Genomic DNA, 89,351 nt, shown 5'->3' with positions numbered 1-89,351 from the left:
GTTCAAGTCCTACTCGGGGAGTTCGTGATACTCAGCTAGATAGACTATGAGGAAACGAAATTTAAGTAAGGCCCCATGGTCAAGCGGTTAAGACATCGCCCTTTCACGGCGGTAACACGAGTTCGAATCTCGTTGGGGTCACTGAATGCAAGTAGTTCAGATATACAATTTAATGGCGACATAGCCAAGTGGTAAGGCGTGGGTCTGCAACACCCTGATCACCAGTTCAAATCTGGTTGTCGCCTCTCTAAAACCCTAGTAAATACTAGGGTTCTTTTTTTTCGTGTTGCATTTCGTGTTGCATCTCACTAAAATAAGTATTTGCAATCTTGTTCATTTCTTGTGCTTTTCCTGTCATAGCATGACGATATACATTTTTTAACACTCCATCATTGCCCCAACCACCACGGCTCATGATGTATGCATCCGGAATCCCTAAGGCGTGCTGTATGCTGGCTGAATAATGTCTTAAATCATGGAATCGAAAATGTGGAATTCCGGAGCTATTAAGCAGCCTTGCGAATCGGTTTGATAGATTATCTGGTGACAGCTTCGTAATTCTGCCTGATAGGCCTTTCCACTTCTCTGCTACAAAATCAGGATAGTCAATGAATCGATCACCGGCGAAAGATTTAGGAGATTTTATTACCCATGTATTGTCTGGTGAAAGTACAATATTCTTGCAAACATGAACCACGTTGCCACTAATATTTTCAGTATTGAGAGCACATATCTCACCACGGCGCATCGGACCAAAAGCAGCGAGAAGTATTGGAAGTTCCAGATCGGTATTGGCCGCAAGTTTGATAAGCCTTTTTACATCTTCGTCAGAAGGTATATATAGCTGAGGACGTACCTGTTTTGGTAATACTGTATTCAATGCAAATTCCGGACGTTCTTGTTTAATGACAGCTGCGATTAATCCATGATTATCCCTGACTGTTTTTGGGGAATGAGATTTTGTATCCTGATTAACAAACTCTTGTATTTGCTCCTGGGTAATATCAGCAATTTTTATATCACATAAAAGTTTCAGATCTTTATTCTGCAGCCTTTTATAATTTAATATGGTACGAGGGGAAACAACTGGCTCCCTCATAGTAATATAATCCGTAAGAGCTTGTCCGAATGTTTTTTCTGATCGTGATCTTGTTTCTTTGTCCTGAGCATATTGTGCTGCCATACATTCAGCCTTCCTTCGTCCTGCAGGGCTTGGATCATCACAGGTGAAAGACTTATAGTGTCTTTTGCCCTTATCATCAGTATAATCATAGACCTGACAGCGCCAGGATCCGGAGGGGAGTTTCTTTGCTTTTGCCATGTTATATCAATTCCTTTCGTTTGTTGTGATGTTACAACTTATTTTTGAGTATAAAAAATACACCCTCTTGCCAGGTCGTTTTAGGAATGATATAATCAATTTGTTAGAAGGATTTATCATTCCGGAAGTCCGGTAAGAGAAAATCTATGTGAAGCCGTTCAGCATTGCGAGTGCTGGGCGGTTTTTGCTATTTTGGGATATTATATGGTGAAAGAAGCTATAAGCTGTCCAATTTGCACTATATCGCTTGTGCCAGTAAATTCAAATCTTACTTTTCCGATACCGCTGAAATAAAGTTCCAATTCACTATCCAGGTCAAATACTCCAGATGTTTCAACAGAGAACACCTGTATTTTAGAATACGGCATTGAAGTGAAGTCTTTCTTTTTACCAGTCATTCCTTGAACATTTACAGAGATTATACGTTTATTTGTAAAAACAACGTAATCACGGATTCCTTTGTAGCAGCCTATAATTTCTTCGTTTGGTACAAATAGATTAACGACATCACTTGCAGCGGAGTTATCCACTTTTTTCAGTTTTACAAAAGAACCATTTTTAAAATCAATCATACTCATATCTCCTTTTTCTTTAGTTTATTATAAAAAAGCCATAAGCTATTTTAATCTTTGGTATAGGTATCTTATTCATCAAAGAAAGCATCATCGTGCTTTCTCATTTCTTCAGTTACTTCTATATCGGTACGTTCGTGGGCAGCCACTGGCTCAAGGTAAGATTTATCATTGATTATTTTCGCTTTTACATCCGAGCTTTCGCCGATCGGCTTGCAACGGTTGTACTCCATTTCCAGCACTGTGTTTACTGTGTGTTTACCCTTATTATCGATTGAACGGTATTTATTTAAGAGGGTTTGTTCCTGTTGAGAGAGTACACGATTAAAATCAATAGAGGAGGGCTTCTTATAGCTAGTATTCTTTAATTTTCGTTCCATGGGGACATCGTGGCCCATCAACCAGGCCTCATTAACATCCAAGGCTTTTGCAATTTTAAAGATGTTAGTTTGTTTCGGTTCATATTTTCCTGATATATAAGAACTTAGAGAACCCTTGTTTATCCCAGTCGCTTCTATTATATCAACTTGCTTCATGTTTCTAATAGCCATTCCCTCAATAATTCTTTCTGATATAGATTTCATAGTACCCTCCTTTGATATTTTCATATTATCATGAATGTTCAGAAAACGCAACATTATAATTAGACTTAAAGAAATAAAATTTAGAAAACTAAACAAACACTTGACGAAGGCATGAGGGCATGTTAATATGAAATTGCAAAGTTTAGAAAACTAAACAGAAAAGGAGGAGTTTAAGTGGCGTGTGATTATAGCAAGCTTAGAGGAAAGATTAAAGAAGTCTTTGGTACACAAGATGCTTTTGCAGAGGCTATAGGTATAGGTAGAGTTTCATTAAGTCAGAGATTAACTGGCAAATTAGATTTTACGCAGAATGAAATTAATTCTGCATGTGAGTCACTTGGGATTGATAAAAGTGAAATACCAATATATTTTTTTATGGAAAAAGTTTAGAAAACTAAACAATAAATGAAGCTTGGTTTAGTAATGAAAAGAGGAGGTGAGAGAGGATGACTGAATCTGAGCGAATTTTAAAAGAAGCCGAAAAAAGAAACCGCCAAGCTGAAAAGACAAACAAGGCGGTTGCCGTATTGCTTATTATCCTCGTAATTGTAAATCTCATGGCGTATTTAGATAAGATAATACTCTTTGTACGTTATGTACTATTCTATCTAAATTAGCTAGAACCGAAACGAGAATAGCGGTGAAAGAAGCTATGGTAGCTATGTTTGCCCTAAGCGTAGCTATTATGGATTGTGATTCGGCCGCTTTGGCGATATCCAGAGCTTTTGCCTGTGAAATGGAGTCAATATACGAAAGCCCCTTAATTGTCACATAAGGTTCGCCAGTACGTTGACCAACCGGATCCCCACTGGCGACTCGAGACATAGAATATCCTATAACGAGTCCATCTGTTACGCATTGAGAAAGAACTTCCAGAAAGTCCTTCTCTGAATACTTAGGAAAAAGGTCGGGCGTTAATTTTTCCCCAGAAATAATAGAATTTAGCAACTTGACAACAAAGTCTTCATATTCGGATTTAGAGGAAATCATGAAAAAACTCCTTTAGTATATTCCGTCTGGTACACGGTATTTACAGTATAGGAGAAATGGAAATATTTTACAAGAAAGGAATGGTGATACATATAGAATCCAAATTATCATGCAAGTCCTGCCAGTATCGTAATCGCTGTCCGGACTGTAGCAGACGGTACCCATGTAAGGATTATAAAAGGAGGGAAATAAGTGCCAAAGTTAAAACTAAGTGATTTTGAACAGAAGAAACTGATTGCCAGAACTACGATCAGAAAGCGCATGGAGCTTAAGCAGATCCGAAGCAAGGAAATTGCCAAACGACTAAATCGTCCAGAGAATACCATAAAGTATCGCTGGCAACACCCGGAGACTTTCCGCTTGGAAGATTTATGGATTATGGTATCAGCACTGGGCCTGAGCGATCAGGAGATACTGCAAATCGTCAGAGGAAAGGAGAACGTATGAGGTACTATGACAAATTAGCCGATTACACTGACGCTGGTCCTTCAAAGATAAAGCAAATTATGAAACGGATCATGCCGACAGTGATCTTCATCGGTGCAATGGCTTTGATGTTTTTTGTAGTAGGTAAGTTGGAAGTGTTATGAGAGGAGGTGAGGATTAATGGAACTTGCTAAATGGATATTGGAAGAGTTAGAGGACATGCCGCTCGAAATGCTGGCGGATGCGGTTGAAAGTAAGTCATTTAAGCCGTTGCTAATTAATGATGGCCATATTATCGGCTGTGAAGATGAAGAAACCCCGGCTGCGGGAACAGCCAGGGAATCAAGGTAACTCGTAAATATTATACATTTTTATTTTAATACAGAGGTGAGAAATACGCAATATAGAATTTTAAAAGACGGTAAATTAAAGGTCTTTGAAAACGGGAACGTTTACCTTATAAAAAATGGGACTGAGCGAATTATGAAGCAGTATCAGATAGGTGGTTGTAACGGTGGAAAATATCGCATGGTCTATTTTTATGACGGAAAGGTAAAAAGACAATTTTACGTGCACAGGTTGGTTGCTGAGGCGTTCATAGACAATCCGAATAATAAACCGTGCGTAAACCACATAGATGGAAACCCGGGAAATAACTCCGTTACCAATCTTGAATGGGTCACGAGTTCCGAGAACCTGATACATGCTTACACAAATTTAGTCCCAAAGTACAAATGCAGATTTTGCGGCTCTGTCTCCTTCACGAAACTAAGGATATGTAAATCATGTCGCGGAAAACTTTTTGATGTAAATCAAACTGCGATTGACAATGTGGTCAGACTAGAAGAGATACAGAACAAGCTTCAAAGAAAAGACATTTTGCAATTAAGCGAGATGCAGAAAGAGCTGATTATTTTTAAATTGATCGGAATTCCATGTGAGGAAGTTGCAAAAAAATATGGAGTTTCCAGACAGGCAATATCAGAGAGATTAAAAAAATTATTAAGTTAATTTATTGGAGGAAATCAAGATGGAAAAAACAGCTATTAGTATTACAGCATTTGACGCTGAAAAATATGAGACTGGAATTTCAGCCATGGCAAGGATTGACGCTTTAAAAGCATTTACTATAAAGAGCCAGTACAGCATTGACAGAGAGGACATAGCCAGTATTTTAGGCTTTGAATTACCAAAGAAGGTGTCAGAAGATGAATAAGAAGTATCGTAAGCTCTGGATTCTTCTCAGAGAAAAGCTTACTCATATTGAAAATAACGAGTGTGATCCTGACGATAAGGAAGTCTATCACATCGTACTTACTGAGATGGCCCAAATGGAGGCCGGAGAATTTTTGGAGGACTAAACTATGAATGAAAATAAGAATATAGATCAGGAAAAGCAGTTTCCGTGGAATGATGGCGTAAAGCAAGAAGAGTATTCAATCAAGAACCAGATCGAGGAACTGCTACTAATGGCGGGAAATGAAGACAAGGAAGGTATGAAACGCCTATTAAAACACATGGAAAACATCGGGTTTTACGAAATGCCATGTTCCGGTGGTAACCATCTGGCAAAAACAGGAGGTTTGGCAGAACATAGTTTGAATGTAACCCGGTACGCGCTTTCCCTTCTGAATGCATGGTATGAGGAGCCGTACATTTCACAATGGACCGATTCAGTCATTGTATGTGGACTTCTTCATGATCTTGGAAAGTGTGGCCAGTTTCAAAAACCGGGATATGTTCCCAATATAGTGAAAGATGGTCGGCCAACTAAGGCGGATCCGGTGCAGAAGTATAAGCAGTCAGAAAGCAAGCCGTTTAAAGTGAATCCAGATTTGTTAAACGTACCGCATGAGATACGGAGCGTAACAATCATCAATGAATACATAGCTCTGACAGAGGAAGAGTATCACGCGATTCTGTATCACAATGGCCTGTATGGTCCTTTATACCGGGAGATCAATGGTAAGGAAACAGCTCTATACATGATTCTGCATTTTGCAGATATGTGGTGTAGCCGGATTGTAGAGGAGGGGGATGACAATGCCGAATGTGATATCAATTAAAAGGCGGAAAGTGGTTAAGATCAGCAGGGGAGCGCGAGGGGAAGGTATTATCCGGATTGATTCAGAAGCTGTGGATGTATTAGAAAGCTTCCTCCAAAAAGCAAATGGTGAGTTATCCGTGAAGGAGCTGGCTTCCAACATGATCAAGTATGCTTCCAACGATACTATTATCAGAATTGAAGAGGAGGATCAGGATGGAGAAGCTTAATTTCAGGACTCTTCAGGCAAATGAAATTGACTGCCGGATTTCTACAGTGAAAGAAAATGGGATCTCCTTACTTCTTTACAAGGATGCCAGAGTCGATCAGAACATTCTTGATGAAGTAATGGGGCCTATGAATTGGCAACGTCATCACACCAGAGAAAATGCAAACTGCATTGTTTCTTTATGGGATAGTGAAAAGGGCCAGTGGATTGATAAGGAAGACACTGGGACGGAAAGCTATACCGAGAAGGAGAAAGGGCTTGCTTCTGATAGTTTTAAAAGAGCGTGCTTTAACTGGGGGATTGGCCGGGAACTTTATACAGCTCCCTTTATATGGATAAATTCTTTAGACTGTAACATTACAAAATCGGGAAGCAAGTTTACTTGCTATGATTCCTTTTATGTATCCCAGATCGGATACGATAAAAGCAGGAATATTAATTCCCTTGTTATATGTAGACAAAAAGATAAAAAAGAGGTTTTCTCCATGGGAAAGCAGACTGCAAAACAAGGGAAGGAAACAAAGGAAAAAGCAGAACCGGCACCTGAAACGCCAGGATCTTTGTCTGAAGAAGCTAAATCATCGAACAAAGTAACTGTCCCAATGATAGCCTCTGTTAAATCATTGGTTGAGAAGTACAGCAACAAGGGATTAAAGATGGAAAAGATACTGGCTATGTACAAAATTAAAAAGATTGAAGATATGACCCTGGAAAATTATAAGGATTGTATGGACAAGCTAAAACTTTATGAGAAGGAGGATTCTAAGCATGAATAATGTGCAGCTAGTGGGAAGGCTTACCCGGGATCCGGAAGTGCGGTATTCTGACGGTGGCTCGACGGTTGCCCGGTTCACTTTAGCAGTGGACCGGCGCTTTCACAAAGAAGGTCAGCAGGATGCGGATTTTATTTCCTGTGTGGCTTTTGGTAAGACCGCAGAGTTTATTGAAAAGTATTTCAGCAAAGGTATGCGCATGGGACTGATTGGACGTATCCAGACAGGATCTTACACGAACCAAGAAGGGCAGAAAATTTATACAACAGATATCTACACGGATAATGTGGAATTTGTGGAAAGTAAGGGTTCGTCTGAGAATGGCCAAGGAGAGTCCAGGCCGGAGCCTTCCAGTGCAGGAGATGGATTCATGCATATCCCCGATGATGTAGGTGATGAAGGGCTTCCCTTTAATTAGGCGGTGATTGTTTGAATATACAGATAGACAGTCGAGAAAAGGCAAAGGCAATCAAGAAGATCCTGAAAGAGTTTGAGGATCAGAGCGTGGATTATTATGTATCAAAACTGTATGTCGGGGATTACATGAACCTGGATAACCCGAGATTGATTATTGACCGAAAGCAGAACCTTACGGAGCTGTGCAGTAATGTGTGTCAGGACCATGATCGATTCCGGAATGAACTGATCCGGGCAAATAATGCCGGTATTGATGTGATTATACTTTGCGAGCACGGGAAGGGCGTGGAGTTTCTGGAAGATGTGATCTGGTGGGACAATCCCCGGCTGCACAAACGGGTGCAGGATCCGGATACAGGAAAGTGGAAAGATATCACAACCAAGGCAATCACCGGGGAAAAGCTGTATAAGATCCTTTGCACCTTGCAGAGAAAATATCAGTGCCGGTTTGAATTTTGCGACAGGGAAGAGACAGGAAAACGGATCATAGAACTACTGGGAGGTGTTCCGGGTGACAGCGGATGAAATTAAGGCAACGTACAGCATGAGGGATATTGTAGAACGCTATGGATTTCAGCCAAATAGGAGCGGGTTCATTCCATGTCCATTTCATACGGGGGACAGGCAGGCTTCTTTAAAAGTCTATGAGCGGAATTATCATTGCCATGCTTGCGGAGCCGATGGAGATATCTTTTCCTTTGTAGAGCAGATGGAAAATATTCCCTTTAAGGATGCGTTTCAACTCCTTGGGGGAACATATGATAAACCAACATTTTCCTCCAGGCTAACCATTTACAAGTCCCAGAAGCGCCGGGAAATGATAAAGAAAGAACGGGAGAAGGCTGGAAGAAAGAGACAGCTTAACTGTATGCTCATAGGCGTTTATAGGGCGTACATGGATCGATCGGAGCCTTTCAGTGATGTCTGGTGCGATTGTTACAATGCCCTGCAGTATCAGCTTTACATACATGCAGAATTAAATGAATTAGAAGCGAGGTGGTAGCATGGTGCCGTTGAATGAGCTCACGGCAGAAACAATACTGTCAGACGAAACATTGACAGAGGTGTTTGACGAAGAAGATGAAATACATAGAGCCAGGCTATTGCTATCTCTGAGCGACAGGGCCAAAGAATTAGGAGTGAAAACCAAATTTGAAAGTCTGGTAAAAGCTTTTAACAGGGTTCTAAAAGAGACTCAAAAGGCAAGGCGCGACAAGGAAACACAACAGCAGAGCTATGATAATTATACGCAGTTTGGAGAGGACTACCCGGCGTATTACTGCGGAAATTGGGTTGCGGATATTCACGGCGTCAGAACATATACAATCCTGGGAGAGCAGCTGGCCTGTTACCATCCCATAATACCTGTACAGCGCCTAAAAAATGCTGAAACAAAAAAAGAAAAAGTGAAACTGGCATTTCAAAAAGGATACAGGTGGGAAGAGATTATTGTGGACAAGGAAATTATTGCATCTGCAGCAAAGATAGTCAGTCTGGCTCCGCTTGGTGTCTCTGTGACATCAGAGACGGCAAAATACTTGGTTAGATACCTGGCTGATGTTGAAAACTATAATCTGGGAGTTATAGGAATGCAGGTGTCTACATCGAAATTGGGATGGTTTGATGATAATTTTCTTCCCTATACTGAAAACATTATATTTGATGGAGAAGTTAAGTATAAAGACATATTTGATGCTGTTGTAGAACATGGAGACTATGACCTGTGGCTGCAGCTTGTCAAAGAGACTCGCCGATCAGGAAGAATAGAGCCGCATATTTACATGGCCGGGAGCTTTGCCAGTGTTCTAATAGGACAACTTGATATGTTGCCATTCATTCTTAATGTTTGGGGTGACACGGGAAAAGGAAAGACTGTGTCGATCATGATGGCTGCAAGCATTTGGGCGAACCCAAAAGAAGGAATGTTCATGGCAGATTCAACAGACACGGCCACAACATTGGAAGTTAAGTGTGATGTACTTAATGACCTGCCTCTTCTTCTGGACGATCTGTCCAAGAGAGCTAAAAAATACGGCATGGATGAGGTTACTGATCTGATATATGCATTGTGCGCCGGAAAAGGAAAGGGACGGTCAGATACGAGTTTATCGCTCCGGAGAGTCCCCACCTGGAAAAATGTCATTCTGACCAATATTGAACGGCCTCTATCAAGCGATACGATGCGTGGAGGTGCAGTTAACAGAGTTATTGATGTTGAAATGGAAGAGGGAGATATTTTCCCAGATGGAAATAAAACTGTAGCTATTTTAAAAGAGAACTATGGCTTTGCAGGGAGAGAATTTGTCCAAGTGGTACAGGAAATTGGCATGGATACTATTAAGGCAATACAAAGGGAATTTTATGAGAAGATCCTGGAAATAGCTGACAAACAGGGTGTGCAGAAAGAACCAAAGCAAATGCTTCCCTTGTCCGCCATACTTACAGCTGACAAAATAGCAACAGAGCATATTTTTATGGATGGAATTTATCTGGACATTGAAAAATGCGTTGGGTATTTAAAGAGCAGGGATGAAGTTTCAGAACATGCCAGAGCATACGAATATATCCAGTCAGAGGTCTCAATTAATATGGCAAAATTCAAACCTGAACCCAATATTGGTTACAAAGGTGAGATTTGGGGCGCTTTCGATCAAAAGACCGGCTGTGTTTGTATTAATCCCAATGCTTTTGCAAGAATCGGGAAATCGGGAAACTTTGATACGAAAGCTTTTTGCGGCTGGGCGATAAAAAAGAATTTAATGGTGACCGATGAGAAGAATAAAAAAGTACCTAAAGTCAAGAAAATTAATGGAGCGTCAGTGCGTTGCTATTGGATAAAGCTCCCTCCGGATCAAGATGGAACATCAGAATTTGTGAGCGTAGACGATGAACAGATGGAGCTTCCTTTTAATTAAAGGTTACACCGTTACACCGGTTACACCCAAAAACATAGGGTTTTATAAAGGATTAAAAAATATGTAAGTGTTATATATTTTTTTCTTGCCTTATACGCGCGAGAAAAATGGTGTAACTGTGTAACTTTTCTTTGAAACCCGCATAAATAAAGGCTTTGAGGGGTTACACTGGCGGTGTAACTAAGGGTAACCGGTGTTACGAAAGGAGTAATATGACAGAACATAGATTAAACGAATATCGGTCTTTGTTAGATTCCTTAAAGCGAAACAAGGAAAATGTACCTCTTGAAACACTGAAAACAAAGTACAGGAAACCATATGAACAGCTTACAAAGAGTATTCAGTCCATTACAAGGGAGATTATTCAGGATGTGGCGCTTGATGGTTTACAGATCGGACGTGCCGAAGCGGATCAAAAATATCTGGAGATTAATACAGCAATCAGAGAATCCGGAATCATGAAAAAGGCAAGTCAGGCAGCTTTCATTCAGCAGGATGCAGATCTGGTCCTTGAATATGCCGGTCAGCTGAGGGAAATTGTTCACGGGATTGTGAAAGGGTGTGAAAAGAATGCCAGCTAAAAGAAAAGCCAGTGTTCCACAACAGGAAATACATATCTGCTATATCTGCGGTAAGGAAATCCACGGGGATCATGTGTATATAAAGACTAAGAGACGGACTGAGCTGCACATACATTTTGAGTGTGTGCCGGGAAAAGAAAATAAATCATAAAGAGCAGGGAGGTGCTGCCATGGATGAATTGAAGTATTATAATTCCCCGATATCACTGGAGCAAGCAGAACAATACATACAGAGCGGACTTGTTACCGCTGCCAGAGCGTATGTGGCAAACGGATATTATCTTCGCAGAATCCGGGATGACAAATTGTTCGAAGAATCCGGATATCAGAATTTTGAAGATTATGTCCGTGGAAAGTATAACAAGGACAAGGGTTGGGCTTCTAAGTGCATTAAAGTAAATCAGCAGTTATCCCAAGGAGGTAACTCGCCGGTTCTCAGCAAGCAGTATTTGGAATATAGCACTTATCAGCTGGTGGAGCTGGCCTACATGACCGAGGAACAGCGGGAGGAAGCTGATCCGGAAATGACGGTCAATCAATTAAAGCAGATCCGGAAACCGGAGGAAGCTGTTGAACCAGAACAAAGTTGTGATATTACAACTTCTGAAACAGGCGAAGAGCGGGATCATGAGCCAGATCGGACTGCTTATGTAAAAGAGCAGTACAGGCTTAAAGAGTCATTCTTGTATCCCTTTGCAGTCTGGTTGATTAAAAATCACAGAGAATGGTTTAAGGAAGATCACATGAACAGGGTGCTCCGCGTGGATAAATCGGAACCGCAGTTAAAATCATATCTTGGAGCATACCCAGACGGAAGCAGTTCTTATGGATTTCCAGTGGCTGGTGAGACCCATTATGCCAAGTTGTACGATAACAGGATTGTGATATCGCATTTTACAGATGGAGGGACCGTTGTAGTAGATGGAACTGCGGAATGGTTTTATCTGGCAGCAAGTGTACAGGTTCAGTGGAATGTGGTGGCGCTGGAGGAAGCCCAGGAGGAACGGAAGAGCGAGGTACAGTCGCAAGTAGATTCTGGATACTATAACCCAGATGATGAAAAGGAAGTAGATGAGTCCTACAGCCTTGCGGGAGTACCCAGGGCCTCTGATAGACACGTAACCATGCTGGCCAGGCTGTTTGTTCAGGATAATGCGAAAAAGCTGATTTATGGCGGTGTAGCTATTGGGATCACTGATGAAAGAATCATTGAAATGCTTAAGCTTTTCTACCGCAGCCAGAAGCTCATAATTATTGACAATGATGTTGAGGTGTCTGTGTGTGCGGAAATTATTGAGTTTTCCCGTGATGATGAAGATCTTGGGATCTGCCTTTTCCAGAAGTTTGCAAACTATGTCAGAAAGCAGATTGATGAGTATGTGGAGAATCGGCTGGCAGAAAAGAAATTGGAGGAAAACCAAGAAAACGTTATTGAACAACCAGAAAATGCATTGGAACCTGTTGAAAACGTAATTGATGGAGAATATGTGGAAATTCCACCAGAGCAGGAAAATCCTGAATATTCACCACGGTATTTTTTGGAGGAGCAGAAAGGGAAGCTTGATAACTACCTGAGAATCATGAAGGGGAAGGAGTTACTTCCTGCAGATATTAAGTTTATCGAATGCCAGAAGACGATTGTTGCGGCACTGGCCTGCATGGTGGCGGAGTTGGAAAAACCGGAACCGGAGCCAGAAACTGTAAAGCAGGAGCAGCCAGAACTTCCTATTCTGAAAAATAATGATCAGCGTGCTGCCTTTATAGATGCCTATGAGACATGGCCAATATGGATCGAAACTAAAGAAACAGGGGAACGGTACTACCGATATGATTTGTCAGAAAAAGCTGCCATTGCGGTAAAGGTATACTGGAAGCATTCCTGGGAGAGTTATAAGGAATCCAAGGACTATGAATACGGTGCAGCGCAGTATTACCTTCTGGGAGTGAAGTCAGAGTGGCGCAGCGGTAAGAATGTTTATGTGGAAGATGAGTCCAGGACATTTTACGAGTGTGGCACAAACCGATCCGCCCTGGTGGAGTATTTAAAAGATTTTCAAAAGAGTAAATGATCTGCGTAAAGAGGAGTAGCCGGTAAGATTGGGGGAATCCTACCGGCTGAAGTATGAAAAAAGTATTTATATTAAAAGGTTGTTTGCCTCTTTGCAAGTATTAATATACCGTGGAAACGTGACGGGAATTTGTTAGGTCTGTGAAGAGTTTGTGAAAGGAAGATTGTACATTGAAAACTTAATATTGATAGTTGGTAAGTAAGATGGTATGTTATTAGTTAATATTGATTCATTCACAACATGAAAAAAGGGAGGGTGAAGTGTGAAAACACTAATTTTTAATGGATCACCTAGACAAAATGGAGACACGGTGAGTTTGCTTAATAAATTTTTGGAAAATCTTAGCGGTGAATTTTATATTGTCAATGCGTACAATTGTAATATCAAGCCCTGCATTGACTGCAGGTATTGTTGGAGGAATAACGGGTGCTGCGTGAATGATGAAATGCAAAAGGTTTATAAATATATAAATGAGTGTGAAAACATATTAATAGCGTCACCTATTTATGTTTCTGAATTGACAGGCCCTTTGTTGAGTGTAGGAAGCCGACTGCAAACTTACTTTAGCGCTAGGTACTTTAGAAAAGAAAATCCTATAGAAAAGGCTAAAAAAGGTGCTGTAATTTTAGTGGGTGGCGGTGATGGTAATGCAGATACACCATATCAGACGGCATGTTCTTTACTTCGTAAAATGAATTCATTTGATATTTTACATTTGGTAATAAGCCATAATACAGATCTTATTCCGGCCATAGAAGATCAATGTGCATTATCAGCGGTGAAAAAAATCGCAGATTCTTTTAATAGAAAATGATTGATTTATAGTCTTTGTTTTTATTCTATAATTGATATCTAAAATAGTTACTAACTATCAGTATTGAGCTGGTAGTTTTTTTATTGTCAGAAAGAGAAAGGAGCTAAAGTTGGTAGAAGAAAATGAAATGTTAAAGATGGTAACTCCTATGATGGAGCATGTATGTGATCACCTGTGCCGGTATCCTGGAGAGATTAGCGATCAGGAAGAATTGGACAAGGTCTGCGGAGGCTGTCAAATGGGAGATCATATTTGCAATATCCTGAATACATATAACCAGATCAACGATTTTGAGAAAACCCAGTGTGCGCATTTACTGAAAGAGATGGCAATAGAGCGGGCGAAGCATGAGAATATGGTGGCTGACTGGAAGTGGCATTTAAAGGAACGGTTTAGCAGGGTAGTTTAAGGAGGAATGAATGAAATCATTATTACATTATCCTGGCAGCAAGAAACGGATCGCCTCATGGATAATTGAAAATATGCCAGAGCATCACAGCTATTTAGATCCGTACTTTGGTGGAGGGGGCATGTTCTTCGAAAAGCTTCCTTCCAAGATCGAGACAGTGAATGACCTTGATGGTAATGTGGTGAATTTCTTCCGGGTGATACAGAATCCGGAAAGCCGTCAGGAACTGCAGGAATGGCTTACATATACACCGTATTCCAGACAGGTGTACGATGAATCGTTTACAAAGAAGCCGGAGTCACCGGTGGAGCAGGCTGGGTACTTTGCAATTCGATCTATGCAGAGTCATGGATTTCGGCTGACTGAGAAGTGTGGCTGGAAGAAAGATGTTAACGGCAGGGAAGCTGCCTATGCAGTCAGGTATTGGAATCGTCTTCCGGAAGCACTGGCAGATATGGCGATCAGGCTGAAAGGCGTACAGATTGAGAATAAGCCGGCGCTGGAGCTGATCAGAGCCTTTGATCATGAGAATGTGCTGATCTACCTGGATCCTCCTTATGTATTGTCAACACGGACCAGGAAACAGTATCGGTATGAAATGTCTGACAAGGATCATGAGGAGCTATTGAAGACGGTGATCAGTAGCCGGGCTAAGATAATGCTTTCCGGATATGACAGTAAGTTGTATGAAAGGTATTTGAAGGGCTGGAGGAAATTACAGATTCCGGCCAGAGCGCAGAATAGTCTTCCGAGGGTGGAGACGTTGTGGATGAACTTTGAACCGGTGGAACAGATGAAGTTGAAATAGACGAACTTTGATAATTGAATATTGATAGTTGGCAGTAAACGGTGTATCCTATATATATAATACATAAGGCTGGGGGTAGAGTTTCTAATGGGAGAAATTTGGGAAATAGTCTTGGGAATAATAGCTGGTTTTGGTGGTGTCGGAGTAATTATTCTTGCAATTATTAAATTTTCAGCAGAACAAATAGCCAGGAGATTAGAAGAAAAATATTCATTGAAGCTTAATAAAGAATTAGAAAAATACAAATATAATCTCGATAATAAAATTTATATCAGCAAAACAAAATTTGATACAGAATTCAGTATTTACAAGGAATTGTCAAAAGCTTTTTTTGATTTGGTAAAGGACATTAGTTTATTGATCCCTACAGGGGTTACAACAAAAATTGCTGATGAGAAAGCGCAAAAAGAATATGAAAATAAGTTATATTCGGATGCTGTTGAAAAAGCTATTGTAGCTCAAGATGCTTTGAACTCCAATGCACCCTTTATTCAAAGTGATTTATTTAATAAATATAATATTATTTTTCAATTGTGTAATAGGCAATTAAAAACTTTTGAAAGAAGATGGAATGTTTTAATAATGGCTTCACAAGAAGAAAAGGAAAGCTTTTCAACGGAGGACTACAATCGTACAGATGAAATCAATACCAAATTTAGTGAACTTAATGAAAAGATAAGAACATATTTAGCAACCCTTGATGTCATTGAATGATAATAGAATAATAGAGCAACCAACTATCAATACTCGGTAGTTGGTTTTTTATTGCTATAAATTAGCAAAACTGAAATAAAAAAAACACGTATCAACCATTTGAAATGAAGATACGTGTTAAAAAAATTATTTCATTTGTTTCCAGTATTTATAGAGAAACGCGTATGTAATCAAACAATTACCCAATCCCAAGAATGCCATTGGGGTTTTTAAAACAATAAGGTCTATTATGAGGCGCGCGACAGCTACGAAAACAATCAAGTAAAATGCCATACGCTTTTTACTTAGAAGTAACCAGACGTAGAATATTACAGTAGCAATGCATGCAACACCTACACTGTAATTTCCATAAATAAAGTTTGTTAAGGAGCTCAAAATACTACCTAAAATGCTGATTACGCACCATATTTTAATGCCTAATCCAAATTTTAAAACATTTTCATTTTCCATACTTTTACCTACCCTTTAAATATTTTGAAACTATACGTTAAATTATCGGATTTAATTAAAGGTATCTTAAGCAGGTTAAGAGAAAATTCCAAAAGGAGGGATACATTGAGAAAATCATCAAAAGACTGCAGAGCAGACAGAGCCAGTGTAAACAGTCGCATACAGGCCGAGGCGGATGCAGCTATAAAGGCACCGCCGGTTATGACCGGAAGCGCAATAGATCCAGCATTTTTATTTACAAGCCTGTGTCCAGATCCGAAGCGCAGGAAGCCGCCAAGGCGAAAGAGGGAGGAAGCAGATGGAAAATACTAAATTCAGTAATATCCAGAAGAAATGTATGTATTGTGGGAAGTATTATCCAGCTGATTCGAATAGGACAAGCTGCAGCTGCAAAGATCACGGGAGATTGTTTGCGGTAGGAAGTTTATATCAGCCGAAGAAGGGAGATAAGGCAGATGGCATTTAAAACCTTATATGCTGTGTATGATAAGGGGAAGCTGTTGGGAGAGCATACCACTAAGGAGTGGGGGGATCTGCTAACCATTCCCAGGCAGGCCATAAGAGATTACGCCCGTGAGGGAAGGACCTACGGGAAACGGTATGCATTTGAGATGGTGGGAACTGTTGCATCTGATGGTATAGAGACTGAACCGGAGGACCCAGGTATTACAATGCGCGATCTGGCAGAGTTTAAACAGTCTGTAAAAGTAGGGGACAAGTTTACTTACAAGAGTTACCGGAAAGACTTCGTCCGAGGAGTCCAGATTGAATTGGAAAAGATGATTGTAGTCAGGAAGTTTTCTCACTTAGTTCAGGTGGCAAGCCTTGCAGATCCGAGTAAGACCGCAACCATGACCTATGCAGAGTTGTATAAGCAGAAAAAGAACAGAGCAAAAAAGAAGTTGACAGCGGGGAGGTGACAGTTTGGGAAATGTAAGGCCATTGAATCACAGTAAGTACGGGATCAGTAAAAATCGCTTCTGGGAACTGTATTACTGGTGCTTGCAGTATAGCGAATGGAAAGACGAGCTTAAATATAAAACAGATACGGTGGGTGCCATGGAGATCACTGACATGCCTACGAGCCGGAATGTCGGTAACGCTACTCAGCAGTTGGCGATCAGGCGTGCCATGTTGGAACAGAACTGTAAGTTGATAGAGCAGACGGCTATTGAGGCAGACCCGGATATTTATCAGTACATACTTAAGGCCGTAACAGAAGAAGACGTAACATATCATTATCTGAAGATGATTATGGGTATCCCTTGTGGTAGAAAAATGTATTATGATCGGCGCCGGAAATTTTACTGGCTGTTAAGCCAGAAAAAATAATTCTAAAAAGAGGGGCACTCACGGGACAAGTCAATATGGTATTTTATTAATATCCAAGATTAGATAAATTTGGAAAAAGAACAGAGGAGGAAATAGAATTATGGAAAACAGATTTTGTTTACAGATGGTGAGTTGTGGTGATGGTTGCTGCGGTGGCGGTAGCTCAGCTACAGAAAATGTGTACTCTACAGAGGAGACTGTGTGCGGCAAGTGGATTGACGGTAAGACGATTTACCGGAAGGTGATTGTCGGGAAGCTTGCCAAGGATAGCGTTGGTTCAACTGCCTTTGCTAATGTCTCTGATCTTGCAATTGATTGCCTGGTTAATTTGTACGGAAACACAAAAGAAAACAATAACGTGGTTCAACTTACGTTACAAACATCATACAATTTACCGGACGGTATAAATGGGGCTATAAATATGTATTATGATAACATTAATGGAATCATATATTATTGCTTCTTAAATAACAACGGGTCGTACTCAGGAAGTGTAGCAAACGTAATTCTTGAATACACAAAAAAATAGCCCCTACGGTTGCCGGGTGTAACAGCCCGGTGACTGATTTAAAAAAATTATCACGGGACAAAGCAGCGCGGTATATGATGGTATTATAGGGAGTTATTTTCCTAAGTTCATATTTAGCCTGCCCCTATTCATATGCTGATTTCCTTTTTTTGACACCTGTCTTGGTAAAAGCCTTGATGGGTGTTTTTACATTTTAATATCAAAAGGTATTGTTAATTAGATTTATTTAAGATATAATATAGCTTATATTATAAGCACGCGAGACGCAAACCAACAAGAAAACCAGGAAGGAGATAAGAAGATGAATAATACTGAACTGGAAGAGGAATTTGAAGGGTATGAAGATGATGCGGATATGTTTCCAAATGGAAGAGATTATGATGCGGAAGATGAAGATGGACCTTTTTAAGTATATGAATTGATAGATAAATACGATATGAGAGGCGGCCAACCCCGTCTCTTTTCTTTTGGCAATTTTTAGTGTATAATTGAAAAAATACATTTGGGGGAGAAAAGAATATGAAGCCGAGAATATTTGTGAGTTCAACTTTTTATGACTTAAAATATATTAGGGAAGATTTGTCTAATTTCATTAAAGCACATGATTTTGAGCCGATAATGTTTGAAGATGGGGATATCGGCTATACTCCAGGAAGACCTTTGGATGATTCTTGCTATGAGACCATGAAAAGTGCTGATATGGTTCTCTTGATTATTGGAGGAAATTACGGCAGCCCCGCAACTGGTGAATCAAAAGATGAATTCAAAGAATACATGTCAGTAACTAGAAATGAATTCAAAAAGGCAGTAAACAATGGTATTCCGCTATACGCATTTATTGATAATAAAGTTTATTTGAAGTTTATGAGGCCAATTATGAAAAAATTGAGATTGATAAAGAAAGTATAAATTTTAGGAACACAAAAGACATTAATGTTTTTCGCTTTATTCGAGAAATAAAAGGGATAGGTCATATCTCTATGATAGAATTTGAAAAAGTTATTCAAATTAAAGATTTTTTGAGCAAACAATGGTCCGATATGTTTAAACGATATTTGGAGATCTTAAGAGATAATAATTCCAATAAGTTTATTGAAAACTCTGTTAATGATTTGAGGCTTTTAATTGGAAAAATGAATGTTATGTTAGACGGCGTTGGTAAAAAGATTTTATCTAATGATGATTCAAAAGAGTACGAAGAAGTTATTGAGCTACAGAATATAATTACACTTGCATCTCAAGTGAGTGAAGTCTATGATTTGATTGATATTTCATTAAATGATAAAGTTGACCGGAGAAGAAATATCATAGATAAATTAATATTATCCACTAAAGAAACTATTGAGTTGAAACTATGGGATAATTTTAGAGATGCTAATAAGGAAAAAATAAAGGATTTTTTTGATTATTTTATAAAAAATGGTGTTAATTTAGTATATGTAGATATCCATGGAGGAGAGAAATTAGTAGGAATATTAGAAATATGTAAAAATGGTAAAGTTAAAGAGTTGTTGATAAAAGAGCTGATAAAGGATGAAAATTATGAAAGACTAATCTATGACAAAAACAAACTATAGAATAACAGTCAATGGAGTACAGAGGCGGCCAACCCCGTCTCTTTTTTAATACCCAAAACGACAGTTATCCACAATAATGTGGAAATAATTGTGGATTAATTGTTAGTATCTGAAAATATGACATAAAAATACAAATTATTACAGTATAAGTATCTCTATTATACAAAAATAGAAAGGAAGTGAATTCATGGGAAGACCATTAAAGATTAAAACTCCTGAAGAAATGGAACAGTTATGGGAAAAATACAAAGCTGATTGTGATAATCAGGAGGTCCTTACTCATGATTTCAGTTCCAAGAATAGCGAATTTGTCAGTGCCAAGTTAAAGCGAAGCATCACTTATACAATTGAGGGGTTCTGTGTATTTGTGGGGATTTCTAGACAGCAGTTTTATGATCATTATGCGAAGATGAAGAAGTATACTGACATCGTTACGCGCATACGTGAGGAATGCGAGGTTGATGCCAGGAAGAAATTTGAATTGCAGGTGATACCTTCACAGTTGGCCGGACTATGGATGAGCAAATACGGATATACAACCAAGGTTGAAAACAATGTATCAGGTACCCTGGAAACAGAGAAAACCAAGCTTGATGATATGATTAAGCAGATGCAGGGAGGTGATTGTTCCTCATGAGTTCCGAAAGATTATTATTGTCTGACAAGTACAAAGCATTTTTGCAATGTAAAGCGCCGGTTGAATTCCTTGAGGGAACTTAACTACGGCTGCGGGTAAAACAACAGTCGGTCTTTTTAAATTCATGCTTAAGGTTGCGGAGAGCCCCAAGAAGCTGCACATCATAGCTGCAAAGGATACCGGAACTGCTGAGAAGAACATCATCAACAAGGATCTGGGGATTATAGACGACTTCGGGATACTGACTGAATACAACGGCAACGGTACCAAGGACGATAAGATCCCGCACATTCTCTTCCATACTTCAGGAGGAGATAAAGTTATCTACGTCTTGGGTTATGGCGATAAGAAGAAGTGGCAGAAAGCCCTGGGCGGTCAGTATGGCTGCCTGTACATAGACGAGATCAACACTGCAGATATTGAGTTTGTAAGAGAGTCAGCCATGCGGTGTGATTACCTGATGGGGACACTCAATCCTGATGATCCGAACCTGCCGGTCTACAAAGAATATATTAACTGTTCCCGTCCGCTTACTGAGTGGCAGGAGGAGACACCAAAAGAAATACTGGAAGAATTACGAGAGGAACCAAAGCCCGGCTGGGTGCATTGGTTCTTTTCTTTTACGCATAATTTGGGTCTGTCAAAGGAGAAACTGGAAAACATTATCCGGAATACTCCGAAAGGTACGAAGATCTGGAAGAACAAGATCCAGGGCTTACGAGGTAAGGCAACCGGCTTGATCTTCCCAAACTTTGACCGGAAAAAGCATGTGGTCAGTAAGGCTTATGCAAAACAGTTTATACGGAATCAGAACGACCGCCACCAGACAGAATGGTTTGTACACTTCTCTGCAGGGCTTGATACGTCCTATTCCCAGAAGTCACCGGATACCATTTCTATGAGCTTTATCGGGATCACGAACCGTGGCAACTGCATTGTGCTTGATGAGAAGGTGTACAACAACGCAGACCTGGGGACGCCCCTGGCCCCTACAGATACGGTCCATAACTTTATTGACTTCCTTGATCGCAACCGGAACGAATGGGGATTTGCAAGAGATACCTTTATCGACTCTGCGGATCAGGCAACAATAACCGAGTTTTTAAAATACAAGCGACTGAATGGCTGCGTTTACAATTTCAATGATGCCTGGAAGAAAGAGCAGATCATTGACCGTATTATCAATCAGTTAAACTGGTTTGCCGATGCAGGAGCAAAGCCATGTTTCTATATTGTTGATACCTGCTCAAATTATATCCGGGAGCTTGAAGTATACAGCTGGTTGGAAGATAAGGACAATACACCAGAAGATAGAAACGATCACATGGTAAACAGCGTGCAGTATGCATGGCTGCCATACGAAGTAAAAATCGGAACAGGAAGGAGGGCTTCATAAGTGGGTTGGTTTAAGGATATGTATTTTAAATTGCTTAAGATTGTGGGAGCAAAAGAGAGGCAGGTGGTCATAAAAGAACCGCTTTCCTTTCAAGGCAATGTACTAAAAAATAAGATCTGGTACCGTGGAGATCCGTCAGAGCTGGAACAGTTTTTCAAACAGACCGCTTACTGTGATGTGTTTAAGGCAAGGTTCTGGGCTTCCGTTCCATACCGGAAGGTAAGAAAGATCCATTCCGGCATTGTAGGAATCGTGGTGGATCGATTTAAGGATATTATAACTGCAGATCTAAACGATATCAGCTTTGGAGAAAAAGGGGATAATCAACCTTTAAAGGAATTATGGGATCAGATTGCAGAGGATAATGACTTTGAAGGACTCCTGGGCGAAGCGGTGGCCGGCGCGCTGTCAGCCGGTGATGGCGCTTTTAAAATAAGTTTGGATCAGGTCAGTAAATATCCGATCATAGAATTTTATGAGGCGGATCGGGTGGAGTACAAATATCAGCGGGGCAGGTTAACCGAGATTGTCTTTTCCACAAATTACTCATATCCGGATAACAAAGAAAAGGAATATCGCTTAGAGGAGACTTACGGAAAAGGGTATGTGCTTTATAAACTTTTTGATGATGCCGGTGGAGAAGTTCCGCTTAAGACTCTTCCGGAAACAGCAATTTATGAAGACACCGCTTATGATGGAGAATACATCATGGGGGTACCCCTTATCTTTTTCACATCAAGTAAGTGGAAGGGGCGAGGGAAAGCGCTGTTTGAGGGAAAGACGGACGATCTGGACGCTTTGGACGAAGTGATCAGCCAGTGGCTTGATGCGGTGAGAAAAGGAAGAGTCAACCGGTACATTCCTGAGGATATGGTTCCCAGGAATCCCAATACAGGGCAGCTGATAGAACCGAATGAGTTTGATAATGATTACATAGCCATCGGTGCAGTAAAGAAAGAAGGTTACAGCGATAAAATTGAAGTAGTTCAGCCCCAGATATCTTACGAAGCGTATCTAAACAGCTATACTTCCTTTCTGGATCTGGTTCTGCAGGGGATCATTTCTCCGGCTACTCTTGGCATTGATCTGAAAAAGACGGACAATGCAGAAAGCCAGAGGGAAAAGGAAAAGATCACCACTCATACCAGAGGAACACTGGTTAAGGTGCTGTGCAAAGTTCTCCCTGAGCTGGTAAGCAAAATTATGATGACTTATGACCAGATGCAGGAAAAGGCTCTTGGGGAGTATAAGGTTTCCGTCAAGTTTGGAGAGTATGCAGCTCCGGGCTTTGATGCCGTTGTGGAGACGGTCGGTAAGGCGCGAACCAGTGGAGTCATGAGCATAGAGAAGTCCATAGATGAAATGTACGGCGATACTCTGACAGAAGATGAAAAGGCAGAGGAAGTCAAGCGGATCAAGATTGAGCAGGGGATCTTTGAAACAGAAGAGCCTGGACTAAATACGGAAGGGGTAAAGGTAGATGAAAGTGAAGGTGATGAACCGCCCGTACCAAATGAGCCAGATCGAGTACCAGGGGCTCCTGAAAGTAGCAAGTGAGCAGGTTCCATTTGGCATTTACGCCGTTGAAAAAAAGGGTTATGCAGAGCTCCGGTGTGATAAGTGCAAAAGCATTACCCAGCTGAAAGAACTTACCCGGCAGTTTAAGGCACGGGGATATAAAGTTTTAGCAAACGGAAGGTGATCATATGAATGAGTATGATATCTCCGCTGCGTTTGAAGCGATCGAGCAGGAACTTATCTCATCCATGATCCGGAATATGGACCGGCATAAAGCTGAGGAACTTAAAGAAGGTTATGACTGGTCCATGTGGCAGACAGAGCAGCTTAAGGCTCTGGAGAAATATAAGCTGGAAAATCAGAAGAAGTACAGCAAGCAGTTTAAAAACATAAATGCCCAGATCGGGGAGCTTATCTGGCAGGCCAGACAGCAGGGAGGTATGAAGCAGGAGACGCAGATCCTCCGGGCTATCAAGAACGGCTTTAAAAACTATAAGCCCGCTTCGGCAGCCATGCAGGCGGAGTTTTTTAAACTTAATATCCGGAAGCTGGATGCCCTGATCAAAGCGACCGGTAATGATATGAAGAAAGCAGAAACAGCAGTCTTACGAATGGCCAATGACCAGTATCGTAAGGCTATTTTTAATGCCCAGGTGTATGCTAACTCTGGGGCGGGTACTTATGAAAAGGCAGTGGATATGGCTACCAAGGATATGCTTTCCCGTGGGCTTAACTGTGTGGAGTATAAAAATGGTGCACGCCATGTTCTGTCAGACTATGCGGACATGGCAATCCGGACAGCCAGTAAGCGGGCCTACTTGCAGGGAGAGGGGGAGAAACGTCAGGAATGGGGAATCAGTACCGTGATTGTGAACAAGCGAGGAAACCCCTGTCCCAAGTGTCTCCCGTTTGTAGGAAAAGTTCTGATTGACGATGTGTGGAGTGGAGGTAAGGCTTCTGATGGTCCGTATCCCCTTATGAGCGCAGCCATTGCAAGAGGACTCTATCACCCAAGGTGCAAAGATAGTCACAGCACATATTTTCCTGGGATATCTACAGCAGAAGATACCTGGACCAGAGAAGAACTAAAATCTATTGAAAAATCTTATAAGCAGGAGCAGGATCAGCAATACAATCAGAGACAGGCGGATAAGTATGGCAGGCTTGCGGAATATTCCTTAGATGAAGAAAATCAACAGCACTATGAAAGGAAAGCTAAACAGTGGAATCATATCAGGTTTAAAACCGGGGATATAGATAGTAATGCATATATGCGATCAAAGAAGCCGCTGGCTAATTTTAGGGCTGTCCCACAACAGGAGGTAGTAAAGGTACTTAGAGAAGAATATGACGAGTGGATAGGACTCCTTACAGATGAGGAATCCCATGCAATAAGTAAGTATACCTATAATTCCTTTGAGCCTGATGATAACAAATTTTATTTAAAGCTTAATGCAATGCTAAGGGGAGATATGGAAAAAAATTATGAAATCATGAAGTACTCAGATGTGATATCGAGAGCATTGAAGAAGCATAGACTTAAACAAGATATAATTTGTTATAGAAATATGGACATTAATCCTTTGACGGGATTTAAGACAGGAGATATATTTACCTGGCAACAATTTGTAAGTACTTCAGTGATACCAGGAAGGGCATTAAAAAAGAAGTATCAAATTGCTATATTTGCGCCAAAAGGAACAGCAGGAGCATATATTGAAAAAGTCAGTAAATTTCCTCAACAAAGGGAGTTGCTCCTTGACAAAGACTGCGTATACAGAGTAATATTAAATCAAGAAGATAAAGTGGAACTGGAGGTAGTGCCATGAGTTCATATCCGGACGAAATGAATGAAGAAGAAAGAAAAAACTGGGAAGAAAAAATGGCAGAGCCATTAAAACCCAAAAAACTTACAGAAGAAGAAATAGAAAATCTTAGAAAAGCTGGTCGCCTCTAAAGGTAGTTCTATTGTAAAATAAGTAGATTGGAGTTAAAAATTATTCCATGAATAAGTCAGAGAAAGAAAAAGAAGCCTATGAGGCGTATAAAGACAGGCTTTCAATGCCAGCATGTCCTATTAAGCTCATGCCAGAAGAAATTAAAGAACTAAAAAAGCAAGGAAGGATTTAATACCATCTGTCAGTAAAATGGCCGGTGGTATTTTTATGGAGAAATCTATGATACAAATGTATTTTATAATCAAGACTTGTTTACTGATAACATGGTTAATACTTGCAGTGATAACTGTGATATGGAAAATATATAAGTGTTTTCATTAGTCCGAGGTACGGTATTCTTATATTCAAAAGTTGCGACCGTCGCAACAGATCGGAGGCAGTATGAACCGGATAAGAGAGGATCCGATATAATTAAAAATTATTACAGATAAAGCGCGCAGGATAACCTGGGCGTTATTTTATTGCATAGAAAGGATGAGATTATGAAAAAAGAAGCATTTATCGCACTGGGAATTAGTGAGGATCAGGCAGCCAAAGCAGCAGAGGCTTCAAAAAAGGAGCTGGAATCTTACGTACCTAAAACTGATTATGACGCAGCCAATCAGGTAAAGGGACAGCTTGAAAAGGATATCAAGGACAGGGATAAGCAGCTGGAAGATTTAAAGAAGAACAGCGGGGACAATGCGGAGCTGAAAAAACAGATCGAAACCCTGCAGGCAGAAAACAAAGCAGCCTTAGAGAAAAACGAAGCTGACATGAAGGAGTTAAAACTTTCCACTGCCATTAAGCTGGCCATTGCCGAGTCTGCTCAGGACGCAGATCTGGTAACTGGCTTGTTCGATAAGTCTAAGCTGATTCTTTCTGATGATGGGAAGGTAACTGGTTTGGAAGAGCAGTTAAAGTCCATAAAGGAATCTAAACCGTTTCTATTTAAAGAAGAAAAGGCAGAACCAGCAAAGAATACAGGGTTCCGCCCTCTTGGCGCACCCGGTCAGCAGTCCCAGGGAGGAACCAAAACCGATGATGGAAAGGTAAATATGAAATCTGCCATTGAAGCAGCGCTTCAGGCACAGATGCCATCTAAATAAAAATTAAGGAGATGAAAAGACTATGGCTATTACGTTAGAAGAAGCAAGAAAAAATGTGCAGGATGACCTGCAGATCGGGGTGATTGATGAATTCAGAAAGTCTAACTGGATCCTGGATCATATCACGTTCGATGATGCCGTTTCACCAACCGGAGGCGGAGCAACACCTACTTATTCCTACACCAGATTAAAAACACAGCCTACGGCGCAGTTCCGTGAGATCAATAAGGAGTATACACCTCATGAGGTGACCAAGGAGCGTCATTCCGTGGATATTAAGGTGTTTGGTGGATCCTATCAGATTGACCGTGTTATTGCCAATATGGGAGGTATCGTATCTGAAATCGATTTACAGCAGTCCCAGAAAATCAAGGCGGCTCAGGCATTGTTTAATGATACCTTTATTAATGGCGACAGTGCGGTGGACAGTAATGCTTTTGATGGTCTGGAAAAGGCCCTGGCTGGCAGTTCAACAGAATACAATACTGGTGCATCAGTTATTGATTTATCCACATCCCAGATGGTAACGGATAATTTCCAATACTTCCTGGATATGCTTGATGAATTCCTTCGCGGACTTGATGGAGAACCCTCTTTCATTGCAGGCAACACCAAACTGATCTCCAAACTGAGAGCATGTGCAAGACGCGCCTCCATGTATCAGGTGACAAAGAGTGATTGGGGAACCAACGTGGAAGCTTACGGAAATATTCCTTTCGTAGATCTGGGAGCAAAACCGGGAACCAATGATGAAGTGGTGAACATTGATGCAACCAAAGGAACCACATCCCTCTTTGCAGCAAGGCTGGCGCTTGATGGACTTCACGGCGTGTCCTTTGCAGGAGTAGCGCCGGTGCAGACCTGGCTTCCTGACTTTACAACGGCAGGAGCAGTAAAGACGGGTGAAGTGGAAATGAACGCAGCAATCGCCTTAAAGGCTTCCAAAGCCGCTGGGGCATTCCGTAATATTAAAGTAAAATAAGGAGGGGTTTCCATGAAAGTATTTGCACCCAACAAACAGTATACAGGTACGTCCGCCAGCGTACCTTTTTTAAACGGCGTGGGAGAGACAGAGGATCCTCGCCTGTTACATTGGTTCAAAAGCCATGGGTATGAAGTAGAGAATCTTCCAGAATTAGGAGATCCTGCCATAGATCAGGGCGAACCCCAACAGGAGAATCCTGAAGCCCCGGAAGAAAATGCAGAGAAAGAACCTGATAAGGAAGTAAAGAAAGGAAAATCTGCGAGCCAGAAAGCAGGTGAGTAAGATGACCTACGTTCCCTATGTAACGCCGGATTATTACAAAGAAATCTATAAAGGCAGCACGGTACCAGATGATCAACTGGAGAGAACACTCCGTCAAGCCAGCCGCCATATTGATTCCCTGACCTACAACCGTATTGTGGGCCGGGGATTTTCCAATTTGACCGAGTTTCAACAGGAAGTCATTCAGGAAGTGGTATGTCTGCAGGCAGATTTCGAGCATGAAAACGCTGATGAGATCAACACAATCCTGTCCAGCTACAGTATCAACGGAGTGTCGGCGCAGTTTGGGAGCTCTTGGAATGTGTTTATGGATAAAGGCGTGGCAATGAAACGAGACGTATACGCACAGCTGTCCCAGACGGGCCTGTGCTGCCGGTTAGCGAGGTGATCCTATGAAATACCCATGTTTAGTACCGAAAAGCCTATGTAAGACAAATATAAAGGTCCACCTTGAAAGTGAAGAGACTAACAACCTGGGAGAGCCTAAATATATGGCTGATTTAGATTTAAAGTGCAACTTTCAGGACAGGGCAAAGACAATCCTTACAGCAGAAAAGAAGCTGGTCCAGATAACCGGAACGGCCATGTTTCCTGATGATATTGCGCCAGACTTCCCAACCTTAAGCGGGGGTACCGTTACTGTATTTGGGGAAGAGAGGCGGATCGAGCAGGGGACTAAGAACCGGAATCCGGACGGTACCGTAAACTTTTGCACATTGGAGGTAATCTAATGCAGGTGAAATCAACGGTTAAAATGAATATGCCACGGATCCGGCAACTGACACAGGCTGCCGTAACAGCTTTAGAGCTGACTGCAGAAGCTTTGCACACGGAGGTTCTTCAGGCGCAGGTTATGCCGTTTGATACAGGAAATCTTCAAGGGGAAAGTTTCTTTGCTGATTATTCCGATTCCTCCAGAGGAAAGGTTCAACTTGTAACCAGTACTCCTTATGCAAGGCGTTTGTATTTTCACCCGGAATATAATTTCCAAACCCATGAGAACCCAAATGCAAAAGGACGGTGGTATGAAGATTGGTTACCTGGAGGAAGCAAGGCAGATTTTGCGCCAAAGGAATTTAAGAAGTTATATAAGAAAGTAGGTGGTGTGTGATGCTGTCTTTAAAAGATGTACGCCAGTACATATCTAGCCTGAACATTGCTACAGATGATAACGTCTACATGGGGAAACTGGATAATAAAAGTCAGAAATCCATTGGAGTTTATAGCCGGCCGTCTTCTGGACCTGCCAATATTGCCATTGGTGGATTGGAATGCACCACCTACGATACGAAGCCGGTTTCTCTTCTGGTCCACTGGAATAAAAGTAAGGACGAAACAGAGAGAGCGGCTTTTGAGCTGTTTGAGAAACTAAGAAGTGTTACCAGCCTTACCATAGGAGATACCCTTATCAATTACCTGCACCTGATGGTTCCTGAACCGCAGGACGTAGGGACAGATGATGCAGGAGTGTATGAATATGTGATCTGGCTGGATTTTATTTATGAAAGGAACAGGTAAGAAATATGGACTGTACTGCTAAAGTATATCCCGTAAATAATAATAAATTTAAAGTCGGCTTAAACGGACTTAAAGATACAATGACCATGATTGCCAACCTGACGAATTTTGCCCCCAGTATTGAAGGAGGCGTAGAAGAGTGGAACGCCATGGAGCATGAGGGCTGGGGAGATGCAATGATGACCAGTAAAAAGTTATCATTCTCTTTCCAGGGTAAACGTACCTATGGCGATCCGGGCAATGATTATGTTGCAGGTCTTGCATGGAAATCCGGTAATGATGTAGTGGCTCCGTTTGAATGGGAAATGCCATCCGGAGCAAAGGTGGCTTTTGATGCAATTATCAATGTGACCACTCCTGCAGGTGGCGATAGTACGGCGGTTGATGCGCTGGAGTTTGAAGTTAAGTGCAAGGGTAAACCAACGTTCACAGAAACGACAACAACTACAAAAACAACAGCAGCTAAAGTATAAGGAGGGAGTTACAGATGGCAAAAGTGGTTGATATTACAGAGAAGTTGACTTTTGAAGGAAATCCTTCGTTGATGATTAAGGGAAAGAAACTGGAAGTAAATGCAGATGCTCCCACCATGTTAAAGGTTATGGGAATTATGAGTGCAGAACCCCCCAATTTGGCTGAAATGCTTCAGGCTTATGAAATGATGTTTACAGAGAAAGCAAAAGCAGAGATTGTTAAGCTGGGAATTAATACAAAGGATCTTATGATTGTAATAAGTGAAGCAGTAAGCTTGGTTATGGGAGAAACAGCCAGCCAGGGAGAGCAGTGACCCGTACTACGATCTATTTGAAGACTGGGACTTGATTGTATCCAGTTTTTTAACGCAGTACGGGTTGAGAATACGAACAAAAGAATTTGAATCTGTTAGCTGGGATGAGTTTAAATCCCTGATAGCCGGAATTGATCCTGAAACTCCTCTGGGGCGAGTTGTGGCGATCCGAGCAGAGACAGATAAGAACGTAATTAAGAATTTCAACAAGGATCAAAAGCGCATATACAATGCCTGGAGGAATCGGAAGGCAGAAACAATGCCACCGGCTACTTATGAACAGGAAATGAAAGCGCTGGAAAAAATGTTTGCAGACTTGTGCAGATAGGAGGTGAGTGAACAATGGCTGAAAGCGTGGGTCAGATTGGTCTTGACCTTGTAGTTAATCAAAATAATTTCAATAGACAGATGGCTGGTATTCAAGGTCTTGCTTCAAAAGCAGCAAAGGCTCTGGCGGCCGCTTTTGCTGTTAAGAAGATTGTTGACTTTGGAGCTCAGTGCGTAAAGCTGGGGTCTGACCTTGCTGAGGTGCAGAACGTAGTTGATGTAACCTTTCCTAACATGAATAAGCAGATCGACCAGTTTGCCAAGAATGCCATAACGTCCTTTGGATTATCAGAGACTATGGCTAAGAGGTTTACAGGTACCTTTGGAGCCATGGCGAAAGCTTTCGGATTTTCAGAAAGTGCTGCTTATGATATGTCCACTACCCTGACCGGTCTGGCCGGAGATGTGGCATCCTTTTACAACCTTTCACAGGACGAGGCTTATACGAAGCTGAAATCCGTGTTCACTGGTGAAACAGAAACGCTTAAGGATCTGGGTATCGTAATGACCCAGAATGCCCTTGACAGCTATGCCCTTGCTAATGGTTACGGCAAGGTAACGGCTAAAATGTCAGAGGCAGAAAAGGTGGCGTTGCGATATAAGTTCGTACAAGATCAGCTGGCCCTTGCTACCGGAGATTTTACCCGTACAAGTGACAGCTGGGCTAATCAGGTCCGGGTATTAAAACTTCAGTTCGATTCGTTAAAAGCCACCATTGGCCAGGGGCTTATCAATGTACTTACTCCGGTGATAAAGGTAATTAACACTATTATCGGGAAGCTGATGAGTCTGGCCAACGCCTTTAAATCATTTACGGAGCTGATATCTGGAAAGAAAGGTTCCAGTGGTGCTTCGGCTGCAGCTGTTTCTGGTATGGAAGCTGTTACCAATGCGGCTGATAATGCCTCTGGAGCAATAGGCGGAACCGGTGGGGCTGCAAAGAAAGCAGCCAAGGATATTAAGGGTATGTCCACCGGTATTGATGAATTGAATGTCATAAGTCCGGATACTGGCTCTGACAGCTCTGGTGTTGCTGGAGGGGTTGGCGGTTACGCTGCGGATGAGTTTGATATGGGAGCAGTGGATACCACCGGTGTTGAGGAAGCCAGTAACAAATACCAGGCGTTAATTGATAGAGCGCGAGAACTGAAAGATCTATTTAAGACTGGTTTTAGTATCGGTTTTGGAGACACATCAGTCATTGACAGCATTCAGAAGTCCATACAAGGTATCGGACAGAGCCTAAAAGGGATATTTACAGATCCAACGGTTTTAGCTTCTGCTGAGGAATTTGGAAACAGGTTAGCAGTAAATTTTGGAAAGATTGCAGGAAGCATGGCTTCTATAGGGGCAACGCTTGCAGATAATTTACTGGGTGGGATTGATAAGTTCTTAGAACAGAACAGCCAGCGGATTAAGGATTATCTGGTATCTATGTTTGATATCGGCGCGGAGATCACCGACATTGTAGGTAATTTCAATGTGGCATTTGCAACGATTTTCTCAGCCTTTCGCAGTGACAGTGCAAAGCAGATCACGGCAGATATTATAGGCATTTTTTCGAGTGCCTTTATGGGTGTGACGGAGCTGGCCGGAAAGCTGGGTAGAGATGTTCTGGACTTGATTACAGCTCCATTTATCCAGAACAGGGATCTTATTAAACAGACTCTTGAAGATACATTTTCTGCAGTAGAGCCTATTTTCTCTGAAATAAAATCAATTGTTGATGAAGCATTTACTAAAATCAACGAAACCTATGACACTCATATCAAGCCAATGCTGGATTCGTTTAAGCAGGGGTTTACAGAGATAGCAACAAAGCTCCTGGAGCTTTACAATACCTACTTCCTTCCAATCATTACAGATCTATCCGTACAGTTTCAGGCGTTTCGAGAGGAATATTTATCCCCTCTGATTGATAAGTTCATGGAGTTTGCAGGAAAAGTGGCAGATGCAATAACTGTGCTTTGGGAAAACGTGTTAAAGCCCTTTATTCTTTGGTTCATGGAAGCGGCAACTCCAATCATTGCAGAGTTTATCCAGAATGTGATAGACGGATTTTTCCGTTTCTTTGAAGGTGTAAGTACAGTTGTAGGGGATATATTAACAGCTTTAAGTGGTCTTATGGATTTTATAATTGGAGTTTTCACCGGTGACTGGAATCTGGCATGGGAAGGAATAAAAACATTCTTTGGCGGTATCTGGGATGCTATGAAGGATATCGTATCTACAGTAATGGATGTTATTGACTCTGTAATACAGATTGTCCTCGGTGTTATAAAATCTGTCTGGGAACTCATTTGGAATGGCATAAAAACCTTTGTGTCAAATATTTGGACCTCCATACAGGATAATATTACAAAAGCTTCTGAAGCCATAAGAGATAAATTGTCAGAGATCTGGGACAGCGTAAAGCAAACGATTGAGGAAAAATGGAATGCCATTAAGGAGTGGTTTGATCAGATCTGGCAGAAGATCAAAGATGTGTTTAAGCTTGATGAAATGACTCAGATTGGCAAAGATGTAATGAATAAGTTCTGGGGTGGTATGCAGGAGATATGGGAAAGCATTAAAAGCTGGCTAAGTGGGATCGCTGATGAAGTAGGAAAAGCGTTTAATTCGGTTGTCGACGGGGCGAAGAATCTATTTAAAAATGCCAAAGAGGATGCGGAGAGTGAAGCAGGGGAAAAGGAAGAAAAAGAAAGCTCTTCTGGTCCAGGTAGCACGAAAGGCCATGTAAACAGTGGTCCAGGTGTGAAAGGCCATGCAACCGGCGGATTCCCGACTTCTGGCAGTTTATTTATTGCCAACGAAAACGGCAATCCGGAAATGGTTGGAAACTGGGGCGGTAAAGCAGCTGTTGCTAATAATATGCAGATTACAGAAGGTATTACAAGAGCGGTTCAGTACGGTATGAGATCTGCCATCGCTCCATTAGCCTCCAGCATAAGTGCCATTGTCAACAATGCTACCCCGCAGCTGTCTCTGATCGGAACCACAGGGCGCAGTACAGGAACAGCAGACCAGGTTCAAAATATGGCGAATCAGGTTATGACTATGCCGACAGAGTCCATGTCCGATCATTATCTGACCCTTATGGTAGATTTACTTCAAAAGATTGTTGATCTGATAGAAGCCATGGATCTGACTGTAAATATTGATATCCGAGAGATTAAAAGCAAACTTGCCGATCTGGATAAGAGAAGCGGTTACACAATGAGACCAACGTAAAGGAGGCGGTGCTATATCGCAGTAATAACAATTAATGGTCGGGAGTTTCCGTCTCCCGACATTGGAAGTAATCTGGTTGTCGCAACAAATGTAAGTGACGGGAAAAACGCACTGGGTGAGTTTGTTGGGCAAAAAGTGGGAAGAGATCAGCATAAATTTGAGGGATTACAGTGGAAGTTTTTAGACGCTGCCACCTGGGCCGCTATGCTGCAGGAGTTTGATAAGTTTGTGGTCACAGCAAGAATTCCGGATATGGTACATAATCGCATGATGACAATCCGAATGTATCCAGGGAATCGGACGGCCACGCCCATTGAGTTTGATAAGGAAGGACTTCCCACTATGTATCAGGATTGTAAAGTAAATATTATTGACTGCGGGGTGATAGAATAATGCAGGCAGTGAGCACCCAATACAAGGACCACATGAAGTCAAAAGATCGCTTGCGCAATCAGACCTATATCCGGGTTACCATTGGTCTGATCAACCAGGAGGCGCAGGCCAGTGCATACATACCCGATCATGAGAACTATACTTATTATTCCAGTTTCAAGCGGCCTTTAGACAATTATGAGGTCCAGGAGCTTTATGCTACCTGTGATCAGGATTACACGCCGGTAGATGGCAGCATGTACTTCCTTCCAAGAGCCAGGGCGGATGTGGTGTTAAATCAAGGGATTGTGTCAAAGGAACTTATGGGGCCGGTGGAAATCCGGTTCCCAGTCCAGCATGATATTAAGGGTTTGACTGTAGAATTTGGAAAAGCCTATCCGGTGGATTTTGTTATAGAATCTGAAAACAACACGGTGGAGATTACCGGGAATACTGCAGGGCATTTTGTAACAGAGGAGATTTTTGCAGGAGCAACATTCCTGCGCTTTACGCCCTCCCGAATGCTAAACGGTCAAGGTCGGTTCCGGATCCATAAGATCACTATGGGAATCGGGATCTACTTTGATAATCAGAGGATCCTGTCTGCCACGAAAAAGGAGCATATCAGTCCGATCATGGAGGAGCTGCCGACCATAGACTTTAATCTGTCCGTAAACAATAAAGACAGAGCCTTTGATATTGAGAATGAAGAAAGCTCCGTAAACTTCCTGGAGATTGGCCAAGACATAACGGTCCTATATGGACAGGAGCTTGATGATGGATCCGTGGAGTGGCTACCAGGAGCAAAGGTACAGTTAAAGGAATGGTCTGCAGATGATGAGGAAATGACTTTTTCCGCCTCTGATCGGTTCGACTATATGGACGGAACTTATCACAGAGGTCTGTATCGCCCGGAAGGGATCAGTCTGTATGACCTGGCACTTGATGTGCTTTCCGATGCGGGAATTGATAACCGGACCTACTGGATTGACAGCTATTTAAAGTCTGTGAAAGTGGTAAATCCGATGCCGGTTGTCGCACACAAGGAAGCCCTGCAGCTGATTGCCAATGCTGGCCGGTGTATTCTTTACCAGGACAGAGAGGGAAATATTTTTCTAAAATCCAGCTTCATTCCGGTTATGGAGGCAAGTTCAAATAATGAGACTTATTTCAGTCGTGCAGGATCCGTCCTGGATAAATCGACAAAGAAGCCGTATGCAATGACAACACAAAACTATACAAGCGCAACCCCTATACAGTATTTTCTGCCAAGGCAGGAAGAAGGTGCAATCTACCTAAATGCCGGATATGTCTCAGAAGCAGTAGCAGGAAGTGATGGATCCTTTGCAGTCAATCCAATTGTAGAAATTAACCTGGAAGCTTCATTCAAATGCTTCGGGTTGACTTTGGAGTTTGGCAGTAATAATCCTTTGGAAATGGTCTTTCACGCCTACCATGACGGACAACCGGTGGAAGATTACACAGTAACAGATCTGACTGCAATATCGGTCATTAGCCATGAATTTGAGGAGTTTGACAGGCTGATCTTGGAGTTTACTAAGGAATTTCCGAATAACCGGATAGTCTTAAATAATATCACTTTTGGGGACAGAACCGATTATGTTTTTGAGTACGGTCATGAATTGACCAAAACGCCAAAGGGAACACAGCTTGCCAAGGTTAGGGAGCTGCAGGTAATCAGAACGCTTTACAATCAGGCGGGAGAAAAAAAGGAACTGGCGAAAGAATCGATTATGGTAACGGCTGCAGATAACCGGTATAACTTTTACTTTACCAATCCATCGTATGACTTGTCCTGTACGCTGACAGCGCCAAGAGAGGGGCAGATGGCAACTATTATAGATAGCAGCAATTATTTTGCCACGGTGGAGATTACAGGGGTTACAGGGACCGTTGAGGTATCCATATCTGGTCGAGAGTGTACAACTGTTAAAACTAAAATAAGCCGCCAACTTAACCCAACCGGCAGTATGGAAACATGGGAAAATCCTCTGGTATCTGATGCAGTCCATGCCGCAAATATTGCGGACTGGATTGGTGACTATCTAAAGTCAGATCGGCAGTATGATCTTCAGTATCGTGGAGAACCCAGGATAGAGGCGAACGACATCGCATTTCTGGAAAACAAATATGTCCCTGATCTGCTCCTGCGGGTATATGAACATTCTTTAAAATTTAATGGAGCCTTAAGCGGCACCATAAAGGCAAGGAGGGACATGAGCAATGTGGCAGCTGCCAAAGACTAACTGGAAGGAAAGTGACTTCTTTAATATAGAGGACTACAACCGCATAAAAGGAAACATAAATGAAATCCGGTCACAGGCACTTCTGCTCTGGCCGGATTTTGAGTTTGAGGATATGGGATCTGATAAGACCTATGAGGACTATGGATTCTACGCGGATGAGATCAACCGGTTTGAGGCTAATGTGGACCATATTTGTAATGGTACCTACCCATTTAAAATCGGTGACCGTCAAACCTTTTATGATAATCAGCCCTTTATTGATTGGAAGGAACTGAATCGAATTGAAGAAGCCAGCCGGTTGATCTACAGTAATATACAAAGCCGCTATCACGGCAGAAAAACATTATCTTTTACACTAAATGGAGGTACTTTTTAAATGGAACTAAAAACAGATTATAAGGATGCCATGTTTGATGGCCAGCGCCGGTACCGCCTGATCCCAAATGAAGATGGAACTTACAGTCTTCCGGACGAAACAACGTACACCCAGAAGGGCGATAAGTTCGGGGCCAATGATATTAACTCAACCAATGAAGCTGTTAACCGGCTTAACCATGTGACTGAAATAACCCTGACGGCTTCAGGGTGGACCGGTAGCGCAGCGCCTTTCACACAAACAGTGACGGTATCAGGAGCGACGCAAGACTCGGAGGCTATGGTTGTAAGTGCCTTGGCAGATGGTGCCACAGAGACCGTCCAAAAGGCTTATAGTAAAGCTTTTGGTATTGTGACAAGTGGAGTTGCATCTCTGGGTGATGGGACAGCAACCTTTAAAGTATACAAAAAGCCGGTAACAGATATTAAGATCGGCTTGAAAGGAGTGTAATACATGGGAAAGATATGGATGCCCGGAGGCGGGGGAGGGGCTGATCTGGATGTGGTAACGGCTGGAACTGAAGATGTGCTGGCCGGAAAAGTAACGGTCGATAAAGATGGTGAACCTGCAATTGGTACTATGCCAAAACGAGGAAGCGCAGTACATGGATCAGGCACAGGATTAAATCAGCAGGGACTTTATTATTATATTCCCAAAGGGTATTACGATGAAGGCTCGCTGACTCCTTGGGTCTATATGACTCGCCCAGAGGTTGCCGCAGCTCTAGGTGTCGAAGCTTGGAAAATGCGCGCCGACCAAAATATATGCGGTGTGCAGGGAAGTATACCGCTTCAGAATCCCGAAATAGCTAATACAGACCATATGTGGGCTACAAATTATTCTAATTTTGGTGATGGCAACTATTTTTTAGGTATTAGAAATGGTTATTATAACAACGGGGTAAGCTGGGTCAGAGGCTATAATGCCAATTTTGTAGCGTCTAACATTAAAAAAGGAGTGAATGTTGCAGGTGTTGTTGGTACTTTTGAGGGATATGTTCCAACGGCTACGGATTTGTATTTGAGAGGGAATAACATTAAAAATTGGTATAAACTAACAACAAAAGGCACAGTTACTTTCGATTCGGGTCAAATTTCAATTGCAGGAGCTGCTAGAATTGAAACTGATTATTTAAACTTAAGAGGTTTTAATTGGTTGAACATTGAAGGGTATACAAATACTAACGCCGGCGTCTATAAACAAATTAGATTATGGCAGCTTACTTCTAGTTCCGACAACATGTTATCGATCGTCGACGTTACTAATAATCAGCCTGGAAATTATGTGATTAGTTTGAATGTATCAGCACAACAAGTAGATGGGGCTATGTATCTATCATTTGACGTTTTAAATGGGGCAATATATCGAATTTGGCTTAGTTAGGAGACCAGCTATGAAAATTTATGTAAATGAACAATATGAAATTATCGGATTAGACAAAGAAGTAGTAGGCTACAAACAGATCTTTGAAACAGAGCAAACAAGATCCGATCTTTTTGGAAGCCTATGTGATGCCTGTATCTATGGCTACAAATACGAACCGCAATACGAGTTGTTATTTAATGAAGATGGAAGTAACGCAAGAGATAAAAAGACAGGGGAATTTCTTTATAAGCTTGATGAAGAAGGTAACAAAATATTTAATGGGTATATTTGTTATCCCTTTGTAGATTATAAAACTCTTATGTTGATACAGAAACAGTATGAAGATTCGCAAAAGCAAGTTCAGAAATTAAGTGCTCAAATAGCCTACCTGCAAATGATAAATGATGTAACAGCGGAGGTGTAATCATGAGTAAAAACTTTGAAAAGGTAAAGCGATTTTATGATGCTAAATTATGGCCCTTAAGCTGGGTGGTTAATGCAGTAGATAAATGGATCACGGCAGCTGAGTATCAGGAGATCACCGGAAAAGAATATGAGAAAGAATGAGGAAAATAAAAATGGATAGAATTACAGAACTGCTTGCCCTGGCATGGGGTAGCCCGATTATTAAACTGGTTATTTTGGCAGTGGTGATGGACACCTGCTTCGGCTGCATTAGAGCGATTAAGGAGCATGAATTTAACAGCTGTTTCGGCATTGATGGAGCGATCCGGAAGATCTCTATGGTGGCGTCCCTGGCGTTCCTACTGATACTTGATCGGATTGTACATCTTAATCTGATCGGCTTCATTCCAGAAGCGATCCGTTCATATCTACCAGTTAATGCCATTGGAGTGGCGGAGTTCTTCGGACTACTGTACATAGCATATGAGTTGGTGAGTATTCTTAAAAACATGACTCTGTGCGGTCTGCCGGTGAAGCGGTTGTGGGAGACTGTGAAGAAATTCCTTACACAGTACACGGACGAGTTGCCGGATAACACTTAATCTGTTGCGACCGTCGCAACGGTTGTGATATTACAACTTTACGGACCTGGGTTAATCCTGGGTCCTTTTTTGGAAAGGAAAATAATATGCAGATCAATAAATTACTTACACCCTATAATCATAATGAGGGTACCGTGGATCGTATCAAGTATATCGTGATCCATTATGTAGGAGCAACTGGCGGAGCTGAGGCAAACTGCAAGTGGTATGCCGGTGCCGATCGGAGCGCTAGTGCGCATTATTACGTTGACTTTGATGGATCCGTTTGGCAGTCCGTAGAGGATCAGAACATTGCCTGGCACTGTGGGGCGAAAAAATATGTGCATCCTGAGTGCAGGAACTCGAATAGCATCGGTATTGAAATGTGTGTCCGGAATAAACGCAGCAAAGCAGATACAAGCCGAGACTGGTATTTTGAGGACGCAACGGTACAGGCAGCTGTTAAACTGACCATGGAGCTGATGGCAAAGTATAACATACCTGCAGATCATGTAATTCGGCATTATGATGTGACCGGAAAGATCTGCCCGAACCCTTATGTCTATAACCATACACAGCACACATGGGAAGATTTTAAGGCAGTACTGGCAGTTCCTGCAGAATATACCCATGGGTGGAATCATGATAAAAATGGCTGGTGGTATGCTGATACGAAAACCAGTTACTATAAATCCTGCTGGCAGGTTATCAATGGCCATAAGTACTATTTCAATCCGGACGGATATGCCGTTACTGGTTGGCAGGAGATAGATGGCAAATGGTATTATTTTGAACCCAGAGCGGGACATGATCTGGAGTGTGCCCTGTATGTGTCAGATCATGATGGAGCGCAGTATATTGGAGAAATATAAGCAGATGATACCTGTCAAGAATTGATTTATTGTACCGAGTATTATTAAGTAGTTTTAAAATATGTTGAATTATAAAAATTAAGGCGACAATAATTTCTTTTTGTCGCCTTAAAATAGCTCTTTATCGCCTAACCATACTAAAATATCAATGATAGTGAAAAGAATAATTACTATGTTAAAATAAAATACATATGGTAACCTTTTTCTGATTTTCTTTAATTCTGCGCATTTAGGTTTTTCGCCATTTTTACAGTCACATTTTTCAGATTCGCAATCAGCTAAAATACTGCGTCCTATAATTTTTCCAACTAAATACATTAATAAAAATGTAGTATTAAATAGTATAAATCCACATATTAATAAGGTTAGTATCATCTTACAAATGTATGTATCACGAATGCCATTAATTGCACTACCGATAAAACTAAGACTACCAGAGAATGAGATAACTATAGCTGAAAAAACACTGACTACAGATATAAGTTCTGTCTGAATAGATTCAGCTTTTTTTGAAGCTTTAGACAACTTTTTAGTAGATGTATTCATTTCTTCACGTGCAGTTTCTAAACGCCTTGAAAGATCATTAGTCTTCTCATCATTTTGAGAAGAGTATCTAACCCTGCTTATTTCAAGATTAAGGTGATCGCATAGTTTATCAAAACTCTTATGCATTTCAGTAAATTCATTTTTGCCAGTTATGAAATCTTCTTCTACATAATTGCGCAATCTTTCCAAATTTTCAGCTAAAAAATCTAAATTACCATCGCTACTTTGATTAATATCAAGAATAGCAGGAAAAAATTCTGAATAACTATGACGAAAATCAGAAGAATAAACTTCTTTAAGTTTAAGCGCCATTCTTCTGATTTCAGTCTCGTTTTCGAATAAATTCTTTGATAATACTTGAATTTTATCTATTAAATTCTCTTGTCTTTTTTGTCTTTCTTCGGCGAGCATATAATACCTATCCTATACATTCTTTTTCTTTTATTAATGAAAATGGTATTGTATCTCTATTACCAAGTCCATGATTAAATATAATATCCCAAGCAGTACCAGGCTTATGAGTTTTGTTTACCAATACGCTTGCAGGAACATCTACATAATCATTAATAAACTCATCAATAATTGAAGCATCATTCTCCCTAATGGATGTTTCGTAAATGTTGCAAATAGAACGCCCCCCATAAGAACAGTAGTCATAATAGACATCGGGTACTACTGGCCCAAGTTGCCAAGCGCATATGTCGTCTAGAAATAACGGTGACGATGTCTTTTTGTAATAATCGACCCAAATAAAATAAAGCATTTTTTGTAGTTTCAAATTACTGATTGGCTTGGACAATATGCAACATTTTGTTATAATATATTGTGCTATATCGCTTGCATTATATAACATCGTTTCACCTCCTTTAAATTATAAGATATTATATAATTATCCTACATCTATATTATATGATATTATGCACAAAAAAACAATCGGATCTTTATACAATTTGCGAATTGATTTTTTGTTGATTTTTTTATATTAGTAAAAATCCGATAAAAATAATGTTGTGCCACTATATATAGTACATATTATTAGTAGAATAACTATATATATAATTGTGGTATTTCATATGCCGTTTTCATCTTTGCATTACATTGCATTAATATTATCCTCTTTTTCTTATTGATATATATTAGTTTACTGTCTGAATTTAAAAAATGTAAGTTTTATGTCACACGCCTTGTATTATCGTTTTTTATAGTATTGCTCGTACCATCGTGGTTGCCTAAAATACTTAGGGATGCTTTCTGCGTTTGGTATTCTGTAAAATCCGCAGCAGCTATTATCTGAGTTACATTCCTGTTCTACCGGTTCATAGTGTGGACATTTGTTGATGTCTGGATCAAGCTCGCATTTTGCTTTCATTATAACCACCTCCTTTATATCATTATAAGAACATATGTTCGAATAGTCAAGCGATTCTATAAATTCCCAGATAGGAGCTGGCAGTATTCTTCGTGTTGCATTTCGTGTTGCACAGGTAGATAAATAGTCATTTTCGGGGGTTAATATTTATCCAATAGAATAACATAATAATACCGAGAAACCTAGTGTTTATAAGGAATCTCGGTACTTACTGGCTTTAGCGGTATTTTACTTTTCCCAGTTCAAATCTGGTTGTCGCCTCTCTTATGAAAGCCTCAGAAACCTGATAAAATAAGGGTTTCTGGGGTTTTTACTTTGTGTATCTGGTGTTTGCGCTTGTTTGCGTGGGCATTTTTGGTGTTTTTGAGGGCTGTTAATCCAGGATTGCCCTCATTTTTGATGCTGTTTCTTCCTGGGAAGTGATGTTGCGGAGATAGTGGTGCGTCATGGTGAGACTGGTATGTCCAGGAGCTTCTGTAGCTCGGTGTCCTCCTTTCCGTTCTTGTACATGATGGAGGCGGTGGAGAAACGGAGCTTGTGGGAGGAACGGTATTCAATGCCTATTCCTCACAGCATTTCTTTAAGCGACGGTTAAAGGTAACTGTTGCCAGGGGCTGACCGTTACGGATGAAGATATAATGGCTTTCTGAATTCAGAGAGTAAATCTGCTTCAGTATTTCATTGGCTTTCAGTTTCAGCGGCATATAACGTTTCCCTTCACTTGCATGACCTTTTATATCTTCAATGATTTCATTTTTATCATCAACAAAGCGTTGAATGTGTAGAAAGTTACCAGAAACATCATCCCATCTTAACCCCTTCAATTCACCTATGATACAGGCTGCCATTCATAATACTTTTTAGATCATTGAAACGTTTTCTAGTCATTTGTCGGCCTTTTGTTATGTTCCTGAAATAGACAATCAGATCCTTTGCTGTCAGGTCCTTTAAGGGAATTAACGTGATTTCCTGATCTCTCAGTAAAGAATTCCACATAAAACGGTTTTCCTTAAGTGTCTTTCTACTAACGCTTGTCTCCTTTTCTCTCCACTCCATCCAGGTATTAAAGTACGTTTCCATGGTAGCAGCATTATCCCTAAAGAAATAATCATATAGCTTATCAATTAATCCCTTATAGGTACTGCTGAATTTGCAAGCTTTCGCCTGCTTAAAATAAATCCTACCCTTCTTCCACTATTCTGCCTTTTCCGTGAAACGGCGCAGCGTATTTTGGCTAGATTAGGACTATTGAAGATTGGAATTTAATACGCTATCTTTTCATGTGGCACTGATGTACCTCATATATAATACCAGGGCTGCTCGTTAACATCTTACTGTCGACATGGTTTTGTTTTTGGGAAAATTAATCAATCTGATTACCTAATTGATCACTTATCATTGAAAAGGATAAGCATAGAGAGTATAATATCATAATTAGAGAAAGTGGAATAAAATGTAATATATTACTTTTGGTGCGTTTGATGTATTAATAAAGACTATTGGCTTTTGAGAAAATTAATGGAAATTGTATGTCTCGAAGTTACTTAAATAGCATAGGAAACATCAGAAAAAATGCGCCGTGTATATTTTAAAGTACCTGCACATCTAAGACTATAAATAATTTAAACAAAGCTCTTGCAATACAGCCCATCAAGCAGTTAACCATATATAAGAATCTAAATTCCGTAGAATCTGAATGTATTATAGCCACAAAAATAAAAGAAAGGAAAAGTATGTATATTAGCTTTTAAATACATCATAATAGCTAGCTATGACGCCAAATTTCATGGAAGGGGACAGTGAACATGGCTTTTCTATTTATGCTTTTAAATATGATGATGTTTACATGGTAAATAGAAGAGGTTCGAACAATGTTTTTAATAAACATATAGTTTCCAATGGAACGTATAACTTTTATGTCTTTACCGAAACAAATAATGACAAGGAAATTATTTACAGAATTGTAATAGATAATATGTTTCCTTCAGATTCTCAAGCTTTTAAAGAATGGACTATTAATAAATTTATGGGTACGGAATTAGTTAATACAGAATTTAGTGATTTAAAATTATCTTCTGATAATAAGACTGTAACGGTAACGTACATAAAAGATGGAGATTTTAAAACAGCACTTTATAATATGGAGGATTACACTAATAATTTAATTGGTAAATAATTTCCTTCTATGGATAAAATCAGGGTCGAAATTCTACTGCATTGATTTCAACCTGATTTTTTTCTATCTTTTTGTTTAGAGACACAAAATGTAACTGTTGCTCCGGTAAATTATTCGTCTACTTTTGCAACAGCCCATGAATGTAATCAGCATGTTAATTAGTTATAAAAGTGTCCAAACAGCAACATAAATAGCAACCTGCTCTGGTGTTTTGCCTCCAATATTAACTGGATTTGCATGATCGTGCAAATACTGCACATTATCTTTGGAGATACCAATTGCCAAAAGCGCAGAAGAATCGCAAATTAAAGTCACAGGAAAGCTGTTCAAGCAGGGAAGCAGCCTATGCGCTAAGAAATTGGAACCGTCTTTCGGAAGTGGCAGAAATGGCGATCAGGTTGAAAGAAGTACAGATTGAGAATAAGTCGACGCTGGAGCTGATTAGGGCCTTTGATCACGAAAATGTGTTGATCTACCTGGATCCGCCTTATGTATGGTCTACACGAGGCAGGAAGCAGTACCGGCATGAAATGTCTGACGAGGATCATGAGGAGCTGCTGGATACAAGTATTCACAGTAAGGCTAAGATCATGCTTTCCGGATATGACTGTGGCTGTATAAAAAGTATCTGAAGGGCTGGAGGAAAATACAGATTCCGGCCAGAGCTCAGAATAGTCTTTCGAGGGTGGAGACGTTGTGGTTGAACTTTGACCGATGAACTTATCTTAGATAGAAAGTCGTGGGTTGGGGCATAGAATAATTAAATATTGGAACAGACATTACGCTTTCACCATCAACAAAGACGTCCACTTCGTTATAAGCAGTGTCTTTTATTTGCACACTTGATAACCATGGTTGAATAACTGTAGAACATGATTCGGGGCTCTCATAAAATTCAATAAATACTTCTGCTTTGCCGGGATCCGCAACATGATATATATTTCCCGGATATGTGCCATAAATTCTGGCATAGTCACACGGACGCGGTAGGTCAGCTAAAACTAAAACGTTAATAGTATCATCAATACGATAAGCAATAACAGATTTAATATCCATAATTTTGACTCCTCATAAAATCAACTTTTTAAAAGCACTTGTTTTACTAGCATTATATTAGTTGCTTATATTGGTGTTACATAATTGTTGAGAAAAACAGAAATATAATTTTAACAGAATGATCTAATATTTGCCGGAGGAGGGATAAATTGAGTAAATCATCAAAAGACTGCAGAGCAGATAGAGCCAGTATAAACAGCCGCATACAGGCTGAGGCGGATGCAGCTATAAAGTCTTCGCCGGTAATGAGTTAACACTCCCAGTGGAATTTCTTGAAGGGACAACGGCTGCGGGTAAAACGACAGTCGGTCTTTTTAAGTTCATGCTTAAGGTTGCGGAGAGTCCTAAGAAGCTGCACATAATAGCAGCAAAGGATACTGGTACTGCTGAGAAGAGTATCATCAATAAGGATCTGGGCATATAGATGATTTCGGCATCCTGACTGAGTACAACGGCAACGGAACCAAAGACGATAAGATCCCGCACATTCTCTTTCATACTTCAGGAGGGGATAAGGTCATCTATGTTTAGGCTATGGCGACAAGAAGAAGTGGCAGAAAACCCTGGGTGGTCAGTACGGCTGCTGTACATAGATGAGATTAACACTGCTGATATTGAATTTATAAGAGAGTCAGCCATGCGGTGCGATTACCTGATGGGGACACTCAATCCTGATGTTCCGAACTTACCGGTCTACAAAGAGTATATTAACTGCTCCCGTCCGCCTTCTGAGTGGGAGGAGGAGACACCAAAAGAGATACTGGAAGAATTGAGCGGGGAACCAATACCCGGTTGTTGGATATTGAGGACTGATTGATTTGGGATACTGTGATGACAGGAGCACTTTCTGCTCTCGATGAGTTTATGAAAATATGGTAATAACATGGCGGGGCACTGCCCGCCATGTGCAATACAAAAAAATTGACAGAAAACGAAGAAGCTTTATGACAGTTAAAATGAGCACAACTACGACACTCATCTGATCAGTAACAAATAATTATTCAAAGAAGTTTTCATAAGAAGGAAACCTCTGCAACAGCTGTTCATGGGTTCCCTGATATACGGTCCCTTCCTTTATATATATTATCTCGTCAGCATAATTTATCATACTTAATTTATGTGTGGAGATAAACACAGTCTTACCTTCTAAAATACCATTTGGACCAATCAGATTATTCATGATCTTTTCTTCATCAATAACATCAATATTACTTGTTGCTTCATCAAGTAAATATATTCTGGCATCTTTAATCAGGCATCTTGCCAGACAAATCCGTTGTTCCTGACCACGGGACAGGTTTTTTCCTTTTGATATCTCAGTTGCCCATTTTTGCGGTAGTCTGTTAATAATATCCTCTAATCCTGTAGCCTGGCTGATGCTGGCCAGTCTTTCATTTGTACATTGCTGGCCGAATAATACATTTTCTAATATACTGCTGTCCAGAATAGATGTGTCCTGGTCAAGATATACTGGCTTATCCTCATTAGCAGAATCAAATATTACTTCACCTTTATAATCATTAAAAAGATTTGCTAAAACCTTTAATAATGTGGACTTTCCGCTTCCGGATATTCCTATAACCGCATACCTCCTGCCCTTTTTAATCTGTAAATTTACATTTTCAAGACATTTAAAATTACCGTAGTAATATGACATATTTTCGACATGTATTTCCTCATCATTATTCAAATTGGAAACTTTACGCTCATTGTCCTGCATAAAATTTTCATCTAATAATTCATTTGTTTTATCTATATTTGGCAGTACGGTATATAAAGAATTAAAAGCCTGTCCGATTGTTATTACATTTTGAACTACTAAATATAGCAGTGGTAATAATGCCATCTGGCTGAAAATATCAGTATTTCTGTTGCAAACTATGTTTATGATACTAATTACTATGGGAACAACATATGTATAGATATTTGTTAATACACTTTGAATGCTTTGCAAAATGACTAACTGACCGTAACGCTCTGTCTGTTCTTCATTTTCATTATGCCATTTTTTCATGAAAATGTTGCCGACATCCAAAACCTTAATAGTTGAGATTGTCCTGATTATATTTTCACTTGTTGTATTGAGTTTAATCAATTTTTGTGTATATTTATTGCTCTCCATATATATTAGTTTACTAATCCCTATATAAAATATCAAATATAAAATATTAGCAGTCAGAAAAAGTCCCCCCAAAAATAAACTCTTCTGAAACAAAGCGACTTGAACTACAATAATGGTACATAGTGCTATAAAAGATGGGACTATTTTGAATAGCAGGGCGTCTTTTATCATTCCTCTTGCGTTGATACGATATAATAAGTCACCATTGCTTCTGAATGTAAAGAACTTGTAGTTTTTACTTATAAGTTTATCAACGAGTCTGTTACCGTATATCTGTTCATATAATATATTAAATTTTTTTGTTAAGAAGCCCTGGATCATACTGCCTGTCCCTAATAGGACAACCGCAGCAATTAATATTAAGGACAGATTTAAGTAAGAGTCGTTCTTACCTGCAGAATACATATATGAATAGCTCATAGCTACAATTTGAGTAAAAATTGAAGTAATTAACAGTCCAAATAAAATCGTTATTAATTTAGTATTGTTTAAGAATCCTAATATCTCCCGCTGCTTTACTACCACATTTTTTACATGTTTCCGGGTTTTAGTAATTTTTATAACAACACCGCTATAGATACTTTTAAACTCTGCATGGGAATAAGCGATTCTTCCTATCGCCGGATCAATTCCAATAAATTTGTTTTTGGTTACTTTATTGATAATAATAAAATGACCGTTATTTACATATGCAATGATAGGTAATATTGTCTGGTTGAATTTTTCGCTCTCAACTTTATAACCTTCTACGGAAAAGCCATATTCTCCTAATGCCTCTTTTAACTGCAGAACATTGCTTCCGGCCATGGACAATTCTACCTTTTCCACCAACCGGTAAACTGGAATTCTGCACTTAAATGTATCCATAATCATCGCTGCACAAGCAAGAAGACAATCCGATTGATTTGTCTGCAAGATAACTTTCATACTGACTTCTCCTTTCTATATATTTTCTATTGCCAATACAGAAGGTAATTTCAAATTTTTATAACGGTTCAGTAAATATTGTATTCCAGATTCTCCTACCATAAATCCAATCGCATTGATAGCGCCTGGTGCTCCTATACAACTATATCCTTGTTTTTGTGCATCCTCCATGGTCTGAATAATATAATTTTCCTTTTCAGGTTTTTCTCCCAGTACCTTCTCATACGAAAGGATGAAATCTATAAAAGCAAAATTTCCATGACATAAAGAATAGTTTTGAGAATTTAGAACTTTGCTTTCGATTACTTCTCTATACTGAGCCAGAAGATTATCCAGGTCTGATTCACTCATTCCGATTATTCCATCATTTATAAAACCCCATTTCTTCCAAATTAAACGGGAATACATGATTCCACAAGAACCATGACACCAAAAATGAGAATATGTATCCTCACTGCTCCTTAAGTCCTTCCACATATACTTTCCTGTATATAGCCGCTGTTCCTTTTCCCATAACCCTCGTGCCAATGTTATCAGCGCTTCCTGTTTGGCAATTCTGTTCATACACATAATGGATGTCATAATACCTGAATATCCATGTGCAAAGCTGGCATAATTAAAATTTTTATCCATAACACCAGTATCAAAATCAGAAATAAAATATTCCGCTATTGCCGGTAGAATTTCTTTTGCAAAATCGTCTGACTCATACCTGGCAAAAAAATAGATAACTGCTGAGTGCAGACCTGATAAAGTATCATAACAGTTTGTTTTTGATATATTATTTTTCACTAATTTTTTAATTTCCCTAAGAAACAGGTCTGTTTCATCATATTTTATGATTCCGGTCTCCTTAATTTTTGCTATAAAAGCATAGATTCCGGTCAGACCGCAGAAATAAGAAATATTATAATCGTTAAACATCCCCATATGATAAGCTGTTTTAATTGTATTATAAATCATCTCTATAATCGATTTTGTAAACTCATCTTTATTAATTAAATATTCAGAAAGATACATATAACCGATTCCTGTCAATCCGGAATATAATGACCAATCTAATACCGCATATTCCAATTGTTCCTTATCATTTACCATAAGCCCGATCCAACTGATTGTACCGTCGTCACCAACAATCCGGTTGTCATCAATATTTTCTCTCAGTGGTTTATTATTCTCTGAACGTATTTCTTTTTTATCGCTCACCCTCATATCTTTATATTCAATCCCCAAAGCGATACTCGATGTAATTGATTCACGAATAAGCTGTTTTTGTCTTGATAACATCTTCGGATTTGTCTGAGCCTCCAAAATATCGTATGCTTTCTTCAGGCTGAACTCATGCATGTCCAATATCTTTTTTTTCGTATTTCCATGATATCCATAGACATAATTAAGAGACATATTCCAATAAAAGCCAGGTATATTACTTTTGCATAATTCATGTACCTCATACATGTAAACGTCCTGATTAAATTGATTGCTTCTTTTTAAATTTTCCAGTAATCCGTAAAATAATTCCGGATTATTCCGATATCTGGGGTCGCTCTTTATTCTTATTATTTTTGAATACCCCTTGGTCATATTGAGAATAATACGTGATTCAATCTTCGTTAAATTGTCCAGAATATAATTTAATATGTCATCTTTTTTCTCCTTATACAGTTTTTCGGCTTGTTCAAACCCGTTTAATATCTGATCTCCATAGAATAATGGGTCTGTTTCTTTATTTGGCAGATGATTATATTGCGTAATCATTTTTGGTTCCGTAAAAATATACATATCATCTCTATACTCATTCTTTACTTTTTCAGCAACGATTTTTATACCTTTATTTGATAAACAACTGACATCACCCCCGAAATACTCTGTCATAGAAAATATTGGGATCAGACCAGTAGCCATAACCCCATATAATAATCGCTGCACTGCTTTATACTGCGCATCGTATTCAAATTTGTGCGTATCAAAAAACAGATAGGAAGAGAAAATTGTTTCAACATCTGTAATTACAGGAAATTTACCATGAGCGATTAAATTTTCATAATGCATATCGTTCATACCTGACAGATATGCAGCAAATAAGAGTTTCCCATAGTTAAAATAGAATTGATTTACTTCGCTTTTGTCATATATTTCCTCATGTTCAACAAATTTTACCCATGTTCCCTCACTTTCGCACATACAGTCATACTGTCTGGTATATTCATCTTCAAAAAAGTAACTTAATAGTCCCTTCAGAAAATTTAAGTTATCCCCTTTGGAGGGCTTGAAAACTAATTTTTTCTTTGATGCAAAAGTTATTACCAACACACACTTATCATTGTGCCAATCCCCGGAATTTGTTATGTTTATAATATCCTCCGATTGCGTATGAAAAAAGTATTGACATATGGCCGATTTATTTCTTTGAAATAAGTTGATTATTTCTAAAATATAGCTGAATTTTCCTTTAACTTCTTCATATAACTGTTCTTTCATGCATGGAAACATCTTTTCCATTGCATCAATACAATATTGGTTATTACAAAACCAAAGATATCGATTTTCCGATGTATCACCTGTCAGATTACCATCCACCCGGCATGCATTCATACAATATAATAAAGATTTAAAACTCCTTTTAAATAGTTCCAGCTTGATCAGTTCCTTCAAAGATTTAAATTCGTTATCATTGAAGTCAATCTTATCCTCTTCTTTTACTTTCCTGATAATATATTGAAATATATAGTCTATATATAATCTGCCAAATATTTTATCCATATGGTCCCTCCGTAATATCCGCTTGACTTCTCTCCCAAAATACTTTATTTATTACATAGGCCGCTTAGATTAAATATTTTTCTAAGCGGCCTATTCATAAATCCTATTTGAGAGCATTATATGTTTTATAGTATTATGAGCAGCATGTAAAAATAAACTGCCATGTATTCATTGCACATTCATGGCTGATCGTTTTGATCACGCCGTCACCACCGCCCAAAATCTGTTCCAGTTCTTTTTCTTCCATTGGATTTGTTAATTCAAGAATATCATTTCTCATTTTTTTTCCCTCCTTATGAACAGCATGTAAAAATAAACTGCCATGTATTCATTGCACATTCGTGGCTGATTGTTTTAATAACACCATCGCCACCGCCCAAAATCTGCTCCAGTTCTTTTTCTTCCATTGGATTTGTTAATTCAAGAATATCATTTCTCATATTAATTCTCCCTTCTCCTTTGATGTTTCCCAAATAGGATTATGGTTACATAATAATACCTATTTCATGAATTAACAGGAACATGTAATTTTTCCTCCTTTAGCATGTAATTTTTCCTCGATTTCTGATAGCAGGATACAGAAAAAGGCGTTAATTCACTAAAAATGAATCAACGCCAATTGTTTCAGACTTTTTATGCTTTTGGGAATGTTAAAACTGTTTTATATCCTTGCAGGACTTTACTTTCTATTTGTATCGCACCGCCGTGAGCTTCCACGATCTGCCGGACAAGTATAAGTCCCAGACCATGCCGCAAATCTAACCGTTCATCAGTACTTTCCATGTAGTGCGGTTTTTCTTCCAGTTCCTTTAGCTTTTCTGCTGACAGCCCTGTACCATTATCTGCAACAGTAATAGAGAAAGAGGTTTCCCTATCCTCCAAAAGAAGCGTGATGGCGCAGCCTTTCGGGTTATGACGAATGCTGTTCTGTACTAAATTAGCGATAGCCCGTGAGATCAGCCGGGCGTCACACTCAAATATGACTGTTTCAGCAGCAGGTTCAATTTTAAGTTCTATGGAATAGGCATCCGATATACCGGTATTCAGCAGTTCTGCCAGATACGAGCGCATCAATGAACGAATGCGTACCTGGGTTTTGTTTATTGGCTGCATGTCATATTCCAGTCTGGACACCAGATTTAAGTCCTGTACGAGTTCTTTGATTTTAATGCTTTGCATCTTTACGATTTCTGCCTGATCTTTGACTGTTTTGCTTGAAGTTTCATCATGCATAATGCGATCTGCGTATCCCATTATTATCGAAAGCGGTGTTCGGATGTCATGGGAGACGCCGCTGATCCAGTTGGCCCGCGCCTGGTTTTGCCTGCTGAGTATCCGGGAAGATTTGTTTACGCTGTCGGCTAACTCTGACAGTTCTCCGCTAATGGACAGAGAAACCGGTATGCCGTCAGAAAGGTTTTTTAAGGAGGAAATGATTGGCTCCGTGTTCTTAACAATCTTTCGTTTGGACAGATAATAAGCAGCAAATAAAATCAGACAGTCTATCACCAGTATAGCCGTAATATAAAACGGCAGAAGCCGGATTGCCTGCAATGAAAAATAATTACCGGTAATTTTTGTATAGCTGTCTTTGGGATAACCTAATATTAACAGTCCGTCTTCCGTGTTTCGGACAAATACAGGGAAATCGTTAAGATAGCCCTTTGAAAACAGGGCAACGTCCTGAATGGTATAGGATACTGGAAGATCCTCCGGTGCATTTGCTGACCATACACATCTGCCTTCCTGATTCAGGAATACAGCCCATATTTGATTGTGCTTCAGCTTTTGGGCAGCTTCTTCGGATATTCCATCTGCTGAGCAGGCCGCCGCAGTTTCCTCCAGTAAATTTTGAGGGGAAGTTTCCCCATAATCTTTTGTCAATGCGCGGCCAAAAGTAAGACAAAAAGCTATCACATTGATTAAGAGGAGTACCAGGATAACGGCTGCAAAGGAGATCATGTATTTTAGAATATATCTCACAAATGATTTCATGGCTTCACTTCCTTGTATTAAGTTTATAGCCCAATCCTTTTATTGTTATAAGGGAAACCGGCTTTGACGGGTCTGCTTCAATCTTTTCCCGGATGCGCCGCACATGGGCATTCAGACTGTTTTCATATCCAAATGGATTATCACCCCAAAGGGCTTCGCACAGTGAGTCTACCGTGACGATTTTACCGTCATTTCTTGCGAGAACCTCTAATAAGGTATATTCCTTTGCGGTCAGCGGGATGATCTCATCTGCCTTGTGGATTTCAGCCCGGCTGAAGTCAATGGTGCATCCGGCCAACGGTATCAGCTGTTCGTCTTCCTTATAGCAGCGGCGCAAAACTGCGTAGATGCGTAGCAGTAATTCCTGAGGCAGAAATGGTTTAGCGATATAATCGTCTGCACCAAGGCCCAGTCCAGCCAGTTTATCCGCTGCCTCGTCCTTTGCCGTAAGAAAAATAACCGGCACGTTGGTAAATAACCGCAGTTGCTGCATTAAAGAAAATCCATCTCCATCCGGCAGCATGACATCCAGAACTGCCAGGTCAGGTGCTTCCTTTTGGGCAGCAGCAACGCCTTCTCCGACCGTAGAAGCGGTAGTGATATTCTCGAAGCCATTATCCCTTAGAATGGCAGTTACCATTTTAAGCAGGTCCAGCTCATCATCAACAAGCAGAAGCTTTTTATTTTGTAAAAATAAATTGTCCATAGTGTACCCTCCGATGAGGCCATTATAACATAGCAGGCAGTGGTTGCGTATACTCTTTCCCAAAAGTAATGTAAAAGTAAGGAGACGGGAATGTAGATGTCAGATTGGTGTTGTATCATGAAAGCATCGAAAGGAGTTGTTTCTATGGATTACATTATCACAACAGACCAGTTGACGAAAAAATATAAAGACTTCACTTCTGTCAACAACGTATCCCTTCACATTCGGAAAGGCAGCATTTACGGTTTCCTGGGTCCGAATGGTGCGGGAAAGTCCACCACCATGAAAATGCTGTTAGGGCTTACTGCCTCCACAAAAGGAAGTTTTACTATTGACGGGAAACACTTTCCTGGTGACCGGCTGGCAATCCTCAAAGAAATTGGTTCTTTTATTGAATCCCCTTCGTATTATGCAAATCTGACAGGACGTGAGAACCTTGATATCATACGAAGGATTTTAGGCTTGCCGGAAGAAACGGTGGAAGATGCACTGGGGCTGGTGGGCCTTACAGAATTTGGCAGCCGGCTGGCAAAAAAATATTCTCTGGGCATGAAACAGCGTTTGGGACTTGCGGGCGCGCTGCTTGGCAGACCCCCCATTCTTATTCTGGATGAACCGACTAACGGACTTGATCCATCCGGCATCCATGAAATCCGCAATCTGGTGAAATCACTGCCCAGTCTCTACCACTGCACAATATTAATTTCATCCCATATGCTTTCGGAAATTGAATTGATGGCGGACGACATCGGTATCCTTAACCATGGGAATCTGCTGTTTGAAGGAAGTATGGCTGAACTGAGGCAGAGCGCATTACAGGCAGGATTCGCTGCGGATAATCTGGAGGATATGTTCCTTTCCATGATAGATAAGGACAATGCGGACAGAAAGCAGAGGGCTAAGCTATGAAAACGCTTATGATTGAACTGAAGAAAGAAAAACGGACCGGCATAATCCCCCTGCTGCTGGCAGTCGGGATTTTAGGAGCTGCCTATGCGTTTGTCAACTTCCTTGTACGGAAGGATACGCTGTTGGCCCTGTCACTGCCTCCGATGGATGTTCTGCTTACGCAGCTATATGGGATGATAATGGTACTGAATATGTTTGGTATTGTAGTTGCTGCCTGTATGATTTACAACATGGAGTTTAAGGGAAATGCCGTCAAGAAAATCTATATGCTTCCTGCCAGTGTTCCTGCCATGTATTTTTGTAAATTCCTAATTTTGACTGTGATGTTGTTTACGGCCGTCGTTCTGCAAAATCTGGCTCTCATGCAGATTGGAATAACAGACCTGCCCCAGGGCTCGTTTGAGTTTGGGACACTGGTTAACTTTGCCGGGTATTCGTTTCTTACCTCTATGCCGATGTTGTCCTTTATGCTGTTGGTTTCCTCCCGCTTTGAAAATATATGGGTTCCTCTTGGCATTGGGGTAGCAGGATTTTTGAGCGGCATGGCTTTGGCAACATCCAATGCCCGGCTGCTTCTGGTGCATCCGTTTATCGTTATGTTGAAGCCGGCGGTTGCCATGAGCGCACAGCCTGACAGGATCGTAGCAATTATATCTGTGGCTGAAACCGTCCTTCTCCTGGGTGCAGGATTATGGATGTCCAAGAACCTGCACTATGAGTAAGGAGGTCGTAAAATGAATTTTTATGAATTACTGAAAATTGAGTTGACAAAAGTGAAACGTTCGAAAATTGTACCCTTGATTTTTATAGCTCCATTGTTGGTAGTGGTATCAGGAATTGCCAATTTGAGCAGTTATTTTACGCCGGAATATACAAACGCGTGGCGCGCTATGTTTATTCAAAGTGCTCTTGTCTATGCATATTATCTGCTGCCATTCTCCATGATCGTGGTCTGTGTGATGATTGCCGACCGGGAAATACAGAATAACGGCATACTGAAAATGCTGGCACTTCCGGTAAGCAGGTATCAGTTATCGCTGGCAAAATTCTGTATACTTATGTTTTATCTTTTTCTGGAAATGGTTGTGTTCCTCATAGTATTCATCATCGCCGGTATGATTGCCACCGGTATGATGGGAATAACAGAGACGATGCCGGTGCTTTACCTGCTGAAATGGTGTGTGGGTCTGTTCCTTACCATGCTGCCCTGCTTAGCTGTGATGTGGGCAATTACAGTTCTGTTTGAAAAACCGCTGTTATCTGTGGGGTTAAACATGTTCCTTGTCATTCCTGGTGTTCTGTTTGCCAATACGCCGATTTGGGTCGTCTATCCATATTGTTACAGCGGCTATTTGGTTTCATGTTCGCTGCATGATTATACCGCAGCAGATTCCGGTGCAGCGCTTTCATTGTTCCCGTTCCTGCCCTGTGCAGTACTGGTCTTTGGACTGGCACTGACATTGTCCGTCCTCCAATTTGGAAAGAAAGAAATGAGGTAATTATTATGGAAAAGAAAAAATTTCAAAAATTAAGTATTGCTGCATTGATCATCAGTGTTTTACCATTAGCAACCTTTATTCCGATTTTATTCAAGTTCACTTTATCAGGCGGGATACAAGGTATCTGGTCCGCAGCAAACATGGTCTTTGTACTTTTAGGACTATGCCTTTCTATTGTCTGTGTACGAAACAGCGAAAGCCGGAGTGCCGTAAATATTATTGCTATGATAATCAGCATTTTATGGGTGCTTATGGTGGCTGGTTTCATTGCTCTGGCGTTTTTACTGAACTTTCAGCAATAAAGAGAACTGTCTTCCATAAAGAAGAATGGAGAACTTATGCTAATTTCATATTTTGTTTGTTGATAAAAAGAGACCGTCTTGCCGGAAGCAGGATGGTCTTTTTCAAATGATTTTACTTCATTTTTCTATCCACTCTTTTTAAAATAACCTGGTTTGAATGTCCCAGGAACATTGGAACTTTTTCAATATAAACATCACTGGTGTCAAGTCCGAACCAGTTTGATGGGGAAGCTGTGAACTTCTGTATAAAAAGTTTGGTATTTAATACGAAGGAATCCCAGGCGGATAATGTGGCATCATGAGATAAAATTTCCTGGATAAATACGAAACGAAAATCTCCCAGCTTGCGGTTTGGAAGAATGGAGTAACTGTTTGACTGCGGTTCAATTTCTTTGTTTTCCACCAGTTCTGTTGATATCTGCCGTAAAAATACATTAAGATTTTGATCGATACGGAAGCCCAGTTTTAACTGGATTTTTATAATGTTGTTTGTATTGAATTTTTCCACCGTGTATTCTGCCTGATAAGGCTCATCTGTTACATTAACGTCTACAAACCAGTAAACATCGGCTTTTTTTGGCCGTTTATCCAGAAGAAAGTACAATATTTTACGTTCAATTTGTTTCGGATTCGGACATTTGCTTAAGCACACCAGATTGCTGGCATATTTGGGAACTTTCGGGTCCTGACTTAACTGTGTCAGTAATTCTAAATAATTATCAATGGGTACAAATTCCTCATAGCGAACCCGTATCACATGAGCTCTGTCCCAGAGATACATGATAAATAAGATGGATACAGCAATGATAATGGCTACAAATCCTCCATGGAAAAATTTAACTATATTTGCTATGAAGAATGAAATTTCAAAACTCATAAAGAAAATAAGCATGATAACAGCAAGCAGAATGGGCGTTTTCTTCTTCAGCATATAGTTAAAAAGCAGAATGGTAGTCATAAGCATGGTGACTGTTATGGCAAGTCCATACGCTGATTCCATTTTCTCGGAACTTTGAAAGTAAAGTACAATTCCAATACAGACAATCCACAGAATCCGGTTGATTGCAGGAATATAAAGCTGTCCCTTGGAGGGGGAAGGGTATATGGTATGGAGTCTTGGAAACAAGTTCAGTTTTATTGCTTCTGATACAAGTGTAAAGGAACCTGATATTAGGGCCTGAGATGCTATGATGGCGGCAAGGGTAGAAATTATGATGCCGTATACAAGCAGACCATTGGGAATCATCTGATAAAACGGATTGATATCTTCTGTTAAGGCGAAAGCAGGGTTGTTTTTTGAGGATAAAATCCACGCACCCTGGCCGAAATAGTTGAGTAATAAACATATTTTAACAAATGGCCAGGTAAAGTAAATATTCTTTCTGCCTACATGTCCCAAATCGGAGTAAAGTGCTTCCGCTCCGGTTGAACACAAAAATATGCTTCCAAGAATAAAAAAACCAAGTTTATTGTGGGGGCTGAAAAGTATATTGATAGCATAATGGGGTGATAATGCACGCAGCAGGAAGGGGTTTTGCGCGAGATTAATAACACCAAAAAGGGCTAAGCTGCAGAACCATAAAAACATGATGGGACCGAACAGTTTACCAATGGAATCAGTGCCTATGTGCTGAATAAAAAACAGAATACAGATTATTAAAATAACCAGAGCAATGATATTTCCCTGATTTTCTCCGAAAAGTTGGTGAAAAACAGGCAGCAGTTTCAGACCTTCAACAGCTGATGTCACGGTTACTGCCGGAGTCAGCATACCGTCTGCTAACAGCGCAGAACCTCCGATCATTGCAGGGATAATCAGCCATCTGGAACGGCTCCTGACCAGTGTAAAAAGTGAAAAGATACCGCCTTCTCCAGTGTTGTCAGCCCTTAATGTAATAAATACATATTTTATGCTTGTTAAAATAGTGAGTGTCCAGAATACCAGGGACAGGGTTCCAAGTATAAAATTTTCTGAGACAGTCTGAATACCTCCGTTCCCGTATAGTACGGATTTCATTACATATAGCGGCGAAGTACCGATATCTCCATATACAACACCTAATGTTACCAGGACTCCTCCTAATGTTAATTTAGAAATATTTGATTTCTTTGATAGTGATTCCATGTCATCCTCTTTGTAAAATTTATTTTATTTCAATTAAAAAAACCCTTGCTGCAAAATATATTTACAACAAAAGTCTTGCTACTTCAGTGTTAACTACTGGGTATTTTACATAAAAGAATTTGGAATGTCAATTAAAGTTCCGTTAAGAAAGCTTGAATTTTATTACGTTTAGTGATATATTTATTACAGTAAACGTAGTATAGATGGGAGCGATAATTATTCGGGATAACATAAAAGGCGGTGCATTGACTGAAACGACCTTTCTTGTCCTGTTGGCTGTGTATAAACCGAATCATGGATATGGAATTATGCAGTTTATAGACAAAGTAACGGATGGGCGGGTTGTTTTGGGCGCAGGTACTTTGTATGGAGCTGTTAATGCATTGGTAAAGAAAAAGTGGATTATTCCTTATGATGATGAATTTGACAGCAAGAAAAAGGAATACGTCATAACTGATGCCGGAAGACAGATAGCAGAGGGAGAATTAAAACGCCTGGAAGAAGTTTTGAAGCTGGCCTCAACAATTATTTTAGGAGGTAAGAACGGATGAGTAAAATAATATTTATTCCCGGTACATCTTCAATTTCAGATATAATGTTATTGGTGTTTAGATTGATTCTTTTTGTTACCGGTGGTATGCTTTTTATACCATTGGTAAAGTACTGAATGGTAAAGGTAAAGGTAAAGGAGATTAGAAATATGGATGTTCTTCAGATAAAAGATAATCTGGTATGTGAAATATCAAAGTGTAAAGAGGTGAAAGGAATAGCTCAGACAGGTGATATAAATGCAATACTGGTGCCAGGACAGAGTGATATTGATTTGTTTGTTCTTTGTACGGACATTCCGGAAAAGAAAGAACGTGAGTTAATATACTCTGCCTTTGCGGGACAGTATTCAGATTGCTTCATGAATGTATGCAATGGTGGTATGTGGGGGTATGGAGATATACTGGTGATTAATGGAATTGAAGTTATGCCAATGTATTTTACCGTGAAAGAGATGATGTTGTACGTGGAAGAAACATTGCAGGGAAAACATCTGGGAATGTCTGGCGGTTTTTATCCAACCGGAAGATTGTCCAGTATTGAAACTATTAATATATTATATGAAGAGGATTCTGTTTGGTCAGATATGAAAGCAATGGTAAAGAGACCTCCGGCTGAATTGTTTCATAAGCTGTTTCAATTTCATATCTCCAGGGTGCTTAATGAAGAGGACTTAGGAAGAGTGATCTTGAGAAAAGAAGCTCTTTTTTATCATCAGGTGCTGGAAAACTCGTTAGATCATCTGCTCCAGGCGCTGTATGCACTGAATCATACGTATTTTCCAAGCCGCAAAAGAATGGAAGAGTATATTCGGCGTTTTGAAAATAAACCGGACAATTGTTATGAAAGACTTTTGCAGATCCTTAAATTGTCGGTTTTGAGTGACACCATAGAGGATTCAGTAAGAGAGTTGAAGTGCCTTGCGAGAGAAATTGAAGTGTCAGGAAACTATAATTAAGAAGAATATTGATATCTATTGGTAGTATTTAGGTATAAATATTTTTATTAAAAGGCAGCAAAGTATTGACAAAGAGACACGGGTGTCGCATAATCTTAAAAGAGACATATGTGTCGCAAACAAACATTTTATTTTTTAATATTAAAGTAGGTACAAGGATGGGAAGTAAGGGTGAACTGACGAAACAGTTAATATTGGAAAAAGCATATGAATTGTTTGCTGTAAAGGGATTTACTCAAGTTACTATGAAAGATATTTGTGATAAGACGGGATTAAGCAGGGGTGGACTGTATCGGCATTATGAAAATACAGATCATATATTTGAAGAGATTATTAAAGGCTTTTCAGATGGTAGTATTGATAATATAAACGAAAAGATGAATCGTGGTATTAAAGCAGATATTATTTTAGATGAAATATTTTCTGTCTTAGAAGAAGAAATGCTTAATAAAAAAGATTCCTTAAGTTTAGCTATCTATGAATATGCAGTTACAAGAAAGTCTGATTTATTTGAAAAAATAAATGATATTGGAAGAAAAAAATGGCAACGACTATTGAACTATGGAATGGAACGAGGGGAATTTATAAAAACAAATCCTGAACCAATCATAGACCTGCTCTTATATAGTTATCAAGGTGTACAAATGTGGAGTAATGTTACTGATATTAGCAGGAGCCAGATAAGTGAAATGTTACAGAAAATAAAGGAAATGTTGAGATAGAAGAATATAAATATTTTAAATAGGAGAACGAAACAATGGATTTGAAGGAGTCAGATGAAAAGCCGGATATACTATTAGTGAGACCAACAATTGAACTAAAGGAAAAAGCCATAGATTATAGAAAAGAACATTTTAATTTTGGTGAGCAAATTATAAATGGCAGTGAATTATTTGATAAAACAGAATCTTATGAGGACTGGTTAAAATCAGTGATCGATAACTCTAATCCAAATACCGTCAATCCGAACTGGGTGGTAACAGATACTTTTTTTGCAATCGATAATAAAGCGAAAAATATCGTAGGTATTATTGATTTGAGACATACACTTAATGATTTTTTAATGAATTTTGGAAATTGCGGATACAGCGTAAGACCTACTTTCAGACGCAAAGGCATTGCAACGGAGATGCTCAAACAGCTGCTGGTTATTGCAAAAGAGGCTGGCTTATCAGAATTACACTTGTCGGTAGAACAAGACAATATACCTTCCATAAAAACCATAAAAAAGAATGGTGGAGTATATGAAAGAAGTTTTGAGTATGAGGGGAAAACAGCGGATATTTATAAAATTAAAATAGAAACACTTTGAGGGTTATGCCAAATAATCGTTAGGAACTTAAAAATGTTATAATCTGGAACAGGCTCCAGTTGTTCACCGCTGTTTTCCGGATTCTGTCTGCTTTGATAAGTTTATAAAATAATCGTAGGCTTTCTTCTTTTCTGCATCAGTCAGTGTCAAATAAATTGCAGTTATGGCGGCGAGTTTGTCACTGTCGTCATGAATTATTCCTGGCTCAATGAATCTGGATCCTACATCTGTGCGGTAGGTGTCATCAGCTGTTTCTTTGAGTAATATTTCGTCTTCAAACTTAACAGTACTGTTGTGCCAGGTAATAGGGTCAATATTCAGCTCTCTGGTATCAGTGTAATAATCCTGCCGGCCTATTAAATACGCCGGAGTCGTTTTTAAAATCTCGGCTAGCTTTTCTAAAATATTTGCAGGGACTTTCTCGATATAACCGTTTTCATATCTGAAAATAGTAGATCTTGAAACTCCTAAAAGATCCGCCACATCGTCTGCGCTCATCTGTAATTGTTTCCTTCTTTGTTTAATTCGTTGACCGGTTATTGACATCTTACTACCTCCTGGATGTATCATACCACTAATGTTGCAAAAATGCAACATATATAATCGCAGATTTGCTATTGACGGGTATTTATTTAGTATAGTGCTATTCTTAAATTGCAGTTACTGTAAAAGCAGCAGCCTCATATTTGTTTTACAGAAACAATGAGGCTGCTGCTTTAAACTCTCTGGTAGGATATTTGTATTTAGTGATTTCTTTGATTCTTTCCGGATTTATTTTCCTTTGTAAGAACTCATTTTACCCCATAAAGCATTCCAAGGCCTGACAGCAGCCATGGTGCTTTTACATAGGATGGTATACAATCCATATGTTCTGTATGCGGGACATAATGGATTTTCGTGATTCCCTCTTTTTTTAGTTCTTCCACCAATTCTTCCATATTGCCATATAGTTTCTTCTGCTCAAATAAATCGTGAAAGGCGAAAACACCGCCTTTTTTTACTACCCGGAGTGCCTCACGGACGACTTTGCGTTTATCCGGCTGAGTCATAACTTCGTGGAAGACAAAATTGCTGATTACGGCGTCAAAGCTTTCATCCTGGAAAGGGAGTGCGGCGGCATCGCCTTTTAGGAAGGTGATGGGTGGAACCTGTTCAATCCGCATGTTTTCTTCGCATTGTTCTTTGGCATAGTTCCATTGCGCTCCCCAATAGTCGATTCCCGTTATTTCTGCTTTGGGAAACGCTTTGGCGCAGCGAATGGTAAGCGCGCCGGAGCCGCAGCCGATATCCAGAAGGGTCCCGTTTCCGTTCCAGGGGAGATGACTCAGCAATTCTTTATGGATGCCGCTCATCACTCCTTTTCCTGAGAAGGAAAACGCATGACGGCAGATCTGATGGTATACGGATAAAATGGCTGATAATATGGTCAGCACCAGGGTGGCAGCAGCCAGAAGCTTCACCTGGAACAGATAGGTGAAAAGCAGGGTGAGCGCCAGGAAGACGGCGGTTGCGGCCCAGAGAAACTGCATCATGGATTTGGAAATCCAGTTTCCGTAGTTTGGTTGTTTCATAGTTAAAATACCTCCTTTTAATGTGGCAGCATAACAGCTGCCTGTTTTTGTTATATAAAAAAACCAGGGCACCTTGCCCTGGTTTCTATAACCTTTCTTTACAGTTTTGAATTAAATATGTAAAACCGCCTTCCGCATAATGAGCCAGCAGATCATTAAAAAATAATGTCTGTGCTCTGTTGTAATTTCCTTTTAGAAGCTGAATGTTTCCATAGATGCGCATATCTACCAGAAGCTGTATGAACTCCGGATTGGGGACATGACCGATGGCCGTGGTAAAATGAGTCATAAAATGTTTTTTAAGCCCCTGCTTCAGATTATCCAGAAAATTTTCTTTTCCGCTGCCGGATGATTTTTCCAGCAATATGAGTATTTCCCTGCGGTGCCTTAGTTCAAGGTCCATCATAGCCCGGTCGTTGTCCAGTGCGGTGGACTGGTCTTTAAGCTCCCGGTCCGCAAGTGTATTACCCAGACAGGTCCATTGTTCAATAACTGGTTCTACAATGGCGGAAAATAGCTGCTGTTTTCCGGAAAAATGAAAATAAAAGGCACCTGTAGTAACGCCGCAGGCAGCACAGATTTTACGGAGGCTGGCCTGTTTGTAACCTTTTTCATAAAATTCTTCTATACCTGCTTTTATCAGCCGTTCACGGGTTGTTCCGGCATCGGACTCCTGTGAAGACGGGCTCTCCCAATTCTTCTTCATGCTTGCTTGCTCCAATCTTACTATGGCATAACAACTGTTATGTTAGCACAAATAAAACCGTCAGTCAAGAAATCAGGGCAGGAATTCTATCATGAGGATTCCAACCCTGATTTTTGTGTTACCCCTATCTAGCGTTATCGGGATATTGAAACAATTTAAAATAAGTGATAGTTTCCTGATAATCTGCTTCATCTTTATAAATATTTACAGCTTTACCAATAGCTAATGCAAAATCTACATATTCATTTCCTGGGCTTAATACAATGGTACCATCTAGGGTTTGAGTATGTTTTGAATCATTTTCAATACATAACGCTTTTGTTACAATGTTCTTTCCTGCACAGATACCGCCGATGACCTTATTCTTCTTTTGACATTCTCTAATTAAATTATTAAGTTGAGATAATTTTTTTATATTATCTGTATTACCGCCACAAATGACCAGAACATCAATATCTGCAGCGCTTATTTCGCCAATGGATAAATCAGCCATGACCCGGACGCCCTCGTTTGTTTCAATTATTCGATCATCGTCAGTCAAAATTGTTACATTTCCAACGGTCTTCATAAAATAAGCAACCAGATCAACCTCGAAAAAAGACGTCTCCGGATATAGATAAATAAAAGTATTCATTAGCCCCCCGCATTCTGTAACTGATATATTTGATTTAAGCTTCCGCTTTTGATCCCCGCAAAAACAAAGCACTGAATATCATAACAGCAAAAAATACGATAAGGAAGGCAACTACAGCCATTCCGTGTGCAAACCATGCCGCTATGATCATAAATAAACAGCCTGCAAGGGATAAACAGGGCATTAATATACGGTTAAAGAAGTTAAGTCCTTTGCCTTTTGCCATGAAGTTAATAAAAATAGGAACGTACAAAGCATAAACAGTAACGATTGGCAGTTCGGAAGAATCAAAAGTGAAAAATCCAAACCAGCTGGCAGTCAGATTGGCTCCGTAAAAATAAAACAGCCAGACGCCGCAGAGGAATAACCCTAAAATTGCAGAGTTAACAGGCATGTTCGTCATAGGATCTACCTGACTGAAAACCTTTGGTTTCGGTCCCAGACCTCTCGCTGCCAGAGAATAGATTCCGCGTGTGCATCCAAGCATCAGCCCGTTTAAGGTACCCAGGCAGGAGATAATAACAAACACAAATAACAGGTTTCCTCCGATTGAGGTAAAAACTGTTTCAAATGCAAGCTTGGCTCCAGCTTCGCCGCCTGCCATAATCACCTCATTTTTAACAGTACCAGCCAGACCGATGTAATACAGGATGTACGCCGCCATGGTGATTAAGGTGCCGGAAATTAAAGCAAGGGGTAAATTCCTTTTTGCATTTTTAAGCTCTGCATTGATACAGGTCGCGATGATCCAGCCCTCATAGGCAAAGCTGGCCGCGACAATGGCTGTAAACAGTCCATTGGAGGTGCTTGCAGATACGGTATGAGTAAAATTGTAAGTGGTCATTCCGTTGCGAAGACCGGTAAACGTTCCGATAATTGCCATTAAAAAGAGAGGAATCAGCTTAATGACAGTGGTGCTTACCTGGAATTTGCCTGCTAAAACCGGAGATAAAGCGTTGATTGTAAAACTGGAGATCAGGTAAAGACAGGCAATGGTCATACATTCTCCTCCGGTTATGGAAAAACCGAAGATTACACAGGTGTACCGTGCGGATACCCATGCAAGAACTGCGGTAATCGTAGGATAATAGATGATTGCCATAAAACTGCCCACATAATAGGCATAAGTTTTTCCGACCGTCGCCTCTGCATAATCTACAATACCATTGATGTACTGATATTTTGTAGCCATAACTGAAAACGTGTATGCACAGGAAATCATAATGATACCGCCGATGATCCATGCAAGAATGCCCTGCTTTAAATTACCCCCTGTTGCAGTCAGAATCTTTTCGGCCTTAAAAAATACACCGCTTCCAATAACGATGCCTACAACCATCGCGATGGCTGTAAATAACCCATATTTTTTTTCTAATTTTGCTTCCATAGTTCAACTGTTCCTGCTTTTCTATAGTATTGTTTGTGAGGAAAATACATTTTATTTTATCATACAATTAATTACAAATCAGCAAGATTTTATTACCAGACGCAAGTTTTTTTACAGGTGGAAAATCTTTATGGAACAGCTGGATTAATTATCCTTTTTCTACTTTCACATCCGGAGAAAATGCGTCAGGAAACTGCTTCCGGTATTTTGGCTGTTCGGACAAATCAATGAGATAATCATAGGCTTTTCTTTTCCCGGAATCTGTCAAAGTGAAGTATAGCTTCGCCATGGCAATGATCTTTTTCATGTCGTCCGGGTGAGCGTGCTGGATAACAGTTTCCAGCTCAGTATCTGTGTGGTAACCCTTACCGTCATCTTCCCTGAAAAAGCTTTCGCCGGCTGTATCTAATGATCCATGCACCCAGCCGGAATGCTGATATTCTGCACACTCATCCTGCCATCCCATTAAATAGGCAGGAGTGGTTTTCAGTATGCCCGCCAGTTTTTCTAAAACATTAGCGGGAACCTTCCCGATGTGTCCGTTCTCATATCTGAAAATCGTAGACCTTGAAACGCCTAACCGGGCGGCTACATCGTCTGCGCTCATCTCTAATTGAGTTCTTCTTTCCTTTATTCTCTGGCCAGTGACTGACATGTTCATACCTCCTGAATGTTTCTTATGGGTATCATATCATCAATGTTGCAAAAATGCAACGACAACAGATGCATTTTTGCGATTTGCATATTGACTTTTCAATTTCTATGAGCTATTCTTATATTACAATAGTAGCATTAATGCAACTGGAAAGGGGTGTATTATTTGAATATACAAATGTTAAAAGAGAAGATGGCAGAGTCAGCATTGACTCAGGAAGCGATTGCAGATGCCATCGGAGTAAGCAGATGTACATTTTATCGTAAGATGAAGAGGAAAGGCAATACATTTACGGTAGAAGAGATGAACAAAATTATGAAGATGATCCCGCTGACTAAGGAAGAGGCTGCAAGAATTTTTTTTGCCCGGTAAGTTGCATTTATGCGACTGATAAGGTATGGAAAGGGGGAGGTTTTCATAATTATCTCACTTGACTCAGATATAATAGAGAATCTGACAAAGACGGAACTGGAAATTATTAATTTTATCAACAGCCATGAGAATACTCTTCATGCAATGTCTATTGTTGATATTGCATTTGATACTTATTCTTCACCCTCTACGGTATCAAGAGCCATCCGTAAGTGCGGCCTGAATGGATTTAATGAATTAAGGTACCGTTCCGGGAATAAGGCGAGAAGTGAAGAGATTCAGAGCATGAATGAACTTTTTAATAAAACACTCATTGAGGCTCAGGCTGTACATGAACGGATTTCACTGACGGATATTCTGGCAGTCATTCAGTGTTTAAAGGAGGCACATCAGATATCAGTGTTTGCCAGAGGCCTTACCACCTATGTGGGTCAGGAGTTTTCATTGAAATTACAGCTTTTGGATTATGATGTTTTCTTTACGGATGATCCCAATATTATGCAGGTAAAGGCTTCGAAGCTGAAAGAGCGGGATGTTCTGTTTATTTTATCTTTGAACGGACAGACTCCGGAGCTGGTTTCTTCGGCTGTAACAGCCCACCAGAAGGGGAACTGCGTAATTTCATGCTGCTGCAATCCTAAGTCCAGGTTACTGTCATGCAGTAAGATTTCTCTGGTCGGGTTTAAGCATTCTCATCAGGCTATTAAGGAATTTGAGGTTTCTTCGAGGATTCCCCTGTATATGATCTGCAGAATTATCATAGATTATATGTCAACTTATTCCTGACCGGTTACATAGACGCTGGAGCACCTGATTTTCTGGTATTCCAGCGTATTTTATTGGAAATGCAGCCCTGTGGCCTGGTATAGAACGCTCCGGGAGCCGGGTACAGCAGTTTTCAGAAACTGAAAAGATTTTCACCGCTACCTTCTCTATAATAGCAGATAAGCAGGGGTTTTCATAGAAAAGAGAGGTGGAATAAGGTGATCTATACATTGACAGCAAATCCGGCGATTGATATGAATATCTCGTCTTATGGAATTATGGGAAAGGTGGTGAACCGTACTTTTGATGCAGTATATACACCCAACGGAAAGGGCTTAAATGTCAGCTACTGTCTGAAGCGGTTTCAGACCCAGTCCGCTGTTCTTGGCTTTTTCGGCGGATTTTCCGGGAAGTATATTGTTGATGAGACCCGGAAACGGGGGCTTAAAGTATATCCGGTCTGGGTGGAAGATACAACCAGAATCAATATTTTTTTAAATGACGGAACCGAAGAGTATAAGTTTGTAAATGAAGGTTCCTATGTTTCATCAAAGAAGCAGAAAAATTTATGCAGACTGATGGAGACACTTAACGATATGGATACGTTAATTATCAGCGGAAGCCTTCCAAAAGGACTTAAAGATACTTTTTACGATGAGGTAATGGAGATCTGCAGAAAGAAGCAGACGGCTGTTATTCTGGATATCAGTTCTACCTGTTTGAAAGATTTAATAGGCTGCCGCCCATATCTGATTAAACCCAATGACGAAGAGATTAAGGATATCTTTGGAATTGTAATGAGGGATGAAGCAGATGTAACGGATGTGCTTAAGGATCTCCATGAAAGCGGTGCCAGAAACATCCTTCTGACTTTAGGCGAACGGGGGTCCTACTTTTATAACGGCAGTGAGCTGTACCATGCAGGAACTAAGAAAATTCAGCTGGTAAGCTCAGCCTGTGCCGGTGATGCGGCACTTGCAGGATTTTTAAGTATATGGCTGAAGCAGCCATATGAGATTGAGAGTGCATTAAGGCGGTCCGCAGCGGTAGGCGCCAATGTGGCGGAGAGCAGCGGACTGGGTATCATGGATAAAGTTGATAACTATGCAAAAGAGATTATTGTGAGAAAGGTGGAGGGAGTATGAAGTTACTTGGAGTTACAGGCTGCCCTACGGGAATCGCCCATACGTTTATGGCTGAGAAGGCCTTAAAAGAAGCGGCTGGAAAACTGGGGTGTCAGATCAAAGTGGAAACCAACGGGGCTATCGGGGTTGAAAATGCATTAACTGAGGCAGATATCAAGGCAGCAGATGCAATTATTGTTGCCAGTGATAAAAGTGTGGATTTAGAGCGCTTTAACGGCAAGCCGGTTCTGGAGGTATCGGTGGGAGACGGAGTCAGTAAGGCGGAGGAACTGGTAAAAGCATGTCTGGAGGGAAACGTGCCGGTCAGAAGGGGAACCGCGATTCATAATCTGAATCCCGGTCAGAACCAAAATACTGCCCGTCAGATCTATAAGCATCTGATGAACGGTGTCTCCCATATGCTTCCGCTTGTGGTAGCGGGAGGTGTCCTGACGGCTATTTCTTTTTTATGGGGCATTTATTCCTTTGATCCAACTTCGGATCAGTATAATGCAGTTGCCGCGATGATCAAGTCAGTAGGCGGTTACTCCATGGGACTGATGGTTACAGTCCTCAGCGGTTTTATTGCCCAGTCCATCGGCGGGCGCCCGGGGCTCCTGGCCGGTCTGGTGGGAGGTGCCATTGCAGCTGGTACTGATGCGGGATTTCTTGGAGGTATTGTCGCCGGATTTTTATCGGGATACCTTTCCCAGGGTGTTGTCAGTTCCCTAAGAAGACTTCCGAGACAGCTGGAAGGGTTGAAATCTATTTTTATTGTACCGATCGTCACCATTGGAGGTGTAGGCATCCTGATGATGCTCTTTGCCCAGCCCTGTGCAGCGCTTAACCAGTGGATGATGGCGGCATTGTCAAAGATACAGAATACCAGTCCGGTTCTCCTTGGAATTGTTATTGGCTGCATGTGTGGATTTGATATGGGAGGGCCGGTTAATAAAGCCGCTTATGTAACAGGAACCGTTCTTCTTGGACAGGGAAATTACTATTTTATGGCAGGTGTTTCCGCTGCCTGCATCACGCCTCCTCTGGTTCTGGCCATTGCAGCCACCCTTAAGAAAAACCGGTTTTCCCAGGACGACCGGACGGCTGCACTGGTTAATTATGTTCTGGGTTTCACTCATATAACGGAGGGGGCGATTCCCTTTGCGGCAAAGAATCCGTTAAAAGTAATTCCGATTCTTATGTTAAGTTCCTCTATTTCGGCTGTTTCCACTTATCTGATGAAGATCGAAGTGCCGGCGCCTCATGGAGGTTTCCTGATTCTTGGTCTGGTGAATAAGCCGGCTGCCTGGGTTCTTTGTATTCTTCTTGGTTCTTTTATTGGGGCAGTTCTTTACATTTTTGTGACTCCGGTTGCAAAAAAAGATACGTCTGGGTGGAAAGCTGATGATAATATCTTACCGGATTCATTACTGAAAGAAGAGACAATATGCCTCTCTCTTGTAAATACCGGGAAGGAGGAGGCCATCGATGAGATGGTGGCAATGCTTTATGCAGATGGTGTTCTGCAGGATGCAGAGGTATTTAAAAACGAGATTATGAAGAGGGAAGAGATCTCTTCTACGGCATTTGGCAGCGGCATTGCAATACCCCATGGAAAATCACAGTCGGTTCGAGTGCCAAGAGTCGCTGTCGGAATATCAAAGAATGGAATATCTTTTGATTCTTCAGACGGAGAACCGGTATATGCCGTTTTCATGATTGCTGTGGGAGAGAAAGAAGATGATGTGCATTTAAAGCTGCTCTCTGCTCTTTCCAAAAAGCTCATGGAACCCGGATTTCTGTCCAGGCTGAAAGAATGTACACAAAAGGATCAGATTATACAGCTGATTACAGAAGAATAGGAGAAAGAAGATGCCATTAGTTACTTCGAAAGAAATGCTGCTTGATGCTCAGAAAGGCAATTATGCTGTGGGTGCCTTTAATGTGGAAAATATGGAAATGGTCATGGCAGTCGTGGAGGCTGCGCAGGAGATGCAGTCGCCTGTTATTTTACAGACCACACCTTCCACCGTTAAATATGCCGGTTTAAATCTCTATTATGCCAATGTAAAGGCAGCGGCTGAGAGAGCTTCTGTCCCTGTCGCCCTGCATCTGGATCATGGAGACAGTTTTGAACTGGCAGTCCAGGCACTGAGGGAAGGGTATACATCAATTATGATTGATGGCTCACATCTGCCATTGGGCGGGAATACCAAATTGGTCAGACGGGTTGTGGAAGCATGTCACCCCTGCAAAGTTCCGGTTGAAGCGGAGTTAGGCTGTGTCGGAGGGAAAGAAGATGATCTGGTAAATCACTGTGCCGGACTCACTGAGCCGGAGCAGGCAGTGGAATTTGTCCAGCAGACCGGTATTGATTTTCTGGCAGTAGCAATTGGAACAGCACACGGAGTATATAAAGGAACTCCCCGCATCCGTCTGGATCTTTTAAGTGAAATTAAAAAAAGAGTCTTTATTCCCCTGGTGCTTCACGGTACATCAGGTGTAGAGGATGATGTGGTGAGAAGCTGTATTCAGGAAGGAATCTGTAAGGTGAATTATGCAACCGATCTGAGGATTGCGTTCAGTGACGGGGTAAAACGGATTCTCAATGAAGATAAATCAGTCATAGACCCGAAGATTTACGGAAAAATGGGAAAAGAGCTGGTAAAGCGATATGTGCAGGATAAGATCTGGGTTTGTAAAAGCAGCGGAAGAGGATTTTAAACAGCAAACACGGGAAAAGAAAACCAGAAAGAATAATTACGGGTACTGTCTATATAATGGTAGAAATAGAAGGAATCCAGACCATTGCTGGTAAGGGGGAAGCATGATATTATCTGATGATCTGATCTGCGAGGGGTATACAATAGAACCGGTCGGGGAAGGCGACTCTGACCAGTATATGAAAATAAGAAAAGACTTCTTAAAACCATTTGTGGATCAGTATTACGGCGGCTGGGTTGAAGAGATACAGATGATCATTGCCAACGACTTGTTTCATAGAACAAGGAAAGATGCCAGCTTTTTGAAAATATTAAAGAGTGGGGAGACCATAGGATTCTTAGCTTATAAGGAACAGCCGGACCAGATCACCGATATCTCTGTTATCATGTCTGAGTCTGGTCAGGAGATAGAGCTATTGGGAGAGTTTCTTCATTTTATCACCCGGTTATCCGACCGGACTAAGAAACCTGTTTTGTTAACGGTGTATCAGTCAGCTCCTTTTGCAGATTTATACCTGGAACACGGATTTACCATTTATGGCACGTCAAGAACCCATTACCTCATGAGCTATAACATAGAGGATACCAGCGGCATGGGAGATTACAAGAACCGGATCTATGCCGCTGGTATCGGGAAAGATTCATAAAATCAGGTATAAGAAGCTTTCCCGGAATAAGGCATTAAGATCAGCTTACCTGTGAACAAAAGGATAGCGGCCATAGTTAGAACGGAAATACTGAGATTACCAGATTCAGCAGTGTTCATATAAGTTCGTGTATCAAACCGGATTATAGTCAGACCTGATAATATAGGATACAGGCTGCGGAGCGTGACGTCTTTTATAAACATAGAGCTGTATCCGAATAGAAAGGATACAACAACACCGCCCATAAAGGCGTCGCGTTTTCTGCAGGTGAAAGCAATAATGGGGAGTACTGAAATATATGTACAGATGGAAATGCCGGTCATCTGCAGAAAGCTGTTCCGTAATACGGTGGGATTAAGTCCGTTTATCCCGGTTATGAAACCCACGATTAGTGTTACAATAAAACTGTAAAAACCAAATAATATACTTATTATGCCCATCACAATCAGCTTTCCCAATACCAGTTTATGAAAACTGATTGGTATGGTAAAAATGTTTTTTAATGTATCGTCTTTATATTCACGGTTAATTAGAAAGCCTCCAATCAGGGTGAAGATTACAGGCATGAAAGTTGTAGCACTATTCCAGATGGTATGATTGAAAAGAACGGTGAAGTTAAAATCCTGTATCTGTGCTTCAGGAATCGTGACTGTCTGAGTGAATACAGAAAGGATAGCGGGAAAAGCCATGCCGATCATACCAATAAGTAAAACATAGAAACGTCTTAATTTCATAAATTCGGTTCTTATAATACAAATCATGAGGTAATGCCCTTTCTTAATATTCTCTGCCGCTATAGATCCGGATCATGCAAACAATACAAATTATGGCTTCAAGAAGAAGGATAGAAAAGCACTCGGATGTAGAGGCAAAATATTGACTGAAACGTTGATAAAATGCAGTCTGAACGTCTCCTGACGGTGTGTAAAACTGATAGAGCCACCGAAAGATCATGGGGACAGGCATAAGTGTTCCGGTATGAAATCCTATGGGCTGCATCATGATATGATCGCTGAAATGCATGGTATAGTTTAAAAGCGTATAGAAAAAAACAATGATAACGGATAGAATAGAACTTTTATTAAACCAGACCACCAGTACAATGCAGGGAAGGGAAGCAGCCCACATCAGCATGCCGGTTGATGCGGTCAGATAAAATTGAAAAAGTGGCTGAACCACGGGGATATCCTGGGAAACAGCATAAATAGTGCTGATGAAAAAACCTGTAATTTGAAATGCAATTGAAAATATCAGTAATACCAGCAGTTTAACAAGCACCAGTTTTATTTTTGAAACGGGAATACAGAGCAGATTTTTAAGTGTGTTGTTTTCCAGTTCTGCGAAAAATAAGTTCACAGCCAGGATAATGAGCAGAGGCATTAAAAATAAAAAAGCATTGTCCTCCCTGACTCCGGATTGGATATCTGCAAAATCTGGTTCAGCCAGAATTGCTGCATTAAAAAAAGGAAAAATAAAGGCGGCCAGTATTCCCAGTGTAAAAATCCGCTTCCTTTTAAATTTTAAAAATTCTGCATAGACAAGATTAACCAATTCCCGCACCTCCTGTTATACGCCTGAAGTAATCCTCCAGAGTGTCTTCACAGGTATGTACTTCAGAAACCTCTATACCATTTTCTATTAATGTGCGGTTTATTAAAGCCGCAGAAAGCTGTTTTTCATACACACGTATGCTATGGTCCTTTTCTGCCGTAAAGTTTTCTGTGTTAAAATTCATTTCCAGGATTCTGGCAGCCTGAGAAGTATCTGAAACTATAAAATGCATGTATTTGCTGTTTTTTTCTTCCAGTTCAGAAAGACTTTCTTCCTCCAGCAAAACACCATGGTCGATAATTCCGATGTCATCTGCAAGTAAAGATATTTCTGACAGGATGTGGCTGGATATTAATATTGTTTTCTTTTTTAAGTGGCAAAGATCCCGGATAAAAGAACGCATTTCAGCAATTCCGATGGGGTCAAGACCATTAATCGGCTCGTCTAAAATTAACAGCTCCGGATCATGCATAATTGCAAGGGCAATGGCGAGACGCTGTTTCATTCCCAGCGAGTATTGAGAAAACAGCTTTTTGTCATGATAAGGCAGTCCTACAATTTCCAGAGCACTTTGAACTGCGTTGCGCGTTGGGGTTCCTCTAAGCAGTGCGAAAATTTTTAAATTTTCCGTCCCGGTCAAATTTGGATAAAATCCAGGTGCTTCTATCAGACTTCCGATGCGGGGCAATATTTTTTTGGCATCCTCTTTTATATTTTTTCCAAATATCCGTATTTCTCCCGATGAGGGGGTTATTAAGTTCAGAAGCAGTTTCATTGTTGTGGTCTTACCGGCTCCGTTGCGGCCAAGCAGTCCATAAATGCGCCCTTGCTTTACATGCAGGTTTAAGTTGTTAACGCTTTTTTGATCTCCATATTGTTTTGTAAGATTTTTCGTTTCAATGATCAATTCACCCAATTCAAAAAACCTCCTCTCTCATTGAAATTATTCTAATACCGGAACCTTGCATAAACCTTGCCGCTGCCTTGCAATAACCTTGCAATCAGTCTGGGGCAGCTGGAAAACAAATAATAAAAGCGGTATCATGATCTGACTTACTCTTTACATCAATCCAGCCATTCATTTTTTCAGTCAGCTGTCTCGCAATTGATAATCCCAACCCACTGCCTTTGTCAGAACGTTCTTTATCGCACTTATATAACCGTTCAAAGATATGCGGTAAGTCAGCCGGGTCAATTCCAATTCCATTGTCTTCAATTTGAATTGTAATATCGGATTGTTTTTTTGATATCTGTATTGTTATTTTTGATGCATGACTGTGCTTTATAACATTTTGAATAAGATTGTTGATAATCCGTTCATAACCATCAGGGTCGGCATGAATGAAAACCGGTTTTTCCGGGATATCTATTTCATACTGGATCTGATTTTCTTCAAAGACAGGTATCCAGTTTATCAGTATATTCCGTGTCAGTTCTGCAAGCTGGATTTTTTCTGAAGATAAAGTGAATTCGTTGGAGTTTAACTTAAACCAGTCAAACAAAAGATCAATATATTCCTTAAGACTGTACGCTTTTAACCTTGCCGTCTCAATATAGTTTACATGCTCCTCCGGACCGGCGATGCCCCTGTGCACCGCATCTAAATACCCAATCAGAGTAGTAAGCGGAGTTCGTACATCATGGGAAAGGCTGGTCACAAGCTGGCGGTTTGCTTCATCTGCTGCTTTAAGTTTATAGATCTGTTCCTCGTAGCAATAAACAATTCCATTTAATTTGTAGGAAAGCTCTGCAGTCAGATCATTACGGGGAGCCAGAATTTTTCGGTTCCCGTTCCCAGCCTGTATATCTGATAAAGCTTCTGCCATTTCCCGCAGCTGCCTCCTGACCGCTGTTAACTGAGTAAGCCAGACCGTTCCGCTAAGGACTGATATACATAAAAGGAAGCTTAGAACGAATGTCAATGCCAACGCTTACACCTCCTTATTAAAGCGGTAACCAATTCCTTTGATTGTCTGAATATAGAAAGGCGCTCCCGGATCCGGTTCAATCTTTTTCCGAAGCCGGCTTATAATGGCCATGATATTGCTGTCATCGTAAACATACGTTTCTTTCCAGACCTCTTCATATATCTGCTGTTTTGTTAATATTCTGCCCTGGTTTTTTGCACAGAAAAGTAAAACATCAAACTCTTTTGGCGGTAAATCAAAGGTTCCATTTTTGGTCGTTACACTTCGGCTGTCAAAGTCTATACTCAATCCTTCATATATAAGCGGACGGTAACCGTTTCCTGCTCCATTAAAACGGGTGTATCTGCGGATTAGTGATATAATCCGGGCAATTAATTCTTCCATATTAAAAGGTTTTGTCAGATAATCATCGGCACCGGAGCGGAGACCGTAAATTTTTGAGGTGGTGTCATCTTTGGAAGTCAGCATGAGAATTGGAATATTACTTTTGCTGCGGATTTTCTCCAGCGTCTGGAATCCATCAAGTCCAGGCATCATCACATCCAGAAGAATGAGGTGATATTCCTTTTTTTCAAGCATTGCCAGTCCAGCCATGCCGGATTGGCAGTAATCTGCGTTTATTGCTTCTTTAGCAGCACATTCTTTAATTAAAGTACACAAATCTCTGTCATCGTCAATTATTAAAATATGGCAGTCCAAATTTATCCCCCTTATACGAACCGTTTTACTAAAATGGATATTCATGGTTTAAGTGTAAGCGCAGAAATGGATAAATTCAAGAGAATTGATTTTATAATATAAATAAAATCCTCCCCCGGCAGAGCGGGGGAGGGGTATATAAGTCATTTTTGTTGTACGGATTAACCGCGGCTCTAAATAATTACCGGCTGAATCTGCCTTCCATCAAGCGCATATTCCAGAGTTTTACAGATCAGTTCCGTGCGGGCAATCATGGAATTCGGTTTCTTTACAGGATTATCCTGGCCGAAGGGTACAAAATAAATATTCTTCACATTGTAAAGAATACCGATATTTTTGAAATTCATTCCAAGAGCATCATTTGTGGAAAGGGAGATAACCAGGGGTTTTTCGTTCCTTAAATGTGCTTTTGCAGCCATGAGAACCGGTGAGTCGGTAATTCCATTTGCCAGCTTTGCCAGCGTATTGCCGGTGCAGGGGGCAATAAGAAGGATATCTAAATATCCTTTGGGGCCGATGGGTTCGGCTTCCTCCAGCCGGAGAATAGGCTTATTACCGGCTATTTCAGTAATCCGGTCCATAAATTCTTTCGTGCTGCCAAATCGGGAATCTGTAGTCTGGACATTGGACGAAAAAATGGGATAGATATCGGCTCCCTGTTCTGCCAGAACCTTGATTTCTTCTTCTATTTTGTCAAAAGTACAAAAGGACCCGGTAATTGCCAGGCCAACTTTCTTTCCTTCCAGTTTCATATTGCACTCCTTTGCCTAGACAGTTTGAGATAAACAGGTGAGAATCGCTTCATACAGAATTTTCGCTGAGGTTTCGGGAGCATAGATTCCAGGGAGGCCAAGGCATAGCTTTGCACGGATTCCCTGCTGTCTGCAGGCTTCAAAATCCACACCACCGGGGGCAGAGGCAATATCAATAATGACTGCCTGCCGCGCTGCCAGAAAGACAAGCTCCTCATCGATGATCAGTGCTGGTATGGTGTTGAAGATATAGTCGTAGCTGCCTATTTCTTTTTTTAAATCACTTAGTAAAACAGTCTGAAAACCCATGGCTGAAGCAAGGGCCAGCTGGTTTGCTCTTCTTCCCGCGATGGTGATAGTAAGGTCAAGGCCTTTTAGCTTAAGTGCCAGGGTTTTGGCACATCTTCCGAAGCCGGTAATCAGGCATTTACTCTGGTGGAGGCAGCCGGGGCTTAACCGGATGGCTTCCGCGACAGCGCCTTCTGCAGTTGCAATGGTGTTTTTTATGGTGACATCTTCCATATCCATATAGTCGAAGCAGCTAATTTCATTTTTTCTGGCATAATCTTTTACGTATGCCGGAATGCTGCCTCCAAACAGGATATGGCCGGAGGTAAGATGGCTTAAGAGATTGCCAATTCCAAGGTCGTTCATTTCATGGTCAGAAAAAAGGCTGATTTTATCCTTGGTGAACGGTATGGGACAGAGAATAATATCGCAGCTTTCCATGGCTTCCTTCAGTGAGAAGTCCGGATCATCTCCGTCAGAATGAAGAACATTAAAAAAGCCGTTTTCAGTTAAAATGCGGCTTAAATAAAGCTGTCTTGAGTCGCCGCCTAATAGAAGAAATTTATGCATACGGTCATCACTCCTTATACTGGTTTATATGATAAAAAAAATGATTTGTGTATGGTACCAACCGGGAATGTTTGTCATATTTTTGTTAGTATGAACCTATTTTTTAGGAATGAATGTCTATGAATGATGGGATTTTTAAAGGCTCTGCTGCAGCCATTGTCACCCCCATGGACCAACATGGGAATTTGGATCTTACGGCTATGGAACGGCTGTTGAAATTTCAGCTGGAAAATGGTACAGACGCGATTGTTGTAAACGGAACGACAGGAGAATCCTCTACTCTGGAAGAGAAGGAAAAGACTGAGCTGCTGGAATTTGTGGTGCATTATGTTAATCACAGGGTACCTGTAATAATGGGAACGGGAAGCAATTCCACGTCAAATTCCGTGAGGCTCTCCAGGAAGGCACAATCATTGGGAGCATCAGCGCTTTTGCTGGTCACACCGTACTATAACAAAACATCCCAGCATGGACTGGTGGAGCATTTTAATACCATAGCGGACCGCGTGGATATTCCCATAATCCTGTATAACGTACCCACGCGAACAGGGGTTAATATTGAACCGGAGACCTATTTAAAGCTTTCAAAGCACCCCAATATAAGGGCGGCTAAAGAGGCAGGGGGGAATATCTCCCATATCGCAAAAGTGGCGGCCCTGTGCGGGGACCGGCTGGATCTGTACTCAGGAAATGATGATCAGACTGTACCGATTATGTCTCTTGGGGGAAAAGGAGTGATCTCAGTCCTGGCAAATATCATGCCTCTTCAGATGCACACAATGTGTGAACTGTTTTTTGAAGGACAGATTAAAAAGAGCAGGGATATGCAGCTGGAGCTGCTGCGGATCATGAATGCCATGTTTATGGATGTGAACCCTGTTCCTGTGAAAGCGGCGTTGTCCTTACTGGGACTGTGCGAGGAGAAATACAGGCTGCCTCTGGTTCCGCTGAAAGAAACGGATAAAGAAAAATTAAGAGAGATCATGGAATCTTATTTCCTGATACAATCTTAATATAGGAAAGCGGGACGGTTGAGATAAAACAGACCGTCCTGCTGATTTTTAATTAGAAAATTAATCCATTTCCTTATATTATTAATTGATATTTTTAGCAGTTGCGATCCAGAAAGCCCCATGCTATATTATAGTATAATTATGGGGAGAAAGGATGTCTATGATAAACAAGAGAAAAAAACGCATATTTACAAAACTGCTCTTTGGGATTTCAGCTCCAGTCATAGTAATTTTAATTTTATCAGGATTTCTTATTACTATGCAGGTTGGAAAGAGCATGGAACATCAGTCTACGGAAAATCTTAATTCGGCATCCTTAGCTGCGGCAAACCAGGTGGATTCGTTTCTGACTTTTTACCTGGCGGAGATGAAGAGTGCGGCAGCGAGCCAGCAGGTGGAATCGTATTTAAAGAATGCCACCGGAAAAGTGAGAATGCCGGACAGTGAGGGATATCCGGAGATTAAGAAAACGCTTGATAAGCTGCAGGCGACAGATAAGGATAACATTCTCGCTGCATGGATCGCAGATCTGGATTTAAGCCAGGTAACACAGTCGGACAACTTCACATCGGATGATGGCTGGGATATCTCAGGAAGGCCCTGGTACCGGGCCATGGAGCTGGATCACCCTATATTGACGGAGCCCTATGTGGATGCCAGTACAGGAGGAGTCATTGTCAGTGCAGTCTGCGGAGTTTTTGACAGCAGCACCGGAAAACCCCTTGGTGTGATGGGACTGGATATTAAGCTGTCCCAGCTTGTCACAATCATGAGTGATTACAAGATCGGAACAGATGGATTTGTGGTTCTGGCTACAGAGGGTGGACAAATCGTATATCATCCGAACAATGATATCATTCAGAAGAACGTTACGGAAACGGACATGTCTGATAATATAAAACAGGCGATAACCGGACAGGCAGCAGGCAGCTATGAGTATACGATGAATAAGGAAGAGTATTTTGGGGCTGTAAACCGGGTTGGGGACTCCGGCTGGCTTGTACTTTCAAGTATTCCAAAGTCAGAATTGCTTGCTTCCCGTATGGCTGTGACTGCAACAATTACAACTGTCTTCCTGCTGGGATCGGTATTGCTTGTATTATTAATTATCCTCATTTCCAGGGGCATGACGAAACCGCTTAGAAAACTGTCTTATGTTGCAGAACAGATTGCAGAAGGCAGGCTGGATCTTGCCATGGAGAACTTTGATAATGATGAAATTGGTATGGTTGCTGCTTCCTTGGGCAATACAGTATTGCAGCTGAGAGATTATGTAAACTATATTGATGAAATTACTTCTGTTCTCAATCAGATTGCAGACAGGAATCTGGTGTTCCAGCTGGAATACGATTATAAAGGGAATTTTGAAAAGGTGAAGAATGCCCTGCTTAAAATCCGCAGTACACTGACCGTAACGATGGAAAGGATAGTATCTGCTTCGGATCAGGTCGCTTATGGATCGCAGAACATATCCGCCAGCTCACAGGCTCTTGCCCAGGGGGCAACAGAGCAGGCCAGTGCGGTAGAAGAACTGGCTGCTACCATCAATGATATCTCCCATAATATTGATAAGAATGCCCAGGATTCCACCAGTGCCAATGCGCAGGCGGTTGCCGCCACCGGAGAGCTGGAGACCAGCAGCAGACATATGGAAGCTCTGGTTACTGCCATGGAGGAAATCAGTGAAAATTCCAGGGAGATCAGCAAAATTATAAGAACCATAGAAGATATTGCGTTCCAGACTAATATTCTGGCACTGAATGCGGCTGTGGAAGCGGCGCGTGCAGGAGAAGCGGGAAAAGGATTTGCTGTTGTAGCCGATGAAGTCCGCAACCTGGCGTCAAAAAGTTCGGAAGCGGCTCAGAATACCACACATCTCATTGAAGGTTCGATTCAGTCCGTTATGAATGGCTCCAGTCTGGTGAAGGACGCCGCAGAATCCCTGTCAACAGCGGTAGAGAGCACCCGTTCTGTTTCCGAGATGATTGAACGGATCTCGGAAGCTTCTGTGAGGCAGTCTGAAGCAATCCGCCAGGTCACTGCAGGTATCGATCAGATCTCAGCAGTGGTACAGAATAACTCAGCAACAGCAGAGGAAAGTGCAGCTGCAAGCAAAGAACTGTCTGATATGGCAATTGCATTAAAAGAACTGGTAGATGAATTTCAATTAGACCAGCATTAAAATAAGAGGTTGTCGGAAACTAACAGATTATGGTTAGTTTTTGACGGCCTCTTGTTTGCTTTTTTAAGTATCGGTCAGGCGGTTTTTTGATCTACCAGAAAGGCGGATAACGATTCCAGAACCTCATCATGGCTGTTGTTGTAAATGATCAGTTCCAGATCGGTGTCTGAACAGAGTGTCATAATACCCAAAATGGATTTGGCATCGATGATAATACTGCCTCTGCAGATGTCCATATCACAATCAAACTGGTTCGCTGTCTTTACAAATGCAGTTGCTTCTTCAAGGTTAGTTAAACGTATCGGATATTTTTTCATATGTCGTACCTCTTGCGGATTGTTATGATTGTATTAAAATGAATACATCACTAGATTATAGGATCTGTTTGATAAATAAACTATGTCCAAATTTGTATAAAAACCGTCTTTTCTTGCAAATACTGCAAAAAAGGTGATATAATGAACCGGGGGAAGGGCATGTGAGTCTGCCGTTTGGAGGTTAATATGGATGAAGAACTTCTGAAATTTTTAAGGAACACATCGGAAGAAAAAAACGGTATTATCAAAGATGCATCTTCAATTTTATCATATTGTATAAAAGAAGGGAAAAGTAATGTAGTGGATAAGGATCTTGTTATTGAATCCGGGAGGCTGATGGATCTTTACTGCCAGCCGCCGCATATAGCGATTCCTGATCACAGCCACAATTATGTGGAACTGGTTTATATGTACAGCGGTTCCACCACTCAGGTAATTAATAAAACCAAACGAATTGTACTGGAGACTTATGATCTCCTTCTTTTAAGGCAGGGCACCAGCCATGCGATTGAGCCTGCAGGCGAGGGTGACATAGCGGTTCATTTTTTCCTCATGCCGGAGTTTTTTTCCCACCCGTCTTTAATTACGGAGGATGGAAGCATTTTGAGACATTTTATTGCAGGTGCGTTGTCGGAAAATCATTCGGTAGCGGATTATCTCCATTTCCGGCTCCAGGACATCCTGCCCGCCAGGAATCTTCTGGAGAATATGATCTGGTCTCTTATGGTGGAGAAAAAGTGCAGACAGGAGATTAATCAGGCGACGATGTCCATGCTGATTATGGAACTGCTTCATGATGCGGATAAGGTGGAATCCCATGATGTGATTCAGTATGAGGAGCAGATTGCCTTAACTGCATACCAGTATCTGGAAAGTCATTATTCCACTGCCACATTGGAGGAATTCTCCTTAAAGGTCATGCAGCCGTCCTATTATGTAAGCCGCCTGTTTAAGAGGTATTATCAGATGACGTTTACTGAATGCCTACAGCTGATCCGGCTTTGCAGGGCTGCTAACTGCCTGACTGCATCCTGTAAACCTGTAGAAGAAATTATACAGGAAATCGGATATGAAAACAGCAGTTATTTTCATCGCCTGTTTAAAGAACGTTATGGTCTGACACCGAAACAGTACCGGGATAAGTTCAGGAATTAATTCTGAAAAGATTATGAAATATCCGTTCATAACATTGACTTTGGCTGGATAGCTTATTATAGTTAAGTCAAAGAAAAGGGGCGATACTATAGCATGAATCAAATGAGAGATCAGTTTATAAGGTTTATGACAGGAAGATATGGCGCTGATAAGCTGGGACGGTTTTTAACAGCAGCAGCATTTGTTTTATTTGTAGCAGGCCTGTTTATACGCAATCCCCTGGTGGATTTCATTGCGGTGGCTGTCCTGATATTAAGCTACTACCGTATGTTTTCAAGAAATATCAGGAAACGTTTTGAGGAAAACCAGAAGTTTGAACGCTTTTGTTTTAAAATAACGGAAACATTCCGCAGATTGCGTTTCCGGTTTCAGCAGGGCATGAAGTTTCATATTTACAAATGCCCCGGCTGCGGACAAAAAATCAGGGTACCAAGGGGTAAGGGGAAAATAAAAATCCATTGTCCCAGGTGTAATACTGATTTTATTAAGAAAAGCTAGTGATCAATATAGAAGGGAATAATTATGAATTTACAATTTAAGCCGATAGAGGCAAACGATGTTGAAAAGATAACTCCATTTTATGCCCTGCGGCCAAATAAGACCTGTGATAGCGTATATCTGGATTGTTTTATCTGGAGAGAGTACTATCATGTGAAGTACGCAATCAGCGGCAATAAAGCGCTGCAGTTTTTAATGGAAAAGGATGGCGAGCCATTTACAGCTATGCCTATGTGCCGGGAGGAAGACCTTCCTTATTATTTCAATGAGATGAAAGAATATTTTAATGAGGTTTTAAAAAAGCCTCTCAGGATCTCTCTGGCAGATGAGGCTGCTGTTCAGTATTTGAATCTGGATCCTGATAAGTTTGAGGTAAAAGAGGTTGAGGACTTAAAGGATTATCTTTACGATGCGGAATCATTACGCACACTGGCCGGGAAGAAACTTCACAAAAAGAAAAATCATCTGAATTCCTTTTTAAAGGAATATGATGGAAGATACGAGTACCGGACACTCTGCTGTTCAGACCGGGACAGTGTGGTGGAATTCTTAAATACATGGTGGGAGAACAAGGTGGAAGCCGCGGAGTTTACCCGCCAGCTGGATTTTGAAGTTATGGGAATTCACAATATCTTAAAGAACTGCTCTTTTTTAAATGTAAGAATGGCAGGCGTCTTTATAGACGGAGTATTAAAGGCATTTACCATAGGAAGCTACAACCCATATGAAAAAATGGCTGTTATTCATATCGAAAAAGCCGATCCTAATGTGAAAGGTCTCTACCAGTTTATTAACCAGCAGTTCATAACCCACGCCTATCCGGAAGAGCTGTTACTGGTAAACAGGGAAGATGATGTGGGAATGGAAGGTTTAAGAAAAGCGAAGATGTCTTATTATCCAGTTGATTTTGCAAGAAAATACTCAGTGGTACAGAAGGGTTTCTAAACTATGGTACGGTATTTGAAGCAGGAAGAAAAAAGTGAAAGCCGGGCGTTATGGGAAAAAGTTTTTTCTGAGGATACCAAGAGCTTTCTGGATTATTATTATTCGGACAGAGTCCGGAAGAACAAGATTTTGACTGCATGGAGCGGTGATCAGGCAGCTGCAATGCTCCATCGTAATCCCTATGAGGTGGTAGTGAAAGACCGTATATGGAAGGTGGATTATATTGCGGGAGTGGCTACTGATCCGGCATTCCGTCATCAGGGTTATATGAGAAGGCTGCTTGCCCGGTGCTTTTTGGATATGTATATGGAACGGATGGAATTTTGTTTTTTGGTTCCGGTTGATCCTGCCATCTACCATCCCTTTGATTTTACCTATATCTGCGATCTGCCAAAGCGGGTGCTGAACGAAAAGGGCAGAACCCGGTTAAGCCGCCGTGCTTTTATGGAACGGTCTGATGACTGTAAGGAGGCTGCAAGGTTTGTGGGCCGCCAGCTGGAAAAAAAGTATGAGGTATATGCTCACAGAGATGAGGAGTATTACCGGAATTTATGCAGAGAAGTAAGAAGCGACAGCGGAGATATGATTCTTCTTTTTACCAGAGATGAAAGAGAGAGGCTTGCCGGAGTCTGGGCTTATTACGGAGAGCTTGCAGAAAATCAGAGAGAGCTCATTGTTCTTGGGGATTATGTAAAAGAAGTCGGTAACTTAAGGCCTGCTGTTATGGGACGTATTATTCATCTCGAGCAGTTTGTTAAAGTGATCAGACTGAAAGAGGATTGCCCTGTCAGCGAGATGGAACTGTTTATTGAAGTAAAAGATGATTTTATACGTCAGAACAGCGGTGTATTTCTGTGGAGGATTAAAAAAGACGGCTCTGTTATGACTCCGGTATCAGAGAATAATAAGATAAAACCGCACCTGTTTATGGGAATCAGTGAACTGACTTCCTGGCTTTTTGGATATGAAAAACCGGAGGTTCCGGAAAACCGGCAGACGATGATAGATCGGATAAGACCTTTAAATGGCGTGTTTTTCGATGAAATAACCTGATTTTCAGCTGTTGGAAATCAGTTACGGGCGGATTCAGATGAATCCGCCCCTGCAAGTTGGAGGGTTAAAATCATGAATGAACAAAGTCTGTTAAAGGACTGGATCAATGAAAGCCGCAATATTGTATTTTTCGGCGGTGCAGGGGTATCGACTGAAAGCAGCATTCCTGATTTCAGGGGTGTGGACGGACTTTATCATCAGGAGTATCGGTATCCTCCGGAAACCATCATCAGCCGCAGCTTTTACCGGTCTAATCCTGGTGAGTTTTACCGTTTTTATAAAAACAAGATGCTGTTTCCTGAGGCAAAGCCCAATCCGGCTCATATAGCCCTTGCAAAGCTGGAGGAGATGGGAAAATTAAAGGCAGTTATTACTCAGAATATCGACGGACTTCATCAGGCAGCAGGAAGTAAGAATGTGCTGGAACTTCATGGATCGGTCAGGAGAAACCATTGTACCAGATGTATGAAATTTTTTACACTGGAAGAGCTGCTTTCTTCCATGGGAGAGGATGGGATTCCAAGGTGCAGCTGCAGCGGGCTGATCAAGCCGGATGTGGTGTTATACGAAGAAAGTCTGGACGAAGATGTGCTCAGCCGGTCTGTGGCTTACATCTCTCATGCAGACATGCTTATTGTAGGAGGAACTTCTCTGACGGTCTATCCGGCAGCCGGACTGATTGATTATTACAGAGGAAATAAGATGGTGCTCATTAACAAAACCGTTACCCCGATGGATGACAAAGCGGATCTGGTGATCAGCGGGAGCATCGGGGAAGTGCTCTGCGATGCAGTCGGGGTATGAAGAACGGTCCAGGATTAAAAGGAGAAAAAAACGATGTATCAGGCAGCAGAAAACAGATATAATACTATGAAATATAAGCGTTGCGGAAGAAGTGGGGTCATGCTTCCCATGGTATCTCTGGGGTTATGGCAGAATTTTGGACTGGAGAAGCCATTATCAGAGCAGAGAGAAATTCTTTTAAGGGCATTTGACATGGGAATCACCCATTTTGACCTGGCAAACAACTACGGATTTCCAGCTCCTGGAAAGGCAGAAGAGAACTTTGGAATGATTTTAGAGAGTGATCTGCTTCCATACCGGGATGAGCTTATTATTTCGACAAAAGCCGGATACGATATGTGGCCTGGTCCCTATGGAAACTGGGGCTCCAGAAAATATCTGATGTCCAGCCTGGATCAGAGTCTGAAACGTATGGGCCTGGAATATGTAGACATATTCTACCATCACAGACCAGACCCTGAGACTCCTTTAGAGGAGACCATGGGAGCTTTGGCAGATATTGTAAAACAGGGAAAGGCACTTTATGCGGGGATATCCAATTATGGTGAGCAGGAAGCGGTGGAAGCGATTTCCATGTTAAGAGACATGGGAGTGCCGTGCCTCATTGATCAGCCAAGATATAACATGCTGGAACGGGGAGCGGAGAACGGTCTGTTTGGGGCTCTGCTTGAGCAGGGAACCGGCTGTATCTGCTACAGTCCCCTTGCCCAGGGCGCATTGACAAACCGGTATTTAAATGGTATCCCGGATGATTCAAGGGCTGCCAGAAAGGGAACGACCATCGGCGGACGATATCTGACTGAGGAAAGGATGAATCAGATTAAGAGCCTTGATGTGCTGGCTGGAAAGAGAGGCCAGACACTGGCACAGATGGCGCTTTCCTGGGTTCTCCGGGAACCTGCTGTGACATCGGTTTTAATAGGAGCCAGCAGTGTAAAGCAGCTGGAAGATAATGCAGCCTGTCTGGAGAATCTGTCATTTACTGAACAGGAGCTGAAGGAAATTGATATTATATTAAAATAGCGTGTACGGGACAGGTGTATGGTATGATTTATGAAGTTGGAGATGTTGTAAAATTAAAAAAGCAGCATCCATGCGGGAGCCAGGAATGGGAAATCCTGCGTGTTGGGGCGGATTTTCGCTTGAAATGCATGGGCTGTGGTCACATGATTATGGTACCAAGGAAGCTGGTAGAGAAGAATACCAGGGGATTAAAGGGTAAAGATGGACAGCCAAAGTCATAAAATCCTTATAATAAAAGAAAAATGTGCTGAAAGTGGGAAAAGGACTTGCTTTTATCAAAGATTTCCGGTATAATACTGTACCGTGACATATATTAATCCTTGCTCCTGTAACTGAAGGCAGGGGCCAGAGACCACAAGGAGGTAAACAAGCATGAACAAATATGAATTAACCGTTGTTCTGAACGCAAAGCTCGAAGATGAAGAGAGAGCAGCTGCCATGGAAAAAATTAATGGTTACATTACTCGTTTCGGCGGCACTGTAACTGGCGTTGATGAATGGGGTAAGAAGAGATTAGCTTACGAAATTCAGAAAATGAAAGAAGGATTCTACTACTTCATCAAATTTGATGGCGCGTCCACAACACCGAACGATTTAGAAGAAAACGTTCGTATTATGGAGCCGGTTATCAGATACTTATGCGTGAAACAAGAAGCATAATAGATAAAGAAAGCGTGATCGTATGAACAGAGTAATCCTTATGGGCAGATTGACCCGTGATCCAGAAGTAAGATATTCCCAGGGCGAGCGTGCTATGGCCATCGCAAGGTATACCCTTGCTGTTGATCGCAGAAGCCGCAGAAGTCAGGACGGCAATGAGCAGACCGCTGATTTTATCAACTGCGTTGCATTTGACAGAGCAGGCGAGTTTGCAGAGAAGTATTTCCGTCAGGGTATGAGAGTACTGATTTCCGGAAGGATCCAGACTGGAAGTTATACGAATAAAGACGGCGTTAAAGTATATACAACCGATATCGTTGTAGAAGATCAGGAATTCGCAGACAGCAAGGGCGGCGCTCCGGGTGAAGGCGGCGGCTATCAGCCAACCTCCAGACCAGCTCCCTCCAGTGCAATCGGCGATGGATTTATGAATATCCCGGATGGAGTCGAAGACGAAGGACTTCCATTCAACTAAATCTAACAGGAGGTATACCAATGGCATTTAACAGGAATGATAAAGCTGATGGCGCTAAGATGAGAAGAGGCGGCATGCGCAGAAGAAAAAAAGTATGCGTATTCTGCGGCGAGAAGAATGGCGTTATCGATTATAAAGATGTAAATAAATTAAAAAGATACGTGTCTGAAAGAGGAAAAATTCTTCCCAGACGTATCACTGGCAACTGTGCAAAGCATCAGAGAGCACTGACTGTTGCAATCAAGAGAGCTAGACATATCGCTCTTATGCCTTACACTATGGAGTAAATCCTTATTTTATAAGGGTTTGTGAGTTGGGTAAGGGAGTATTACTCAAAATTTACTCAAATCGGGATGATTTTCCCGGGCGGTTTACCGGCTGGGGAAAGAGTTTCGTGATATGGAAAGACTTCGCATGAGAGTGTGGGGTCTTTTTTTGTCGTGTGCCAGTCGTTATTAGGTTGGCTAAGGAGCTCAAGTAATAGAACTCCAGGTGAAAAAATTATTACAATGTCTATGGAAATATATGGATAAAAATGATAAGCTTACACATAAGTAATTTAGATGTTTTAGTTCAAATATCTGTTAGGGGGATTCTATGTCAGTGATTCATGGATTGGAGTGGACCTTTAATACTGAGGCAGAAAAGTATGAAAAAATGCGTCCAGGGTATGTTCCGGAGTTATACGAGGATATTTTTAATTATATTCCAATTAATAAGACAAGTAATGTTGTGGAAGTTGGAATTGGGGGAGGCCAGGCAACTCTGCCGATTTTAAAAACAGGTTGTTACCTGACAGCTGTGGAGTATGGTTCGAATTTAGCTGAATTATGCCGAAAAAAATTTAGGGAATTTCCTAAGTTTTCAATGGTGACGGCAAAGTTTGAGGACTTTGAATGCGATGATAATACATGTGATTTAATATATTCAGCATCGGCGTTTCATTGGATACCAGAGGAGGTTGGATACAAAAAGGTTTTTAATCTGTTAAAAAGCGGTGGTGTTTTTGCCCGTTTTGCCAATCACCCGTATAAAGATAAAGAGAGAGAGGAAATACATGAAGCTATTCAGAAGATTTATTCTGTATATATGCCTGATACTCTAAGTAATGATGAGTACAGTGAAAACGATGCTGAAAAACGTGCTGATTTAGCTGGGAAATATGGCTTTATTGATATAAGTTTCAAATTATATCATAGAACAAGAACATTTACTGCAAAAGAATATACATCTCTTATTGGCACTTATTCTGATCATATTGCAATCGAAGAGTGTACAAGAAGTAAGTTCTTTTCTGAAATTGAATCTGCTATAGATAATTTGGGTGGTAAAATTACTATATATGATACGATTGATTTACAGCTTGCAAGGAAACCGTAGGCTTAATTGTGTATAGGCAGGAAGAAAGGAGCGGGAAAAGAATGATAAAATATATAATTATTTAAAAATTACAGATTGATTCAAAATCTTATAAGTGTGGGGAAATCAGATTAGGGGATAGGCTTATGGACCAGGATATAATTAATTATTATAAAGCATACGACGAAGAAGGAAGGTTGTTTAGAAACAATAGTCATAAGATAGAATGGCTGACCAGTATGCATTATTTAAAGAAATTTATTAAAAAAGAGTCTTTGATATTAGACGGCTGTGCGGGGACAGGAAATTATGCTTTCCCTTTAGCTGAGTTGGGATATAATGTTGTTGCAGGAGATATAGTTCCTGGTAATATTGAGGTTATTAGGAACAAGCAAAAGAATAATCCTGTATTAAAAGATATTTATGTCGGAAGTATGCTGGATCTTACCAGGTTTTGTAACGAAAGTTTTGATGCAGTTTTATGTATGGGGGCATTTTATCATACTGATGATGAGATAAGACCCCGCATAATGAAAGAATGCCTGCGTGTATTAAAACCGGACGGATTGCTGGCTGTTTCTTATATCAATACGATGGCTGGCGTAATTGCCGGGTTGGATGATGGTTTAAAGAACATGGATGAGGTGACAAACTATAAATAG

Annotated in this window: 116 protein-coding genes, 2 tRNA genes and 1 pseudogene; 88 read left to right on the top strand and 31 right to left on the bottom strand. The window is 40.8% G+C overall.

What is annotated here, in order from left to right:
• The first annotated feature begins 69 nt into the window (after window positions 1–69).
• A tRNA-Glu gene (locus DS742_RS19420) sits at window positions 70–141 on the top strand.
• A 33-nt stretch (window positions 142–174) separates the two neighbouring features.
• A tRNA-Cys gene (locus tag DS742_RS19415) sits at window positions 175–245 on the top strand.
• 20 nt (window positions 246–265) lie between these two features.
• Here DS742_RS19415 and DS742_RS19410 read toward each other — a convergent pair.
• The 3 genes from DS742_RS19410 to DS742_RS19400 all read right to left on the bottom strand — a co-directional run bounded on the left by DS742_RS19410 (window position 266) and on the right by DS742_RS19400 (window position 2,477).
• Window positions 266–1,321: a site-specific integrase gene (locus DS742_RS19410; protein ID WP_117418624.1), complete on the bottom strand. Its 1,056-nt coding sequence runs from the start codon at window positions 1,319–1,321 to the stop codon at window positions 266–268.
• 200 nt (window positions 1,322–1,521) lie between these two features.
• Entirely contained in the window at window positions 1,522–1,893 is a 372-nt protein-coding gene (locus DS742_RS19405; protein ID WP_117418623.1) for a PH domain-containing protein, read from the bottom strand.
• 71 nt (window positions 1,894–1,964) lie between these two features.
• On the bottom strand, window positions 1,965–2,477 hold the full coding sequence (locus DS742_RS19400; RefSeq protein ID WP_117418622.1) for a helix-turn-helix domain-containing protein: 513 nt from the start codon (window positions 2,475–2,477) through the stop codon (window positions 1,965–1,967).
• A gap of 174 nt (window positions 2,478–2,651) precedes the next feature.
• On the opposite strand from DS742_RS19400, the gene DS742_RS19395 reads away from it, so the two are divergent.
• On the top strand, window positions 2,652–2,867 hold the full coding sequence (locus DS742_RS19395) for a DUF739 family protein (RefSeq protein ID WP_117418621.1): 216 nt from the start codon (window positions 2,652–2,654) through the stop codon (window positions 2,865–2,867).
• 165 nt (window positions 2,868–3,032) lie between these two features.
• Here DS742_RS19395 and DS742_RS19390 read toward each other — a convergent pair whose 3' ends face one another.
• Window positions 3,033–3,467: a hypothetical protein gene (locus DS742_RS19390; RefSeq protein WP_117418620.1), complete on the bottom strand. Its 435-nt coding sequence runs from the start codon at window positions 3,465–3,467 to the stop codon at window positions 3,033–3,035.
• A 192-nt stretch (window positions 3,468–3,659) separates the two neighbouring features.
• On the opposite strand from DS742_RS19390, the gene DS742_RS19385 reads away from it, so the two are divergent.
• The 19 genes from DS742_RS19385 (at window position 3,660) to DS742_RS19305 (ending at window position 15,666) form a co-directional block, all read left to right on the top strand.
• Window positions 3,660–3,914 (top strand): hypothetical protein, encoded by a 255-nt coding sequence (locus DS742_RS19385; RefSeq protein ID WP_117418619.1) that lies wholly within the window; start codon window positions 3,660–3,662, stop codon window positions 3,912–3,914.
• Window positions 3,911–4,057 carry a hypothetical protein gene (locus tag DS742_RS28975; protein WP_170313527.1) on the top strand — a complete coding sequence of 49 codons (147 nt, stop codon included), beginning with the start codon at window positions 3,911–3,913 and terminating at the stop codon, window positions 4,055–4,057. The genes DS742_RS19385 and DS742_RS28975 overlap by 4 nt, the downstream gene beginning before the upstream one ends.
• A gap of 16 nt (window positions 4,058–4,073) precedes the next feature.
• Complete coding sequence (locus tag DS742_RS28970) at window positions 4,074–4,244, top strand: hypothetical protein (RefSeq protein WP_170313526.1); 171 nt, start codon at window positions 4,074–4,076, stop codon at window positions 4,242–4,244.
• 132 nt (window positions 4,245–4,376) lie between these two features.
• Window positions 4,377–4,904 (top strand): HNH endonuclease signature motif containing protein, encoded by a 528-nt coding sequence (locus tag DS742_RS19380; protein ID WP_117418618.1) that lies wholly within the window; start codon window positions 4,377–4,379, stop codon window positions 4,902–4,904.
• A 19-nt stretch (window positions 4,905–4,923) separates the two neighbouring features.
• Complete coding sequence (locus tag DS742_RS19375) at window positions 4,924–5,109, top strand: hypothetical protein (protein ID WP_117418617.1); 186 nt, start codon at window positions 4,924–4,926, stop codon at window positions 5,107–5,109.
• Entirely contained in the window at window positions 5,102–5,254 is a 153-nt protein-coding gene (locus tag DS742_RS19370) for a trigger factor (protein ID WP_117418616.1), read from the top strand. Before DS742_RS19375 ends, DS742_RS19370 begins: the two co-directional genes overlap by 8 nt.
• Window positions 5,255–5,257: 3 nt before the next feature.
• Window positions 5,258–5,959 carry an HD family phosphohydrolase gene (locus DS742_RS19365; RefSeq protein WP_242996630.1) on the top strand — a complete coding sequence of 234 codons (702 nt, stop codon included), beginning with the start codon at window positions 5,258–5,260 and terminating at the stop codon, window positions 5,957–5,959.
• A complete protein-coding gene (locus tag DS742_RS19360) occupies window positions 5,937–6,167 on the top strand; it encodes a hypothetical protein (protein ID WP_117418615.1) in 231 nt (76 codons plus the stop codon). Before DS742_RS19365 ends, DS742_RS19360 begins: the two co-directional genes overlap by 23 nt.
• Window positions 6,154–6,942, top strand: coding sequence for a hypothetical protein (locus DS742_RS19355; RefSeq protein ID WP_117418614.1), 789 nt, complete (start codon window positions 6,154–6,156; stop codon window positions 6,940–6,942). The genes DS742_RS19360 and DS742_RS19355 overlap by 14 nt, the downstream gene beginning before the upstream one ends.
• Window positions 6,935–7,357: a single-stranded DNA-binding protein gene (locus DS742_RS19350; protein ID WP_117418613.1), complete on the top strand. Its 423-nt coding sequence runs from the start codon at window positions 6,935–6,937 to the stop codon at window positions 7,355–7,357. The genes DS742_RS19355 and DS742_RS19350 overlap by 8 nt, the downstream gene beginning before the upstream one ends.
• A gap of 11 nt (window positions 7,358–7,368) precedes the next feature.
• Entirely contained in the window at window positions 7,369–7,881 is a 513-nt protein-coding gene (locus DS742_RS19345; protein WP_117418612.1) for an ERCC4 domain-containing protein, read from the top strand.
• Window positions 7,868–8,359, top strand: coding sequence for a CHC2 zinc finger domain-containing protein (locus DS742_RS19340; protein ID WP_117418611.1), 492 nt, complete (start codon window positions 7,868–7,870; stop codon window positions 8,357–8,359). The genes DS742_RS19345 and DS742_RS19340 overlap by 14 nt, the downstream gene beginning before the upstream one ends.
• Before the next feature lies 1 nt (window position 8,360).
• Window positions 8,361–10,271 carry a DUF927 domain-containing protein gene (locus DS742_RS19335; RefSeq protein ID WP_117418610.1) on the top strand — a complete coding sequence of 637 codons (1,911 nt, stop codon included), beginning with the start codon at window positions 8,361–8,363 and terminating at the stop codon, window positions 10,269–10,271.
• Window positions 10,272–10,483: 212 nt separating this feature from the next.
• Window positions 10,484–10,852, top strand: coding sequence for a hypothetical protein (locus DS742_RS19330; protein ID WP_117418609.1), 369 nt, complete (start codon window positions 10,484–10,486; stop codon window positions 10,850–10,852).
• A 170-nt stretch (window positions 10,853–11,022) separates the two neighbouring features.
• Window positions 11,023–12,921 carry a hypothetical protein gene (locus DS742_RS29560; protein ID WP_242996628.1) on the top strand — a complete coding sequence of 633 codons (1,899 nt, stop codon included), beginning with the start codon at window positions 11,023–11,025 and terminating at the stop codon, window positions 12,919–12,921.
• A 262-nt stretch (window positions 12,922–13,183) separates the two neighbouring features.
• Window positions 13,184–13,735, top strand: a complete 552-nt coding sequence (locus tag DS742_RS19320) for a flavodoxin family protein (protein WP_117418608.1) — start codon at window positions 13,184–13,186, stop codon at window positions 13,733–13,735.
• Window positions 13,736–13,844: 109 nt separating this feature from the next.
• Window positions 13,845–14,144 carry a hypothetical protein gene (locus DS742_RS19315; protein WP_117418607.1) on the top strand — a complete coding sequence of 100 codons (300 nt, stop codon included), beginning with the start codon at window positions 13,845–13,847 and terminating at the stop codon, window positions 14,142–14,144.
• Between the two features lie 10 nt (window positions 14,145–14,154).
• The gene (locus DS742_RS19310; protein ID WP_117418606.1) at window positions 14,155–14,952 is read left to right on the top strand and encodes a DNA adenine methylase; all 798 of its coding nucleotides are present in this window, start codon (window positions 14,155–14,157) and stop codon (window positions 14,950–14,952) included.
• Window positions 14,953–15,039: 87 nt separating this feature from the next.
• Window positions 15,040–15,666, top strand: a complete 627-nt coding sequence (locus DS742_RS19305; protein WP_117418605.1) for a hypothetical protein — start codon at window positions 15,040–15,042, stop codon at window positions 15,664–15,666.
• A gap of 126 nt (window positions 15,667–15,792) precedes the next feature.
• Here DS742_RS19305 and DS742_RS19300 read toward each other — a convergent pair whose 3' ends face one another.
• A complete protein-coding gene (locus tag DS742_RS19300) occupies window positions 15,793–16,116 on the bottom strand; it encodes a hypothetical protein (RefSeq protein ID WP_117418604.1) in 324 nt (107 codons plus the stop codon).
• 105 nt (window positions 16,117–16,221) lie between these two features.
• On the opposite strand from DS742_RS19300, the gene DS742_RS19295 reads away from it, so the two are divergent.
• The 34 genes and pseudogenes from DS742_RS19295 to DS742_RS19145 all read left to right on the top strand — a co-directional run bounded on the left by DS742_RS19295 (window position 16,222) and on the right by DS742_RS19145 (window position 39,519).
• Complete coding sequence (locus tag DS742_RS19295; RefSeq protein ID WP_117418603.1) at window positions 16,222–16,428, top strand: hypothetical protein; 207 nt, start codon at window positions 16,222–16,224, stop codon at window positions 16,426–16,428.
• Complete coding sequence (locus tag DS742_RS28965) at window positions 16,415–16,582, top strand: hypothetical protein (protein WP_170313525.1); 168 nt, start codon at window positions 16,415–16,417, stop codon at window positions 16,580–16,582. The genes DS742_RS19295 and DS742_RS28965 overlap by 14 nt, the downstream gene beginning before the upstream one ends.
• Window positions 16,572–17,036, top strand: coding sequence for a hypothetical protein (locus DS742_RS19290; RefSeq protein ID WP_117418602.1), 465 nt, complete (start codon window positions 16,572–16,574; stop codon window positions 17,034–17,036). Before DS742_RS28965 ends, DS742_RS19290 begins: the two co-directional genes overlap by 11 nt.
• Before the next feature lie 4 nt (window positions 17,037–17,040).
• Complete coding sequence (locus DS742_RS19285; protein WP_117418601.1) at window positions 17,041–17,448, top strand: hypothetical protein; 408 nt, start codon at window positions 17,041–17,043, stop codon at window positions 17,446–17,448.
• A 100-nt stretch (window positions 17,449–17,548) separates the two neighbouring features.
• Window positions 17,549–17,977, top strand: a complete 429-nt coding sequence (locus tag DS742_RS19280) for a hypothetical protein (protein WP_117418600.1) — start codon at window positions 17,549–17,551, stop codon at window positions 17,975–17,977.
• Window positions 17,978–18,496: 519 nt separating this feature from the next.
• Entirely contained in the window at window positions 18,497–18,886 is a 390-nt protein-coding gene (locus tag DS742_RS19275) for a DUF4062 domain-containing protein (protein ID WP_117418599.1), read from the top strand.
• A 71-nt stretch (window positions 18,887–18,957) separates the two neighbouring features.
• Window positions 18,958–19,554, top strand: coding sequence for a hypothetical protein (locus tag DS742_RS19270; protein WP_117418598.1), 597 nt, complete (start codon window positions 18,958–18,960; stop codon window positions 19,552–19,554).
• A 187-nt stretch (window positions 19,555–19,741) separates the two neighbouring features.
• A complete protein-coding gene (locus tag DS742_RS19265) occupies window positions 19,742–20,191 on the top strand; it encodes a terminase small subunit (protein ID WP_117418597.1) in 450 nt (149 codons plus the stop codon).
• Window positions 20,192–20,315: 124 nt separating this feature from the next.
• The gene (locus tag DS742_RS19260; protein ID WP_341457668.1) at window positions 20,316–21,587 is read left to right on the top strand and encodes a terminase; all 1,272 of its coding nucleotides are present in this window, start codon (window positions 20,316–20,318) and stop codon (window positions 21,585–21,587) included.
• Window positions 21,588–23,144, top strand: coding sequence for a phage portal protein (locus DS742_RS19255; RefSeq protein WP_117418596.1), 1,557 nt, complete (start codon window positions 21,588–21,590; stop codon window positions 23,142–23,144). It begins immediately after the preceding gene.
• A complete protein-coding gene (locus DS742_RS19250; protein ID WP_242996626.1) occupies window positions 23,068–23,289 on the top strand; it encodes a hypothetical protein in 222 nt (73 codons plus the stop codon). The genes DS742_RS19255 and DS742_RS19250 overlap by 77 nt, the downstream gene beginning before the upstream one ends.
• A 4-nt stretch (window positions 23,290–23,293) precedes the next feature.
• Window positions 23,294–24,934 (top strand): phage minor capsid protein, encoded by a 1,641-nt coding sequence (locus DS742_RS19245; protein WP_117418595.1) that lies wholly within the window; start codon window positions 23,294–23,296, stop codon window positions 24,932–24,934.
• Window positions 24,931–25,062 (top strand): hypothetical protein, encoded by a 132-nt coding sequence (locus DS742_RS29815; RefSeq protein WP_278336081.1) that lies wholly within the window; start codon window positions 24,931–24,933, stop codon window positions 25,060–25,062. The genes DS742_RS19245 and DS742_RS29815 overlap by 4 nt, the downstream gene beginning before the upstream one ends.
• Before the next feature lie 47 nt (window positions 25,063–25,109).
• Window positions 25,110–25,235 carry a hypothetical protein gene (locus tag DS742_RS29810; RefSeq protein ID WP_278336080.1) on the top strand — a complete coding sequence of 42 codons (126 nt, stop codon included), beginning with the start codon at window positions 25,110–25,112 and terminating at the stop codon, window positions 25,233–25,235.
• Between the two features lie 310 nt (window positions 25,236–25,545).
• Window positions 25,546–26,151 carry a phage scaffolding protein gene (locus DS742_RS19240; protein WP_117418594.1) on the top strand — a complete coding sequence of 202 codons (606 nt, stop codon included), beginning with the start codon at window positions 25,546–25,548 and terminating at the stop codon, window positions 26,149–26,151.
• Between the two features lie 22 nt (window positions 26,152–26,173).
• Window positions 26,174–27,133 carry a major capsid protein gene (locus DS742_RS19235; protein ID WP_117418593.1) on the top strand — a complete coding sequence of 320 codons (960 nt, stop codon included), beginning with the start codon at window positions 26,174–26,176 and terminating at the stop codon, window positions 27,131–27,133.
• A 12-nt stretch (window positions 27,134–27,145) separates the two neighbouring features.
• A complete protein-coding gene (locus tag DS742_RS19230) occupies window positions 27,146–27,418 on the top strand; it encodes a hypothetical protein (protein WP_117418592.1) in 273 nt (90 codons plus the stop codon).
• Window position 27,419: 1 nt separating this feature from the next.
• Entirely contained in the window at window positions 27,420–27,806 is a 387-nt protein-coding gene (locus tag DS742_RS19225; protein ID WP_117418591.1) for a head-tail connector protein, read from the top strand.
• 103 nt (window positions 27,807–27,909) lie between these two features.
• Window positions 27,910–28,149, top strand: a complete 240-nt coding sequence (locus tag DS742_RS19220) for a hypothetical protein (protein ID WP_242996624.1) — start codon at window positions 27,910–27,912, stop codon at window positions 28,147–28,149.
• On the top strand, window positions 28,149–28,529 hold the full coding sequence (locus DS742_RS19215; protein WP_117418589.1) for a hypothetical protein: 381 nt from the start codon (window positions 28,149–28,151) through the stop codon (window positions 28,527–28,529). Before DS742_RS19220 ends, DS742_RS19215 begins: the two co-directional genes overlap by 1 nt.
• Window positions 28,529–28,936 carry a phage tail terminator protein gene (locus DS742_RS19210; protein ID WP_117418588.1) on the top strand — a complete coding sequence of 136 codons (408 nt, stop codon included), beginning with the start codon at window positions 28,529–28,531 and terminating at the stop codon, window positions 28,934–28,936. Before DS742_RS19215 ends, DS742_RS19210 begins: the two co-directional genes overlap by 1 nt.
• 5 nt (window positions 28,937–28,941) lie before the next feature.
• Complete coding sequence (locus DS742_RS19205; protein ID WP_117418587.1) at window positions 28,942–29,409, top strand: phage tail tube protein; 468 nt, start codon at window positions 28,942–28,944, stop codon at window positions 29,407–29,409.
• A 14-nt stretch (window positions 29,410–29,423) separates the two neighbouring features.
• Entirely contained in the window at window positions 29,424–29,723 is a 300-nt protein-coding gene (locus DS742_RS19200; RefSeq protein WP_117418586.1) for a hypothetical protein, read from the top strand.
• Between the two features lie 13 nt (window positions 29,724–29,736).
• Window positions 29,737–30,051: pseudogene (locus tag DS742_RS19195) on the top strand (Gp15 family bacteriophage protein); the annotation flags it as partial.
• A gap of 14 nt (window positions 30,052–30,065) precedes the next feature.
• Window positions 30,066–33,281 (top strand): phage tail protein, encoded by a 3,216-nt coding sequence (locus DS742_RS19190; RefSeq protein ID WP_117418584.1) that lies wholly within the window; start codon window positions 30,066–30,068, stop codon window positions 33,279–33,281.
• Window positions 33,282–33,416: 135 nt separating this feature from the next.
• Window positions 33,417–33,674 (top strand): hypothetical protein, encoded by a 258-nt coding sequence (locus DS742_RS19185; protein ID WP_242996622.1) that lies wholly within the window; start codon window positions 33,417–33,419, stop codon window positions 33,672–33,674.
• A complete protein-coding gene (locus tag DS742_RS19180) occupies window positions 33,674–35,920 on the top strand; it encodes a hypothetical protein (protein WP_117418582.1) in 2,247 nt (748 codons plus the stop codon). Before DS742_RS19185 ends, DS742_RS19180 begins: the two co-directional genes overlap by 1 nt.
• Window positions 35,898–36,296, top strand: coding sequence for a hypothetical protein (locus DS742_RS19175; RefSeq protein ID WP_117418581.1), 399 nt, complete (start codon window positions 35,898–35,900; stop codon window positions 36,294–36,296). Before DS742_RS19180 ends, DS742_RS19175 begins: the two co-directional genes overlap by 23 nt.
• Window positions 36,297–36,746, top strand: a complete 450-nt coding sequence (locus tag DS742_RS19170; RefSeq protein ID WP_117418580.1) for a hypothetical protein — start codon at window positions 36,297–36,299, stop codon at window positions 36,744–36,746. It abuts the gene before it with no gap.
• A 3-nt stretch (window positions 36,747–36,749) separates the two neighbouring features.
• Entirely contained in the window at window positions 36,750–37,679 is a 930-nt protein-coding gene (locus DS742_RS19165) for a hypothetical protein (protein ID WP_117418579.1), read from the top strand.
• Between the two features lie 10 nt (window positions 37,680–37,689).
• Entirely contained in the window at window positions 37,690–38,085 is a 396-nt protein-coding gene (locus DS742_RS19160; protein ID WP_117418578.1) for a hypothetical protein, read from the top strand.
• A 2-nt stretch (window positions 38,086–38,087) separates the two neighbouring features.
• The gene (locus tag DS742_RS19155; RefSeq protein ID WP_117418577.1) at window positions 38,088–38,228 is read left to right on the top strand and encodes an XkdX family protein; all 141 of its coding nucleotides are present in this window, start codon (window positions 38,088–38,090) and stop codon (window positions 38,226–38,228) included.
• A gap of 11 nt (window positions 38,229–38,239) precedes the next feature.
• A complete protein-coding gene (locus tag DS742_RS19150) occupies window positions 38,240–38,668 on the top strand; it encodes a phage holin family protein (protein WP_117418627.1) in 429 nt (142 codons plus the stop codon).
• An 86-nt stretch (window positions 38,669–38,754) separates the two neighbouring features.
• On the top strand, window positions 38,755–39,519 hold the full coding sequence (locus DS742_RS19145; RefSeq protein ID WP_117418576.1) for a peptidoglycan recognition protein family protein: 765 nt from the start codon (window positions 38,755–38,757) through the stop codon (window positions 39,517–39,519).
• Window positions 39,520–39,627: 108 nt separating this feature from the next.
• Here the strand turns inward: DS742_RS19145 and DS742_RS19140 are convergent, their stop codons facing one another.
• The 4 genes from DS742_RS19140 to DS742_RS19120 form a co-directional block, all read right to left on the bottom strand.
• Complete coding sequence (locus DS742_RS19140) at window positions 39,628–40,476, bottom strand: hypothetical protein (RefSeq protein ID WP_117418575.1); 849 nt, start codon at window positions 40,474–40,476, stop codon at window positions 39,628–39,630.
• Between the two features lie 7 nt (window positions 40,477–40,483).
• On the bottom strand, window positions 40,484–40,918 hold the full coding sequence (locus DS742_RS19135; protein ID WP_117418574.1) for a Panacea domain-containing protein: 435 nt from the start codon (window positions 40,916–40,918) through the stop codon (window positions 40,484–40,486).
• Window positions 40,919–41,994: 1,076 nt separating this feature from the next.
• Entirely contained in the window at window positions 41,995–42,282 is a 288-nt protein-coding gene (locus tag DS742_RS19125) for a tyrosine-type recombinase/integrase (RefSeq protein ID WP_117418572.1), read from the bottom strand.
• A complete protein-coding gene (locus DS742_RS19120; RefSeq protein WP_117418571.1) occupies window positions 42,260–42,514 on the bottom strand; it encodes a hypothetical protein in 255 nt (84 codons plus the stop codon). Before DS742_RS19120 ends, DS742_RS19125 begins: the two co-directional genes overlap by 23 nt.
• 706 nt (window positions 42,515–43,220) lie before the next feature.
• On the opposite strand from DS742_RS19120, the gene DS742_RS19115 reads away from it, so the two are divergent.
• Both DS742_RS19115 and DS742_RS19110 read left to right on the top strand, forming a co-directional pair.
• Window positions 43,221–43,610: a hypothetical protein gene (locus DS742_RS19115; RefSeq protein WP_117418570.1), complete on the top strand. Its 390-nt coding sequence runs from the start codon at window positions 43,221–43,223 to the stop codon at window positions 43,608–43,610.
• 278 nt (window positions 43,611–43,888) lie between these two features.
• A complete protein-coding gene (locus DS742_RS19110) occupies window positions 43,889–44,242 on the top strand; it encodes a DNA adenine methylase (protein WP_242996620.1) in 354 nt (117 codons plus the stop codon).
• A gap of 88 nt (window positions 44,243–44,330) precedes the next feature.
• Here DS742_RS19110 and DS742_RS19105 read toward each other — a convergent pair whose 3' ends face one another.
• The gene (locus tag DS742_RS19105) at window positions 44,331–44,666 is read right to left on the bottom strand and encodes a hypothetical protein (RefSeq protein WP_117418569.1); all 336 of its coding nucleotides are present in this window, start codon (window positions 44,664–44,666) and stop codon (window positions 44,331–44,333) included.
• Window positions 44,667–44,928: 262 nt separating this feature from the next.
• Here DS742_RS19105 and DS742_RS29940 point away from each other — a divergent pair, with 262 nt between their 5' ends.
• Both DS742_RS29940 and DS742_RS29935 read left to right on the top strand, forming a co-directional pair.
• Window positions 44,929–45,090, top strand: a complete 162-nt coding sequence (locus DS742_RS29940; protein ID WP_341457665.1) for a hypothetical protein — start codon at window positions 44,929–44,931, stop codon at window positions 45,088–45,090.
• A gap of 99 nt (window positions 45,091–45,189) precedes the next feature.
• Window positions 45,190–45,483 carry a hypothetical protein gene (locus DS742_RS29935; protein WP_341457664.1) on the top strand — a complete coding sequence of 98 codons (294 nt, stop codon included), beginning with the start codon at window positions 45,190–45,192 and terminating at the stop codon, window positions 45,481–45,483.
• Between the two features lie 180 nt (window positions 45,484–45,663).
• On the opposite strand, the gene DS742_RS19095 is transcribed toward DS742_RS29935, so the two are convergent.
• From DS742_RS19095 to DS742_RS19070, 6 genes are all read right to left on the bottom strand, one after another.
• Window positions 45,664–47,715 (bottom strand): peptidase domain-containing ABC transporter, encoded by a 2,052-nt coding sequence (locus DS742_RS19095; RefSeq protein ID WP_117418568.1) that lies wholly within the window; start codon window positions 47,713–47,715, stop codon window positions 45,664–45,666.
• A gap of 15 nt (window positions 47,716–47,730) precedes the next feature.
• The gene (locus DS742_RS19090) at window positions 47,731–50,478 is read right to left on the bottom strand and encodes a type 2 lanthipeptide synthetase LanM family protein (RefSeq protein ID WP_117418567.1); all 2,748 of its coding nucleotides are present in this window, start codon (window positions 50,476–50,478) and stop codon (window positions 47,731–47,733) included.
• A gap of 133 nt (window positions 50,479–50,611) precedes the next feature.
• Window positions 50,612–50,758, bottom strand: a complete 147-nt coding sequence (locus DS742_RS19085; protein ID WP_117418566.1) for a lacticin 481 family lantibiotic — start codon at window positions 50,756–50,758, stop codon at window positions 50,612–50,614.
• A 13-nt stretch (window positions 50,759–50,771) separates the two neighbouring features.
• On the bottom strand, window positions 50,772–50,918 hold the full coding sequence (locus DS742_RS19080) for a lacticin 481 family lantibiotic (protein WP_117418566.1): 147 nt from the start codon (window positions 50,916–50,918) through the stop codon (window positions 50,772–50,774).
• Window positions 50,919–51,111: 193 nt separating this feature from the next.
• Complete coding sequence (locus DS742_RS19075; protein ID WP_117418565.1) at window positions 51,112–52,473, bottom strand: sensor histidine kinase; 1,362 nt, start codon at window positions 52,471–52,473, stop codon at window positions 51,112–51,114.
• A 4-nt stretch (window positions 52,474–52,477) separates the two neighbouring features.
• A complete protein-coding gene (locus DS742_RS19070; RefSeq protein WP_117418564.1) occupies window positions 52,478–53,179 on the bottom strand; it encodes a response regulator transcription factor in 702 nt (233 codons plus the stop codon).
• Window positions 53,180–53,323: 144 nt separating this feature from the next.
• Between DS742_RS19070 and DS742_RS19065 the strand changes: the two genes are divergently transcribed.
• The 4 genes from DS742_RS19065 to DS742_RS19050 are packed head-to-tail and all read left to right on the top strand — an operon-like array spanning window position 53,324 to window position 55,889.
• Window positions 53,324–54,088 carry an ABC transporter ATP-binding protein gene (locus DS742_RS19065; protein ID WP_117418563.1) on the top strand — a complete coding sequence of 255 codons (765 nt, stop codon included), beginning with the start codon at window positions 53,324–53,326 and terminating at the stop codon, window positions 54,086–54,088.
• A complete protein-coding gene (locus tag DS742_RS19060; protein WP_117418562.1) occupies window positions 54,085–54,810 on the top strand; it encodes an ABC transporter permease in 726 nt (241 codons plus the stop codon). The genes DS742_RS19065 and DS742_RS19060 overlap by 4 nt, the downstream gene beginning before the upstream one ends.
• A gap of 12 nt (window positions 54,811–54,822) precedes the next feature.
• The gene (locus DS742_RS19055) at window positions 54,823–55,587 is read left to right on the top strand and encodes an ABC transporter permease (RefSeq protein WP_117418561.1); all 765 of its coding nucleotides are present in this window, start codon (window positions 54,823–54,825) and stop codon (window positions 55,585–55,587) included.
• A gap of 5 nt (window positions 55,588–55,592) precedes the next feature.
• Complete coding sequence (locus DS742_RS19050; protein WP_117418560.1) at window positions 55,593–55,889, top strand: hypothetical protein; 297 nt, start codon at window positions 55,593–55,595, stop codon at window positions 55,887–55,889.
• A gap of 112 nt (window positions 55,890–56,001) precedes the next feature.
• Here DS742_RS19050 and DS742_RS19045 read toward each other — a convergent pair whose 3' ends face one another.
• On the bottom strand, window positions 56,002–58,014 hold the full coding sequence (locus DS742_RS19045; protein WP_117418559.1) for a KUP/HAK/KT family potassium transporter: 2,013 nt from the start codon (window positions 58,012–58,014) through the stop codon (window positions 56,002–56,004).
• Between the two features lie 203 nt (window positions 58,015–58,217).
• On the opposite strand from DS742_RS19045, the gene DS742_RS19040 reads away from it, so the two are divergent.
• From DS742_RS19040 to DS742_RS19025, 4 genes are all read left to right on the top strand, one after another.
• A complete protein-coding gene (locus tag DS742_RS19040; RefSeq protein ID WP_346065938.1) occupies window positions 58,218–58,565 on the top strand; it encodes a PadR family transcriptional regulator in 348 nt (115 codons plus the stop codon).
• A gap of 149 nt (window positions 58,566–58,714) precedes the next feature.
• Window positions 58,715–59,521 (top strand): hypothetical protein, encoded by an 807-nt coding sequence (locus DS742_RS19035; protein WP_117418558.1) that lies wholly within the window; start codon window positions 58,715–58,717, stop codon window positions 59,519–59,521.
• 158 nt (window positions 59,522–59,679) lie between these two features.
• Window positions 59,680–60,243 (top strand): TetR/AcrR family transcriptional regulator, encoded by a 564-nt coding sequence (locus DS742_RS19030; protein WP_170313524.1) that lies wholly within the window; start codon window positions 59,680–59,682, stop codon window positions 60,241–60,243.
• Between the two features lie 35 nt (window positions 60,244–60,278).
• A complete protein-coding gene (locus DS742_RS19025; RefSeq protein WP_117418556.1) occupies window positions 60,279–60,833 on the top strand; it encodes a GNAT family N-acetyltransferase in 555 nt (184 codons plus the stop codon).
• 63 nt (window positions 60,834–60,896) lie between these two features.
• On the opposite strand, the gene DS742_RS19020 is transcribed toward DS742_RS19025, so the two are convergent.
• The 6 genes from DS742_RS19020 to DS742_RS18995 form a co-directional block, all read right to left on the bottom strand.
• Complete coding sequence (locus DS742_RS19020; RefSeq protein WP_117418555.1) at window positions 60,897–61,379, bottom strand: helix-turn-helix domain-containing protein; 483 nt, start codon at window positions 61,377–61,379, stop codon at window positions 60,897–60,899.
• Window positions 61,380–61,624: 245 nt separating this feature from the next.
• Complete coding sequence (locus DS742_RS19015; RefSeq protein WP_117418554.1) at window positions 61,625–62,404, bottom strand: class I SAM-dependent methyltransferase; 780 nt, start codon at window positions 62,402–62,404, stop codon at window positions 61,625–61,627.
• Between the two features lie 85 nt (window positions 62,405–62,489).
• Window positions 62,490–63,110 (bottom strand): TetR/AcrR family transcriptional regulator, encoded by a 621-nt coding sequence (locus tag DS742_RS19010; RefSeq protein WP_117418553.1) that lies wholly within the window; start codon window positions 63,108–63,110, stop codon window positions 62,490–62,492.
• Between the two features lie 124 nt (window positions 63,111–63,234).
• Entirely contained in the window at window positions 63,235–63,744 is a 510-nt protein-coding gene (locus DS742_RS19005; RefSeq protein WP_117418552.1) for a DJ-1/PfpI family protein, read from the bottom strand.
• Window positions 63,745–63,778: 34 nt separating this feature from the next.
• A complete protein-coding gene (locus DS742_RS19000; protein ID WP_117418551.1) occupies window positions 63,779–65,131 on the bottom strand; it encodes an APC family permease in 1,353 nt (450 codons plus the stop codon).
• 148 nt (window positions 65,132–65,279) lie between these two features.
• A complete protein-coding gene (locus DS742_RS18995) occupies window positions 65,280–65,786 on the bottom strand; it encodes a helix-turn-helix domain-containing protein (RefSeq protein WP_117418550.1) in 507 nt (168 codons plus the stop codon).
• Window positions 65,787–65,951: 165 nt separating this feature from the next.
• On the opposite strand from DS742_RS18995, the gene DS742_RS18990 reads away from it, so the two are divergent.
• The 6 genes from DS742_RS18990 (at window position 65,952) to DS742_RS18965 (ending at window position 71,417) form a co-directional block, all read left to right on the top strand.
• Window positions 65,952–66,158 carry a hypothetical protein gene (locus DS742_RS18990; protein ID WP_205692775.1) on the top strand — a complete coding sequence of 69 codons (207 nt, stop codon included), beginning with the start codon at window positions 65,952–65,954 and terminating at the stop codon, window positions 66,156–66,158.
• Between the two features lie 9 nt (window positions 66,159–66,167).
• The gene (locus DS742_RS18985) at window positions 66,168–66,944 is read left to right on the top strand and encodes a MurR/RpiR family transcriptional regulator (RefSeq protein WP_242996618.1); all 777 of its coding nucleotides are present in this window, start codon (window positions 66,168–66,170) and stop codon (window positions 66,942–66,944) included.
• A gap of 197 nt (window positions 66,945–67,141) precedes the next feature.
• Entirely contained in the window at window positions 67,142–68,068 is a 927-nt protein-coding gene (locus DS742_RS18980; protein WP_117418548.1) for a 1-phosphofructokinase family hexose kinase, read from the top strand.
• Complete coding sequence (locus DS742_RS18975) at window positions 68,065–69,909, top strand: fructose-specific PTS transporter subunit EIIC (protein WP_117418547.1); 1,845 nt, start codon at window positions 68,065–68,067, stop codon at window positions 69,907–69,909. The genes DS742_RS18980 and DS742_RS18975 overlap by 4 nt, the downstream gene beginning before the upstream one ends.
• 10 nt (window positions 69,910–69,919) lie before the next feature.
• Window positions 69,920–70,771, top strand: a complete 852-nt coding sequence (locus tag DS742_RS18970) for a class II fructose-bisphosphate aldolase (protein WP_117418546.1) — start codon at window positions 69,920–69,922, stop codon at window positions 70,769–70,771.
• Between the two features lie 103 nt (window positions 70,772–70,874).
• Window positions 70,875–71,417 (top strand): hypothetical protein, encoded by a 543-nt coding sequence (locus DS742_RS18965; protein WP_117418545.1) that lies wholly within the window; start codon window positions 70,875–70,877, stop codon window positions 71,415–71,417.
• A gap of 2 nt (window positions 71,418–71,419) precedes the next feature.
• Here the strand turns inward: DS742_RS18965 and DS742_RS18960 are convergent, their stop codons facing one another.
• The 7 genes from DS742_RS18960 to dpsA all read right to left on the bottom strand — a co-directional run bounded on the left by DS742_RS18960 (window position 71,420) and on the right by dpsA (window position 77,205).
• Window positions 71,420–72,178, bottom strand: coding sequence for an ABC transporter permease (locus DS742_RS18960; RefSeq protein ID WP_117418544.1), 759 nt, complete (start codon window positions 72,176–72,178; stop codon window positions 71,420–71,422).
• A gap of 16 nt (window positions 72,179–72,194) precedes the next feature.
• Window positions 72,195–72,968: an ABC transporter permease gene (locus DS742_RS18955; protein ID WP_117418543.1), complete on the bottom strand. Its 774-nt coding sequence runs from the start codon at window positions 72,966–72,968 to the stop codon at window positions 72,195–72,197.
• The gene (locus DS742_RS18950) at window positions 72,961–73,884 is read right to left on the bottom strand and encodes an ABC transporter ATP-binding protein (RefSeq protein ID WP_117418542.1); all 924 of its coding nucleotides are present in this window, start codon (window positions 73,882–73,884) and stop codon (window positions 72,961–72,963) included. The genes DS742_RS18955 and DS742_RS18950 overlap by 8 nt, the downstream gene beginning before the upstream one ends.
• An 85-nt stretch (window positions 73,885–73,969) precedes the next feature.
• Complete coding sequence (locus DS742_RS18945) at window positions 73,970–74,890, bottom strand: sensor histidine kinase (protein WP_437126185.1); 921 nt, start codon at window positions 74,888–74,890, stop codon at window positions 73,970–73,972.
• 9 nt (window positions 74,891–74,899) lie between these two features.
• Window positions 74,900–75,595 carry a response regulator transcription factor gene (locus DS742_RS18940; RefSeq protein WP_117418540.1) on the bottom strand — a complete coding sequence of 232 codons (696 nt, stop codon included), beginning with the start codon at window positions 75,593–75,595 and terminating at the stop codon, window positions 74,900–74,902.
• A gap of 173 nt (window positions 75,596–75,768) precedes the next feature.
• Complete coding sequence (locus DS742_RS18935; RefSeq protein ID WP_117418539.1) at window positions 75,769–76,347, bottom strand: dipicolinate synthase subunit B; 579 nt, start codon at window positions 76,345–76,347, stop codon at window positions 75,769–75,771.
• A 15-nt stretch (window positions 76,348–76,362) separates the two neighbouring features.
• Entirely contained in the window at window positions 76,363–77,205 is an 843-nt protein-coding gene (dpsA, locus tag DS742_RS18930) for a dipicolinate synthase subunit DpsA (protein WP_117418538.1), read from the bottom strand.
• Between the two features lie 119 nt (window positions 77,206–77,324).
• On the opposite strand from dpsA, the gene dapA reads away from it, so the two are divergent.
• Window positions 77,325–78,218, top strand: a complete 894-nt coding sequence (dapA, locus tag DS742_RS18925) for a 4-hydroxy-tetrahydrodipicolinate synthase (RefSeq protein ID WP_117418537.1) — start codon at window positions 77,325–77,327, stop codon at window positions 78,216–78,218.
• A gap of 160 nt (window positions 78,219–78,378) precedes the next feature.
• Complete coding sequence (locus DS742_RS18920) at window positions 78,379–80,400, top strand: methyl-accepting chemotaxis protein (RefSeq protein WP_170313522.1); 2,022 nt, start codon at window positions 78,379–78,381, stop codon at window positions 80,398–80,400.
• A gap of 74 nt (window positions 80,401–80,474) precedes the next feature.
• On the opposite strand, the gene DS742_RS18915 is transcribed toward DS742_RS18920, so the two are convergent.
• Window positions 80,475–80,717 (bottom strand): HPr family phosphocarrier protein, encoded by a 243-nt coding sequence (locus DS742_RS18915; protein ID WP_117418535.1) that lies wholly within the window; start codon window positions 80,715–80,717, stop codon window positions 80,475–80,477.
• A 186-nt stretch (window positions 80,718–80,903) separates the two neighbouring features.
• On the opposite strand from DS742_RS18915, the gene DS742_RS18910 reads away from it, so the two are divergent.
• The 12 genes from DS742_RS18910 (at window position 80,904) to DS742_RS18855 (ending at window position 89,351) form a co-directional block, all read left to right on the top strand.
• Entirely contained in the window at window positions 80,904–81,872 is a 969-nt protein-coding gene (locus DS742_RS18910) for an AraC family transcriptional regulator (RefSeq protein ID WP_117418534.1), read from the top strand.
• A gap of 93 nt (window positions 81,873–81,965) precedes the next feature.
• Window positions 81,966–82,370 carry a hypothetical protein gene (locus DS742_RS18905; protein ID WP_117418533.1) on the top strand — a complete coding sequence of 135 codons (405 nt, stop codon included), beginning with the start codon at window positions 81,966–81,968 and terminating at the stop codon, window positions 82,368–82,370.
• Between the two features lie 24 nt (window positions 82,371–82,394).
• Window positions 82,395–83,315 carry a DUF2156 domain-containing protein gene (locus tag DS742_RS18900; RefSeq protein ID WP_117418532.1) on the top strand — a complete coding sequence of 307 codons (921 nt, stop codon included), beginning with the start codon at window positions 82,395–82,397 and terminating at the stop codon, window positions 83,313–83,315.
• A gap of 3 nt (window positions 83,316–83,318) precedes the next feature.
• Complete coding sequence (locus DS742_RS18895; RefSeq protein ID WP_117418531.1) at window positions 83,319–84,368, top strand: GNAT family N-acetyltransferase; 1,050 nt, start codon at window positions 83,319–83,321, stop codon at window positions 84,366–84,368.
• Window positions 84,369–84,440: 72 nt separating this feature from the next.
• Window positions 84,441–85,172 (top strand): NAD-dependent protein deacylase, encoded by a 732-nt coding sequence (locus tag DS742_RS18890; protein WP_117418530.1) that lies wholly within the window; start codon window positions 84,441–84,443, stop codon window positions 85,170–85,172.
• Window positions 85,173–85,205: 33 nt separating this feature from the next.
• Window positions 85,206–86,195 (top strand): aldo/keto reductase, encoded by a 990-nt coding sequence (locus tag DS742_RS18885; protein ID WP_117418529.1) that lies wholly within the window; start codon window positions 85,206–85,208, stop codon window positions 86,193–86,195.
• 23 nt (window positions 86,196–86,218) lie between these two features.
• Complete coding sequence (locus tag DS742_RS18880) at window positions 86,219–86,416, top strand: DUF951 domain-containing protein (RefSeq protein ID WP_117418528.1); 198 nt, start codon at window positions 86,219–86,221, stop codon at window positions 86,414–86,416.
• Window positions 86,417–86,567: 151 nt separating this feature from the next.
• A complete protein-coding gene (gene rpsF / locus DS742_RS18875) occupies window positions 86,568–86,855 on the top strand; it encodes a 30S ribosomal protein S6 (protein WP_117418527.1) in 288 nt (95 codons plus the stop codon).
• A gap of 22 nt (window positions 86,856–86,877) precedes the next feature.
• Window positions 86,878–87,330 (top strand): single-stranded DNA-binding protein, encoded by a 453-nt coding sequence (locus DS742_RS18870; protein ID WP_117418526.1) that lies wholly within the window; start codon window positions 86,878–86,880, stop codon window positions 87,328–87,330.
• 20 nt (window positions 87,331–87,350) lie between these two features.
• Window positions 87,351–87,617, top strand: coding sequence for a 30S ribosomal protein S18 (rpsR, locus tag DS742_RS18865; RefSeq protein WP_097004577.1), 267 nt, complete (start codon window positions 87,351–87,353; stop codon window positions 87,615–87,617).
• A gap of 310 nt (window positions 87,618–87,927) precedes the next feature.
• Entirely contained in the window at window positions 87,928–88,710 is a 783-nt protein-coding gene (locus DS742_RS18860; protein WP_117418525.1) for a class I SAM-dependent methyltransferase, read from the top strand.
• Window positions 88,711–88,835: 125 nt separating this feature from the next.
• Complete coding sequence (locus DS742_RS18855) at window positions 88,836–89,351, top strand: class I SAM-dependent methyltransferase (protein WP_117418524.1); 516 nt, start codon at window positions 88,836–88,838, stop codon at window positions 89,349–89,351.

It is taken from the genome of Lacrimispora amygdalina (assembly GCF_003432035.1).
Classification (GTDB): Bacteria; Bacillota; Clostridia; order Lachnospirales; family Lachnospiraceae; genus Lacrimispora; species Lacrimispora amygdalina.
The sequence above is the reverse complement of the archived record's forward strand: the minus strand, read 5'-3'. Positions and strand labels throughout refer to the sequence as shown.

Coding starts and splice junctions, on each gene's coding strand:
- DS742_RS19410 (WP_117418624.1), bottom strand. CDS start 1,321: ATGGCAAAAGCAAAGAAACTCCCCTCCGGATCCTGGCGCTGTCAGGTC.
- DS742_RS19405 (WP_117418623.1), bottom strand. CDS start 1,893: ATGATTGATTTTAAAAATGGTTCTTTTGTAAAACTGAAAAAAGTGGAT.
- DS742_RS19400 (WP_117418622.1), bottom strand. CDS start 2,477: ATGAAATCTATATCAGAAAGAATTATTGAGGGAATGGCTATTAGAAAC.
- DS742_RS19390 (WP_117418620.1), bottom strand. CDS start 3,467: ATGATTTCCTCTAAATCCGAATATGAAGACTTTGTTGTCAAGTTGCTA.
- DS742_RS28975 (WP_170313527.1), top strand. CDS start 3,911: ATGAGGTACTATGACAAATTAGCCGATTACACTGACGCTGGTCCTTCA.
- DS742_RS28970 (WP_170313526.1), top strand. CDS start 4,074: ATGGAACTTGCTAAATGGATATTGGAAGAGTTAGAGGACATGCCGCTC.
- DS742_RS19380 (WP_117418618.1), top strand. CDS start 4,377: ATGAAGCAGTATCAGATAGGTGGTTGTAACGGTGGAAAATATCGCATG.
- DS742_RS19375 (WP_117418617.1), top strand. CDS start 4,924: ATGGAAAAAACAGCTATTAGTATTACAGCATTTGACGCTGAAAAATAT.
- DS742_RS19370 (WP_117418616.1), top strand. CDS start 5,102: ATGAATAAGAAGTATCGTAAGCTCTGGATTCTTCTCAGAGAAAAGCTT.
- DS742_RS19365 (WP_242996630.1), top strand. CDS start 5,258: ATGAATGAAAATAAGAATATAGATCAGGAAAAGCAGTTTCCGTGGAAT.
- DS742_RS19360 (WP_117418615.1), top strand. CDS start 5,937: ATGCCGAATGTGATATCAATTAAAAGGCGGAAAGTGGTTAAGATCAGC.
- DS742_RS19355 (WP_117418614.1), top strand. CDS start 6,154: ATGGAGAAGCTTAATTTCAGGACTCTTCAGGCAAATGAAATTGACTGC.
- DS742_RS19350 (WP_117418613.1), top strand. CDS start 6,935: ATGAATAATGTGCAGCTAGTGGGAAGGCTTACCCGGGATCCGGAAGTG.
- DS742_RS19335 (WP_117418610.1), top strand. CDS start 8,361: ATGGTGCCGTTGAATGAGCTCACGGCAGAAACAATACTGTCAGACGAA.
- DS742_RS19330 (WP_117418609.1), top strand. CDS start 10,484: ATGACAGAACATAGATTAAACGAATATCGGTCTTTGTTAGATTCCTTA.
- DS742_RS29560 (WP_242996628.1), top strand. CDS start 11,023: ATGGATGAATTGAAGTATTATAATTCCCCGATATCACTGGAGCAAGCA.
- DS742_RS19310 (WP_117418606.1), top strand. CDS start 14,155: ATGAAATCATTATTACATTATCCTGGCAGCAAGAAACGGATCGCCTCA.
- DS742_RS19305 (WP_117418605.1), top strand. CDS start 15,040: ATGGGAGAAATTTGGGAAATAGTCTTGGGAATAATAGCTGGTTTTGGT.
- DS742_RS19300 (WP_117418604.1), bottom strand. CDS start 16,116: ATGGAAAATGAAAATGTTTTAAAATTTGGATTAGGCATTAAAATATGG.
- DS742_RS28965 (WP_170313525.1), top strand. CDS start 16,415: ATGGAAAATACTAAATTCAGTAATATCCAGAAGAAATGTATGTATTGT.
- DS742_RS19290 (WP_117418602.1), top strand. CDS start 16,572: ATGGCATTTAAAACCTTATATGCTGTGTATGATAAGGGGAAGCTGTTG.
- DS742_RS19280 (WP_117418600.1), top strand. CDS start 17,549: ATGGAAAACAGATTTTGTTTACAGATGGTGAGTTGTGGTGATGGTTGC.
- DS742_RS19275 (WP_117418599.1), top strand. CDS start 18,497: ATGAAGCCGAGAATATTTGTGAGTTCAACTTTTTATGACTTAAAATAT.
- DS742_RS19270 (WP_117418598.1), top strand. CDS start 18,958: ATGATAGAATTTGAAAAAGTTATTCAAATTAAAGATTTTTTGAGCAAA.
- DS742_RS19265 (WP_117418597.1), top strand. CDS start 19,742: ATGGGAAGACCATTAAAGATTAAAACTCCTGAAGAAATGGAACAGTTA.
- DS742_RS19260 (WP_341457668.1), top strand. CDS start 20,316: ATGCTTAAGGTTGCGGAGAGCCCCAAGAAGCTGCACATCATAGCTGCA.
- DS742_RS19250 (WP_242996626.1), top strand. CDS start 23,068: ATGAAAGTGAAGGTGATGAACCGCCCGTACCAAATGAGCCAGATCGAG.
- DS742_RS19245 (WP_117418595.1), top strand. CDS start 23,294: ATGAATGAGTATGATATCTCCGCTGCGTTTGAAGCGATCGAGCAGGAA.
- DS742_RS29815 (WP_278336081.1), top strand. CDS start 24,931: ATGAGTTCATATCCGGACGAAATGAATGAAGAAGAAAGAAAAAACTGG.
- DS742_RS29810 (WP_278336080.1), top strand. CDS start 25,110: ATGAATAAGTCAGAGAAAGAAAAAGAAGCCTATGAGGCGTATAAAGAC.
- DS742_RS19240 (WP_117418594.1), top strand. CDS start 25,546: ATGAAAAAAGAAGCATTTATCGCACTGGGAATTAGTGAGGATCAGGCA.
- DS742_RS19235 (WP_117418593.1), top strand. CDS start 26,174: ATGGCTATTACGTTAGAAGAAGCAAGAAAAAATGTGCAGGATGACCTG.
- DS742_RS19230 (WP_117418592.1), top strand. CDS start 27,146: ATGAAAGTATTTGCACCCAACAAACAGTATACAGGTACGTCCGCCAGC.
- DS742_RS19225 (WP_117418591.1), top strand. CDS start 27,420: ATGACCTACGTTCCCTATGTAACGCCGGATTATTACAAAGAAATCTAT.
- DS742_RS19220 (WP_242996624.1), top strand. CDS start 27,910: ATGGCTGATTTAGATTTAAAGTGCAACTTTCAGGACAGGGCAAAGACA.
- DS742_RS19215 (WP_117418589.1), top strand. CDS start 28,149: ATGCAGGTGAAATCAACGGTTAAAATGAATATGCCACGGATCCGGCAA.
- DS742_RS19210 (WP_117418588.1), top strand. CDS start 28,529: ATGCTGTCTTTAAAAGATGTACGCCAGTACATATCTAGCCTGAACATT.
- DS742_RS19205 (WP_117418587.1), top strand. CDS start 28,942: ATGGACTGTACTGCTAAAGTATATCCCGTAAATAATAATAAATTTAAA.
- DS742_RS19200 (WP_117418586.1), top strand. CDS start 29,424: ATGGCAAAAGTGGTTGATATTACAGAGAAGTTGACTTTTGAAGGAAAT.
- DS742_RS19190 (WP_117418584.1), top strand. CDS start 30,066: ATGGCTGAAAGCGTGGGTCAGATTGGTCTTGACCTTGTAGTTAATCAA.
- DS742_RS19180 (WP_117418582.1), top strand. CDS start 33,674: ATGCAGGCAGTGAGCACCCAATACAAGGACCACATGAAGTCAAAAGAT.
- DS742_RS19175 (WP_117418581.1), top strand. CDS start 35,898: ATGTGGCAGCTGCCAAAGACTAACTGGAAGGAAAGTGACTTCTTTAAT.
- DS742_RS19170 (WP_117418580.1), top strand. CDS start 36,297: ATGGAACTAAAAACAGATTATAAGGATGCCATGTTTGATGGCCAGCGC.
- DS742_RS19165 (WP_117418579.1), top strand. CDS start 36,750: ATGGGAAAGATATGGATGCCCGGAGGCGGGGGAGGGGCTGATCTGGAT.
- DS742_RS19160 (WP_117418578.1), top strand. CDS start 37,690: ATGAAAATTTATGTAAATGAACAATATGAAATTATCGGATTAGACAAA.
- DS742_RS19155 (WP_117418577.1), top strand. CDS start 38,088: ATGAGTAAAAACTTTGAAAAGGTAAAGCGATTTTATGATGCTAAATTA.
- DS742_RS19150 (WP_117418627.1), top strand. CDS start 38,240: ATGGATAGAATTACAGAACTGCTTGCCCTGGCATGGGGTAGCCCGATT.
- DS742_RS19145 (WP_117418576.1), top strand. CDS start 38,755: ATGCAGATCAATAAATTACTTACACCCTATAATCATAATGAGGGTACC.
- DS742_RS19140 (WP_117418575.1), bottom strand. CDS start 40,476: ATGCTCGCCGAAGAAAGACAAAAAAGACAAGAGAATTTAATAGATAAA.
- DS742_RS19135 (WP_117418574.1), bottom strand. CDS start 40,918: ATGTTATATAATGCAAGCGATATAGCACAATATATTATAACAAAATGT.
- DS742_RS19125 (WP_117418572.1), bottom strand. CDS start 42,282: ATGGCAGCCTGTATCATAGGTGAATTGAAGGGGTTAAGATGGGATGAT.
- DS742_RS19120 (WP_117418571.1), bottom strand. CDS start 42,514: ATGGAAACGTACTTTAATACCTGGATGGAGTGGAGAGAAAAGGAGACA.
- DS742_RS19115 (WP_117418570.1), top strand. CDS start 43,221: ATGGAAGGGGACAGTGAACATGGCTTTTCTATTTATGCTTTTAAATAT.
- DS742_RS19105 (WP_117418569.1), bottom strand. CDS start 44,666: ATGGATATTAAATCTGTTATTGCTTATCGTATTGATGATACTATTAAC.
- DS742_RS29935 (WP_341457664.1), top strand. CDS start 45,190: ATGTTTAGGCTATGGCGACAAGAAGAAGTGGCAGAAAACCCTGGGTGG.
- DS742_RS19095 (WP_117418568.1), bottom strand. CDS start 47,715: ATGAAAGTTATCTTGCAGACAAATCAATCGGATTGTCTTCTTGCTTGT.
- DS742_RS19090 (WP_117418567.1), bottom strand. CDS start 50,478: ATGGATAAAATATTTGGCAGATTATATATAGACTATATATTTCAATAT.
- DS742_RS19085 (WP_117418566.1), bottom strand. CDS start 50,758: ATGAGAAATGATATTCTTGAATTAACAAATCCAATGGAAGAAAAAGAA.
- DS742_RS19080 (WP_117418566.1), bottom strand. CDS start 50,918: ATGAGAAATGATATTCTTGAATTAACAAATCCAATGGAAGAAAAAGAA.
- DS742_RS19075 (WP_117418565.1), bottom strand. CDS start 52,473: ATGAAATCATTTGTGAGATATATTCTAAAATACATGATCTCCTTTGCA.
- DS742_RS19070 (WP_117418564.1), bottom strand. CDS start 53,179: ATGGACAATTTATTTTTACAAAATAAAAAGCTTCTGCTTGTTGATGAT.
- DS742_RS19065 (WP_117418563.1), top strand. CDS start 53,324: ATGGATTACATTATCACAACAGACCAGTTGACGAAAAAATATAAAGAC.
- DS742_RS19060 (WP_117418562.1), top strand. CDS start 54,085: ATGAAAACGCTTATGATTGAACTGAAGAAAGAAAAACGGACCGGCATA.
- DS742_RS19055 (WP_117418561.1), top strand. CDS start 54,823: ATGAATTTTTATGAATTACTGAAAATTGAGTTGACAAAAGTGAAACGT.
- DS742_RS19050 (WP_117418560.1), top strand. CDS start 55,593: ATGGAAAAGAAAAAATTTCAAAAATTAAGTATTGCTGCATTGATCATC.
- DS742_RS19045 (WP_117418559.1), bottom strand. CDS start 58,014: ATGGAATCACTATCAAAGAAATCAAATATTTCTAAATTAACATTAGGA.
- DS742_RS19040 (WP_346065938.1), top strand. CDS start 58,218: ATGGGAGCGATAATTATTCGGGATAACATAAAAGGCGGTGCATTGACT.
- DS742_RS19035 (WP_117418558.1), top strand. CDS start 58,715: ATGGATGTTCTTCAGATAAAAGATAATCTGGTATGTGAAATATCAAAG.
- DS742_RS19030 (WP_170313524.1), top strand. CDS start 59,680: ATGGGAAGTAAGGGTGAACTGACGAAACAGTTAATATTGGAAAAAGCA.
- DS742_RS19025 (WP_117418556.1), top strand. CDS start 60,279: ATGGATTTGAAGGAGTCAGATGAAAAGCCGGATATACTATTAGTGAGA.
- DS742_RS19020 (WP_117418555.1), bottom strand. CDS start 61,379: ATGTCAATAACCGGTCAACGAATTAAACAAAGAAGGAAACAATTACAG.
- DS742_RS19015 (WP_117418554.1), bottom strand. CDS start 62,404: ATGAAACAACCAAACTACGGAAACTGGATTTCCAAATCCATGATGCAG.
- DS742_RS19010 (WP_117418553.1), bottom strand. CDS start 63,110: ATGAAGAAGAATTGGGAGAGCCCGTCTTCACAGGAGTCCGATGCCGGA.
- DS742_RS19005 (WP_117418552.1), bottom strand. CDS start 63,744: ATGAATACTTTTATTTATCTATATCCGGAGACGTCTTTTTTCGAGGTT.
- DS742_RS19000 (WP_117418551.1), bottom strand. CDS start 65,131: ATGGAAGCAAAATTAGAAAAAAAATATGGGTTATTTACAGCCATCGCG.
- DS742_RS18995 (WP_117418550.1), bottom strand. CDS start 65,786: ATGTCAGTCACTGGCCAGAGAATAAAGGAAAGAAGAACTCAATTAGAG.
- DS742_RS18985 (WP_242996618.1), top strand. CDS start 66,168: ATGCGACTGATAAGGTATGGAAAGGGGGAGGTTTTCATAATTATCTCA.
- DS742_RS18975 (WP_117418547.1), top strand. CDS start 68,065: ATGAAGTTACTTGGAGTTACAGGCTGCCCTACGGGAATCGCCCATACG.
- DS742_RS18970 (WP_117418546.1), top strand. CDS start 69,920: ATGCCATTAGTTACTTCGAAAGAAATGCTGCTTGATGCTCAGAAAGGC.
- DS742_RS18965 (WP_117418545.1), top strand. CDS start 70,875: ATGATATTATCTGATGATCTGATCTGCGAGGGGTATACAATAGAACCG.
- DS742_RS18960 (WP_117418544.1), bottom strand. CDS start 72,178: ATGATTTGTATTATAAGAACCGAATTTATGAAATTAAGACGTTTCTAT.
- DS742_RS18935 (WP_117418539.1), bottom strand. CDS start 76,347: ATGAAACTGGAAGGAAAGAAAGTTGGCCTGGCAATTACCGGGTCCTTT.
- dpsA (WP_117418538.1), bottom strand. CDS start 77,205: ATGCATAAATTTCTTCTATTAGGCGGCGACTCAAGACAGCTTTATTTA.
- dapA (WP_117418537.1), top strand. CDS start 77,325: ATGAATGATGGGATTTTTAAAGGCTCTGCTGCAGCCATTGTCACCCCC.
- DS742_RS18920 (WP_170313522.1), top strand. CDS start 78,379: ATGATAAACAAGAGAAAAAAACGCATATTTACAAAACTGCTCTTTGGG.
- DS742_RS18915 (WP_117418535.1), bottom strand. CDS start 80,717: ATGAAAAAATATCCGATACGTTTAACTAACCTTGAAGAAGCAACTGCA.
- DS742_RS18910 (WP_117418534.1), top strand. CDS start 80,904: ATGGATGAAGAACTTCTGAAATTTTTAAGGAACACATCGGAAGAAAAA.
- DS742_RS18905 (WP_117418533.1), top strand. CDS start 81,966: ATGAATCAAATGAGAGATCAGTTTATAAGGTTTATGACAGGAAGATAT.
- DS742_RS18900 (WP_117418532.1), top strand. CDS start 82,395: ATGAATTTACAATTTAAGCCGATAGAGGCAAACGATGTTGAAAAGATA.
- DS742_RS18895 (WP_117418531.1), top strand. CDS start 83,319: ATGGTACGGTATTTGAAGCAGGAAGAAAAAAGTGAAAGCCGGGCGTTA.
- DS742_RS18890 (WP_117418530.1), top strand. CDS start 84,441: ATGAATGAACAAAGTCTGTTAAAGGACTGGATCAATGAAAGCCGCAAT.
- DS742_RS18885 (WP_117418529.1), top strand. CDS start 85,206: ATGTATCAGGCAGCAGAAAACAGATATAATACTATGAAATATAAGCGT.
- DS742_RS18880 (WP_117418528.1), top strand. CDS start 86,219: ATGATTTATGAAGTTGGAGATGTTGTAAAATTAAAAAAGCAGCATCCA.
- rpsF (WP_117418527.1), top strand. CDS start 86,568: ATGAACAAATATGAATTAACCGTTGTTCTGAACGCAAAGCTCGAAGAT.
- DS742_RS18870 (WP_117418526.1), top strand. CDS start 86,878: ATGAACAGAGTAATCCTTATGGGCAGATTGACCCGTGATCCAGAAGTA.
- rpsR (WP_097004577.1), top strand. CDS start 87,351: ATGGCATTTAACAGGAATGATAAAGCTGATGGCGCTAAGATGAGAAGA.
- DS742_RS18860 (WP_117418525.1), top strand. CDS start 87,928: ATGTCAGTGATTCATGGATTGGAGTGGACCTTTAATACTGAGGCAGAA.
- DS742_RS18855 (WP_117418524.1), top strand. CDS start 88,836: ATGGACCAGGATATAATTAATTATTATAAAGCATACGACGAAGAAGGA.